The sequence below is a fragment of the Staphylococcus condimenti genome, from assembly GCF_001618885.1.
In the GTDB taxonomy this organism is placed as follows: Bacteria; Bacillota; Bacilli; order Staphylococcales; family Staphylococcaceae; genus Staphylococcus; species Staphylococcus condimenti.
Genome location: NZ_CP015114.1, coordinates 2,363,241 through 2,478,583, shown reverse-complemented (window position 1 = coordinate 2,478,583; position 115,343 = coordinate 2,363,241). Strand labels below are relative to the sequence as shown.

The window sequence follows — 115,343 nt, the reverse complement described above, 5'->3', positions numbered from 1 at the left end:
ATGAATTTGATGATAAACCTACATTGGCGTCAGGTTTGAAATTACATTTAATCCCTGCTATCAATCGACTGAATGCCAATATTGAAACACATAATCCATTAACCGACATGATTCGCACTAAATATGCCAGGTTATATGACAGCGTTGAACAGGGTTTAGCTGAAGTTTGGCCGGAACTGAATTTTCCAAGCAGCGAGGTTGCATTTGTTGTTCTGCATTTCGGAGGTTCAATTAAACATCTAAAAGAGAAAGCTTTAAATATTTTAGTTGTCTGCAGTTCTGGTATCGGTACGAGCAGAGTACTTGCCACCCGGCTCAATCAAACCTTTTCAGAAATCGGTGAAACAACACAAGCTTCACTCAGCGATTTGAAGCAATTGAATTTGAAAAGTTATGACGGGATTATTTCTACGATTGGTTTAGATATCGAAGAACCATACATTACAGTAAATCCCCTTTTACCAGATCAAGATGTCAATTTCGTAGCAAATTATTTAAATACTAGATATTCGTCAGAATATAAAACAACACAAAAAGGCTCTGAAAAATCAACACCTGAAGCAGTAGACCTGGTTGTTAGTCAAATAAGTGATAATTTAGATGTACTCAATAACGTTCAAGTTGATGATGCTGCGATTTCGAACTGGCAAGATTATTTATTGAAGCAACTAAGTAAAAATCATAGTATCGAAAGTAAAAGTCAATTTAAGCAAGTGCTTAAAGAATATGCAGAGGAAAGAGAAATTGTTTTAGACCCCTATCCTATTGGTCTACCACATATGAAACATGCGCTGATTCAAAAGCCGATGATTTTATTTACACGATTGAAAAAGCCGCTTTCAATTACTTCATCAGGTCAAACAAGGGAAATTAACTATTTAATCAGCATGTTTTTACCTGAAAATAGTCCAGCTTCTCAAGTTGTAAGTGCTATATCAGAAACTATTACTTGTAATTTGCATAGAATTGATGATTTAATGCAAAACCCAATTGAATTGCAAAACAGTATGAAGCAAGCCTTTATTCAAGAAACGAAAAAAATATTAAAAATGGAGTGATCGATTATGACTGAATTATTCAGTAATGAAAACATCTTTTTAAACCAATCTTTTGAGGACCAAAACGCAGCAATTGAAAAAGCAGGACAAGCACTTGTAGATGCTGGTGCAGTTACTGAAGATTATATTCAAGCAATGAAAGATCGTGAAGCAGTTGTATCTACATTTATGGGGAATGGACTTGCTATCCCTCACGGTACTGACGAAGCTAAAAATGCTGTACTGCAATCTGGTCTTACACTTTTACAAATTCCTGAAGGTGTGCAATGGGGAGATGATGTTGCTAAAGTAGTAGTCGGTATCGCAGGTAAAGACGGTGAGCATTTAGACTTATTATCTAAAATTGCGATTACATTCAGCGAAGAAGAAAATGTAGACCGTATAGTGAATGCAAAATCTCCTGAAGAAATCAAAGCAGTTTTTGAGGAGGCTGACGTATAATGAAAGCAGTTCATTTCGGAGCTGGGAATATTGGACGAGGTTTCATCGGCCAAATTCTTTCAGATAATAATGTAGAGGTTACCTTCTCAGATGTCAATAGTGCGATTGTAGACGCGTTAAATCATGATCATCAATATGACGTCATTCTTGCTGATGAAGCACGTACAACATCAACAATTAAAGGTGTCGATGCAATTAACTCAGGTCAAGATCCAGAAAAGCTTCACCAAGCATTATTAGAAGCTGATATTATCACAACAGCTGTAGGAGTTAACTTACTTCCAATTATCGCAAAATCACTTGCACCTGCATTAAAAGAAAAAGAAACACCTGTAAATGTTGTTGCTTGCGAAAATGCTATTATGGCTACAGATACTCTGAAAGAAGCGGTTTTAGATATTACAGGTCCGCTTCCAGAGCATATTCATTTTGCAAACTCTGCTGTAGACCGAATAGTCCCGCAACAAACGCACGATAATGTTTTAGATGTACTAGTTGAACCATTTTTTGAATGGGTTGTTGAAGCTGATGCTTGGGATGGCCCCCAATTAGATCACATTAAATATGTTGAAGATTTAACACCGTACATTGAACGTAAATTAATGACTGTAAATACAGGACATGCTTATATCGCATATGCAGGACAATATTATGGTCATCAAACAGTATTAGATGCAATATCTGATGAAAAAGTGGAATCCGGATTACGCAAGGTTTTAAAGGAAACAAGTCAATATATCATTAATGAGTTTGGTTTTTCTGAACAAGAGCAAGCAGATTATGTTGAAAAAATAATCAGCCGCTTTAAAAATCCTAATTTATCAGATGACTTAACACGTGTGGGTCGTGGCACATTACGTAAAATTGGTCCAAAAGATCGAATTATTAAACCATTAAACTTTCTTTATCAACATGGTTTAACACATGAAGGATTAACACATGAAGCAGCTTTCTTGCTTAAATATCAAGATGATAAAGATGCTGAAACTGTTGAAAAGAACAAATATATCCAACAATTTGGTGCTGAAGCATTTTTAAAAGAATATGCGCAAATCGACACAAAATTAGCTGAAGAAATCGAAAAGATTTATAATCAGCTTTAATTAGAATAAGACTGGTAATTCATTCTTTAATAGTGAATTACCAGTCTATTTTTTTCATTTAGTGGTATATAAGAATAAATAGATACGACAGAACAAGGAGAATTAAATATGATGTTTCAACTTGATTTGTTCTTGCGCATTTTTGTTGCTGTTATCTGTGGTGCTACAATTGGATACGAAAGAACTGTTCGGCTTAAATCCGCAGGAATCAGAACTCATATCTTAGTTGCTGCAGCCTCTGCACTTTTTCTAATTATTTCTAAATATGGTTTTAATGATATCTTACATGAAACAAATATTAGTTTAGACCCTTCTCGTATTGGCGCCCAAGTCGTCAGCGGCATTAGTTTTATAGGCGCAGGTACAATATTAATAAGAAATCAGAATGTGAATGGTCTGACTACTGCTGCTGGTATTTGGATTACCTCAGGCATAGGTATGGCTTTAGGATCAGGGCTTTATTTTATTGGTATTGTTTCTACTATTTTAATTGTGATAATTCAATATGTTTTCAGAGAAGATATGCTGTTTAAATCAATCCGCTTAAGCGAATCAATAAAAGTACATATTCAAGCCGATTACTCTGAAGATATTCAAAATAAAATCGCCAAAATTTTCTTATATCATCATGTGAAAAATATACACATTCAAATTCTAAAAATTGATAAAGAAACAATTACAATGAATGTGATGGGCAAAGTTTCAATCAAGCGTGCTTTTGATCACAATAACTTATTAGAAGACTTGATACAACATGATGAAATCAAAATGGTAAGATAAAAACGGACTGGACACCAATGTATCCAGCCCGTTTTTTAAACATTATTTTATTTATCCAAACCCATTTTATCTTCTACAACATCAGCAATCTGCTGTGCGTAGCTTTGTGCTTTTTCATCAGTAGCCGCTTCTACCATCACACGCACTAAAGGTTCTGTTCCTGATGGACGAACTAAGATACGGCCTTCTCCGTTCATATCAGCTTCAACACGATCCATCTCTGCTTTAACATCTTCATTATCAGTAACACCGTGTTTATCGCTGACACGTACGTTAATGAGCGATTGAGGATATTTTTTCATTTGTGCGGCAAGTTCACTTAATGATTTGCCAGTTAGTTTTACAACTGCAGCTAATTGAACACCTGTAAGCAATCCATCACCAGTTGTATTATAATCCATTAATACAATATGACCAGATTGTTCACCACCAAGGTTGTAATTACCTTTACGCATTTCTTCCACTACATAACGATCTCCAACTTTAGTTTTGTTAGATTTAATTCCTTCAGCTTCTAAAGCTTTATAGAATCCCAAGTTGCTCATTACAGTTGAAACAATCATATTATCATTTAATTCTTGGTTTTTAGCCATTTCTTGACCAATAATAAACATGATTTGGTCGCCATCTACAATGTTACCTTTTTCATCAACTGCAATTAAACGATCTCCATCTCCATCAAAAGCTAAACCGAAATCACTTTCTGTTTCTACAACAGTTTTCGCTAAAGCTTCAGGATGTGTAGATCCTACACCGTCATTAATATTATAACCATCTGGACTGCAGCCGATTACTTCTGTATCTGCTTCCAAATCTCCAAATAAGAACGGAGCAAGTTGTGAAGTAGAACCATTCGCACCATCTAGTGCAATTTTAAGTCCATCTAAATTTACATCAATTGTTGATTTAATATAGCTTAAATACTTCTGAGCACCTTCGAAATAATCTGAATAATGCACAATTTCATTACCTACTGGACGAGGTAAATCAGGATTTTCTTCATCAAGTAACGCTTCAATTTCATTTTCTTGATCATCAGATAATTTAAATCCATCTGAACCAAAGAATTTAATACCATTATCAGCAACTGGGTTATGTGAAGCAGAAATCATTACACCTAATTCTGCATCCATTTCTTTTGTGAGATAAGCAACGCCTGGTGTAGAAATAACACCTAATCTCATAACTTCAGCTCCGATAGATATCAATCCTGCAATTAGTGCTGATTCTAACATTTCGCCTGAAACTCGAGTGTCACGTCCTACTAGTACTTGAGGATGTTTTTTATCTTCATTGTGTGCTAAAACATATCCTCCATATCTGCCTAGTTTGAATGCAAGTTCTGGTGTAAGTTCTTTATTTGCTACACCTCTTACACCATCAGTCCCAAAATATTTGCCCATTTCAAAATTCTCCTTTAAATGCTTAAAATTTAGTGATTTGATAAATATGCTTTAATATCACTTGGATCAGTATTAGTTACTTTTTCAGGTACTGTTAATTTTACAGGTGCTTCATCTGAATTATCAAAATCTGAAAGATCAATTTCTCCTGTAATTTCACTAATACTATTTAAGTCTTCTCTATTTCCAAATATTTCAATTTGTTGTTTTGATAAATCAATATCATCTGCTTTAATTTTAGAATTGGCTTTGCCAATTACTTTTTTCTTAATGTCCACTTTTTTACTGTAAGGTTTTAATTCCACAGTAATATTAACACTGCTCGGTTTAGTAATAACATCAATTTTATTCAAGTTTTTATCAAAAGCTACTATTTCCCCAGCATCAGTAGTATCTTGGCTGATGTTTGAAGCATCTTTAAACGTTGCTTTTAAATAAGCAATATTATCAACTTGATGTTCACCGCCGATTATTTTTACTTTTTGCGGTGAAACAGATTGATTTGCAATCTGATAATCTGAATTGATATCTTTATTACTCACATCTGGTTGAACTGTCAATTCTTTCGTAACTTTTTTCTCTAGAGTGATATTAGCTTGTTTGGGGTTGACTGTCCCTTCTACATCTTTATCAAGTCCTTTAATAACATAGTCCACTTTATGTTTGCCTAGTTTAGTTTTAGTCAAATCAAGTTCGACTTTGATATCATCAGACTGTTCAGCTCTTAATACTTTAGATTGTGAGCCTTTTAATTGGACATCAACATTATCAGGTATACCTGATGCGTACAATTCTTTACTATTATATGTAGCTTCTACAGGAACATTTTGTATTGTACGTGTTGTGCTTTGCGTTAAAGCTGAAGAACTAAAAATGTTTCCGAAAACATTGTTCACTGTTAAAAAGAAGGCTAATGCTAAGACAAATGCAACAAAACGTAATCCCCATTTGCTCTCAAACATTTTAATTCACACCTTTCTTTTGAAGTCTTGTATCAAACCAATGTTCAGCTAAAAGTTCTTCGAAGACTTCCAATGAAATATCTTTTCTCAATTTACCGTCAAATGTAATAGAAATTGAGCCGGTTTCTTCAGACACAACCGCAGTAAATGCATCTGATACTTCTGAAATACCTACAGCCGCTCGGTGTCTTGTACCTAAGCTTTTAGATATTTTTGAGCTGTCAGAAAGCGGCAGGTAGCAAGCAGCACTTGCAATCTTAGTACCTTGAATAATCATCGCACCGTCATGTAATGGAGTGTTCGGTATAAACACATTTGTTAAAAGTTCTTGTGAAATATCTGAATCCATTGGAATACCGGTTTCAATGTAATCTTGCAACCCTGTTTTCTTTTCAAAAACAATTAAGGCTCCAATACGTCTTTTAGCCATATACTGTACAGCACCTGATACAGCTTTAATCATTTTTTGTTGATCAGCTGAAGAGCTGTCAGTATAACGTTTGAATAGATTACCTCTACCCAGCTGCTCTAAAGCGCGTCGAATTTCAGGTTGGAAGATTACGATAATTGCCAAGAACCCCCATTGAATAACCATATCAAATAAGCGAGCTGTTGTTGTTAAATCCAAGGCAGCACTCACCCAACGGCCAATTACAATCACAATGATTCCTTTGAGGAGTTGAATTGCTTTTGTACCTTTAAATACAGTGATTAGAAGGTAAATAACATACCATACGATAACTAAGTCTAATACACTTGTTATTAACTTTACCGTGTTAAAATTTTCAAAAAAGCTGCCAAAATTCATAGCATCTCCTCCGGTAACCTAATTACAATGATAACCATTTTATCTTATTGATAAATAGCCGTCATACACACAAATTATATCATAAAAGTAGTAGTATCCTTGAATGAAACTACATATTTATTTAAATAATATCTTTCACTAATTTAAAAAAGCGCATAAAAAAAGCACTCTTAAAAGAGTGCTAAGAGTGAGCCATAGAGGATTCGAACCTCTGACCCTCTGATTAAAAGTCAGATGCTCTACCAACTGAGCTAATGGCTCTAATGGCTGGGCTAACTGGATTCGAACCAGTGAGTGACGGAGTCAAAGTCCGTTGCCTTACCGCTTGGCTATAGCCCATTAAAGATGGTGGAGGGGGGCAGATTCGAACTGCCGAACCCGAAGGAGCGGATTTACAGTCCGCCGCGTTTAGCCACTTCGCTACCCCTCCAGCAAATATTCAGTTCATTAAGATGGTGGAGAATGACGGGTTCGAACCGCCGACCCTCTGCTTGTAAGGCAGATGCTCTCCCAGCTGAGCTAATTCTCCAATATGTAAATGACCCCGACGGGACTCGAACCCGTGTTACCGCCGTGAAAGGGCGGTGTCTTAACCGCTTGACCACGGGGCCATATGGCTCCACAGGTAGGACTCGAACCTACGACCGATCGGTTAACAGCCGATAGCTCTACCACTGAGCTACTGTGGAATAATATAATTGCCTGGCAACGTCCTACTCTTGCGGAACGTAAGTCCGACTACCATCGGCGCTAAAGAGCTTAACTACTGTGTTCGGCATGGGAACAGGTGTGACCTCTTTGCCATTGTCACCAGACAATAGAATGATTATACATTCAAAACTAGATAGTAAGTAATTATCAATTCAACCAGTCAAAACTTGAAATTGGATTAAGTCTTCGATCGATTAGTATTCGTCAGCTCCACATATCGCTATGCTTCCACCCCGAACCTATTAACCTCATCATCTTTGAGGGATCTTATAACCGAAGTTGGGAAGTCTCATCTTGAGGGGGGCTTCATGCTTAGATGCTTTCAGCACTTATCCCGTCCATACATAGCTACCCAGCTATGCCGTTGGCACGACAACTGGTACACCAGAGGTATGTCCATCCCGGTCCTCTCGTACTAAGGACAGCTCCTCTCAAACTTCCTGCGCCCACGACGGATAGGGACCGAACTGTCTCACGACGTTCTGAACCCAGCTCGCGTACCGCTTTAATGGGCGAACAGCCCAACCCTTGGGACCGACTACAGCCCCAGGATGCGATGAGCCGACATCGAGGTGCCAAACCTCCCCGTCGATGTGAACTCTTGGGGGAGATAAGCCTGTTATCCCCGGGGTAGCTTTTATCCGTTGAGCGATGGCCCTTCCATGCGGAACCACCGGATCACTAAGTCCGTCTTTCGACCCTGCTCGACTTGTAGGTCTCGCAGTCAAGCTCCCTTATGCCTTTACACTCTATGAATGATTTCCAACCATTCTGAGGGAACCTTTGAGCGCCTCCGTTACACTTTAGGAGGCGACCGCCCCAGTCAAACTGCCCGCCTGACACTGTCTCCCGCCATGATTAATGGCGCGGGTTAGAAATCCAACACAGCTAGGGTAGTATCCCACCAACGCCTCCACGTAAGCTGGCGCTCACGTTTCTAAGGCTCCTACCTATCCTGTACAAGCTGTGCCGAATTTCAATATCAGGCTACAGTAAAGCTCCACGGGGTCTTTCCGTCCTGTCGCGGGTAACCTGCATCTTCACAGGTACTATGATTTCACCGAGTCTCTCGTTGAGACAGTGCCCAAATCATTACGCCTTTCGTGCGGGTCGGAACTTACCCGACAAGGAATTTCGCTACCTTAGGACCGTTATAGTTACGGCCGCCGTTTACTGGGGCTTCGATTCGTAGCTTCGCAGAAGCTAACCACTCCTCTTAACCTTCCAGCACCGGGCAGGCGTCAGCCCCTATACATCACCTTACGGTTTAGCAGAGACCTGTGTTTTTGATAAACAGTCGCTTGGGCCTATTCACTGCGGCTCTTCAGAGCGTGAACCCTAAAGAGCACCCCTTCTCCCGAAGTTACGGGGTCATTTTGCCGAGTTCCTTAACGAGAGTTCTCTCGCTCACCTTAGAATTCTCATCTTGACTACCTGTGTCGGTTTGCGGTACGGGCGCCAAATCTCTAGCTAGAGGCTTTTCTCGACAGTGTGAAATCAACGACTCGAGGAAAACATGTTTCCTCTCCCCATCACAGCTTGACCTTGAGAATGGCGGATTTGCCTACCATTCAGTCTTACTGCTTGGACGTGCACTCCAACAGCACGCTTCGCCTATCCTACTGTGTCCCCCCATCGCTTAAAACGATCATTGGCGGTACAGGAATATCAACCTGTTATCCATCGCCTACGCCTGTCGGCCTCGGCTTAGGACCCGACTAACCCAGAGCGGACGAGCCTTCCTCTGGAAACCTTAGTCAATCGGTGGATGGGATTCTCACCCATCTTTCGCTACTCACACCGGCATTCTCACTTCTAAGCGCTCCACATGTCCTTGCGATCATGCTTCGACGCCCTTAGAACGCTCTCCTACCACTGTCCGAAGGACAGTCCACAGCTTCGGTAATATGTTTAGCCCCGGTACATTTTCGGCGCAGTGTCACTCGACTAGTGAGCTATTACGCACTCTTTAAATGATGGCTGCTTCTAAGCCAACATCCTAGTTGTCTGGGCAATACCACATCCTTTGCCACTTAACATATATTTTGGGACCTTAGCTGGTGGTCTGGGCTGTTTCCCTTTCGAACATGGACCTTATCACCCACGTTCTGACTCCCAAGTTAAATTGATTGGCATTCGGAGTTTGTCTGAATTCGGTAACCCGAGAAGGGCCCCTCGTCCAAACAGTGCTCTACCTCCAACAATCATCACTTGAGGCTAGCCCTAAAGCTATTTCGGAGAGAACCAGCTATCTCCAGGTTCGATTGGAATTTCTCCGCTACCCTCAGTTCATCCGCTCACTTTTCAACGTAAGTCGGTTCGGTCCTCCATTCAGTGTTACCTGAACTTCAACCTGACCAAGGGTAGATCACCTGGTTTCGGGTCTACGACCAAATACTCAACGCCCTGTTCAGACTCGCTTTCGCTGCGGCTCCGCATTCGCTGCTTAACCTTGCATCAGATCGTAACTCGCCGGTTCATTCTACAAAAGGCACGCCATCACCCATTAACGGGCTCTGACTACTTGTAAGCACACGGTTTCAAGTTCTCTTTCACTCCCCCTTCCGGGGTACTTTTCACCTTTCCCTCACGGTACTGGTTCACTATCGGTCACTAGAGAGTATTTAGCCTTGGGAGATGGTCCTCCCGGATTCCGACGGAATTCCACGTGCTCCGTCGTACTCAGGATCCACTCAGGAGAGAATCGACTTTCGACTACAGGACTTTTACCTTCTCTGGTCCAACTTTCCAGTACGGTTCGTCTAATCGATTCTTTTGTAACTCCATGCAGAGTGTCCTACAACCCCAATGAGCAAGCTCATTGGTTTGGGCTCTTCCCGTTTCGCTCGCCGCTACTCAGGGAATCGAGTTTTCTTTCTCTTCCTGCGGGTACTAAGATGTTTCAGTTCTCCGCGTCTGCCTTCAGACATGCTATGTATTCACATGTCGATAACACAACATAATTTGTGCTGGGTTCCCCCATTCGGAAATCTCTGGATCAACGCTTACTTACAGCTACCCAAAGCATATCGTCGTTAGTAACGTCCTTCATCAGCTTCTAGTGCCAAGGCATCCACCGTGCGCCCTTAATAACTTAATCACGTTATTAATTATGTGAGTAATCTTCTTTGCCGTCGGCAAATTGATTACTAGCGATTCATTTAAATGAATAAAGCTTTAAAACTCTAATTCACTCGGTTTTGCTTGGTAAAATCTATTTATTACTTACTTATCTAGTTTTCAATGTACAATCATGAATACTCGTATGAGCATTCAAAACTGAATACAATATGTCAATGTTAATCCGTCAGTTTCTGTTGAAACTGTTCCGTATATATCCTTAGAAAGGAGGTGATCCAGCCGCACCTTCCGATACGGCTACCTTGTTACGACTTCACCCCAATCATTCGTCCCACCTTCGACGGCTAGCTCCTAAAAGGTTACTCCACCGGCTTCGGGTGTTACGAACTCTCGTGGTGTGACGGGCGGTGTGTACAAGACCCGGGAACGTATTCACCGTAGCATGCTGATCTACGATTACTAGCGATTCCAGCTTCATGTAGTCGAGTTGCAGACTACAATCCGAACTGAGAACAGCTTTATGGGATTTGCTTGACCTCGCGGTTTCGCTGCCCTTTGTACTGTCCATTGTAGCACGTGTGTAGCCCAAATCATAAGGGGCATGATGATTTGACGTCATCCCCACCTTCCTCCGGTTTGTCACCGGCAGTCAACTTAGAGTGCCCAACTTAATGCTGGCAACTAAGCTTAAGGGTTGCGCTCGTTGCGGGACTTAACCCAACATCTCACGACACGAGCTGACGACAACCATGCACCACCTGTCACTTTGTCCCCCGAAGGGGAAGACTCTATCTCTAGAGCGGTCAAAGGATGTCAAGATTTGGTAAGGTTCTTCGCGTTGCTTCGAATTAAACCACATGCTCCACCGCTTGTGCGGGTCCCCGTCAATTCCTTTGAGTTTCAGCCTTGCGGCCGTACTCCCCAGGCGGAGTGCTTAATGCGTTAGCTGCAGCACTAAGGGGCGGAAACCCCCTAACACTTAGCACTCATCGTTTACGGCGTGGACTACCAGGGTATCTAATCCTGTTTGATCCCCACGCTTTCGCACATCAGCGTCAGTTGCAGACCAGAAAGTCGCCTTCGCCACTGGTGTTCCTCCATATCTCTGCGCATTTCACCGCTACACATGGAATTCCACTTTCCTCTTCTGCACTCAAGTTTTCCAGTTTCCAATGACCCTCCACGGTTGAGCCGTGGGCTTTCACATCAGACTTAAAAAACCGCCTACGCGCGCTTTACGCCCAATAATTCCGGATAACGCTTGCCACCTACGTATTACCGCGGCTGCTGGCACGTAGTTAGCCGTGGCTTTCTGATTAGGTACCGTCAAGGTGCGCATAGTTACCTACGCACTTGTTCTTCCCTAATAACAGAGTTTTACGATCCGAAGACCTTCATCACTCACGCGGCGTTGCTCCGTCAGGCTTTCGCCCATTGCGGAAGATTCCCTACTGCTGCCTCCCGTAGGAGTCTGGACCGTGTCTCAGTTCCAGTGTGGCCGATCACCCTCTCAGGTCGGCTACGTATCGTTGCCTTGGTAAGCCGTTACCTTACCAACTAGCTAATACGGCGCGGGTCCATCTATAAGTGACAGCAAAACCGTCTTTCATTGCAGAACCATGCGGTTCTGCATATTATCCGGCATTAGCCCCGGTTTCCCGGAGTTATTCCAGTCTTATAGGTAGGTTACCCACGTGTTACTCACCCGTCCGCCGCTAACGTCAGAGGAGCAAGCTCCTCGTCTGTTCGCTCGACTTGCATGTATTAGGCACGCCGCCAGCGTTCATCCTGAGCCAGGATCAAACTCTCCATAAAAGTTATGATTTGTTTGACTAGCTCATAAAAACTAATTTGTTTTAAAACGTCTAAGACGTTTGTTAATTTGGAATTAACGTTGACATATTGTCATTCAGTTTTCAATGTTCATTTTTTCAGTAACGTTATTTATTATAACACTTCTTTTCGAAGAAGTCAATAACTAATTAACATTACTTTTACAATTTTAAAATATTTTCTTCATTTAATCAAGAGTCAATTTTACACTCTTTGTTTTCGCTTTATTTTTTTCAGCGACTTTATAAGTATATCATCGATAAGTTGTTAAGTCAACAACTATTTTCAGATGTTTTTTGTAAGCTTTGAAATAATTTGCTATCTCTCGCTCACAAAGATATATTCTATCAGGATTATAAAAAAATGCAAGAGAAAAACGCATATTTTTTTAAAAAACATGCGTTTTTTTGCTTGAATGACTATTTCATTGTTTTAGTGATAATCTTTTGCGCCATTTCTTGGTATATTTCACCTAATTTATCCGTAGGTTGATAAATCGATGGTGAAAAATCTTTTGGATCCCATGTTGGTTGCGCTAGCGGCAATTGACCTAATAGTTCAGAATTAAGTTCGTCTGCTAACTTTTTACCTCCATCTTTACCAAATACGTACTCTTTATTTCCTGTTTCCTTACTTTCAAAGTAAGACATATTTTCAATAACACCTAAAATTGAATGTTCTGTATGCTTAGCCATAGCGCCCGCACGAGCTGCTACAAAAGCTGCTGTCGGATGCGGAGTTGTCACAATAATTTCTTTACTTGAAGGTAGCATTGTATGTACATCTAATGCAACATCACCTGTACCTGGAGGTAAATCTAATAATAAGTAATCTAATCCTCCCCATTTAACATCAGTAAAGAAGTTAGTAAGCATTTTACCTAGCATTGGTCCACGCCAAATAACTGGTGCGTTTTCTTCAACAAAGAATGCCATAGACATTACTTTTACCCCATGGCGTTCAACTGGTTTAACTGATTTTCCTTCTATACCTGGTTTAGTATCGATTCCCATCATATCTGGAACACTGAAACCATAAATATCAGCATCAATCAGTCCAACTTTTTTACCTTCTCTTGCCAGTGCAACTGCTAAATTGACAGCAACTGTTGATTTACCAACGCCGCCTTTACCAGAAGCAATTGCAATAAATTCAACCGGATTATCTTTTGAAAGCAATCCTTCAATTGTTTGAGGCTCAGCATTAGGATCTTCACCTGTAAATTTAGCTACAGTTTCTGGATTCAATTCTTCAAAACGAATACCTACTGTATTTGCGCCATTATCTTTTAATGTTTGTACGATTGCCATTTGCAAGTCTAATTGTGGTTTCCCACCTAATTTAGCTATTGCAACTTTAACACTGGCATGTTCGATTTCTTCTTTTATTGTGATATTTACAATACCACCTGTATCTTTAAGCGGTACATCTAAAATAGGATCTTTTAGATTTCCAACTAATTTGTTGACTTGTTCAACTGTTAACAAAGCTTGTCACCCCAAATATATTAGTATTTACTTTCTTTATTTTAACAAACTTAATGTATAAGTGGTAACGAATGAGACAATCATTCCTCTTAAATCTGCGCATTATTTACAAAAAACCAGTAAAAACACCCAAAAAGCTGTCTTTACTGGTAATTTAATTACTTATTCAAATTTCACGTACATTTGGTGCCTTACTTCCTTTTTCTTTATCTCTAACAAATAATCCTATAATTAAACCAATAATCACTAACAATGTTATTACACCAAATGATAAATCTACACCTCTAGCAACCGCTTCTCTTTGCAGTAATTCTTTAGAAGCAGCTTCATGGGGTTTTGGTGCAAATACTTTAGCACCAGTAGTCATCAATGCGACCATTAATGCTGTACCAATAGACGAAGCCATCATTCTAGCAAAGTTCATAATTGCTGTACCATGTGATATATCTTTGTTAGGCAATGCGTTAACACCTGCTGTGTTCAAAGGCATTGTCAATATGGAAACTGATAACATTCTTAAAGCATACACAACAACAAGCAACCAATATGGTGTATCTACTTTTAAAAACGCTAAAACCCCAGTCAATACAATCAATGAAGAAAACCCAATTATAATTAAAGGTCTGACACCGTATTTATCATAAGCTTTACCCGTATAAATAGACATTGCTCCATTTATAATTGCGCCTGGTAAAATAACCACACCAGATAATAACGCAGATAAGCCCATCGCATTTTGAACATACATTGGGATCAATAAGGCTGGACCTATCATTGATGTCATTACAATCATTGAACATATAGTTGTCAGAGTGAATGTTTTATTTTTAAACACTCTTAAATTTAATATAGGGTTAGAAATTGTCAATTGACGTTTAATAAATATTCCAACTACGATTAAACCTAATAACAGCGGTACATAAAACATCCAACTTGTGAAACCTGATGATCCAGCGTTACTAAATGCATAGAGAATCACACCGAAACCAAGTGTTGAATATACAACTGATAATTTATCTAATGTAATATCTTTTGGCTCATTATAGTCTGAAATACTCGTTGCCCCGAATATGAATCCTGCTGCTGCGATAACCGCTACTGCAATGAAAGGTACACGCCAACTACTGATATCGATAATCAAACCAGATAACGTAGGACCAATTGCTGGAGCAAATGAGATAACTAAACCAGCTAAGCCCATTGCAAAGCCCCGTCTGTCTTTCGGGAATAATGAGAATAAAGTAAATTGCATTAACGGCATGATAATTCCAGCACCAATTGCTTGGATAACACGCGCCGTCATCAGAATTCCGAAGTTAGGTGCGATTGCTGCTATAATCGTACCTAGTAAGAATATCCCCATAGAAAAAAGATACAACGGACGCGTTCTTACTTTATCCATTAAATACGCTGTTAACGGAATCATAACACCATTAACGAGCATAAAACCTGTTACCAGCCATTGCGCTGTGTTTTCTCCGACATGGAGCCCCCGCATAATTGCTGGCAAAGCAGTATTAAGCAAAGTTTGGTTTAAAATAGAAATAAAACCACTTAATATCATGACTGAAACGATTATATTACGTCGATGCTTTGATATGACCTGTTCGGACATCTAAACACTCCTTTTTATACTTACCTTTGTTATGATGCAACAATAAAGGTTAGCAAAGCAAACTAATTGCTTGCGGAGGTCACTTATTTCTGTTCAGATTTTCGCTATCTGGGTAAAATACTTCCTTACATACATATAAGAAAGCCATAATAAGCATAATCACCCAATAATCTATATTGATATAAGTGTAATGAATATGCACTATGAAGAAAAACATTACTGTTGTCACAGAATAGGAAATCAGATGAAAGATTTCTCCATGGAAATAAGGACTTTGCGGCAACTTCTTCTTAAAGTAATCCATTAAGTATTCAACGGTAAACATCGTAAAATAGCCAAGTACAATATAACTACCATAATATAATAGATTTTGATAAAAACCTTTATTATAACCAAAATACCCCAGATGCCAGAAAATAAGCAATCTGCTGAGGCCATATAATACAAATCCTAAAAGTGTGAGGAATACTGTTCCTGAAATCACAAATACAAAGATTACAATTAAGGTCGATATAAGATTGAAAAAATTGAATTTAAAAAATTTCAAGCCTCCTCACCTCATTTCTTATCGTAATTTTACAAATGTATCATAACACATTCACTATTATGCATTAAATTAAAAATATCCCGCTTCAAAGCGGGATATTTACTAAACTTTAGATGTTTGATTTTTATAAAGTGCAATCCAGAGTATAAATAAAATAACGATAAATATAATAATCAATGTTACATTATTCAAAATACGCGCACCGCCGATTACAAATGGCAAAGCATAAATGCCGCCCATTATTGTAGATCCAATTGAATTACCAAGATTCTTAGATAAAGAGTAAAACGACATCATGCGTTTCATTTCATGCGGAGATGTTTCTTCTTGTACAATCACACTGTCTTTTGTATAAACTACACCAAAACTTGCGCCGGCAAGTAATAAAGTAAATGCTAATAAGACAGGTGCTGCATGTGTGGCAAAGATTAATATACTGCATACTAATAAAGAGGTAAATGCACCAATGTACAATGTTTTTCTTGTAATATTTGCTTCAATACGATGCAGATTGAAATTAATCAGCAACCATGCTACTGAAATCGGAAAGACAACAAAACCACTTTGAAGTGGTGATAATCCTAATTCTTCTTGTAAATAAATCGGCATATATAGGTTATAACCCATCAGCATCATAGCATAAATAAAATCAGTTACGAATACTAATGTAATTGTGCGGTTAAATTCAGCTACTGGTAAAAATGGAATACGCATTTTCTTTTCCACTTTAAAGAGTTTATAAGCTAATGCCGCTCCGATGATTAAAGCAATGATTTTCAACCATAGTGGAATCGGAGTTGTGACTGCCCCAATAATAAAGATTAATGTTAGATAAAAATAAGAAAGTCCTTTACTATCGAACGGTTCTTCATTTTCAACTTTATCTTCATCAAAATGAAATGTAATAAAAGCTAAAGTACCTGCCACAATTGCAATCGGAATATTAATAAAGAACAACCAATGCCATGTTGCAAATTCTAAAATTCCTCCGCCTAGTAACGGACCGATTATACTTGAAATGCCCCAAACACTTCCGACAATACCCATAATTTTATATCTTAAGGGGATTTCAAATGCGAGTTTAGGTACTATTTGACTCAACACCATCATAATCCCTGCGCCTAGTCCTTGAACAAAACGCGAGATAATCAATAATGTAAATGTTGTACTTAATCCTGAAAACAAACTTCCTATTGTAAATAACAGCAATCCAGTCAATGTTACATATATCAGTTTAAAACGCGATAATAATTCTCCTACTAAAGGATTTACAATCACAAGTGCTATAAAATAAACAGAAAACACGAGCGAAATCGATGCGGTTACATTCAAATCATTCTTAATGGTCGGTAATGCTAATGAAATAATCGATGTTTCAATTGCAGACATAAACATGATTAATACAAGAGCAGTCACTACACCAATAGACTTCAACTTCATAATTCTTATTCCTCTTTTCTCAAACTCTTTTCCAACATGTTCACAATAAGAAAGAGGTTGAAATGGTTAAATAACAAATTGAATTTGTTATTTAACATTTCATCCTCTCATGCTTATCACTACATATAATATAAAATACCTACAAAGTGACACAATGAAGCAATCACAATAAAAATATGCCAAATCATATGAAAATAAGGTCTATTTTTTTGCGCATAGAACCATGCGCCAATTGTATATGCAATGCCGCCTAGCAAAATAAACATCATAAATTGCCATGAAGCTTCTTTCCATATAATAGGGATATAAATAATTCCGACCCAACCCATAATTAAATACATGAATAAACTTAACTTAGGATTGACCTTCTCGGCAATTGCCTTATATAAAATGCCCCAAATCGTGATACCCCACAATAACACCATAATAATCCAGCCGAACCAACCGCCGACTAATACTAAAGATACTGGCGTATATGTTCCAGCTATCGCAATGTATATCATACTGTGATCCACAATTCTCATAATATATTTATGAGAAGAATTGTTTTGCATAACATGGTAAACAGTAGAAGACAGTAACATTAAAAAGATACTGATTACATATATAGAGACACTTACTGATGACAGAGTGCCGCCTTGATTATAACTATGGACTGCTGCGTAGGGTAAGGCAATTAATGTCACAAATGCTGCTGCGCCATGAGAAGCAGCATTTCCGATTTCTTCACCAAAAGATAACGGAATAATATCTTTAAATCGACTCAATGTACTTTCCTTTTCCGTGTTTGAAGCCTGTTTCAATAATGACTCCACCTTTGCTGTTAAATAAGATTTCTACGTTTCAAATCCTCTGTTGCAGTTTCAACACTATCTTTTCCTTCACGGTTTTTAAGTGGTGAGAATTCTTCTTCTCTTGGAACTTGCAATGTAATAAAACTTGTTGCGTATTTAAAAATATCAAAATAGAACAACTCAAATTTTAATGTCGGTTTTGTCACAACATCAAAATCTTCATCAAGCTGTGCTAACTGTTTCACTGCTAAATGATATGGTAATTCTCTATCTACTGCTGATTGAATGAAAGCCAATTTAAATGCATGGATCCCAATATTCGCATTATGGAAAGCATCTGCTTCTTTTTCATCCAACTCAGAATACTCAAGCACACCGTCTTTACAATTGATATTAACTAAGCGGCCGACACTTTCACCTTGTTTAGGTTCGATTGTTTTAGAGCTGATGTCTCGGTTGAACTCTACTGTAAAACCAGCAAATACTGGATCTAAGACACGTGCCAACACATTATCAATATTATTCATAAAGATAAATTTAACACCATCTTGTTCCATTTTTTCTAAGTAACCTTGTTCATCTAAAGCTTTGAATACACCGCCATTTCCATTCGGCGTTTCCATCACTTCACCATTATCAGCTAAAACAATACCGCCTCCTTCATTTAAAGCAACAATGTTTTGTTGTTTGAAAAAATGAACGAAATCAGAATCATAGCCGAAATAATCATGTTCTGCAAAGAATTGACGTGTCGCTTCATCATTGATATCACTCGCCATGATATACCAATCCACTTTGCGACCTGCTTCTTCAGCAAGTTGAATCAACTGTCTTGCTTGTAATTCAAAAAGACTCACACCTTCAATTTCAAACGAACCTTTCGGGCCGTCATAACCTAAACGTGTCCCTTGGCCTCCTGCCATTAATACTACGGCAAATTGACCTTCTTTAATCGCATTTATGCCAGTTTCATGAAAAGCATTAAGTTCTTCTTCTGTATAATCTTTACGTACTTTATATTTAACTTCTGTTGCTTCTTCCGCTTCTTTATTTTTATTTTGTGATTTCTCAACATAAAGCGATTGATACATATCTTGAATAGCAGATAAATCTAAAGATTCTAACTTAGCAGCAATATTTTCTTTTTCATTCGAACTCATTAATTTTTCATATTCTAGTAAGTGCTGTTGATTATTTTTCTCTAATTTGTTCTTATCCAACATGTTAATGTTACCTCTCCTTAAATTCTCCGCGATTAACAAGCATTCAAAATTCCAATGATTGTCGTTACTCTCAATATTCTAAAATTATATCATATATTAATCAATTCGGCTTAATTACACTTAGAAATGAACATTAACTCTGTGTAAATGTAAAGTGCCGATTCAAAGGTAATATATACCCTATTTTTGATTGATATAGACCATTAAAACGGCAACGTAATAAATTGATTCAACCATTGATTAATAACCTCGCGAAATATAACATAGGTACCACCAAATGTAAATGCAGTAGCTAAAGATAAATCTACCATTCCACCAGTTTTAAATTGAATCGGGAGTTTGACAGATAATGGTAATGGATATAACAACTTAACCCCTCGAGGAGTCAGCATATCCAAAATAATGTGTGAGGCCATACCACCTATGAAAGCTGTAAAATAAACTTCTGGTGTATGTATTGTTTTGAGTAGTATTGCTATCAATAATGTAAACAACAACGAATGTGTAAAAGTTCTATGTCCGAACAAAATACGAACAAGCCAACTTAAAATTTTAAACCTGCGACCGATTTTACTTTGAGTGTGGCAAATATCTGGCAGCATACTTCCAGCAACCGCTAAGACAACAGTTGTGATAGATGTGAATATATCTGGATGATAATAATTAACTGCGAGTGTGCCAATTAAAAACCCGCATGAGATGTGCGTTTTTCCTGTCATCTTAATTCTCCCTTCTGATTTTAATATTTTACCACAAAACGCACATAAAAACGAACATATTTTCGGTGTTTCTGTTCGCCTTTTTTCATTAGTATGACATATATCCAAAAAAGTATCTCACATTTGTTGAAAACGTTTTCTAAATAGTGTATGATGAATTTACAATATTTCAAAAGGATGTGTTCTAACTATGGCAATGACAGTTAAAAAAGATAATAATGAAGTGAGAATTCAATGGAGAGTTGCAAATATCAAAATTCCTACAGACAGCATTAAAAGCGTTAGAGAAGACCAAGATCTTCACGCAGTTCCAGAAGAAGGCAAAGAAGTTTCAAGAATCGGTTCAACATTCGGTAAAACAAACCGCGTTATTATTGATACTGACGACCACGAATACATCATTTACACATTTAACGATAAAAAAGTATATAACGAGTTAACGAAATAAATGAAGTAATAACGAAGCGATCACAAAAAATATGTGGCCGCTTCTTTTTTAACTTATTATAAATATTTATTTAAAATGTTCTTATTCTCACCATAATACATTCCACATAATAAAAGTATAGCTGAAATTTCTACAATCGTAATTATATGAATATTTGTAATCACTAATCCTAGAATTGTCGCTACTAAAATAATACCTACATATACTTTTTTCCCTTTATCAATATCTCGGTGTAGGATTGTATCAATGAATATGCCGAATAAGAATAAGCAAAATGCTAAGGTATAACCAATCTGTTCGTCATTACTTAAAGGATTTGCCGATAATGCTTTATGCATAATCAAGAAAACTATATTAGTAGCATAGATTATAAATAAATGTATATAAATTGTTATTAAGCCTGAATCATCTGTTTTTTCTTGATCCAGACTGCCTTTATAATGAAATGAGTAGATGATAAACATACTCACAATGAGGATGAAATATACAATATCTAATACATTAAAATTAGAAAGTTTAATCGTTGGTACAATTTGAACAATTCCTTCTCCAAATAATATAATCATGAATAAACTCAATCGTTCAGTTAAATGGGAGAAAAATACAGGATTTTGTTGAGATGCCCTCCAACAAACGCCTGGATTTGATACAGCAATAATAATCCCAATGAGAAAGAACCAGAAATTAATGTTTTTAGGCAATACCAGTCCTAAAATGAAAAATATAATAGTTAAGCCTAGACCGATTAAGTAGACACAGATCAGACGATTGCTGAGACGATGTCTAATCAACATATGATTCAAGAAATATTGCACCATTAAACTCACGTAGATACAACCCGTTATCGATGCAAAAGGAGTAAATGTTTCTTGGAAATTACTATTAATAGCTTTAGATAGACATAAAATTAAAAACATATCTGTAAAAAGGAATACATATTGATACCATTTTTGCTCAAAGAAACGGTTAATCAGCAATGTATGATAAACCCAAATCGAATAAAATACTAAAAATAGTACTAAGTTTTTTCCTAAACTTTCAAAACTTACTAATGATTGAGAAACATGTTGAACAGTTTGATTGATAGTAGACAAAACATACACAAATACTAAATCGAAAAATAATTCAGCCATGCTGACTTCTTTTTTCTCCATTATTTCCCCCTTTCCTTTTTCATTTCACATACTTTGTAATTTTTACCACTAATAATTTTTCAACAAACACTTTTCTGAACTATGTATGCTTTTTACTTCTAATCTATTAACAATTAGGGTAAAAATAAAGAAAGAATATTTTAGATAAAGGGGCGATGTATGATGTATATCGTTACAAATAGAATTGAAGTAAAAAAAGGATTTGCAGAAAAAATGGCGCCGCGTTTCACTTCTAATCCAAAGTTAGAAGAAATGCCTGGATTTAATCGTGTTGAAGTTTCTTTAATCGAAGATGACAACTCAGATACTGAAGAAATGTATGTGACAACTTGGTGGGATACAGAAAAAGACTTTGAAAATTGGAAGAATAGTGATGCGTTCAAACAAGCACACCAACGTTCAGATAAAAAAGAATCGGATGAAAAAGAAAAGAAAGAATCACCAATTATCGGCAGCAATCTTGTAAAATCTCATGTGCTTACAGCACTCGGTAAATTAGAATAGTAAACAAAAAGGAGTGCACTCATCTAAATCAATGAGTGCCTCCTTATTTTTTAGAAATATAAATGTGCCATCAAGGCAATAATCGGTAAAACAATAATAGTTCTAAGTAAGAAGATTACAAATAACTTGCCGATACTGACAGGAATCTTAGATCCTAAGATAACACCGCCGACTTCTGATAAATAAATCAGTTGAGAGATACTTAACGCACCTACAACAAAAAGTGTGATTTGGCTTTTCACACCGTCAATTAAAATAGACGGTAGGAACATATCTGCAAATCCGACAAGCATTGTTTCAGATGCACGACCTGCTTCAGGGATTTGCAATAACTCCAATAATGGCACGAAGGGTTTGCCGATAATTTCAAAAAATGGCGTATAAGTCGCAATAATAGTTGCTAATGTACCAATAGTCATAACAACTGGTAAAATTGCAAACCACATATCTACTACTGTACCTAATCCTGATTTAAAGAAATCTACAAAGCCGGGTGCTTTAATTCCTTTGTCAGTCGCTAAGTTAAAACCATGACGCACAGCAGAAACACCCTCTGGTTTAGATTCATCTTTACTGTACTCACTATTTTCTACTGCATACTCATCAGGTACACTACGTAATGGCCAAATTCTAGGCATAATTACTGCAGCAACTAAACAAGAAACGATTACAGTTAAATAGAAATAAAAGAAATGATTTTGCATTCCGACTGTTTCTGCTACGACAATTGCAAAAGTTAATGATACTACACTAAAAGTAGTCGCAATAACCGTTGCTTCTCTTCTAGAATAAAAGCCTTGTTCATATTGACGGCTTGTAATAATTACACCTACTGTTCCATCACCGATAAATGATGCTAAATTATCAACAGTAGATCGTCCAGGCAATGTGAACAATGGTCTCATGACCGGTCTGAATATCGGCCCAAGCATTTCTAACAAACCGAATTCTAATAGTAGCGGTAAAAATAATGCTGCAAAGAAAAATACTGACAATAAGGTTGGTAATAAATCAGAAAAAATCAAGTTGCCTGTATCATCTGAATAGATTACTTTAGTCCCGATATGTAAGAATGTCATCCATGCAAACACAACAGCTAACAATCTGACTATCAACCAAATTGGTGTAACATTAAATACGGTATTCATTAAGCCTTCAGGATTGATGCGATTTTTTAAAATAGTAGAACATAATAAAGTAAACAATCCAGAAAGTGTAATAACAATCAGCAAGATATACGGCATAGAGCCGCCTAAAATTTCTTTTAACCAATGTGCTAAAAATGCAACAGTTAATGTTGTTTGTTTCTTTCCATCTTCTGTCACCGGTATTGGAATCAAGAAAAGCATAATCCCAATTAATGACATAATAATGAATTTTAAACGTCCTTTTATAATTTGTGATTTTGTATATTTTTCCATAACCTTCTCCCTCTCGTTAAAATAAGTATAAGCATAATTAAGAGAGTTAGCAATAGAAACATAAATATTAATACAAAAAAATGTATAAAACCAACAATTATAATACACTTTTGTTTTAATGATAATGATTCTAATTGTTGCTATCACTCTTTTTAGACAACTTCCCTCTTTTAAAAGCAAACATGCATTTTGCATAGAGCTCACTATTTCCATAAAAAAAGAACCGCTTCTCAATTGAGAGAAACGATTCTGCATATTTACTACATTTTTCTTAATACATAGATGAAATAAGGTGCACCGACAATTGCAATAATGACACCGACTGGTATATCTAATGGAGGATGGATACCGCGTGCTAATGTATCACTGACAATAATTAAAATTGCACCTACCAAACCAGACATCGTAATAATATGGATATGTTTATGTCCGACAATAGTTCTCGCTATATGCGGGGCAATTAATCCTAAGAAACTTAAACCGCCTACTACTGCAATAGAAGAACCTGCAAGCATTACTGCTAAAATCAACATCACCATTTTAACAGTTCTGACTCTTGTACCGAGAGCTGTTGCAACTTGGTCACCAAGATGAATAATATCTAGTCGCTGTGCTAAGAATAAAATCAATGGTACCGTCACAATGAACCACGGTAAAATCGAAAGAACATGATCCATATTACGGCCAAATAAACTACCAGTCAGCCACACGAGTGCTAGATTAGCTTCGAGCGGGAAGCGGATTAGTAAATATTGAACCGCTGCCATACAAATTGCACCGATTGCTAAACCGATTAAAGCCAGATTAGATCCTTGTACATCTTTACGTGCGATTAAATAAGATAAGATTAAACTTACCACTAATGCACCAATGAAAGAAGCAACAGGTAATGCATAAATAGGTGCTTTAGGGAATAAAATCAACACAGTTACTGCTGCTAAACTTGCACCTTTTGTAATACCGATTACATCTGGAGATGCTAATGGGTTTCTGACAACACCTTGAATCACTGCACCTGAAATGGCGATACTGCTTCCTACAAGCAAACCGACAAGCATACGCGGTTCTCTGTATTCATTAATAATAAAATCATCTTGCATAATCAATCCTTTAACAGCTTCAAGCGGATTGACAAAAACAGCACCCACTGAGAGTGAAAATAAAGAAACAATAATTAATATCGCAATGACAATAAGATACTTTCTACCTATGTTCTTCGTCATACGCGCTTCACTCCTCTCAATGTTAATGATAAGAAGTAAATTGCACCAACGAAGGAAGTTACAATACCTACCGGCGTTTCAAATGGATACGCAATTAATCTGCTGATGACATCTGATAAAAGTAATATTGCAGCACCAAATATCATCGTTAGTGGAATAATTACAAAGTAGTTATTTTGCGTATAATATTTCACAATATGCGGAACAATTAATCCAATAAAACCAATCGGACCTGCAATTGAAACAGAAGCACCTGCAAGTACAATTACTAAAATACCAAGGATGAGACGTGTCAATTTGATATTTTGTCCTAACCCTCGTGCAAGCTCATCACCTAATTCTAAAATTGAGATATTACGAGCCATTAATAATGCGGCGATAAACGCAGCAATTAACCAAGGCATTATCGAAAGTACATCTCCCCATTTCAAGGTAGATAAAGAACCGACCAACCAAAAATAAACTGTTGTTGTCGAATCTTCATTCAGTAAAATCAATCCTTGCGTCAAACTCGTAAAGAATAAATGTACCGTCATCCCTGCCAATGCTAATTTAACAGGTGTCATACCTTTGGTCGAATCAGACAGCATATATACAATACTTCCGCCAATAAAAGCACCGACAAATGCAAGCAAAGTAGAGATAGGTGTTAAAGCTGGAAACATAATTGTTATTACAACAATCACAAACGAAGCACCTGCGTTCACACCAAAAATTTGAGGTGAGGCAAGCGGATTTCGTGTCATTGCCTGCATGAATAAACCAGCTACAGCTAAAGCAGCCCCAATAAACAAACCGCCAATCATTCTCGGCATGCGTAAATTATGTATAACTAATGTGTTTTTCGTATCATGATGCCATATCAAATAATCTGCAATGTCTTTCAACTTCATATTTGTTGTACCGACAGTCAAATTGAAATACATCACAATAAAAAGAAAACACACACTCCCTACAAAAAGGAGCGTGGTGCGTTTTCTTTGTTTCTTTTCAATTTGGCTGTGGTCAGGTTGTGTACTCATAACCATTCACCTTCTCTAAATTACTTACTGCTTTGATCGTTTTCATGTTCTTTAGAAAGCTTCACTAAATCTTTAGCAAGTTCTTCTGAAGAAATCAATCCGCGTGATCTAGACCACGTACTGCGGTCTGCAGTGTATACACGATTATGTTTAACCGCATCGATAGTTTTCCAAACTTCATCGTTTTCTTGTTTATCTAATAATGGTTTATCTTTTTCATCAATCATGATAAACATTTGTTGCGGGTTCACTTTAGCTAATTGCTCAGTTGACATTTTCAAGTAAGGACCATTCATATATTTTGGTAAATCTTTAGAAGTTCCTTTATTTAAAGCTTCTTTAAATCCTAATTGATGGAAAATTTGTCCAACATAAGATTTATCTGAGTGTGCCATGATATCAGATTTTGTAATAACTGCTGGTAACGCACTTAATTTTTTATCAAATTTAATATCTTTAGCGTAGTCATCCATTTTTTCGTTATGTTCTTTCAAACGTTTATCGCCTTCTTTTTCTTTACCTAAAGCTTTAGCGATTGTTTTGAATGCATCGATATTTTGTTTATAGTCACCATCAAAACTTGGCAAGAAAATTGTTGGTGCAATTTTGTTTAATTCTTTTTTAATACCTTTATGACGTTGTTGGTCAGCAAGAATTAAGTCTGGTTTTTCTTTGCTGATTACTTCTAAGTTAGGTTGTTTACGTGTTCCAACTGATTCATATTTACCGATTTTTTCGCGAATAGGTTTGATAATACGATCTGGTTTATTATCATCAGCGACGCCAACTGGTGTCACACCTAATGAAGCCAAAGCATCTACGAATGAATATTCTAATGCTACAACGCGTTTCGCACCTTTTTTAACTTTTGTTTCTCCACCGTCATTTTTGATTGTGATTGTATCTTTAGAATCTTTTTTGCTAGATTCTTTAGATTTATCACTATTACCATTGCCACATGCTGTTACAACAGTTAAAGCTAATACTAATACAAGAATACCAAGAAACTTCAATTTATTCATTTCTCTGTCTCCACTCCTTTATATTGGTAGATGCTGCTGATACGGCAAATGAAATTGCTTGTTCAACTCGGATGTCGGAAAGTGCCAAGTTTCAAATATGTAAGCGCAGAAAGAATTCATAAATCATATATCATTTCATTTGCTGTTCATTCTTCCATCTTTACTTATAATACTATTGATAACGATTCTCATTGTCAACACTATTTTTCCATTTTCTCAAAAAAACCGAGCATTATCGATGCCCGGTTCTTCATGTAATATTTATCATTCTATATTAATTATTTAATTTTATTTTTTCTTCTGAAGTCTGAAATGTATCAACCAGCATTTGAACGCCCGGTTCTCTGATATATTCGTGCGGTATCGTATTTTGATACATGCTGTGTGCTAATGCTTGGTATCCTAATTTGAAAGTGATTGTATCTCCTACTTTATGGAAATCGGAATTCTTCAAATCTACCATTAAGTGATCACTTGTTGCTCCCATTATTCTCACATTATCATACATTGGAAAGATATCTTTTGTCACAGTATCAATTTGTCCAATATCCAAGATAGCTTGTAAATAAGAAACATCTTTAGTTGTATCAATACGTGGTTTGATTTCAATAATCTCTGCATTGAGTGTAATCGCATCTTGGAATAAGTAATGAATCGGTTGCTGGTCCACTGTATTGACCCCGCGGAACAGTGATTCTCCGACACGCAAATCATTGATACGGCCGAATGTACAATAATCAAGCAGCGGCAATGCACTTGAGTTGCCGCCTGAAATCATTTTCAATGGATAACCTGTTTTCTTTTCTACAGATTGTATAAATTGATTAATCAGCAAGATATCTTCTTCTGTTGGCGGTATATCTTGGAAACACATAAAATTAAATGCTAATCCAGCAAGACAAATATGTTTCATACGCATGATTTCATTAATATATTCTGGAATATCATATGTCAATACTCCTTCTCTGCTGTCTTTCCAGTCCACCATTAATAAAATTTTATGCTTTTTATCAAGGGAAGCTGCAATGTCATTGATAAGGCGGATTGTTTCAATATCAGTTTGAATACTGATACTTACTTTTGATACCATTTCTTTTAATTCACGACGGTTTGGCGTGCGAATCATCATATAAGATAAATCTTCGTCACTCAATTTATCTATATTTGAAAAACGTGCATCTCCTACGTGATGAATACCTAATTGTTTTAATGCTTCAACAATAGATCGATCTCCTGCAATGCATTTAATAACGGGAGTGATGTCTAGGCCGCGTTGTTCTAACTTATGTTTTAACATCAAAGTATTATATTGAATTTTAGCTAAATCTATTTCTAAGTATGCCATCGAACTCACTCTCCTTTCCATAATGGGTTAACAACTTCTGTATTCACATATTTTTTCACTTTGCCTTCCATTCTCATGCGCATTAATGACTTAACTTTCATTGTAGGTGCAAAAAGTACTTCATTTAATACTTGCGCATGCGGTTTATTAGGATCGATTGCATTGAGTGTAATATGACGGATAATTTCAAATAACTCATCTTCCTCGATACAATCGTACTGTTGAAAATGATAAATTAATTCACCCATCTGATTTTGAATGACCGCATGTTGAAACTTCGCAATCACATCTTCAATTTTTTCAGCAATCAGGCTTTGGTTTTCAATAACTACATTCGGTATCTTGTCTTCTAATGAAGCTAAATCAATACGAGATCCGCCCAAATCTCTGACTGCAAATGCCATTCTGTAATCTTTACCCAATTTTACAATTGTGTTTTGCATATGTGCTTCTAAAGCAATGCCGTAATCCTGAATATATGCAATGAGCGGCGGTATCAAAGTATGTGCATAAACCGTCATAAACTGCTTAATTGTATTTTTAGAAATTTCATTATCTACCCATTCTAAATAACTATCTACAATGGTATGGTCATCAATCGGGTTAGGATTTACTAGGCTTGCTGTTACAACCGCGACACCTTCTCCATCAATAAATGGTTTTTCTCGCACAATATAAGCCAGCTGTCTAGCTTTATCCGCTTCAACATTCGCATACAGTCCATAAGGCTCTTTAGCAATTTTAAGTTGCGGAAAAAGATGCAGCATATTTTGTAATTCATAACTTAATTTAGGTCCATCAATCGTCGTCACAGCAGATACAGTACGAATCGCACTCGTTGCTTGTACTTCAACAGGCAATTTAATATGATACGGATGATTAAGCAAGGCCATTGTTCTAAATGATAAAGTTGCTTTCGAAGGTAAAACAACAGGCGTCGGAATCAAACGTCTGTCTGCAATCCAATCTTTAAAGCGCTCTATGATAACATGCTCATATTGCCATGGATGCACAATCACCACATCATAATCTTCTAATTTTAAATTCAATGCTTTAACAAAGTTTTTTAAACGCTGCTTTTCATCTTTTAATACTTCATTCAGCATAAAATCAGGATCAAGAGAAGCTGAAGTTGCAACGGCATCTTCTTTTCTAATCAGCATCACTTTCAGTGGGATGACCTTTTCAAATTCTGGTGCATAACGCTCCACTTCTTCATTTGTTAAAGGCAACTTCGTTTTTGATAAGGGATGTGTCGGGTGTCCTTCTAGTGCCAAACTTTCTGAATAAAGTAAATCATTCATTTCATCTAATGTATTCATATGCTGCATCCAGGCGAAATAATTAAGGCTCACCGGCATTCTAGAAAACTTCATACTGTCATGAATCAATTTACGTCGCTGATTCATTTGCGCATAAGTCAGATCAAACCCGCGTCTGCTGTGAATCAATTCTTTTTCTAGACGTTTTGGAATTTGAACATCAAAATCTTCTTCTAATATTTTTAATAATTGTTCAAGTGTTTGCACACTTTCTTTTTGGTCTCTGATTTGAAAAGTCAGCGGTCCACTCATCGTAAAACGTTTAAACGCTGCCTCGCCAGAAATTGCGACAGATAAAATCCGACCTTTATATTGAACTTCTAAATAATGATTTGAAGTATTAACTCTCGTTCCTTCTGGAAATATATTTTCTTTGATCATCGCATTAAAAACACGATGCTGCATATTAATATCTGCACGTTGAATGGTTGTTTGTATCATACTACACTTCCTCTATTCTTCATTTCTTTGATACCAAAGAATATTACTGCAACTACTATTGTACTGACACCCATTGTAATAAAGGTCGGAATAATCCCAATCCACTCTGTCAAAGCACTCATAATTACTGAACCTAATGGAATCATACCGCGATCCATCATCACAATACTCAGTATTCGTCCTCTGCGGTCATCTTCAATATGTGTTTGGAAATAAACGCGATTTGTTGTCCTTGCACATTGACTGAATAACCCAATAAGGAATATAAATCCAAAGAGCAATATTGTATTCGGCATAATGACGGCTATTAAAGCAAGACCAAATAATATTGAACTTAGATAATACACATTGATTGAGTAGAAAAATTTCAATATTTTAGGCAATAATAAGGTTGCGGTAATACCGCCGATTGCACTAAATGTCATCGCCATACCGAAGACTGAAGCTTGACCCGGAAAATTCAAACTGGTTAAAACGGGTAAAAGCGTGGTATAAGAGAAACCAGTTGCCATGATAATTAAAGATGTAATAAAAATATTAAATCCTTGTACATGGGTTTTAAAATAATCCGCTACAATTGCAAATGAGAATTTAACTTCCTCTTCTTTATCAGGTGCTGCAACTTTAAAATGCAATGGCAGACATAGCAGTGCTGCTAGGCAATACGCAATCGTTTGCGCTAAGAATGCATATTTAACATTCAACGCTGCAATAATGGCACCAGCTATCGCAGGACCAATTGAACGGCAAATATTTATAATAAATGAATGGTACGAAACAGCCTTAACAGTGCTTAGCGAACGAGACAAGTCGGGTAAAATCGCTTGTCTGATTGGTGTCTCTACAGCATTGAGTATGCCTCTCCCACAGGCATAAATCAATATAATATATATAGGCAATTCCCCCATTTTGAAACTAAGAAAACATAAGATTGCAGTTAAAACGGTTGATGAAGTGATGGTAATACGAATTAACACACCTCTGTCATATTTATCTGCAATTGACCCCGCCCAAATACTTAAAAAAAGTATCGGGATGAGTCTTACAAAATTCACAAGTCCTAAATAAAATGCATTATGATATGACTCATATACATACCAATTTAACGCAATTTGACCAATCCAGTTCCCCAAAAACAGAAGGAATGAACTTGGAAAAAAATACTTTGCCATTTTTTATTCCACCTGTCTTTTTAATTGATAATGATTATCATTACCGATATGATGGATTATACAAATCTTTGGTAGTTTTGTAAAATATTTATTGAAGAGGTGTACTATGAACAGTAATATAGAACCACAAAATATAAATTCTTTAATTCTTACAAAAGAAGAGCAACATGCATTTGATTATTTATCTGCACATCATCCAAAATGGGCAGAAGCCTTTCAATCTGTCTTATTACAAGCAAGGGACCTAGTTTCAAAACGATTGATTGTTTCAATTTACAGAGAAGATATGGTCGGACAAGGTAAAAACAGTGAGATTCTTTCAAATGATATGCTTTCTTTTGAACTATCTTCTCCCACAGGTAAAGTAATGAAAATGACTTGGCCTAAATCAAGCAAAATATTATATGCACCGATCAGCGGTTTTCATGCATTTGACCGCATTGATATGGAAGGTCCATTTTATTTTTCTGACCTTAATGGCGGTGAAAATGTTGAACGTATTTTGCATCCTGAAGAAATTCTCGATGTCATTTTAACAGATGCACCTGAATATAAAGGGGCTGCAAGCGACCAGTTCAGCGATGATGTGATGAACAGTGCTGCCAATATGGCTATGGCATTAAGTTACCAACATTTAGCTTTAAAAGATGAAAATCGTGCCATGTTAGAAATCATTGCTGATAATATTGATAGCTATCTGCGTTCTGAACAAGCTGTGGTAGAGGGGCATCCGCTTCACCCTGGCGCAAAATTGCGCAAAGGCTTAACTCCAGAAATGAATTTGCAATATTCATCTGAGTTCCATCAATCGCAAAACTTAAAATTTATCGCAATACACAAAACATTAGCGCGCACACAAGCACTCGGACATACATACAATGCAGTGATGTTTGATGCGTTCCCTGCTTTAGAACAAGCATTCAAGCAAGCTTTATCCAACGACCTGCAAGCAGATTATCAAGTGATGGTCGTGCATCCTTGGCAATATGAGCAAATTCTGCATCGTGATTATCAAGATGAAATCGCACGCGGTTTAATTAAAGACATTGACTATAACACAGAATATTATGCAGGATTATCATTTAGAACATTGATGCCCAAATCACCAATACTGACACCGCATATCAAATTATCGACGAATGTGCATATCACAGGTGAAATCCGTACACTGTCTGAACAAACGACATTTAACGGCCCGCTGGTGACAGAAATCTTGCAAGATATTATGCAACGTGACACTTTATTCCAAAATATCAAAACCGATACAATACCAGAAGTTGCGGGTATCCATTTCTATGACTCATCTGATAAAGGCGAATACCAAACAGAGCGTAGCGAACAACTTGGTTCCCTTTTACGTACTAACATTTACACTTTAGCAAAAGACAATACAATTAATCTCATTCCTTCAAGTTTGATTGCTTATAATCCGAAGCAAGGAGAAGCAGTTGTAAATTCATTAATTCATCGTGCACAGTTTGCAGGACAATTTGATAGTTTTGAACAAGCTGCACGTGCATGGCTTTCTGATTATGCCAAGTCCTTATTAGATATGGTGATTCCATTACTCGTAAAATACGGTATTGCTTTAGAAGCGCACCTGCAAAACGCCATTGCTTCATTTAATCAAGACGGTACACTCAATCGTATGTTCATTCGAGATTTTGAAGGATTACGTATTGACGAAGCACAGTTGAATCGAAGCGGTTATTCTACAGAGCATTTCCATGAAAAATCACGTATTTTAACTAACAAACCGACATCTGTATTCAATAAAGCATTCTATTCTACTGTGCAAAATCATTTAGGTGAATTGATTCTAACAATTGCCCAACATACAGATAACAGCATTCAATTTGAAAATGCACTTTGGTCAGAAGTACGTATTCTCATTCAAGATAAATTTAAAGAAATGCGTGAGTCTCATGAAATTGATGAAGCACGTTTAAATGAAATTGAATCCATTTTCTTTGATGAAAAAATTGATTACAAATGCGTCACAACTATGCGTTTAGAAGACGAAGCACATGAGTATACTTATGTGAAAGTCGATAATCCGTTGCATAACAAAAATTAACAGCATTAAAGACGCCTACAAATAAAAATAACCCTATAAAGCAATTGCTAAAAGGTAAAGGCTTTATAGGGTATTTCTATGTCTAAAAAAAGTGATGAACATGCACTATGCTCATCACTTAATAAAATATTATGGATTATTCTAATCCTTTATTTTGGTTTTGTTGCTGTTGTTGATTATTTTTTTGTTTTAATTCAAATTCTTTACGTGTTAATACATCATCAACACGCATATTCACTTCAACAACTTGTAAACCAGTCATATGTTTGACTTGTTCTTTAATTAAGTCAGTTACTTTTTGGAAAATTTTCGGAGCTGACTCACCATATTCTAAAACTACTTTTAAATCTACAGCAGTTTGTTTTTCTCCAACTTCAACCGACACACCTTGTGTCACATTTTCAGTACTTGAAAATTGATTGCTTAGGCTATCTACAAGGTTACCTTTTAATGACAGAATACCTTGTACTTCACGTGCTGCAATCCCAGCAATTTTTTCAATAACTTCATCTGAGAAAGTTAATTTATTATGGAATTTAGGTTTTGAATTTTCTTGATTTTTTTCTTGTTCAATCGCATCTACACCAGTTTCTTGATCATAAGCTTGTTTTGCTTTTGTATTATCTACAGCCATAATTTTTATTCCTCTTTTCTTTTAAAATTTTTCTCGCAGCTTGCTTGCATTTTATAAAAGAGTTTAACTCCACCGATTTAAGAAATTTAAAAATTCTTGTCTACGGTCTTTAATGTACCCGATACCTATGCCGATTAAACATAGCACCACAATGAGTACCGTCTTCCAAAAACCGAGTGTTAAAAATAAAATCGCAATAATCAGAAACACTAAAAATCCAATAATTCTTCCAGCATAACTTTTTATAAAATTAATGACATGCTGTGTTGAATCATTTGGCTTTTGATTGTTATTCGCCATGATATCCCTCCTTATAGTACTCTTGGACTTGATGGGCTTTTTTGATCTTTCACATTGACTTCCAGTTTGCGAATCGGTACCTCAGAAAAATATTCAACTTTCTGTTTAATATCTTTTCGTACACTTTCGGTCAACGTTTTGGCATGCGTATCGTCAGGCAAGAAGAAATCCGCTTTAATGTCTATGTAGGATTTTTTCTTTTTACTGTAGCATTTTGTTACTACGTTCGGTTGCATTAACTGTTCATATTGCGCTAACGTATCATACACAACTTTATCTATTGATTTTCTGGAAATATAGATATGTCCGTCTTTATAAATTTTATAAAGCCCTGGTTTGCGATGGGTTGGCGCAAATAAACTAAATACTAAAATCAAACCGAGTAGTATGAGCAGCCCGGATAACACAAAGAGCACCGGCAAGAACCAAGCAAATGTTAATAATTGTTGTCGATATGTTGCAATCTGCGGTACTTGAGGCACTTTAACAACCATAAAGACCAACATGCCTACTACTACGACAATGAGCAAGCCTAAGATGAAATTCTTCAATCTTCTCACAATGCAGCACCTCCTCATTCCAAATACTTAATTTTCTTATATTTTAAAACTACCCTCGTAAATATGTTAGAAAACTCATTAAGTTAAATTTATTTAATTTTTATGTATAAACGAAAAAGCATAAGCTCTTGACGAACTTATGCCTTAACTTTATTATTTTTCTGGATTTTTCTTATACAGAATTTCACGATATGTCTGTTTCGAATTATGATACCTCGGTTTTTCTACAGCGAGCGCTTTAAATAATGACCACATCATCAATATAATCACAATCGAAAACGGCAGCGCAGCAATGATTAATAGATTTTGTATTGCTTGTGTGCCTCCAGTATAAATCATAATTAAAGCAAATAATGCTAAAATGACACCCCAAGACACTTTTACAACAGAAGCTGGATTAATACTGCCGTTTGAACTCAACATACCTAACACATACGTTGCAGAGTCAGCTGATGTCACAAAGAAAATCATAATCACGACTAAAGTGACTAAACTTAAAATAAATCCAAGCGGATAATGTTCCAGTGTCGCAAAGGTTGCTGTTTCAGTTGCTTCTTTCGCGATATTAGCAATATGATTTTCTTGCAAATAAATAGCAGATGCGCCAAATACCGCAAAGAAGAAGAAACATACTAATGCCGGCACAAATAATACGCCTAAAATAAATTCTTTAATCGTACGTCCTCTCGAAACACGGGCAATAAAAATTCCTACAAATGGCGCCCATGAAATCCACCAAGCCCAATAGAAGATTGTCCAGTTCTGCATCCACTGGAACTTCTCTCCGCCGTTTTGCGGAATACGCAAACTCATTTTAAAGAAATTAGCAATGTAATTACCTAATGAGTTAGTAAACATATCTAGAATATAAAGCGTAGGTCCTACTGCGAATAATACAATTAAAACAACAAAAGCTAAAATCATATTGATATTACTTAATGTTTTAATTCCTTTATCAATACCTGACCAAGCACTCCAAGTAAATAAAACTGTAGAAATAATTACAATAATCACTTGCACACCGAAATTAGAAGGCACTTTAAATAAGAAGTGCAACCCTTCGTTAATTTGCAAGGCGCCGAACCCTAATGTTGCAGCTACACCAGTTACCGTCGCTATTATCGCAAGAACATCAATCATACCGCCAAGCGGTCCGCGCATTCTTTTCTCTCCAAGCAGCGGCACTAACGTCGCACTTACTAAGCCCGGATAACCTCTATGGAAACTGAAATATGCAAAAACTAATGCCACAATGCCGTAAACAGCCCAAGCATGAATACCCCAATGGAAAAATGCAAACTGCATGGCATCATCAATAGCAGCTTGTGTACCCGCTTTATGTATTGGCGTTTTGGTAAATGCATGGCTGATAGGTTCTGCAGTCGTCCAAAAGACTAACCCGATCCCCATGCCTGCGCTGAACAACATCGCAAACCATGATTTTAAAGAAAACTCAGGATCTTCTCCCTCATCACCTAAGGTAATATTAGAATATCTAGAAAATAAAAGATACACACATACAATTAAAATAACGAGCACTAGTAATAAATAATACCAAGTAAAATTTTTCGCAATAAATGTTGTAATTTGTTGCGTACCCGTTTCAAGCTGTTTTGGAAAAATTGCACCAAAAGCGACAAAAATCGTGCATATCGCTAAGGCAAACCAAAATACTTTCGTCATTTTTTTCTGTTTCATAACGAAAAAACTTCCCCCTATTAAGTTGATGTCTTATAATTACCCTCTTTTAAGTCATCGAACCTTTTAAAACATAGATTCAACATTTCACCACACAATGTAGCATATATCTGACTTTAAAATAAAAAAGCTCAACCCTCAAAATAAAGAGTTGAGCCTAACTGATTAATCTTCTTCCATATTAATAACTAGTTTACCAATCATACTGTGGCTTTCTAATTTTTCATGTGCTTCATATAACGTATCAGCTGTTAGACCATCAATTACTTTGGTCACTGTTGGTCGATAAGCGCCGCCTACAGCTTTATTAGAAATATCATTCAAGTAACGATGATATTTAATCACATCATCATCATATAATGCACGTGTATACATAAATTCGTGCGTAAATGTAATGCTTTTATCTTTCAAGAGATTCAAATCTTGCTTTTCTTCAAACGCTACAATGGTTGCAATATGACCTCTTGGTTTAACCAGATCTATCATTTTTTCATAATATAAATCAGTATTGAAAGTACAGAAGATATAATCAATTTGATCAACACCATGTTGTTTTAATTGAGCTTTCATATCTTCTTTATAATCCAGAACCAAATCGGCTCCCATAATTTCTGACCATTCTTTCGACTCGTTACGTCCTGCCGTTGTGATGACACGTAAACCGTATTCTTTAGCAACTTGTGTCGCAATACTGCCGACACCGCCAGCACCATTAATAATTAATAATGTTTTATCTCTGTTATTATCAGGATTAGATGAAATACCGAATACATCAAATAAAGTTTCATAAGCAGTTAAGCCAGTTAATGGTAAACTCACCGCTTCATTATTCGTTAAATTATCTGGTTTGCGTGCTACATAACGCTCATCCATAATTTGATACTGCTCATTTGAACCATCATAATTAGGCGAACCTGAATAAAACACTTCATCACCTACTGTGAACAATTCCGTTTCCGGACCTGCTGCTACAACCTCACCTACCGCATCAAATCCTAAAATTCGGGGCGGATTTTTAACAGGTGATTGACGAATCTTTGTGTCTACTGGATTGACACTGATAGCATTTACTTTAATTAACAATTCGTTCTTTTTTGGAATAGGCTGGTCTTTTTCAAATTCATAAAATAAATTTCCTTCTGACAAGGAAAATGGTTTATCTGCACCGATTGCTTTCACACTACCACCTCATTAATCTAAAATATTTGAAACTTTAATAACTTGCTTACCGAAGTTTTCACCTGTAAATAAATTTCTGAATGCATGAGGAACTTGATCAAATCCATCTGCTACAGATGTTTTTGTTTTAATTTTACCTTCTTGTACCCATTGTGCAAGTTGTTTTCCAGCACTTTCAAAGTTTTTCTCGAATTGCATTACTAAGAAACCTTGCATTAAAGCTTGATTTTTAATTAAAATCGGTTGAATCGCTGGTTCATAAGATACTTCTTTATCATTATACTTAGAAATCGAACCGCAAACTGGAATTCGTGCAAATGTATTTAAGTGTTTGAAGACTTCATTTGCTACCGTTCCGCCGACATTTTCAAAATAAACATCCACACCATCCGGCACAGCTTCAGCTAATTTATCAGCATAATCATCACGTTTATAATCAACCGCGTGATCAAATCCTAATTCTTCAACTAAATAACGATTCTTTTCTTCTCCGCCTGCAATACCGACCACTTTAGCACCTTTGATTTTTGCAACTTGTCCAACAACTGCACCGACTGCACCAGAAGCTGCTGACACAACAACCGTTTCACCTTCTTGAGGTTTTCCGATTTCAAGCAAACCATTATAAGCCGTTTGTCCTGTCATTCCTAAAACACCTAAATATAAATACGCCGGCACATCTAATTCAGGTACTTTTCTAATATTTTTCGCATCAACTGTCGGCAACGTCGCCCAAGGCATCATTCCTGTTACAATATCGCCTTCGTTAAAATCACTGGCATTAGATGTTTTGACCTGTCCAACACCTAAACCGACAACCGGTTCATCAAGTTGAAATCCATCAATATAAGAATTTGTTGATGGTTTCATTCGATTTCTCATATAAGGATCTACAGAAATATATGCTATTTCTACAAGTACTTCACCCTCTTTTGGCTCTTGTACCTCAACATCTTCAAATCGAAAATCATCATCTTTTGGTATACCGTCTGGATACTTTGCGAGTACGATTTGCTGATTTTGTACCATCATTACATCTCCTTGTTCATATTTAACATACTATTTACATTGCCGTTTTATGAAAAAACTAATCTTATTCTTTTACTTCCATAAGAAATCAATCAGCTGCTGAGCAACTTTAGGATTTTCATGCAATTGACTGTGTTGACCGCCTTTTCCTTTAATCATTACTTCTTTGTAACTTTTAGTATTGCCTTCTAATAAATACCGCAATGATTTTGAAGATGCATTCGTTACACGTTCATCACTATTCGTGCCATCTTCAACATTTCCATAGATATTTAATACTTCTACTTTAGGGTATGTTTTATTTTTTCTGAGATTTAATAAATCAACAAACTCATCAGTCATTCTGTTCGGTTTGCCATCTTCATTCAACTCAACTTTTCCCGGCTCATCATTAATGCCGATGATACCATTGAAAGTACCCGCAATATTTACTTCTTTATGCAGTGTCGGCAAATCCGGGTTATTGCTGTACTGAAGCATATAATATGAAAACGACAAATTACTCATAGAATGTGTCACCATATTGAATTGATCAAACTGATACTTCTGCTGCAATGCATTTAAAACATTTTTAATCCATAATGCATTTTGCTTATAATCTCCATTTTCATTGTCCCTTAAATTAACCAATACAACTGGATGCTTTTCATTTTCAGGTATCTTTCCTTTTAAAGTGACATGACCATTAGGCGTAACATCAGCTACAATTGGTTTTTTCGTAATCTTTTCTTTTTCAATTTGATGCGCAAAGTACTTTTCTGACTTTATACTTCCGCCATAGCCGTGCATCAATAAAGTCGGCGTTCCGATAGATTTGTTTGTCGTGTCATGATTACTTTGATGGTTCCCATCCATCATATATTTAGCAATACCTAAAATCCCAAGAATAATTGCTGCAATCATCAGGATAAGCGTCGTTTTTTTACTAGGTTGATCTTGTTTATCCATCCTTCATTCCCCTTTGTCTTTTCTTTTCAATTTAGAGATATTTGAATTAAGTATAGTTGTTTCAAGAAGACTGCGCAATTTGTATGTATAGAAAAAACGAATGAGCCAAAGCTCATCCGCTTCTTCTTGTTCATCATTTATTTTTATTCTTCAGCAACTTGCACAACTTGTTTGCCGAAATTTTGGCCAGTAAACAGATTTTCAAATGCTTTTGGTACTTGATCAAAACCTTCTGCAATAGACGTCTTAGATTTAATTTTTCCTTCTCTTACCCACTGGGCTAATTCTTTAGATGCACGTGGGAAATCATCTTCAAACTGTCTGACAATGAATCCTTGCATTAAGGCTTGATGTTTAATCAAGATAGGCTGGATAGCCGGTTCATATTCAGGCACATCAGCATTATACGTCGAAATCGCACCGCATACTGGAATGCGCGCAAATGTATTTAGATGTTTAAAAACTTCGTTTGCGACATCCCCGCCGACATTTTCATAATAGACATCTACACCGTCAGGCAAGGCTTCAGCTAATTTTTCCGCATAATCCTCTCGTTTATAATCTACCGCTTCATCAAATCCAAGTTCATCGATTAAATAACGATTCTTTTCTTCTCCGCCTGCAATACCGACCACTTTAGCACCTTTAATCTTCGCAATTTGTCCTACTACAGAACCCACAGAACCTGATGCTGCAGACACCACTACCGTTTCGCCTGCTTTCGGCTTACCGATACATAATAACCCGTGATATGCTGTTTGTCCTGGAGATCCTAATGTACTCAAATAAAGATACAAAGGTCCTGCAGGGTCTTCAATTTTCTGTAATTCTTTGCCATCCACTGTATTATATAAGCGCCAAGGCATTGCACCTACTACAAAGTCGCCCTCTTTAAAATCAGGATGTCTGGATTCTGTCACTTTACTGACCATGCGTCCTACAATAGGTTCATCTAATTTAAAAGAAGTAACATATGGGTCATGTTTACACATACCATTTCTTAAATACGGATCCATAGATAGATAAATCGTTTGGACTGCAACTTCATTCTCTGCAGGTTGCTGTAATTTAATATCTTCATATCGAAAATCATCTTTGGTTGGCATTCCTTCTGGAAACTGTGCTAAAACAATTTGTTGATTTTCAACCATATCAACATCTCCTTTACATTTTTTAGTGCTTATCTCTTCCCTGAATTTAGATAAATTAAAAGACTGCGCTTGAGTGTGAGTGCTCAAACACAGTCTGATGTATATATTTTTTATGTGAGAAGTTCATTTAATTTTTATATGTGCGGTTCTTAAAGAAAAAGTAATTGATATATGAAAAGGATAAGCTTTTCACTTATTTTCTATTTAAATATTTTTCAATGTAGAATGCAGATTCTTCAATAGATTTGTATTCTGTGTTGATAACAGTCGCATTAAATTTTGAAAAGACCTCTTCTGCATAGCTGAGTTCTTCTTTAATACGCTGCAAACTGTTATAGTTTGCTGAACCTTTCATCCCCAACACACGAATACGTTCTGTCCGGATATTCATAATGTAGTTCGGACTTGCTGTTAAACCGAATACCAGCATTTTTTTATTGAATACATCCTCAGGGATAGGTGCTTCAGGCACTAATGGAATATTTGCTATTTTATATCCTTTATTAGCAAGGTACATGCTGAGTGGTGTTTTAGAAGTACGTGATACCCCTACAATCACTGCATCAGCATCTTCCATACCTTCATACACTTTCCCATCATCATATTTAACCGAAAATTCCATTGCTTCAATACGTTGGAAATAATGCTCATCTAACTTTCTGAGTGCACCGCTTTCTCGTAATGGTGAATGATGTGTCCGGTCTTCAATAATACTTAATAAGCCAGACATATAATCCACATAAGGAATATTTTCTTCTTGGGCAAATGTTTGCCCAATGCGGTTGAATTTCGGACTGACTAACGTTGTTACTACTACCGCATTACGTTGTTTCGCTAAATTCAAAATCGTTAAAAATTCTTCTTCGCTTTTAATAAATGGAAATTTTTTAATTTCTGCTTGTTCTTCTAAATCAGGAAACTGCGTCAACGTAGCATGTGCCATCCGCATTGCAGTTTCACCGATAGAATCTGACACGATATACAAAGTTAAATTTTCGTTATTTGTTTCCACCGACCAATCTCTCGCTTTCTACCTGACTTTGTGCAGCAGCTAAAATCGCGCCTGGCACTCGGAAAGGTGAGCAAGATACATAATCAATTGCTAAATCGTTAAAGAAATGAATTGATTTTGGATCGCCGCCAAGTTCACCGCAAACTCCAATTTTAATTTGAGGGTTGCTGGCTTTTGCTTGTTCAACTGCTGTCTTAATCAATTGTCCTACGCCATCAACATCCAATGTTTGGAACGGATCAATTGTTAACAAGTCTCTATTAATATATTCACCAATGAATTTACCCGCATCATCGCGTGAGAAACCATAAGTCAATTGCGTTAAATCATTTGTACCAAAGCTGAAGAACTCAGATTCTTGTGCTAATTGACCTGCGATTAAGCACGCTCTAGGTGTTTCTATCATTGTACCAATAAGATAGTTGACTGTCTTGCTTTCTTTTTCTTCTAATTCAGAAACTGTTGTCTGAATTGTGTCTTTCAACGTTTTAAATTCTTCTACTGTTGATACAAGCGGTATCATGATTTCTGGTTTGCTTTCAATACCTTCGTTCTTCAAACGCATGACACTGCCGATAATCGCTTCAGCCTGCATTTCAGCAAGTTCCGGATATGTGACAGCTAAACGGCAACCACGGTGTCCGAGCATCGGATTTACTTCATGCAAGTCATTCAAACGTTTTTTCAATATATCCGGCTGCACATCTAATTGATTAGATACAATTTGAATTTCTTCATCTGATTTTGGAAGGAATTCATGTAATGGTGGATCGAGTAAACGTACAATAGTCGGACGGCCATTTGATAATCTGAAGATTTCTTCAAAGTCTTCTGTTTGGTATTTGCGAATTTCATTTAATGCATCTACACGTTCTTCTTTTGAAGAAGCTAGGATGAAACGACGCATTTGTACTAAACGTTCTGCACCGAAGAACATGTGCTCAGTACGGACAAGTCCAATGCCTGATGCATCAAATTGGTAGCCTGCTTGAATATCCGTTGGCGTTTCTGCATTCATACGTACACCTAAACGCGCAGCTTCTTCTGCCCATTGCATAAAGCGGTCGAATTCTTCACTATGTTCAGCACTTGTCGTTTCAATCTCACCAAGGTAAATATTTCCAGTTGAACCATCTACTGAAATCACATCACCTTCATGAATTTGTTTACCGTGATAGTTCACGACTTTATTTTCTGTATCAATATTTAAATTTGAGCATCCCGTTACACAGCATTTACCCATGCCACGTGCTACAACTGCAGCATGTGATGTCATACCGCCATGTGTTGTCACAATCGCTTCACTCGCTACCATACCTTCAATGTCTTCTGGTGATGTTTCTGGTCGCATTAAGATGACCTTTTCCCCTTGTTCAGCTTGTGTTTTAGCGTCTTCAGCTGAAAAGACAACTTTTCCTGTTGATGCACCTGGACTTGCTGGCAAGCCTGCTTCAGAAATTGCTTCTGCAGCTTCTAATGCTTTTTCTTCAAAAGCTGGGTGCAGTAATGTATCGATAGATTTCACATCAACCTTTGTCAGCGCCTCATCTTTTGTAATGACACCTTCATCTACTAAATCGACTGCAATTTTCATTGCGGCTTTAGCTGTGCGTTTGCCGTTACGTGTTTGTAAGATATAGAGTTTTGCATTTTCTATTGTAAATTCAATATCTTGCATGTCTTTATAGTGTGTTTCTAGTTTTTCAGTCACGTCGACAAATTCTTGGTATACATCTGGCATTTGTGAATTTAATGTTGCAATTTCCTTTGGTGTGCGAATGCCTGCTACTACATCTTCCCCTTGTGCATTCAGTAGATATTCACCAAACAGTTTATTTTCGCCAGTTACTGGGTTGCGTGTAAATGCAACGCCTGTGCCGCTGCGGTCACCGCTGTTGCCGAATACCATTTCTTGAACATTGACTGCAGTACCGATGTCGTGTGGAATGTCGTTCAAGTCACGATACACACGTGCGCGGTCGTTGTCCCATGATTTGAATACCGCTTCTACTGCTTCTGTTAATTGTTTGAGTGGTTCTTGAGGGAAAGGTTTGTATACTTCTTCAACATAGATTTCTTTGAAGCGGTCACTAATTTCTTTTAAACCTTCAGCTGGAATATCTGCATCTACTTCGTATCCATGTTCTTCTTTATATTTATCAAAGTATTGATCGAACGCATTCATTTGAATGCCGTATACGACTTGACCGAACATTTGCAGCAAACGTCTATAACAGTCATAAGCAAAACGTGCATCACCTGTTTTATCTGCTAATTTTTCAACGTTTTCATCATTTAAACCTAAATTTAAAATTGTATCCATCATACCAGGCATTGAAATTTTAGCCCCGCTGCGTACAGATACAAGTAATAAATTTTCATCTGATGAAAATGCTTTGCCAGTACGTTCTGAGAATGCTGCCAATTGATTATGTAATTCTTCTTTTAATTCATCTGACAGTGTTGAACCATGTTTCAAGTATTCAATACAAGCTTCTGTTGTAATTGTAAAACCATCTGGAACAGGCAAACCAAGTCGTTTCATTTCTGCAAGATTGGCTCCCTTTCCTCCTAGAAGATCTTTCATAGCTTGACTACCTTCTGAAAATGCATAAATGTATTTTGTCATTTGTAGATCACCTCATATATTTCTTTTTAATGTGTCATACTAATTATTTTAAAGTATGTCATACTGAAAACGTTTTGACAATAAAAAACATACTAATTCAAAATATTTTTCGAAAAGGTTTTCATCAAATCGTAATATTTTGCTCTTTTCGAGAGAATTATTCGTCCTTCAAGATAAAAGTGATATACTAATTTTAACTAAATGAATCGAGGGGATAATATGTTGAAGAATCAATATCCAATTGGCCATTATGTACAGCCGGAAACTTTCAATCGTGCTGATATTGAAGGGTGGATTGATGCAATAGAAAAATTACCTGAGGAATTAACAACATTGACTAGCAATCTATCACAGACTGCACGGCAGGCAACATACAGAGAAGGAAGTTGGGATGTCCAAACTTTAGTACATCATATTGCCGATGCACATATGCATGGGTTTATTCGTACAAAATTAATTTTGACTGAAAATCAGCCCAATGTATGTTCATTCGAAGAAAACGAATGGGCTGAATTGCCGGATAACGAAGTTCCTTTAGAATATTCTTTAGACCTTATCAATGGCATCCATAAACGCTGGGCATCGTTATTATCTTCATTACCAGTAGAAGCTTATTTCCGTACAATGTACCATCCTGATGGAGGTGTTCAAAATTTAGCAGACCTTATTTCCAAAATGGCTTGGCATGGAGACCATCATTTAGAACACATTCGTATTGCTTTGAAAGAAGCTGAATTATAAGTAATGTATGCTGTTGCTAAAACGTGATCGTTTTAATTATGACAAAATACTGTCATTTCAAAATTTAATTATGCGTACTTTCAATTAATAAGTTGACGTACATCTATTCAAAATTCTATACTTTAATTGAAAAGAAAAAATGTTAACTAATATACATCGAAGAAGGAGCAGCAACTTATGAGTTATTTATTTTCTAAAGATAGCGTATTCGTATCGAATGCCACTAGTAAAGAAGAAGTTTTTACAGAAGTATCAGAAGCATTATATAAATTAGGAGATGTAAAAGATAACTTTTTAGAACACGTACTAGAACGTGAAAAAAATTATCCAACAGCAATCAGCTTAGCTAACATCAGCAAAGCATATCCTAATGTTGCCATTCCACATACAGAACCTGAATTTGTAAACAATACTAAAATTGTCCCTGTTAAATTAACAAACTCGATTGTTTTTCAAAATATGAGTTCACCTCATAAAGATATAACAGTTGATTTCTTATTTGTTATTTTAAATGCTGATAAAGCAAGTCAAGTTCACCTTTTATCTGATCTTGTCGCATTTTTCGAAACTCAAGATAAAGATGCTTTAGCAGAATTCTTTACTTTAACAGACACTGATGCAATCTATGATTACCTACAAGCTAACTTTAAAGCTTAAATTAAAAAATCATCTTCGATTCTTTTAAAATTCGAAGATGATTTTTCATTTGTTATTTATTTTCTGCATTTCTTTTCATTCTTTGCGGCAAATTGAAGAATGGCTGAATATCTTGTACATATTCTAAAATACCTACATATTCATCATTCTCATCAAATAATGCTTTATAGGTGACATATATGAACTTGTCACCTTTTTTAAACCACATTGATTCAGACTCACGTTGTTTTGTTTTTAAATCTCTGATAATTGCCATTACTTTACTCAAACTTTTTGGCGGATGACAATTTGCAACATTACGCCCTATTGAAATAGGCGTACGAATAAACATCATTTCAGATGATTCGACTAAATCATTAAAGTATTTGAATACGCCATTTTTATCAACAAATGTGATTTCAACAGGTAAATTATCTAAGATTAAATCGGCTTCTTTTGTTGTTAAATATCCTCCGCCGAACCTTAGATTTTGCTTTCCTTTTTTCGCATCTAATTCCGCATCGATAGATTGCGGTTCAATTTCAGGATCATCCCATACTTTAGAAACTTTAATTGCATAACCAAACGCTTTACTTTCAGCTGCAATTTGTGCCCATTCTACCGGACTGATTTGGTCTTGCATTAAAGGCACTAATAGCAAACGCTCTTGCTTTAGCATTTCAATAAAAACCGCTTCAAATTCTACAAAAGCTGTTTCTACATGTCGCCACTCTATTTCTCCAATTTTCTCAATACGTTTTTGCAGTCGTTTCAAATAATTGCGAATAATATCATCATCTGCCCACATCTTTCGAGGAAGAATATAAATACCTCTGCGTTCTAACACTGGAAATAAAATCTTTTCCTTACGATTAAAATGTGCAATCAAACCATTTAATGATGCGACTCTATCTTTTAACGATTTAATGGCATCTGTATTTTCCATCTCTACTTCTTTTAATAATTGTCCCGTTTCAGAAACCAAGCCCTCTAAATATTCAATTTCTTTTGTAAAAATATTAATTGGATGTGCAGCGTCTTCTGAAAGTGTGACTTTGGTTAATTGATTTTCTGTAACTTTATTAAGTTTGATAATGAAATTGGCAATGTCATCAATCGTTGCAAATTTTTCTATATAATATAATTGGCGCAAAGCCTCTAATACTTCCTCGTTTGAAACATTTTGAATAAATTGTTTTAAACTGTCTTGAATGTCTTCTTGATGATTATTTTGATCAATTAGACCTTTTGCTTCTTCCTTTATTTCATTTGAAACCGAACTTATATTAAACATTATTAACACCCGCAATCTGGTTTATCCTTAATACTATTATACCTCGTGTATAACTTAAATAACTTAACGAAAATTCGATAATGTTCATACCTATTGTATATGAGTAAGTTTTTTAGTCTCAGTATCCCACATATAAACAGATGGCATCTTCATTTGAAGAAAATCATTATAATCAAAATCCCCTTTAGTCAAATAATTAAATAATAATGACATTGCTGTACCATGACCGCCAATTAAGAGCGTTTCATAATCATTGGCTTCTACAATGGAATGATATGTTTGTACAATTCGATCTTGTACTTCATTTAAGGATTCTCCATTCTCTAATTTAAAATAAAAGTCTTGCCATTGTTGTTGAGCATATGCGTAAAAATCTTCCACCCAACAACCTATTTTTCTTTCACGTAAGCCATCCACTTGCTTAATAGGTAGTTTTAAACTTTCAGCGATTGGTCTAACAGTTTCGAGCACTCTTCTGTATGGACTAGCGTAAATCATATCGATATTCTTATTTTGAAAGAATTCAATGAGCAACTCAGCTTTTTGATGACCTTCTTTAGTTAAAGGCGCAATGATATCTTCCTTAACACTGTTATCTCTTAAAGAATGCCTAACAAAATAAATTTTCATTTTTACTTTTCATCCTCTTCTTCTACTTCTTCATAAATTGATCAACTTAAATCGATTTAGTCTTCAGATTTTTGTCTCTTTCTATAGCCATTAACATTAATTTTTAATACTCGATGCTGCCATCTAGAAAGATTTTGCCGTATTTGCAATTTACTATATAGTGACTGGATTTAGATTCAATTATATCTCGCAATACTTCTGATGATTTTTCCAAAATGTTCACTTCTTTAATATGTTTAATTTAACTTGGCTTCTACAGTAAACCTACAATATTTAGATAGCTCACATAAAAATATTTTTAGTCGTTGATTAGAAAAATGAGAAATAATTATCAAACAAGCTTGTCCACTTGTTTGATACACATCTTCAATTTCTTTAAATTGTACACTTAAGTCCTTTATATTTTTAAAATATGGACCATTTAAAAATAATCTTATGAACTGCGTGTCATCAAATGATTGTTTAATCGTATATTTTTCAATTATCCCTTTACTTATCATTTGATTAATTCTAACACCAACAGCTTGACCGCTCATATGTACCGCTTTACCAATTTCTTTGTGTGTCAATCGACTATCCTCGGTTAAAAGTTTTAATATCTGTTCATCTATACTATCCATATAATCACCTTTTCATGTTGAAAATAAATGAATGATACTGCTTTCATCAAACCATTATTTTATTTTTAAAGTGGTATTACAATAATAATATCAAAAGTTGGAGGCTTAATTATGACAAAACAAGCATTAATTATTATTGATATCCAAAACGATTATTTCAAAGGCGGCAATATGGAATTATTTCAACCGGAATCTGCTTTAGATAATGTTTTAAAATTAGAAGAACGCTTCAAAAAAGATAATCAACCTATTATATATATACAACATATTAATGAAGATCCTAATGCTAGTTTCTTTGTTAAAGATACTGAAGGTGTTGAATTACGAAAAGAATTGAACCCTTCTGAAAAAGACGACATTATTATAAAACATTACCCTAACAGCTTTTTAGAAACCAACCTGCAGAACAAACTTAAAGAATTGGATGTAGAACAACTTGTGATTTGTGGAATGATGACACATATGTGCGTAGATTCAACTACGAGAGCTGCTGCAGAATTAGGTTATCAACCTATTTTAATCGAAGATGCAACAGCTACACGATCTCTTGAATATGGTCAAAATAAAGTTGATGCTGAACAAGTACAAACAAGTTTTATTGCTGCACTGCAAGCTTTTGCACAAGTTGAATCAACTAATACTTTCTTAAAATAAATTTAAAAAGCATGCTCATTTTAGTATTTATATCTACAACAAGCATGCTTTTCTTGGTTATCCTATATTAGTCGTTTTTTTGGATGCCTTTTAATTTTAATGACGGTATTAACAAGAAGATTAATAAGATAACTGATAATGCGATCCCTCCTTGATAACCGCTTAATTCTTGAGCTATAGAAGGTACTTTAGAAGTCATAAAGAAAGCTGCTATTGTCGCAACCATTGCTGTTCCGAAACTTGATCCTAAATTTTCTATCATATTGATAGCCACACCTGCGGTCGACAAGTCTTTATCTGCCAAGCCGATATAAGCTGAACTTGTAAAGCCGAGCATAATACCCCCAACACTGCCTCCTCTTATAAAGAGCATGAGGTATAGCCACCATAAACTTGTATGAGTCGAAATAAAAATAAATGGAATTGTACTAATGATAGAAATTAGAATTGAAACAAGACTTACAATTTCTGCTCCCTTACTATCTATTAATTTACCAATCAATGGTCTTGTCACTAACATTCCTACACCTTGAGGAATGAGCGCTAAAGAAGCTTGAATCATATTCATATGATAAATATTGATAAACAATAGCGGTAATATAATCATTGGCCCCATAATCGCAGCGTTAGCTAATAGTAGTCCTCTTAATGATAACGAGAAAGACTTATATTTAAATAGTGACAATGGAAGGATTGTCTCACTATGTCGTTTTTTATCATAGAGAATATATAAGATTAAACTTGCAATACCTATAACAATGAAAATATTAGCAGACATATGATTGTTACTTCGGCTTAACTGATTAATGCCATACATAAATGAACCAGAAAATACAATCAGCATAATCATCCCAGCTACATCTAATTTCTTTTCTATATTAAATGGTGTAAATTTCGGAATATATTTATTCATTAATGGAACTGCTATGATTACTACAAATATATTGATAAAAAATATCCAGCGCCAAGATAAAAACTGTGTTAGAAATCCGCCAAGCACTGGACCGAAAATGGGACCAAATATCATAGGTGTACTTACAATTGCCATGACTCGACCTATCTTATCTTGTCCTGCTATTTTTACTAAAAGTGACATCATTAGAGTCGTTATAATACCCGCACTGAATCCTTGTATTAATCGCAAACTGATAAATAGATATACGTTAGTACTTAAGCCAATAATTAAGAAATAACGCCAAAAATGACAGTAGCATTGATAAATACTGCTCTACTATTGTATCTATTCATCAACCATCCAGACACTGGAACCGCCATTGCCAATGCCAGCATATAACCTGTTATGGCCCATTGAATGATATTAAGAGACGAATGAAAATCCTTGATTAAGTGATGAATTGCGATATTAATCATCGTAGAATCCAGCATAGGCGCTATTGCACCTAATGCAATAGCCCAAGCACCTGCTAGGGTTTTTCTTGATAATTTATTAGTAGAATGTTCTATATTAATACTCCTTTCAAATATTGTTTCCTATTCAACAAAATAAACTTTATCACTTTATTGTTTCCTCGTCAACAATAATTGAAAATAAAAAAAGACATTCCTTTATTTTCAGGAATGTCACCTTTAATTAATCGTACGATTTTGCTTTTTAATTTCTTCATTAAGATGTGTTCGATATTGATTAATAAAATCCATCATAGATTGGTATTGCGTATCGTCCATTTCTTCAAATACTTTTTCATCACGCTTTTGAAACTTAGCATGCAATTGTTCGTGAGTATCGAATATTGCTTTACCGGAATCAGTTAACTTGAAGTAAATTTCTTTCTTATTATCTTCTTTTCTATAACTTTCAATCAACTCTTTTTTCATCAATCGCTTTGTAAGTTTACTGATTGCACCTCTAGTCATATAAAGCGTTTCTGCTAGTTTTCTCACATTAGGATCTTTATTTTCTTCTATTGCTTCAATACAATGTACTTCAGTAGATGTTAAACCTTTGAGTGCTTCTTCCATTTCAAACTTATTCAAATAAGCAATCTTATTAAATAAGTCTCTGAAGTTATACATCAATTCTTCTTCTTTATTCATAAGTCATGGCTCCTTAACGTAAGCTTTCCTTTACTTATTATAACGTAAAAAAACTCCCAGAGCATTTGCTCTGAGAGTATATAATCGAAATCGACAATTAACGTTTTGAGAATTGTGGAGAACGACGTGCTTTTTTAAGACCTGGTTTTTTACGTTCTTTCATACGTGGGTCACGAGTAAGTAATCCAGCGCGTTTTAAAGAACCTCTGTATTCAGGATCAGCTTCTAATAATGCACGAGCGATACCATGACGGATAGCTTGTGCTTGACCTGTGAAACCACCACCGTGAACGTTAACTAAAACGTCATAGTTACCTTTAGTTTCTGTAACTTCAAATGGTTGGTTTAAGTCTAAGATTAATGATTCAAATGGTAAATATTCACGTACGTCTTTACCGTTTACAGTGATGTTACCTTCGCCTGGTACTAAACGTACACGTGCTACTGAGTTTTTACGACGGCCTGTGCCTCTATATTCAACTTGTGCCAATGTAATTTCCTCCTTCTAATTAACCACGTAACTCGTAGTTTTCTGGTTGTTGTGCAGCGTGTGGATGTTCAGCGCCACCATATACAAATAATTTTTTACCTTGTTTTTCACCTAAACGGCTGCTTGGTAACATGCCTTTGATTGAAATTTCAAGTAAACGTGCTGGGTTTTTCTCTCTTAATTCACCAGCTGTGATTGATTTAATTCCACCTGGGTAGTTAGAGTGACGGTAGTAAACTTTGTCTGAAGCTTTTTTACCTGTCATTTCGATTTGTCCAGCGTTGATGATGATTACATAGTCACCACTGTCAACGTGTGGAGTATAAGTTGCTTTATGTTTTCCGCGTAAAATAGATGCTACTTCTGATGATAAGCGACCTAAAGTTTGGCCCGCTGCATCGATAACATACCATTTGCGCTCAATGTTTGATTCATTAGCCATAAATGTTTGACGCATAATAATTGTCCTCCTAATAATAACTGCTATGCAAGTTGCTTTTTTTAAAACAATGTTACGATTCAAAGCTCAGATAATATTCATTTAGTTGATTTTCATTCGACTTTGCTTCTATATCTAGTAACACAATAAGTTTCCGGGGCTTATCGTGGTGGTGATATAAAACAATACCGCATATAATCGTATAATTTATCTAAGTATTTGTCAATACGATTCAATCATTTTCCAATGATTTTTTACGATGTATTTTAATATCTGACCCGAAGTCATTGATTAATTCTTCTGGAGCTAAATAGATTTTTTCTAGATAAAGTCCTTCTGCTGGCGCAGTGAAAGGAACTTGCTTACGATCTTTAGCTTCCAAAAGAATAGGAACTTCTTCAGGTTGACGTTTACCTTTGCCTACTTCAATCAAGAAGGCAACAAGTACACGAACCATATTATACAGAAAACCTGAGCCAGTCACAATGTAATCAAACCCATTTTCTGTTTTAATTATTTCACTTTGATATAAAGTACGTTCCTTACTCTCTACTTCTGTTTTTTGTGAACAAAATCCAGTAAAATCATGCGTACCTATAAATTGTTGAGCTGCTTCATTCATTTTCTCTAAATCAAGTGAATCTGCATAAAAGGTTTTCAAACCGCTCATGAACACATCACGATGTTTGCCTTGATATACTTTATATCTGTAACGCTTTCCTACACAGTCATAGCGACAATGAAAGTCATCATCGACGATTGATACCTCGTTGACATAAATGTCATCAGGCAAAGCGCTATTCATCGCATGCTGCCATTTGTCAGGCGCAATATTCAGTTCAGTATCAAAGTGAAAATATTGTTCTATTGCATGTACACCTCTGTCAGTACGACTTGATGGATGAATACGCACATGACGTTTATGCATGCGTTTTAATATTTTCTCAAATTGTTGTTGTACTGTTCTCCCGTGCTGTTGAATTTGAAATCCTAAAAAATTACTTCCTTGGTATGAAATTTTTACTAAAATCCGCACATTTCTACACCCCTATATTTTTCAGTGCAAATAAAACTACAGCTATTGGAATCAACAAAAAGATAAGTAAAGTGTCTTTCCAATGCCATTTTAATTTACGATAACTTGTACGTTTAGCTTTAACATCATATCCTCTTACTTCCATAGCGATGGCTAAATCTTCAGCACGTTGAAAAGCCGAAATAAACAATGGAATGAGTAAAGGTATGAATGCTTTGATTCTTTGACCAATAGTCCCTGAACTGATCTCTGAGCCTCTTGATTTTTGTGCAAGTATGATTTTATCCAGTTCTTCCATCAATGTTGGAATAAAACGCAAAGCAATAGACATCATCATACTTAATTGCTGTACAGGAATTTTAACATAACGTAGTGGTGCTAAAATTTTATCAAATGCATCTGTTAATGCAATAGGACTCGTTGTCAGTGTCATAATTGTTGAAATCATCATAATAAACATTAAACGACAACAAATATAGATACCTTCAATAATGCCGCCTGTTTCTATAGAGATGAATTTCCATTGAAATAAAACCGTTCCTCCTTTAGTCAAAAATAAATGCATTAAAAACGTAAATATCAAGAAGAATAAAATAGGTGTTAGTCCCTTGAGTAAATAAAATAATTTAATCTTCGAGCAATACATTAATATTAATAATATGAGCAGCATCCAACCATACATTGCGAAATTATGGCAGAAAAAAACTAGAATAATATAAAAGAATACAAAGGATAATTTGGCTCTCGGATCCAGATTATGAATCATAGAATCAAGCGGCAAATAACGACCAATTATAAATTTATTTTTCATGAGTTTGCCACTCCTTGTATAGCTGTATAAATTCTTCATCAGATAAGGCTGTATAAGGTAATTTAGTTTTATATTTCTGCTCAAAATCATATTGGAGCTGTACAACATCTGGCAAATCCAAATGATAATCTCTCACACGCTCTAAATTGCCAAATAAAGCTCTTGGAGTCCCTTCAAACATTAAAGAGCCTTTCTGCATTACTTTTACATTTTCAGCATACTGTGCAACATCATTCATATCGTGCGTTACAAGTACAATAGTTTTTCCATAATCTTTTTGAAGTTGCTTAAATAAAGACATCACCTGTACACGACTCTTTGGGTCTAAACCAGCTGTAGGTTCATCTAATATAATCACATCTGGATCCATCGCTAAAATTGAAACTATCGCAATTTTACGCATTTGTCCTCCAGACATTTGAAATGGTGATTTTTCCATAATATCTCGATCAAAGCCTAACTGCATCAATAAACGATATGCATAATCTTTAACATGTTCTAAATCCATTTTGAAATTTTTAGGTCCGAAAAGAATTTCTCTTTCAACATTGTCTTCAAAAAGTTGCGATTCTGGAAATTGAAACACCATTCCAATTTTTTGTCGCATTGGACGAATTGCTTTGTCTTTGGTTTTTTCCATAATTTTCAAATCGTCCAACTCAACAGCACCATATGTAGGCTTTAAAAGTCCATTGAATTGTTGGATTAAAGTAGATTTTCCAGAGCCTGTCTGTCCAATAATGGCATAATAGCGTCCTTCATCAAAATGTGTATCTATATGATGCAAAGCTTCATATTCAAAGGGTGTGCCCTTTTGATATATATAGCTCACATCTTTGAAATTTACCTTCATAAGTAATCCACCAATTCATCATAATTCAAAAACTCTGGCGCATTACCGAGCATTTGATTAATTTTCATTGGAAACGGCAAATCTAAGCCGATTTCTGTTAACGATGACCCTTTCTCGAAAATTTCTTTAGGTGTTCCCATTTCATATACTTTTCCACGATTTAAAACAATCATATAATCCGAATCCACTGTTTCGGTTAAATCATGTGTAATAGAAATAATCGTTACATTCTTATCTTCATTTAAATGCCGCACTAATCTCATTAATGATGTTTTCCCTTCAGGATCCAACATTGAAGTAGCCTCATCTAATATAATGACTTCTGGACTTAATACTAATACTCCTGCAATAGCTACACGCTGCTTCTGTCCTCCAGATAATGCTTGAGGTTCATGATTGCGTTGTGCAAACATATCTACTTCTTTGAGCACTTCAGGCACTTCATCATGCATTTTTTCATAAGAGACCATAAAGTTTTCCAATCCGAATGCAACATCATATTGAACAGTTGATCCTACAAATTGATTTTCAGGATTTTGAAAAACAATACCAATATTCTTTCTGATTTCTGTTAAATTGTGAGGCACAACTCTTTGATCTTTAAAAAGAATTCGACCTTCTTGATATTGCATCATTCCCATCATCAATTTAGCAATTGTCGACTTTCCAGAACCATTGTGGCCGACGATTGAGGTCCATTTGCCTTTAGGTATCTTAAATGAGATATCGTTTAGCGTAAACCATTCATCGCCTTGATATTGGAATGAAACATTATCAAATTCAATTATATGTTCATTGTTCAAAATGGCTCTGTCCCTTCGTTATAAATTCACTCTTTAATTGTACATGAATATAAGTTTTGTGTATATGCACATATATGATAAAAGCCCCTAAACGTAAATAACCGTCAGGGGCTTTAAAAATAAAAAAGCGCGCACCCCATTCTGTTTTTGAGTTCACGCTTTAAATTTATTAAGTTAGATGAATGGGGCACTCTGAGCTAGACAATATTTGTATGTGGCAAACATTATCGTTGCACTCATTTGCTTTATATATTCATTAAGTCTGTGTGTTTATTTTTAGTACAATGATAAGCGCACAATGCTCTCATCGTGTTCTTCTACTTATCATTCTTGCTTAGTTTCAAGTTATAACTTCAAATTAAACTAATTCGATAATTGCTGATTCAGCACCGTCTCCACGACGAGGACCTGCTTTAAGTACACGAGTATATCCGCCTTGACGGTCAGTGTAACGTGGTGCAATTTCACCGAATAATTTTTGTAATGCAGTTTGTGTTGTGTCATCTTCGTTTAAGATTTCAACATCACGAACGATTTTAGCTGCTTGACGACGAGAAGCTAAATCTCCTTTTTTACCTAAAGTGATCAAACTATCTACAACACCGCGTAATTCTTTCGCGCGAGCTTCAGTAGTTTCGATACGCTCATTAACGATAAGTGAAGTTGCTAAGTCGCGTAACATAGCTTTACGTTGATCAGATGTACGACCTAATTTTCTGTAACCCATGAGTTAACCTCCTTTACCTTTATCAATCTTCTTTTCTTAGACCTAAGCCTAGATCTTCGAGTTTATATTTTACTTCTTCTAAAGATTTACGACCTAAATTACGTACTTTCATCATATCTGCTTCAGATTTGTCAGCCAATTCTTGAACAGTATTGATTCCTGCACGTTTTAAGCAGTTATAAGAACGTACTGATAAGTCTAATTCTTCAATAGACATTTCAAGTACTTTTTCTTTTTGATCTTCTTCTTTTTCAATCATGATTTCAGCATTTTTTGCTTCATCAGTTAATCCAACAAAGATGTTCAAGTGTTCAGTTAAAATTTTTGCTGCTAATGAAACTGATTCTTGTGGAGTGATAGAACCATCAGTCCATACATCTAATGTTAACTTATCAAAATCACTACTTTGACCTACACGAGTGTTTTCAACTGTATAGTTAACTCTTTCTACTGGTGAGTATAATGAGTCAACTGGAATAACACCAATTGGTAAATCACTAGTATTATTTTGTTCAGCTAATGCGTAACCTCTACCCTTATTAGCAACTAGACGGATTTTTAAATGTCCACCTTTAGATACAGTCGCAATTTTAAGCTCTGGGTTTAAAATCTCAACATCACTATCGTGAGTAATGTCTGCTGCTGTAACTTCGCCTTCATCTTTAACATCGATTTCTAACGTTTTATCTTCTTCAGAATAAATTTTAAGAGCAAGTTTCTTAATATTCATAATGATTGTAGATACGTCTTCTACTACGTTATCAATTGCTGAGAATTCATGGAGAACGCCTTCGATCTCGATGTACTTAACAGCTGCACCTGGCAATGAAGATAGTAGGATACGACGTAAGGAGTTTCCTAGCGTAGTGCCATAGCCACGTTCTAGTGGTTCAACAACAAACTTACCGAATTTAGCATCTTCACTAATTTCAATTGTCTCAATTCTAGGTTTTTCAATTTCTATCATTATTTACATATCCTCCTTGGTTACGTCGACTTATAAGATACTGCTTATCTCAGTGATCTGCGGAACATAACATTCAACTATAATATTATACGCGACGACGTTTTGGCGGACGGCAACCGTTATGAGGTACTGGAGTAACGTCTCTGATAGCTGTTACTTCTAAACCAGCTGATTGCAATGCACGAATAGCTGATTCACGACCAGGACCAGGTCCTTTTACTGTTACTTCAACTGATTTCAAGCCATGTTCCATAGCTGTTTTTGAAGCAGTTTCAGAAGCCATTTGAGCAGCGAAAGGTGTTGATTTTTTAGAACCTTTAAAACCAAGTGCACCTGCTGATGACCATGATAATGCATTACCGAATTCATCAGTAATTGTTACGATTGTATTGTTGAAAGTTGAACGGATGTGAGCTACACCATTTTCAACATTCTTTTTCACTCTACGTTTACGAGATACTTGTTTACGTGCCATTTAAAATTTTCCTCCTTTACCTATTATTTTTTCTTGTTAGCTACAGTTTTAACTGGGCCTTTACGCGTACGAGCGTTGTTTTTAGTTTTTTGACCACGAACTGGTAAGCCACGACGGTGACGGATACCACGGTAAGATGAGATTTCCATCAAACGTTTAATGTTCAAGTTTTGTTCACGACGTAAGTCACCTTCTACTTTGTATGCGTCAACAGTTTCACGGATACGACCTAATTCGTCGTCTGTTAAATCTTTAACGCGAGTGTCAGGAGAAACGTTAGCTTCTTCTAAAATTTTAGCAGCAGTTGATTTACCTACACCGTAGATATAAGTTAATGAAATTACAACGCGTTTTTCGCGTGGAATATCGATTCCTGCAATACGTGCCATATTATTTTACACCTCTCTTTTATTAACCTTGTCTTTGTTTGTGTTTCGGATTTTCACAAATGATCATTACTTTACCTTTACGTTTAATGACTTTGCATTTTTCGCAAATAGGTTTTACTGATGGTCTTACTTTCATTTTTATACCTCCCTGTAATTATGGAGTGACGAATTATTTATAACGATAAGTGATTCTTCCACGAGTTAAATCGTATGGAGACATTTCTACAGTTACTTTGTCGCCAGGTAGAATACGAATATAATTCATTCTAATTTTACCACTAACATGTGCTAAAATTTCATGACCATTTTCTAATTCTACTTTAAACATTGCATTTGGTAAAGTATCTAGTACTGTACCTTCTAATTCAATTACATCTTGTTTTGCCATTAGAACAATTCCCCCTTTTGCATTATTAGTTAATGTCTATTGGAAAATGTTAGACATACTGCCGTTGTATTTAAGTGTTGAACAAAATCTTGGGAATCATTATCGTTATTTTGTCACTCTTAATACGCTGAATACTAAGAGACTAACAATTTGAGACTACCTTCATTCAACAAACAAGCAGCAATGTTGAATTACTTAAGATTTTCTAGGATATCAATTACAGATTCTGTAACTTTTTCAATATCACCAGAACCATCAATGTTTTTCAAAATACCTTCTTTATCATAGTATTGAATGATAGGTTTTGACTGCTTAACATTGACTTCTAAACGTTTTGCAACTGTTTCTGGGTTGTCGTCTTCACGTTGGTATAATTTACCGCCGTCAAGATCGCAAACACCGTCAACTTTTGGAGGATTGAACACAAGATGATAAGTCGTTCCACAAACTTCGCAAATACGACGTCCAGTGAGTCGATTCATAAGTTCTTCTTCTGGAACTTCAATGTTGATTACTGCATCAATCTTTCTGTCAAGTTCTTTCATGATTTTACTTAATGCTTCTGCTTGTTCAAGTGTACGTGGGAAACCATCTAATAAAAATCCTTTTTTCGCATCGTCTTCAGAAAGTCTTTCTTTAACGATACCCACAGTAACTTCGTCAGGTACAAGTTCGCCACGGTCCATATAAGACTTAGCTTCTTTACCTAATTCAGTTTCGTCTTTGATAGCTTTTCTAAACATATCACCTGTAGATATATGCGGAATAGGGAATTTCTTAACTATTTCACTCGCTTGAGTTCCTTTACCTGCACCAGGTAAACCCATTAAGATGATATTCATATTGCCCTCCTACAGTTTATCTACCACCAAAGCCTTTATATTCTTTTTGGTTAACTTGCGCTTCGAGACTTTTCATCGTTTCGATAGCAACACCGATTACGATTAATAAGCTTGTACCGCCGACTTGGATAGACTGCGGTAAGTTCATAAACTTAGTAGCAAGTATCGGCAAAATAGCGATAACTGCTAAGAATATAGAACCAACAAAAGTTAAACGATATAAAACTTTAGTAATATACTTTTTAGTTTGTTCACCAGGTCTGATACCTGGAACGTAACTGCCTTGTTTCTTAAGGTTGTCAGACATTTTTTCAGGATTAACTTGAACAAATGCATAGAAGTAAGTAAATGCAATGATCAAGATAATATAAATTACCATTCCAATATTACTTGATGGATTGGCTGTATTTGCAATCTCTTGTGCCCAGTCTGCTTTAGGGAAGAACATTGTTAATGTTCTAGGTAGCAAGAAGAATGCCATTGCAAAGATAACCGGGATAACCCCTGCTGAGTTAACTTTTAACGGCAAGTACGTTGCATTTGAACCCAAACGCTGAGTTGCTTGCTTCTTAGCATATTGAATAGGAATTTTACGTACTGCTTGAAGCACGTAAACAGCACCGATAGTCAATAGTACTAACCCAATAGCTAAACCAGCCACTTGCAACCATGCCATAGTTGTATCACTTTGCCCGACAAAGGCTTGTTGATAAAACTGAATAAGCGATGATGGCAATGTTGACAAAATACCAGCAAAGATAATGATTGAAATACCATTACCTACACCATACTGAGTGATTTGTTCACCTAACCATAATAAAAATGCAGTACCAGTCGTTAATACAATTGCAATTAACAAATAACTCATTGGAGAAGGATCAACAATCAATGCACCCTTCAAATAGTTATTAAACTGGAATGCCATACCGATGGATTGGATAAACGCTAAGATAATTGCAAAATAACGTGTAACGTTATTTAATTTCTTACGTCCAACATCACCCTGTTTAGCCCATTCTGTAAATTTCGGAACAATATCCATTTGCAATAACTGCATTACGATTGAAGCAGTGATGTAGGGCATGATACCCATTGCAAATATGGAAAAGTTCTTCAAGGCTCCGCCACCAAAAGTATTTAATAAATCAGTGACACCTTGAGAACCTTGATTGTTATCAAATGCAGCTGGATTGACTCCAGGCGCAGGTATATAAGTACCTATTTTAAAAATAACTAGCATTGCGAGCGTAAAAAAGATCTTGTTCCGTACTTCTTTAGTTTTAAAGAAGTTAACGAATGTTTCAAACATTAGATCACCTCGTGTGCTCCACCTTTAGCATCAATTGCTTCAGCTGCAGATGCAGAGAATTTATGTGCTTTTACTGTTAATTTTTTCTCTAGAGAACCATTACCTAATACTTTGATACCCGCTTTAGCATTTTTAACCACACCAGTTTCGATTAAAAGCTCAGGAGTAACTTCTGTACCTTCTTCAAATCTGTTTAGTTGTTCTAAATTAACAACTGCGAATTCTTTACGGTTAATGTTAGTGAATCCACGTTTTGGTAAACGACGGAATAAAGGTAATTGTCCACCTTCAAATCCTGGTCTTACTTTACCGCCTGAACGTGCTTTTTGACCTTTTTGTCCACGTCCACTTGTTTTACCATTACCTGTAGCAGCACCACGGCCTACGCGGTTGCGTACTTTACGTGATCCTTCTGCTGGATGTAATTCATGTAATTTCATTTCGGCACCTCCTTGATTTTATTTCTTATTTAGCGTCTACTTCTTCTACTGTAACTAAGTGACTTACTTTATTAATTTGCCCGCGATTGGCATCATTGTCTTCAAGTACAACTGAAGAGTTAGTTTTTTTCAAACCTAAAGCTTCTACAGTTTTACGTTGAGTTTCAGGACGTCCAATCACACTGCGAGTGAGGGTAACTTGTAATTTAGCCATTATTCATTTTCCCTCCTTAATTGTATAATTCTTCTACTGATTTGCCACGTAATTTCGCAACTTCTTCAGCATTTTTAAGATTTTCTAAACCATTTAGAGTCGCACGAACCATGTTGATTGGTGTGTTTGAACCTAATGATTTACTTAAGATATCAGTGATACCTGCTAATTCTAATACGGCACGAACTGGTCCACCTGCGATTACACCAGTACCAGGTGCTGCTGGTTTCAATAATACACTTCCTGAACCGAAACGGCCAGTGATAGTGTGTGGAGTAGTACCTTCTACACGGTTAACTGTAACTAATTCTTTTTTAGCAGCTTCTACTGCTTTTTTAATTGCTTCAGGCACCTCTTGTGCTTTACCAGTACCGAATCCGACACGTCCATTTTTGTCACCTACAACTACTAATGCAGTGAAACGGAAACGACGTCCACCTTTTACAACTTTCGCAACACGGTTGATCGTTACAACGCGTTCTTCAAATTCTTTAGCTTCTTCATCTCTACGAGCCATCTATTGTCCCTCCTTTTATAATTAAAATTGTAATCCATTTTCACGTGCTGCATCTGCTAATGCTTTAACACGTCCATGGTATAAGTAACCTCCGCGGTCGAAGACAATTTCAGTGATACCTTTATCAGCTGCTTTTTTAGCAATTGCTTCTCCGACTTTAGAAGATAATTCAACTTTTGAACCAGTTTCATTTTCGAAATCTTTGTCTTGAGTTGATGCTTGAACTAAAGTTACGCCTTTAGTGTCATCGATGATTTGTGCATAGATGTGTTTGTTTGAACGGTATACGTTTAAACGTGGTTTTTGAGATGTACCAGATAAGTTAGAACGTACACGTGCATGTCTTTTTAAGCGTACTTTATTTTTATCAATTTTGCTGATCATGCTTTATTCTCCTTTCTTAGAGAGTTATTTATTATTTACCAGTTTTACCTTCTTTACGACGAACATATTCGCCTTGGTAACGGATACCTTTACCTTTATAAGGTTCAGGAGGTCTTACGGCACGAATATTTGAAGCAGTAGCTCCAACTAATTCTTTAGAAATACCTTCAACCTTAACTGTAGTATTTTTTTCAACACTGAAAGTGATTCCATCTTCAGGTTTGAATTCAACTGGGTGAGAGTAACCTACGTTAAGTACTAAGTTACTACCTTGCAATTGTGCACGGTAACCTACACCGATTAATTCTAAAGTTTTTTCGAAACCTTTAGAAACACCTTGTACCATATTGTTAATCAACGCACGAGTTGTTCCGTGAACTGTTCTGTCTTTTTGAGAATCAGATGGGCGTACAACTTCTAATGTGTTGTCTTCTAATTTATATGACATGCTGTCGTCAAAAGTTCTTGTCAATTCACCTTTAGGGCCTTTGACTGTAATAACGTTTCCTTTGATGTCTACTGTTACATCACTAGGAATTTCAATGATTTTCTTACCTACACGGCTCATTAATGGGCACCTCCTTAATTATTTATTACCAAACGTATGCTAGTACTTCTCCGCCTACATTACGTTTTCTTGCTTCTCTGTCAGTAACGATACCTTCAGAAGTTGAAACTAATGCAATACCTAAACCGTTTAATACTTTAGGTACTTCGTCTGCTTTAGCATAAACACGTAAACCTGGTTTAGAAATACGTTTCAAACCTGTGATAACGCGTTCGTTGTTTTGACCGTATTTAAGGAATAAACGTAAAACACCTTGTTTATCATCTTCTACGAATTCAACGTTTTTAATGAAACCTTCACTTTTTAAGATTTCAGCAATTTGTTTTTTGATATTTGACGCAGGCAACTCGATTTTTTCATGACGCACCATGTTTGCGTTTCTTACACGAGTTAGCATATCTGCGATTGGATCTGACATTGTCATAGATTGTTGCCTCCTTTCAAGACTCTCTTTAATTACCAGCTAGCTTTACGTACGCCAGGGATTTGGCCTTTGTAAGCTAATTCACGGAAACAGATACGGCATAATTTGAATTTGCGGTATACAGAATGTGGACGACCACAGCGTTCACAACGCGTATATTCACGAACTGGGAATTTTTGTTTTTTAGATGATTTTACAACCATTGATTTTTTAGCCACTTAATTAGCCTCCTTTATTTAGAGCTTATTTTTGAAATGGCATACCGAATTGTTTCAACAATTCACGACCTTCTTCATCTGTGTTCGCAGTCGTAACGATAACGATATCCATTCCTCTTACTTTACTTACTTTATCATAGTCGATTTCTGGGAAAATTAATTGTTCTTTAATACCTAAAGTGTAGTTACCGCGACCATCAAATGCTTTTTTAGAAACACCGTGGAAGTCACGTACACGTGGTAATGATACTGCGATCAATTTGTCTAGGAATTCATACATTCTGTCGCCACGAAGTGTTACTTTCGCACCGATAGGCATTCCTTCACGTAAACGGAATGTCGCAACTGATTTTTTAGCTTTTGTGATTAATGGTTTTTGACCAGTAATTAATTCTAACTCTTCTACAGCGTTATCTAAAACTTTAGAGTTTTGAACTGCGTCACCTACACCCATGTTCACAACGATTTTATCGATTTTTGGAACTTCCATTACTGAACTGTAATTGAATTCTTTCATTAAGTTCTCAGTAACTTCAGTATTGAATTTTTCTTTTAAACGGCTCAAAGTGGATCCTCCTTTCAACTAGTTATTAATTATTAGATTTGATTTCTTCGCCTGATTTTTTAGCGATACGAACTTTTTTACCATCTACAAATTTATAGCCAACACGTGTTGGTTCATTTGTTTTAGGGTCTAATAATTGTACGTTAGAAACATGAATTGGTGCTTCAGTTTCTAAGATTCCACCTTCTGGATTAAATTGAGTTGGTTTTTGGTGCTTTTTAATGATGTTAACACCTTCCACAACGACACGGTCTTTTTTAGGTTCTGTAGCTTGTACTACACCTGTTTTACCTTTATCTTTACCTGAGATAACGATTACGTTGTCACCTTTTTTGATATGCATGTGGGCACCTCCTTAGATTTGTTTATTATTAATTATAGTACTTCTGGTGCTAATGAAATAATTTTCATGTAGTTGTTGTCACGTAATTCACGGGCAACTGGTCCGAAGATACGTGTTCCACGTGGACTTTTATCGTCACGGATAACTACACATGCATTTTCATCAAATTTGATGTAAGAACCATCTTTACGACGAACACCTGATTTAGTACGAACTACAACAGCTTTAACAACTTCGCCTTTTTTGACAACGCCTCCTGGTGTAGCATTTTTAACAGTACACACGATTACGTCGCCGATATTCGCTGTTTTACGTCCTGATCCGCCTAATACTTTAATTGTAAGTACTTCACGAGCACCAGAGTTGTCTGCTACTTTCAAGCGTGTTTCTTGTTGGATCATGAATTAAACCTCCCTTATCTTTCGATTGATTAAATAATTACTGATTCTTCAACAATTTCTACTAAACGAAAACGTTTTGTTGCTGATAAAGGACGAGTTTCTTGAATTTTAACGATGTCTCCTAATTTAGCTGAATTGTTTTCATCATGAGTTTTATATTTTTTAGAATATTTTACTCGTTTGCCGTATAATTTATGAGTTTTGTAAGTTTCTACTAGTACAGTAATTGTTTTGTCCATTTTGTCTGAAACGACTCTGCCTACGTATACTTTACGATCATTTCTTTCACTCACTTTTGTAACCTCCTCTTTCAGTTAATTATTGATTAGCCTTACTTTGTTCAATTTCTCTTTCACGAGCAACAGTTTTTAGACGTGCAATCGTTTTTCTAACTGTACGAATACGTGCAGTTTCCTCTAATTGTCCTGTAGCTAATTGAAAGCGTAGGTTAAAAAGCTCTTCTTTTGAAGATTTGATTTGTTCTTCGATTTCTGAAGTGGTTAAGTCTCTAATTTCCTTAGCTTTCATTTGATTCACCACCCAATTCTTCACGTTTTACAAACTTAGTTTTTACTGGAAGTTTGTGACTTGCTAAACGTAATGCTTCACGAGCAACTTCTTCTGACACGCCTGCAACTTCAAATAAGATTCTACCTGGTTTAACTACTGCGATCCAACCTTCAACCGCACCTTTACCAGCACCCATACGTACTTCTAAAGGTTTTTTAGTGTAAGGTGTATGAGGGAAGATTTTGATCCAAACTTTCCCGCCACGTTTCATATAACGAGTCATCGCAATACGAGCAGATTCGATTTGACGAGATGTAATCCAAGAAGTTGTAATAGCTTGTAATCCATACTCACCGAATGTTACGAAGTTACCGCCTTTAGAACGTCCTGTTGTTTTTGGACGATGTTGACGACGATATTTAACACGTTTTGGTAGTAACATTATTATTTTCCTCCTTCACTATTATTCTTAGTAGGAAGAACTTCTCCACGATAGATCCATACTTTAACACCAAGTTTACCGTATGTTGTATCAGCTTCAGCATGTGCATAATCAATGTCAGCACGTAATGTGTGAAGTGGAACAGTTCCTTCTGAATATCTTTCAGCACGAGCAATATCAGCTCCGCCTAAACGACCTGAAACTTGAGTTTTAACACCTAAAGCTCCTAGTTTCATAGCTCTTGAAATAGCTTGTTTTTGTACACGACGGAATGATGCACGGTTTTCTAATTGACGCGCAATATTCTCAGCAACTAAACGAGCATCTAAATCAACTTTTTTGATTTCGATTACGTTAATGTGTACACGTTTGCTTGTTAATTTATTTAATTTATTACGAAGTTTTTCAATTTCTGAACCGCCTTTACCAATTACCATACCTGGTTTACCAGTGTGGATTGCAATGTTGATGCGGTTAGCAGCACGTTCGATTTCTACGTTAGAAACTGATGCTTCTTTTAATTCGTTATCAATGAACTTACGGATTTTCAAATCTTCGTGAAGTAATGTAGAGAAATCTTTCTCAGCATACCATTTTGCATCCCAATCACGGATGATACCAACACGAAGTCCGATTGGATTAATTTTTTGACCCACAGTATTCCCTCCTTAGAAAGTTATTAAGCTTCTTTAGCTTCTTCTTTGCCGTCACTTACGACAATTGTAATGTGGCTTGTACGTTTGTTAATTGCACTTGCACGTCCTTGAGCACGTGGACGGAAACGTTTTAAAGTTGGTCCTTCGTTAGCATATGCTTCTTTTACAACTAATTCATCTGTATTCATGTCATAGTTGTGCTCTGCATTAGCTAAAGCGGACATCAATAATTTTTCAACAACTGGTGATGAAGCTTTGTTAGTTAATTTTAAGATGGCAATAGCTTCACCAACGTTTTTGCCTCTGATCAAGTCTAATACTAATCTGACTTTACGAGGTGCGATTCTGATAGTTCTAGCAACCGCTTTTGCTTCCATTTGTTTCTCCTCCTCTACTTATGAAAAGTAATTTATCTTCTAGTCTTTTTGTCGTCTACAGCATGTCCTTTAAATGTACGAGTTGGAGCAAATTCACCTAATTTGTGACCAACCATATCTTCAGTTACATAAACAGGTACATGTTTACGTCCATCGTATACAGCAAAAGTGATACCGATGAAATTAGGGAAAATAGTTGAACGACGTGACCAAGTTTTAATCACTGTTTTTTTCTGATTACCTTCCTGAGCTTCCACTTTTTTCATTAAATGGTTGTCGACGAAAGGTCCTTTTTTAATACTACGAGCCATTTTGGCGCCTCCCTTCTTATTATGTGCGTGCAGCTTTTAAGCCGCACACCCAAATAAGTTGATATTATTTTCTTTTACGTCCACGAACGATAAGTTTATCAGATGATTTTTTACCGCGACGAGTTTTCTTACCAAGAGTTGGTTTACCCCATGGTGACATTGGAGATGGGCGACCGATTGGAGCGCGTCCTTCACCACCACCGTGTGGGTGATCGTTAGGGTTCATTACAGAACCACGAACAGTTGGGCGAATACCTTTCCAACGAGAACGTCCGGCTTTACCAACGTTAACAAGTTCATGTTGTAAGTTACCAACTTGACCTACAGTTGCACGGCAAGTTGAAAGAATCATACGTACTTCACCAGAACGAAGTCTTACTAATACGTATTTACCTTCTTTACCAAGTACTTGTGCACTTGCACCTGCTGAACGAGCGATTTGTCCGCCGCGACCTGGTTTTAATTCGATGTTATGGATTGTAGTACCTACTGGAATATTTGCTAATGGTAAAGCATTACCAGTTTTGATATCTGCTTCTTCACCATTTTCAATTGTTTGACCTACTTGCAAACCTTTAGGTGCGATGATGTAACGTTTCTCACCATCTGCATATACTAACAATGCAATGTTAGCTGAACGGTTTGGATCATATTGGATAGAATCAACTTTAGCTGGGATTCCATCTTTATTACGTTTAAAATCGATTACACGGTATTGACGTTTATGACCGCCACCATGATGGCGTACTGTCAATTTACCTTGGTTGTTACGTCCCGCTCTTTTCGGTAGCGGTTGTAATAATGACTTTTCAGGAGTCGTTTTAGTGATTTCAGCGAAATCCAATGAAGTCATATTACGACGACCATTTGTAATTGGCTTATAATGTTTAAGAGCCATTGTCGCTTACCTCCTTAATGGTAATTTATATTTTTTAGTTGAATAGATCGATTGATCCTTCTTTAAGTGTTACTACTGCTTTACGTCTTTTATTTGTATAGCCTTGGTAACGGCCCATACGTTTTTTCTTAGGTTTGTAGTTGATGATATTAACTTTGTCTACTTTAACATCGAAAATTTCTTCAACTGCAATTTTAACTTGAGTTTTGTTAGCACGTGTATCTACATCAAAAGTATATTTGTCTTCAGCCATAGCTTCTGAAGATTTTTCTGTGATTACGGGGCGCTTAAGAACGTCTCTTGCTTCCATTATCCGAGCACCTCCTCAACTTTTTTAGCAGCTGCTTCAGTAATTAATACACTGTCAGCGCTAGTGATGTCTAATACGTTTAATCCTGTTACAGTTGTAATTTGAACACCAGGGATGTTACGTGCTGATAATTCAACATTTACATCTTCTGATTCAGTAACAACTAAAACTTTTTTAGGTAATTCTAAATTAGATAATACTTTAGTGAATTCTTTTGTTTTTGGTGCTTCTAAACCGAATGCATCAACAACAGTGAATCCATTTTCTTGCACTTTGAAAGATAATGCAGAACGTAATGCTAAACGACGCATTTTCTTAGGCATTTTGTATGAATAGCTTCTTGGAGTCGGTCCGAATACGATACCGCCACCACGCCATTGTGGAGCACGGATTGTACCTTGACGCGCACGTCCTGTACCTTTTTGTCTCCATGGTTTACGTCCACCGCCACGTACTGCTGAACGATTCTTAACAGAATGAGTACCTTGGCGTAATGAAGCACGTTGTAAATTGATTGCTTCAAAAATAACATCTTTGTTTGGTTCAATAGCGAATACTGAATCGCTTAACTCAACTGAACCTGCTTTTGATCCGTCTACTTTTAATACATCATAATTTGCCATTATGCATTTTCCTCCTTTCGTTAATTAATTATTTATTACCTTTTTTAATTGAAGTTTTGATTTCTACTAATCCTTTTTTAGGACCAGGTACATTACCTTTTACTAAGATAACGTTGTTTTCAGCGTCGATTTGTACAACTTCTAAGTTTTGTACTGTCACTGTGTTGCCACCCATACGACCTGGCATTTTGTGACCTTTAAATACTTTAGATGCATCTGACGCCATACCTACTGAACCTGGTGCTCTATGGAAATGAGAACCGTGAGCCATTGGTCCGCGAGCGTGTCCATGACGTTTAATGTTACCTTGGAAACCTTTACCTTTAGATACTCCAGTTACGTCAATGATGTCGCCAGCTTCAAATGTATCAACTGAGACTTCTTGACCTACTTCGTATTCATCAACATTAATGTTTCTGAATTCACGAATGAAGCGCTTAGGTGCTGTGCCCGCTTTTTTAGCGTGACCTTCAGCTGGTTTGTTTGCATATTTATTTGACTTGCTGTCTTTTTTGTATGCTTGTTTGTCTTCAAAACCTACTTGGATAGCGTTATAACCGTCTACCTCTTCAGTTTTCTTTTGTAATACTACGTTTTGGCCTGCTTCTACAACAGTTACTGGGATTAAGTCTCCGTTTTCACCGAATACTTGTGTCATCCCGATTTTTCTTCCTAAGATTCCTTTGGTCATCGAAAGTCCACCTCCTAAAATTTTCTATTATAATTTGATTTCGATGTCTACACCTGATGGTAAGTTTAAGCCCATAAGAGCATCAACTGTTTTTGGTGTAGGGTTTACAATGTCGATTAAACGTTTGTGTGTACGTTGTTCGAATTGTTCACGTGAATCTTTGTACTTATGCACCGCACGAATGATTGTATAAACTGATTTCTCAGTTGGCAATGGAATTGGTCCAGAAACTTCTGCACCAGAACGTTTTGCTGTTTCAACAATTTTTTCTGCTGATTGATCAATTACTCTGTGGTCATAAGCTTTTAATCTGATTCTGATTTTTTGTTTTGCCATAATTTTCCCTCCTTATTATCGTCTACATTTAGTGATAGACTTCTCCACAAAAACTATCTCACACAACGCCATGGCAAAGCGGCCGGGTGTGTCAGTAACCTTTTGCTTCATCGCGTAATCAAAGTCCAACATTAGATATGTTACACGAATAAAGTCGCTGTTGCAACCATTTCGCGAAACTTTTTTTATATCAGACTTTTCTCTAACACATACTAGTATATTCTACTCTAAACACGGCTGCTCTTCAACCCTTTTGAGTAATTTTTCTCTTTGGAATGTATAAATTTTTTTATTCCTTATATAAATGGATTATACTTAAAGTGACAGGTGGTGATTGAAATGAAATTTGGAATTCGAACTACATTAATTATTTTAAGTATCATTATGATTATTTCTGAATTAATTTATGGTATTCCTTTTTTAGGCGGTTCCATCATTGTTTCATTAGGATGGCAGCCATTGCTCGTCAATGCAGCTATTTATTTTATCATGGTTGTGATACTTGCCTTTGATAATCAAAACTCAATTCGTCCTATGTTGGTTATTCCACTCGTTGCGATTGCTGGATCTCTTGTCGCAATTATCCCGGTAGTCGGAATGGTTACACATTGGATATTATTCTTTTTGATGATTCTATTCTTAATTGTAGTACTTAGTACACCTATTTATATTCCTGATAAAAACGCGCGCGTCACTTATGACGAAAATGGACGTAGAATTAAATAATAAAAAAAGCAGTCGAGATTATATTGTGATTCGCATTACACATTTTGTATTTCAATCACTTAATTAGTCTTGGCTGTTTTTTTAAAATCTTTTCCTAAAAAGAAAGCTTGCTTTTTTAAAACCCATTTTTTGTTCATAGAAACGGTGAGCTGCTTCTTTTTCTAATCCTGAAGATAATTCAATTCCTTCATAACCTTCTTTTTCAGCTCTTTCTTCAACATAACTTAATAATATCTGGCCGTACCCCTTAGAACGGTGTATATCATCTGTTACTAGGTCGCAAACCCAAATTGATTTTTTACTATATAAAGTTATCATCGGCATATATCCAATAACTGCTCTCAATTCATTTTCTTCTACTAATCCAAGCATTTTATAATTTTCTTTTTTTCGTGCTAAATCAACAAGCTTCATATACTCGTCAATATCCAATTGTTTCCTAAGTTGTTTCACAATTAAAAATGCTTCTCGAATTTGCTGTTCGTTTTGTAATTCAACTATTTTCATTTTTCTCCCCCTATTTCTTTTAATTATGACTATCTCTTTTTCTAAATAAAAAAGCAAGCCCCCTTAAGAGCTTGCGATAATTTCTATATTTTAGCCATGTACAAAAACAAAATATAAAATAAATAGAACCATTAGTACATACATAATAGGATGTACTTCTTTTTGACGTTTTGACATCAACATTGTAATAGGATAGAAAATAAATCCGCACGCAATACCTGTCGCAATAGAATATGATAACGGCATCATAATAATAGTTATAAATGCTGGTACTGCAAATTCAAACTTTTTCCAATCAATCTCTGCTAAGTTTCCTGCCATAAGAACACCTACAACAATTAATGCAGGTGCTGTCACAGCACTTGTTACAACAGCCATCAATGGACTGAAGAATAACGCAAGCAAGAAACAGATACCCGTCACAATACTAGCAAATCCTGTACGTGCACCAACAGCAACACCTGAAGTTGATTCAATATACGAAGTTGTCGTTGTTGTACCAAAGATTGCACCGATAATTGTTGCGATTGAATCTGAGAACAATGCACGTCCAGCTCGCGGCAACTTGTTATCTTTCATCATACCTGCTTGAGTTGCAACAGCAACTAACGTACCTGCTGTATCAAAGAAGTCGATAAATAGAAACGTCAGTATAACGATTAAAAATTGTACTGTAAAAAGTTGTGATGGATCTTTAAATGCATCGAATGCTGCACCAAATGTTGGAGCAATGCTTGGTACTTTGCCTACAATGGCATGTGGCATTTGAATTAATCCAGTAATCAAACCTGCTACCGATGTCAAAATCATACCAACAAAAATTGCACCTGGTAATTTTTTAGCATAAAGAATTACTGTTACGATAATACCGAAAACAGCTAGCAATACTTTGCCATCAGTTAAGTGGCCTAATGTTACAAGTGTTGAGTCATTATTAACAATAATCCCTGATCCTTGTAGTCCTACAAAGGTAATAAACAAACCAATACCTGCTGAAACTGCCATCTTCATTTCATATGGTATAGCATTAATAATGGTTTCCCTCAAGCCAGTCATGGTTAATATTGCAAAGAATATACCTGAACATAAAACACCAGTTAAACCAATCTGCCATGGAATCCCCATTGTTAAAACTACAGTAAAGGCGAAGAAAGCGTTAAGTCCCATTCCTGGTGCTAAGGCTATGGGGTACCTGGCGACAAGTCCCATAAATACTGAACCGACAAATGCTGCAAGCGCTGTTGCTACAAAAACTGCACCTTGGTCCATCTTCATACTTTCTGGAATACCTTTTACGCCAGCCAAACTTAAAACTTGCGGGTTAACAGCTAGAATATATGCCATAGATAAAAATGTTGTTAACCCGCCTAAAATCTCACGTCGATAATTCGTATGATACTTATCAAATTGGAAATATTTTTTCACTATGTATGCTCCTTAGTTAAAATACTCTCATATTCTAATACCAATTTATTGAAAACACAATGCTATTTGATGAAAAAACCAAACATTTTTAAGTGAAAATTTAAAAACACACTAATTTTACCTATAATTTTAACAAATTCAATTATCTATTGTTCGTTAAAATACAGTTTATCAACCAGTGTGTTCATAGTTCATTTCATACTTACTATTAAAGTTTTAAATTCTTCAATGCATCTTGGAATGGGTTATTATCTAATTCTTCTTTACCCATATACTTCTTCATTTCACGTTTGGATACCTTACTTTTACCTTTATTTTTATGTCGGCGATCCATCTGTTCTTGTGTTTCAGAATGACCGCATACACAACGATATGTTGCTTGTTTACCTTTTCCGAATAATGTCATTTTTTTATGGCAATTAGGACAACGTGCATTTGTCTTACGCTGAACATTTTTCTTAGTTTTACAAGAAGGATCTTGGCAAACAAGCATTTGACCATTTTTAGTTTTAACTCTAATCATGAATTTACCGCAAGTCGGACATTCTGTACTTGTAAGATTATCATGTTTATATTTTTGTTCGCTGTTTTTAATCTCATTCACAATATCTTTAGTGAAATTTTTCATTTCTTTCATAAATGCACGTGAATCATACTTCCCTTTTTCAATTTGTGTGAGTTTCTCTTCCCATTCAGCAGTCAATAAAGGGGATGTAAGTTCTTGTGGTGCCAAATCAAGAATCTGACGCCCTTTTGATGTTACACGGATTTGTCCGCTTCTCGCTTCTATCGCATTCATATTAAACAACTTATCAATTATATCTGCTCGTGTCGCAACCGTACCGATTCCACCAGTTTGTTTCAATGTTTGCGAATGCTTACTATCTTTCAAATCAAAGAATTTTTGCGGGCTTTCCATCGCTTTAAGCAATGTACCTTCATTAAAATAAGCTGGCGGTGTTGTCTCATGTGTTTGAACATTAAAATTTTGAACCGTATAGCTTTTACCTTTATCAAATGTCGGCATTTGAGATGCAGCCGCTTCAGATTTTAATGCTTTGAATCCAGGTTGAACAGTGACTTTATCTTGGAACTCAAACGTCTCTCCATCTATATTACACAACACTTTGATAGCATCATATTCATAAGGTGGTAATAAGTTTTCGATAAAACGTTCAGCAATCATTAAGTACAATTTTTGTTCACGTTGGCTTAATGCATTCATGTCAGGTCGTATTTCAGTAGGGATAATTGCATGATGATCTGATACCTTTTGATTATTAATAATATTCATCTTCGTGCTGAACTTTTGATTTACCAAAGGACGTACTTGTGCTTTATATTCAGTAGCAAGTAATGCTTGAAGGCGTTCTTTAAATGTATCTATCATATCATCAGTAAGATAATTTGAATCTGTACGTGGATAAGTAGCTAATTTATGTCGTTCATATAAGTTCTGCAAAGTATTTAAAGTTTCCTTTGCTCCCATATGATAACGTTGGTATGCATCTTGTTGTAAATCCGTCAAACTATATAATTTGGCTGGATATTTTTTTTTATGTTTAGACTGTATATCTATAACTTCAGCTTGTTTACCTTTTAACTGTTGTACTAATTTTTCTAATTGCTGTTTGTCTTTAATACGATACTGACTTGCTAATTTAAAAGTTTGACCTGCAATCTTAGCTTCTAAAGTATAATACTCAGTCGGACGGAAATTCTTAATTTCATCTTGTCGCATTTGTACAAGTTGAATGGTCGGCGTTTGAACACGTCCTAATGATAATTGCGCATCATATTTTGTTGTGAGTGCACGCGTCGCATTTATACCTACAATCCAATCCGCTTCACTGCGCGCTAATGCTGCACGATATAATGACAAATAAGCTTTACCGTCTTTAAGCTGCTTAAACCCATTTCTAATAGCTTTGGCTGTGATAGAACTGATCCATAAGCGTTTGATAGGTTTTTTATTATGCACTTTATCTAATATCAAGCGTGCAACAAGCTCTCCTTCTCTTCCTGCATCTGTAGCGATAATAATCTCTTTAACATTCTCTTTTAACATCAATGATTTAACAGTATTGAATTGCTTTTTGGTTTTAGGAATCACCACTGTTTTCATATGGTCAGGAATAATCGGCAATTCTGCTAAGTCCCACGTTTTAAATTTCTTATCGTATTGTTCTGGCGTTGCATTCGTAACTAAGTGCCCTAACGCCCACGTCACAATGTATTGATTATTTTCAAAGTAGCCGTTTCGTTGTTGCGTTACATTCAATGCATTTGCAATATCTCTGGCAACAGATGGTTTCTCTGCTAAAATTAGTGATTTCATTTCTTCGTTTCCTTTCTCAAAAATCGTACATCTATTGTAACACGATTCCTCGCTTCTCGTTTTCCGTACATTTTCTTTTATCTAAACGAGAAACCAAGTATAATAAAAGAAAAGCTGCTGTTAATAAAAGAAACCAAGGAGGTCCCTATGAAAACAATCCAGATTGATTCTTCTCAAGACATCCGCAACTTTATTAATCATTCTAATACCGAGTTCTGTTCTTATTTATATAAGTTGCATGAAAAAAACGTATCTATAGAACAAGGTATTGCTTCATTACAACACGATACCGGTGTTTACGCATTAATCGATGATTCTGATGATATACAAATGCTCTTAGGCGGTTTTGCTTATGATACTCATCATTATAAAATGGTCGGTCCATTTCTTGCTAAAAAAGGCGTACCCGATCCTTCAGAGTTTAAAGATTTATTTGAAACATTAGCAGCACAACAACCGGACGGTACACATTTCAACTTTTCATTTGATGTATCTGACACATACAACAACTCATTAATGAAAATTATTGATGCTCACTATACGTTTACAGATTATTATTTATCTACAGATCATACCATCGAAACAAGTAATGAAGCAGAACGACATATTATCAAATACCACAAAGCCTTTTTCAGCCATTTTGATCGCTTGCATCGAAAAATATTCAGAAGAGATGCATTAACGCCTTCAGAAATTACAAATTCTATTGATGAAAACAATCAACTTTTCTTCTTTGTCAGTGAAGGCATTTTAAAAGGTTACTTATATTTACAGATGCATCCAGAAGCACATTCAGCTGAAATCAGATACTTCTCTTCACACACTGATTATCGTCATGAAGGTATTGCTTTTAACTTGTTAAGTTATGCAATTAACTATGCTTTCAAAAATGATGGGATTGAACGCGTCTATTTTAAAATCAGAAGTAAAAACGATAAATTAGTGGATCGTTTCAGCGAACTCGGCTTCGATATCCGTTCAGAACGCAAAAAATTCAAATATATAAAATAATCAATTTAAGTTTGCCGTTAGAATAACTCTATTCCGGCAAACTTTTTGTTTCCTTTTTTGTTTATTCTCTATTATTATTGTCATAACAAAGGGGTAAAGACATATAGAAAGGAAAGGATGTTGAATGGATTTACTTATAGCTTTACTTCCTGCGCTATTTTGGGGAAGCGTTGTACTAATTAATGTACTTGTCGGAGGCGGTCCCTACAACCAAATTCGCGGTACTACTTTAGGTGCATTAATTGTGGGTGTGATATTACTTTTAACAGGGCACGCCTCTTTTGAACCGAAAGTTATTATTGTCGGTTTAATCTCTGGTGCGTTCTGGGCACTTGGACAAGGCTATCAATTGCGTTCAATACAATTAATCGGAGTTTCTAAAACAATGCCGATTTCTACTGGTATGCAATTGGTAGGTACTACATTATTCAGTGCAATTTTCTTAGGCGAATGGAGTACAATGATGCAAGTTATTTTAGGACTTGTCTCAATGGTATTACTTGTAGCCGGAATTGCATTAACTTCATTAAAAGGTAAAGAAGATACAGCAGAGTCTAAATCAGCTCTTGGTAAAGCAATGCCTATATTGTTAATTTCAACTGTGGGTTATGTTGTTTATGTAGTAATTGCTCAAATTTTCAGTGTGAATGGTTTAGATGCGTTATTCTTCCAATCTATCGGTATGGCAATCGGTGGTTTCATACTATCTGCCAACCACCAAACTTCCAAAAAATATACACTTAAAAATATTATTCCAGGTGTGGTTTGGGCGATTGGTAACTTATTCTTATTCTTCTCACAACCAAAAGTCGGTGTAGCAACAAGTTTCTCATTCTCACAATTACTTGTAATTGTTTCTACACTTGGCGGTATCTTTATCTTGAAAGAGAAAAAAGACAAACGTCAGATGATAGGTATATGGGCAGGAATTGTCTTAATTATAGTAGCAGCATTTATTCTCGGTGGTTTAAAAGCATAATTTAAGAATTGTTCGAACAGATATATAAAGGGAGGCATTTCTATGTTTAAAGATTTAGAAAATAAAGTAGTTGTTGTTACAGGAGGCGCAAGCGGTATTGGACGTGCGATTTGCGAAGCTTTCGGTCAAGCTAAAGCCAAAGTGGTTATTAACTACCGCTCTGAACGTCATAAAGAAGACTTGGAAGAAATGAAAGCACTTATTTCTGAAGCTGGCGGTGAATCAATCGCTGTACAAGGCGATGTATCAAAAGAAGAAGATGTCATTCATTTAGTTGAAGAGGCTGTTAAAACATTCGGTACTTTAGATATTATGATAAACAACGCTGGATATGAAAAACCTGTTCCTTCCGAGGAAATGACAGTTGAAGAATTCAGTAAAGCTATCGATATCAACTTGACTGGTGCTTTTGTAGGTTCACGTGAAGCTGTAAAATACTTCCGTAAAGAAGATAAACCAGGTGTAATTATCAATACTGCAAGTGTGCATGATACAATTCCTTGGCCAAATTACGTTAACTATGCAGCCAGTAAAGGCGGCTTGAAGTTAATGATGGAAACAATGTCTATGGAATATGCACAATTTGGTGTTCGTATTAATAATATTTCTCCGGGAGCTATAGTAACAAAACATACTGAAGAAAAATTCTCTGATCCTAAAACACGTGCTGAGACATTAGAAATGATTCCTGCTCGCGAACTCGGAAAATCAGAAGATGTTTCGAATGTTGCACTGTTCCTTGCATCTGATTTAGCCAACTATGTACATGGTACAACAATTTATGTTGATGGTGGTATGACAAACTATCCTGCATTCATGGGTGGTAAAGGTTAATATTACTTCATATAACAAATAAAGGAGCAAGCGCGATTCTAATATTATCGTGCTTGCTCCTCTTTTTTTAATATACTTTTTAAAAGCATTTGGGTGTTATACAAAGAACAACTGATATAAATAGAGTATGACAATACTGATTAATATCGTCATATTAGTGGTCATTCCAATAATCGGCATCGTACGATATTTAAATTGCAGTGAATATGGAATAACAGCTACACCTATAGGCAGTAGCCAAATCACCATCAATGTTGTTTTAATCATTTGATCAGATACTGGCAAGAAGAAATAAACAAGCATACCTGCAATAATACCGAAACCATAATGAATCACTAGATACTTGAAGGCAATCGGCAGATATTTTCGTTCAATACGGAAATTAAGCATTAAACCTAAAAGTATCATTGACAGTGGCATATTGGCTTGTGATAATACATCAAAGAAATTAATAGCTGCTTCAGGTATATGGATATTACTCATATTCAAACCAAACATAATGAGATAAGTCATTAATGGTACTGATCTTAAAAGATTGATTAATAAAAACTTAACGTTAAAGGTATTATCTCCGTTACTGAAATATCCCCCAACAAAGTATGTGATACCAAACATTACAATCGCACCGCCGATATCAGCCATGCCAAAGTATACCATACCTTCTTTTGGCCAAATAGCTTGTACGAGCGGATATGCGAATAAACCAATATTTAACGAAGCCATCATCATCCCAATGGTACCGCGCATTTCATTGTCGTATTTTAAAAAGAAACTGATTGCAATGATTTTTGCGACAATACCATAGATGACCATCATAATAGGCAGAATAGATAAGGAAATATCTAAATCTGCTTTATTTAAATTGACGATGACCAACGCAGGCAACGTGACATTTAATACAAGTGTTGCAAGTACTTGACTGTCATCTTCTTTTAGAAGTTTTACTCTTTTCAAAAAATATCCTAATGCAATCAGTAATACAATTATTACGAATTTGCCTGTCATACTCATCCTTCTTTCTATCGCTAGATGTTAGAATAATCCTTTGTTTCTCATCAATTACATCTTTCACTTTCCATGCTATACTATTATTATTGATAATAAAAATCAATAAGGTGGTGTTACTTTTGGATTTACAAAGCCAATTACAAGAATTAAAACAAGATTACGTACGTTTGCAAGATGATTTGGAAAAACGTGAGTCAACAGGTCAAGAGGTAGATCCTCTTATTAAACAACTCGAGCAAATCGAAAATTCTATTGCACTCGTCCGTGCTCAAATAGATCAACAATCTTAATTTAACGTGCCCAATGGCACCTTAAGTTGGATTCTGTTTAGAATTTTGAAAGGAAGAACTTAAGATGCAACTATATTTAATACTATTACCCGTTTTATATCTATTTGTGAGTTATATCAGCATATTCAAAATGAATACTATCTATGCTAGCATTTTAAGAATGATAATGGGTGTTTTGCTGATCTTAGTAGTTGCGATGTCTAATTTATCAGCACCGCTAGTTGCTTGGTGGGAATTTGCAGTCATCGTTATGCTTGTCGGCAACGTAGAAATCACAGCTTTTAAATATTCTAAAGGCGATAAAAAAGGTGTATCTATTCTCAATATGATGACACTTTTTATATTTGTAATCAGTGTTATTTTAACACTTGTCGTATATTAATAATAAAGCATCGGCTTGCACAGCCGATGCTTTTGTTTATTATACTAATTTTCCTTTTTTATATACTATCTTTTCTTTTTGCAAGGCAGTAATATCCTCTAATGGATTGTCTTCTATTACAATAAAATCAGCTAGTTTATTCTCTTCAATCAAACCTGCTTTATCATCAATTTTTAATAATTCAGCTGCATTTACAGTTGCTGATTGAAGTGCTTGAAGTGGTGTGGCACCCGCACGAACCATTAATTCTAGTTCAAATGAAGAATTTTTATCAAAATTATTCATCGCTGTTCCTGAATCGGTACCCATTGCAAGTTTTACACCTGCTTTTGCTGCTTTGCCAATACTTTCCATATGTGCCTTTTCAATTGCGAGTGACTTTTCCACCAAGTCGGGCAAAATTTCTGTGTTCTGATTAATGGCCCACGGTGCTGCTAACGTAGGAACGATATACGTATCACTTTCAATAAACATTTGAACTGTTTCATCATCTAAAAATACTGCATGTTCTACAGAATCTACACCTGCTCTAATTGCATTTTGAATTGCTTCTGTTCCTTGAGCATGCGCACAAGCAGTTCTTCCTTTACGGTGCGCTTCAACGACTGCAGCTCTTAATTCTTCTTCATCCAACTGAACATCGTGAGGTGTTTCACCGCTAAATGAAACACCTCCAGATGCCATTAACTTAATATTATCTACGCCTTTTTTTAAAAGTTTTCTTGCATACTTTCTAACTTCATCTTTTCCATCAACTTCATAGCTGCCTTCACTGAAATGTCCTCCTGTCATCGTTAATGGACTGCCAGAAGCAATTATTCCTGGCGCTACCAGTTCCCCGACTTTCTCTAATTTAGATAATTCGATATCAATATCAAAGATAGATCCAACGTCCCTAATATAAGTAACGCCGTCTTTTAATAAATCATTTAAATTTTTCAATGCTAGATATGTTGATTTAACTGCTGTATTATCAGGTGATCCTAACTGATTTATTTTCCCTGTATGATCAGCCACGATATGTGTGTGAGCATTAATCAAACCTGGTATAACATATTTGTTCTTCAAATTTATTTTCTCATCAAAATTATTGTTTGTATTTATAACTTTTCCACTTTTTGTATCTACACCGAATTGCGAGTTAGATACAAACTTTTCCCCATCAAATAATGTTGCATTTTCAAATAAAATATTAACCATTTTTATCCCCTTTCTTTATCTACAGTAATTTAATGAATAAAGTAGTAATAATTATTGAAGCTACTGATACTGTTGCAAACCCGCCTACTAACATTTTAGGCAGCATATTATCCAGCAAATAATTACGTTCCTTTTCATTACTAGTAAGATTTGAAACTACCTCATTTGTAACAATGTAGTCAGCCGGAAAACCGAATAATGCTGTTAAAGAAGTCGCAAATGCCATAGGTCTACTCATTTTAAATGGTTTAGCAAGTATTGATGATGTGATATACATGCCTATTATTCCCAAAATAATCAATACGATAATTTGGATTAAAATACCACTTAGAACTTTAGGAGTTGTCGAACTCAATTGAGAAAATACATAGGCTAACAAACCATACATCAACCAATTGAATACTTTAGCTTTTACTAATATTTGTTTTTCTAAAAATCCTAATTGATGAAATATAACGCCTAATATCAAAGCAATGACATTAGAATTTATAATATCGTTCGTAAACTTCGCTATCAAAATTGCAAGCAAAGCTACAGCTCCAGTTTTCGCTAATAAGAAAGCAGCTGTTTGATATTTTTCATTAATGATTGGTTTTCTTTTCTTCTTTTGTTCGACCACTTGCGGATTATACTCATAATTACTGTTATCATCGTTTTTAATATCTGGATGCTTCAGCAATCTTTCTCCTTCTTTCTTCAACATGAATGAAGTTAAAGGATAACCTATGACGCTATGGGTAATAAACATAGCTACGGGGATTGCTACTAGTGTCGTCAAACCTGCAGTTTTCAAACCATCACTCATTAATGCTACTGATACAATACCTCCTGTTAACGGAGGTACCGCAGCAACGACTGTATGCCAATCAAATATAAAAGTACCAATCGTTAAAGTAAGTACCATCGTTCCCAAAGTACCCGCCAACGCTACTACAACTGCTTTCCATTGAGATAACAGTTGTTGTAAATCCATCATAGTACCTAAGTGAACCAATAGTAAAGGTATACAGATAGCAGCAAAATTGGGTCCGAAATTGGCTTTTGTCACAATATCTTTAGGTAGTATTGTCCAAAACCCAATAACAAACAACACTGCCGTCACAAATACGGATGGTATGTAAGCTTTCGATAAACTTGAAATCCATTCTCCTAAAAATAAAAAAATCATTACAATTAAAAAGTATAATATTAGCTCCATCTGCTGCCCCCATCATTACAAAGAATACAACACATTATAGAACTTAGTTTTACTAATGTGAAGGTGTTTTTTATAATTTTCTAAATATTATGAATAAATAAGCGATATTTTAGTGCTTTTTCTCTGTAAGTGTATTTTTATTAAACAGAAACTTAAACTTTAATTTGTATTACATAAGAAAAACGCATCCTTCAACTTTCGGTTGAGGATGCGTTTATAATGATTCGTTTTTAATTTCTATTAAATAAACGTGCAAGTTTATTTTTTAAGGTGAATAGAATTTCATAGATGACTGGAACAACTATTAAAGTTAATAATGTTGATGAAATCAAACCACCTATTACAGTTGCTGCCAAACCTTTAGAAATTAAGATTGAGCTGTCTTGTCCGAATAGAAGAGGGACAAGTGCACCGATTGTAGCTAAAGCTGTCATCAAGATTGGTCTTATTCTCGTGCCGCCTGCTTCAATCAACGCTTCTTTCATTTCCATACCTTCTCGTTCATTATTAATAACTCTATCCACCAACACAATAGCATTGGTTACAACAATACCTATTAACATCAATAATCCAATCATACTCGGAACTGAAAGTGTCTCTCCAGTAATCACTAATGCCAATACAACACCAATCACTGTGTATGGTAAAGAGAATAATATTGTAAATGGTGCAAGTCCGCCTTTGAAAGTTAATACTAATACAAGATAAACGATAATAACTGCAGCACCCATTGCCATAGACAACTGAGTCAATGCTTTTTGAATATCATCTGTTGCGCCGCCTGTATTAATTTTTACATTATCAGGTTTATCAATTTTATTTGTCTTAGACATCACTTTTTGCGAGATACCGCCAACATCTTTATCGTTAATCGTACCTGTTACTGTTGTTGTATAATCTCCATCTTCTTTAATTAACTTACTTGGCGTTTTAGTTTCTTTCAACGTCGCAATATCTTTAAGTTTAACTTTTCCAGTTGGTGACGGGATCTCTAAGTTGTTTAATTTTTCTTTTGTCCAGTTCGTTTGTTTTTCTTTTTCTACTTTGACGTCGACTTTATGACCTTTTTCGTTAATTGTTGTAATTGTATCTTCTGGGATATTTTGGTTCAGTCCCATTGCAAGCTGTCCTGCTGACAACCCTTTTTCTGTAGCTTTGTTTTGATCAACATCTACACTATATTGCTGATAAACTTCTGACAAGTCAGATTTTACATTCACAATACCTTTTGTATCTTTCATTTCATTTTGAATTTTCTTCACAGTACCTTTAATGGCCTCTGCAGATGGACCAGATACTTTAACTTCGATTGAGTTATTGCCAGCACCAGTACCCATATCTAAGTTTTTCCATTCTCCCTCTTGTTTGAAGGTTGCAATATGTTTCAATACTTTATCTGGTTCTTCTTCAAAATTCGGTGTGTTTTTATCATATTCAATCATAACTGCCATACTATTTGTACTGCCAGTTGGATCCATAGGTGAAGCGCCACCTAATGAATATTGTACTTTCTTCACTTTATCTTTACTGTTTAAGTATTTTTGAACTTGCTCAGCATTTTTCAGAACTGATTCTTTTGTTTCTCCAGGTTTAGGATTATAAGTTAATGCCATATACTTATCCTCACCTGTAGAGATATAACTTGTACCAATTTTAGCAGCACCAAGTGCAATACTGCCGATTAGAATCAATGTTGTCAAAATCAAGACAATCCATTTATGATTTAAAGACCATTTCAATACTTTTTTATAATCTCTTCCTACTCTGCCAAGAGATCTTTTTCTTTTTTCATGAATACCATTTTTGAAAAATGTTGAAGAAAGTGCTGGCACGATTGTGATAGAAACGAGTAATGATGCAAGTAAGCTGAAAGTAATCGCAAGTGCAAACGGTCTAAACATTTCTCCTACTGAACCTGCTACAAAAACAAGCGGTAAGAAAACGATAATCGTTACTAAAGTAGAAGACATAATTGGTTTAAACACTTCTGCAGTTGCACTGACAACTAATTGATTACCTTTAAGCGGCTCATCTTTATCTGACATCCGTCGATAAATATTTTCAATAACTACAATAGAGTCATCGATAACACGTCCAATTGCTACTGTTAAAGCACCTAACGTTAAAATATTCAATGAAACGTCCGAAAGTTTCAACGCAATCATGGCAATTAATAAGGACATTGGAATCGAAACTACTGAAATCGCTGTTGTACGTATATTACGCAAGAATAATAAGATGATGATAATCGCTACAATAGTACCTAGAATTGCTTTTTCTAGCATTGTATAAATTGAATCTTGGATAGGTTTTGCTGTATCCATGATTTTTGTATATGTCATACCTTTATTTTCTTTAATGAACTGCTTAATTTTTTGATCAGTATCCTTTTTAACTTGTACAGTATTAGCATCTTGTGCTTTTATAATCTGAACATCAATTGCATCTTTTCCATTTGTTCTAGAAATCGATTCACGCTCATCTCCGACACTTACATCAGCGATGTCTTTCAATTTAACAATTTCGCTGCTGCTTGATCCTTGCGATGCACTATTTTGGTCCATAGCACTCATACTGCTTGAATCTGACCCGCTTTGCCCTGATTCACTGCCGCTTCCAGATTGTTCTTTATCTCCCTTAGCTGCATCCACAGGAATTTCAAAATTTTTCAATGCATCGACAGAGGTGAATTCCCCATCAATTACAATAGATTTTTCTTTCTTGCCGAACTGGAATAAACCAAGCGGTGTTTTACCTGAAGCACCTTTAATATAATCTTCTACACCACTTGCACTCATACCACGTTCCTGTAATTTACGTTGACTGAATTTAATGGTCGCTTGGCGTTCTGTCTGACCATTCAACTGGACATTTTGCACACCATCTATTGTTTCAAGTTTAGGTACAAGTTGTGTCTTAATATCTTTCGTTGCTTTCTTTAAATCATCATTTTTAGTTGAGAAAGAATAAGCCACGACTGGAAATGCATTCATACTGTTACGCGTCAGTTCAGGTTCTTGCGCATTTTCATCTAATTTAAGCTTATCTATTTCTTTTTTCAATTCTTCCTCAGCTTTATCCATATCAGTTCCATCATCGTAACTGACTTGGACCATTGAAACATTTTCAAGTGATTGTGATTTTACAGTATGTACATGAGCCATTCTGCGAACTTGATTATCAATTTTATCACTGATTTCATCTTGCACAGTTTCTGGAGTTGCACCAGGCATTACTGTATTGACTGAAATCATGGGTTCTTCAACATCTGGCAACATTTCTAGACGCATCTTCAAACTAGAATAGACACCGCCTAAAATGACTAATACAACCATTAAAAATATAGCGAACTTATTACCAAGTGAAAATTTCAGCAAGCGGTTGATCATTGTTTTTCCTCCTGTATTCATACTACTTAACCATAAGTTTACATGAAAAATAATAGATTGTATCTAACTTCATTTAAAAAACTTAAATAACTATAAAAAATAACTGCCACCTTTAATTAAGATGGCAGTTTAATCGGTCAGGATTATTATTTTCCTTTTAATTTACGTGAAGCTTTTATTTTAGCTTTTGTCAAACGCGGTTTTACTTGTTCAACGATATAATAAAGCGGTTTGTTTAAGACGTAATCGAACTCTCCAACTTTTTCACTGAGGTATGTACCCCAAGTTTTTTTGAAGGCCCACAATCCATAGTGTTCAGAGTCTTTATCCGGATCATTATCAGTCCCGCCAAAATCATAAGTTGTAGCGCCTTTTTCTCTTGCATAACGCATCATTTCAAATTGCATGTGATGGTTAGGCAAGAAATCTCGATAATCATTAGATGATGCACCATATAGGTAATAAGATTTTTTACCACAGAACATTAAGAGTGCTCCTGATAAATAAACACCTTCCGGATGCTGGTTGCGTAATTCTTCCATCTGCGCAATCAATTTTTGATTACGTGCAATCTTAGCTTCTGCATCTTTAATTTTATTTAAAGTTTTCTTATCTTGTTTTTTCTGTTTTAATTTTTCAATTTCAGCTTCTACTTCTTTATTTTCACCCGTAATTTCTTTTAATACAGGTTCTGGTTCTAATTTAACTAAGAACAATTCTGCATCTCCATCAGGATGTAAAGCATCATATACATTTTGGAAATAACTGATATCACGTGTTAAGAAACCATCACGTTCACCCGTAATACGCATTAAATCTGCGAAAATAGGCAATTGGTCGCGTCCTGCACGTTCTACTTTAGTTCCGCGCTTTAATGCTAAACGTACTTTAGAGCGATTACGACGTTCAAAGCTTTTAATTAATTCTTCATCTGTTTGATCAATCGGAGTAATCATTGTCATACGTGGTTGAATATAATCTTTAGAAAGACCTTCTTTGAATCCTTTATGCACAAAACCTAATTGTCTAAGATTGGTTAAAGTATCCCCTGCTTTGTCAACTTCAACATCTGGGTCGATTTTAATAGCATATGCACGTTCTTGTCGTGCAACTTTTTTTGTATATTTAAGGAGTGCCTCCAAGACTGCTTTGTCATTGTAGTCTGCTACAAATCCTCTTGATACATAGCATAGGGTATATGGCAATTTAGGAACTTTTTTAAATAAAAGCTGAGCCACTCCTTTAATTTCTCCATTTTCACCTACAGCTACTCTTTTTGAATACCATCCAGTTAATTTTTTGGTTTCTGCCCATTGTGTTAATTGGAGCAAATCACCGTTCGGATGAGATTTGACAAATGCATCATGTTCTTGGTTAGTGATATTCATCTTTTCCATACTATACGCTCTCCTTTATTTTCCTTACAGTAATTCTTATTATACAATGAAAGTAAGTAACTTTCATTTCGTAATCTCACGAAATCAAAACAAAACTACAAATGATTTAGAGGTGAGAAGAATGAGAAATATATTTTTAATTGTCATGATTATTCTAAATATCATCGCAATCTGTATCACATTAAGTGTACAACCAGGTGTTTCTTATCTGAGTTTACGTGTTATTTTTGTAGGCTTTTCTACAATTATTTCATTTTATCTAATGCTGCTCCGCAAAACCAGAACTGACTTATTATTTTCAATTGGTTTATTTGTAGTAGCGCTTATACATGTTTCTGTTATTGCTAGTGAAGTGTATCACTATATTTATTAAGGAACAAAATGATATTCAGCTCCACGCGTCGTAATATTATAAGGCGCATCTGTTTCTTTATCCTGAATTACAATATCATACCCATTTTTACGAGCTTTACGAATTCTGAACTCAATTTTTTCATTCGGTAATGATAAAATTGTAACATCTTCATCAGATGATTTGACCTCCATATCAAACCAATCACGCCATTGATTCACCACTTGATTTTTATTAGTTGTGTGAACTTCAATGGCTTTTATTTCGAATTCAGGCTGGAATTTACTTTTTAATGATTCTTCCCTTTCTTCTTCTGACTTCGACCATTGAATAAAGAATGGCGGTTTCAAATCACTATTGGGCTGGTTTAAATAAAGTAATTGCCAAGAAGTTTGTTCTCCTCTTTTATTTTCACGCCCCATTTGAAGAGGTCCCACTGTATCTACACCTTTTGCTTCGAGTTCTGTTTTTAATTTTTCAATATTATCAGTTCGTAATGCAAATGCTTTAAAACCTTGTTTAAAATTATCTTGTACAATTTTTGCTACGAATGATACACGGCCTTCATTTGTTTTAATCACTTTTTTTAATTTTTCTTCATCACTTACACCTATAATTTCAATATATGCTAAATCAGTATAAGCCAGTTTATTATGTGTTGCATAACGATTATGCAAACCACCCGGAACAACTTTAAGAATTTCCCCTGGATACTGGAATTCATCAATATGTTTAATGTAATGAATGATGTGATCAAATTTTAAATTCTGCATTTCGGTCACCTCTCTAGTTTTCTCCATCTTATCAAATTATATTTCAGAATGCTTTCGCAATGGTTTCTAATTTATTTTCTCTAACCCTCTTGATTTATGTCCTAAATCATCCTACAATAGACAAAGTGAATTAGTTAGCAAAGCTAACCATTTATATAGAAGAAGTAAAATAAACAATTCCCTGCAAATCTTGTTTACTTCGTTTTCTATAAGGGGTTGAGACACTTTTGTCCCAACCCCTTGCTATCTTGTAAAAGGAGTGACTAACCGTGGATGTCAATCAATTGTTTAATAGCTTTACAGAACTTTATAGACCCTACATCAAACGTGTTCAACCTATTTTAGATAAGTATGATTTACATACTGCCCAGTTCCTAGTTTTAAAAGATATTTACTTGCATGAACAAACAACGCTTGTTCAGATTTCAAAACGACGTTCTATTGAAAAACCCTCTGCACGTAAACTTTTAAAAGTCTTAATTGAGCAAGAATTACTTATTGTTACACAAGGAGAAGATAAAAGAGAAAAGTTACTTTCTTTATCCGATAAAGGATTCCAAGTTTATCAAGAAGCTATGAATGAGATCACAGCCTTTCAAGAAAGTATTATCGACCAAGCAGCACTTAATGAAAAAGAAATAAATGCTGCGGTTCAAACTTTTGAAAAGTTAAAAAATATATTATAAGGAGGCATGTTGCGTGGAACAGACAGAAACACATCGCGCACCCATTTGGACTAAGAGTTTTAATATGAATTTCTTAGTCAATTTCTTTGTATATCTTTGTATGTACTTATTAATCGTAGTCATAGCTGGCTACAGTAAAACAGAATTCCATGCCTCAGACAGTTTAGCAGGCTTGGTAACAGGTTTATTCATTGTCGGTTCTTTGATCGGTCGTTTTATCACAGGAAAATATGTCAATGCAATCGGCCCTAAGAAAACATTATTAATCGGCCTTATATTTTTAATTATTACACAGCTACTTTACTTTATTGAAGGCTCACTAGGCTTTTTAATGTTTACACGTTTAATTAATGGTGTGGCCACTGCAGTAGCTACAACAGCTACCGGAACAATAGCAGCTTATATCACACCTCCAGAACGAAAAAGTGAAGGTATCAGCATGTTCTCACTTAGTTTAGTGCTTGGAACAGCAATTGGTCCTTTCTTCGGCTTGTTGTTATCAAGTCATTTCTCTATAGATGTTTTATTCGGACTTTGTCTGGTTTTCGGTATTGTTTCATTGATTCTCTCATTTTTCATCAATATCGAATTTGAAACAACTCCGCTTTCTAAAACTGGTGGCAAAAGTGGATTTAGTCTCAGTCAATTTATCGCATTAGATGCAGTACCGATTGCTATTGTGATTTTAATTACTGGTTTAACTTATTCATCTATTTTGACATTCTTGAAATTCTTTGCAGAAGAGCGTGATTTAGTAACTGTTTCAAGTTATTTCTTTATTTTCTATGCTCTTACTTCGCTTGTTACACGTCCTATTACCGGTCGTTTAATGGATGACAAGAATGAAAACATAGTGGTTTATCCTGCATATATATTCTTATTTGCAACTTTTGTAATGCTCTATTTTGCACACTCTGGTTGGTTACTATTACTTGCAGGCGCCGCATTAGGTATCGGTTACGGCAACTTATCTTCATTAATGCAAGCAATTGCAATCAAAGTCACAACTCCAGAGAAATATGGTCTTGCGACTTCAACTTACTTCATTGGTATTGATATAGGTATTGGTTTCGGGCCATCTTTATTAGGTGCATTCACATCATCAATTACTTATGGTCAATTATATGGTGTGATGGCAATCTTAACAGTTATTACTGCTATCGTATACTTCCTGTTACATGGTCGAAAAGTTAAAAATTTTGTTAGTTAATATTAATAAATCAAAAAAGTGCCTGAACTGCTTCAAGCATTTCAGACACTTTTTTTATAATATCCAACCTTTAGATTCTGCAATTTTCCATGCATCAAAACGATTTTCCGCTGCTAACTTATCAATTGCTGTCGATGTATAATTACGTACTGTGCCATCAGATAAGTATAGCTTACTCGCTATTTCTTTACTCGAATAACCTTGACCAATCTCTTTTAAAATCAGTCATACTTTCCCCTTCTTTAATTCCAAATGATACATTATCAACAGCGAGAACTCCTTTAAAACATTTAGAAACTCTATTGAAATTAATCACCATGACCCCCCTTCAAACTTTCTATTTTTATTTTAAAAATATTTATAAAAGAATATAAGTCACACCTGTCATGTATCGAATATGACATTTGTCATATAAATATGTATTGTTCTTCTTTTTTAATAATTTACTATTTAATAACATTCGATATCATCAAGCAAGAAAGATTATATGCACTTTAATATTATCAATCATAAAAATTATTATTAAAAACGAAGATATGCAGTTTCGAAGCGTTTTATATACCTATATTTGTACTTTATAGTAAATGAAAAACAATAGATTTAATATGACATTCGTTATATAATTTAATAGTAAACAATGCAAAATGAGCTCACTTATCAACATAGAATAACACTAGGAGGAGTAGCAATGACAAAAGCTATAAATCAGTTAATTACTACAGAATGCCAACTCAGTCAAATCAAACATTGGTTAAAAACGACACATCAAATGAACATGGAAGAATTTATTATTTTATATAAAATTCATTCCGTTGAAAAAATGAGTGGTAAAGAATTAAGAGATTCTTTGCATTACGAAATGAAATGGAATACAAGTAAGATAGACGTACTTATTCGTAAACTTTACAAAAAAAATTTAATTGCGAAGCAACGTTCTGAAACAGATGAACGACAAGTTTTTTATTTACTAGATGAAAAGCAGCACCAATTGATGTCATCGATTGTGAAACAAATTGATTTTAATATTGCAGCATAAAAAATGGTTCTATACTAAATCGGACTGGTGAGAAAATCACTCGTCCGATTTTTTGATATAAAAATAGCGCAATTATCTCTATAATTTAAAGTGACCAAACCCAAATTAAAGGAGATAAGTTGCGCCTATGAATCATTTTATATCAACTACACTGGGAATTAAAGATAAAAATATAGAATTCGATACTAAGGTTGAAGAAAAAGAGTATAAAGGAAAAACGTGTCTATTCTACTTTGGAAAATTGACGTACGTTCCTGAGCACTGTGAAAACTGCGGCTTTAAAAATACCGAGTACTCCATTATAAAAAATGGAATGAAGAATTCCCGTATTACGATACCTAAGGTATCTGAAAGACAAGCCTATTTGAACCTGAAGAAGCAGCGTTTTTACTGTAAGCACTGCTGTACGCACTTCACTGCTGAAACAAAAATAGTTGAGAGACATTGCCATATTTCGGATAATACCCGTTTAGCTGTTTTGCAGAAAGCTACCGAAATCCGTTCTCAAAAATCAATTGCTGAATCGTGTGCTGTCGGGGCTTCTACAGTTGCTCGGATGATAGATAAAGCTGCTTCTCAGATTGCTCAAAAGCCGTTCAGCGCTTTGCCTGAACATTTAATGATGGATGAATTCAAAAGTGTCAAACATGTCAGCCATAATATGAGTTTTATTTATGCTGATGCTGTGTCCCATCGTATCGTAGATATTGTTCCCGATCGCAGATTGGCAGCTCTGAAAACGCACTTTTATCGTTATTCACTAGCTGAAAGACAACGTGTGAAGACGGTATCTATCGATATGTACGAACCTTATATGTCTTTGATCAACGAAGTATTCCCTAATGCCAAAATTATTATAGACCGATTCCATATTGTACAATCATTGAATCGTGCTTTGAATATGACTCGTGTCAGTGTTATGAATACTTTCCGAAATAACGACAGACCGCTTTACAATAAATATAAGCGTTACTGGAAACTGCTTTTGAAACCTTATGAACAATTGGAGATGTTCGAATATAATAAAGTTCCTCTGTTCAAACAATGGAAAACCACCAAAGGAATTGTAGATTTCTTATTGGATTTTGATGATAAATTGTTAAACACGCATCACTATGTCCATCAGCTGCGTTACGCTTTAAAAGAAAATGATGAACAGTTATATACATCAACCATACAGGCAATAACCATGGGAAACATTGCCCCCAAACTTCAAATTTCCATCAGAACACTTAAAAATTATCATGACATGGTACTGAATACTTTGGAATATTCGAATCTGACCAACGGTCCGCTCGAAGGTATTAATAATAAGATCAAACTGATAAAAAGGGTTTCTTTCGGTTATAGAAACTTCACTAATTTGCGCAATCGTATTATTTTATGTACGAGACTTTTTTCCTCGAATCCTAAAAAAGAGATTAAGCAGCTAAAAGCTGCTTAACCTCTATAATTTGAGCCACCAGTCCTATTTGACAGAGAGCCTAAAAAATACCCGAATCTCATTTCTAATTAAAAAAGAGAGATTCGGGTATTCGACACTTTAACCACCAATATAGTTCATATTGATTTTTTTACGTTTTCTATTTGCGACTGTTTGTTCTGTACGTTCATCTGAATAACGATCATCACGGATATTCCATAATTCTTCGAACTTCGCTTGGAGTTCTTCATCTGAAACACCTGAACGCATAAATTCTTTAACATTAAAACCATCAACTGTACTGAACAAGCAACCATAAAACTTACCATCAGAAGATAATCTTGCTCTCGTACAAGTAGAACAGAATGATTGCGACACACTTGTAATCAATCCAAATTGCGCTCCATTATCTTTATGACGATAATACTTCGCAACTTCCCCATAATACTTAGGTTCTACCGCTTCAATGTCAAATTCTTCTTGAATCATTGAAAGCATTTCATCTTTTGATACAACTTTACTGAAATCCCAACCATTGTCATTACCAACATCCATGAATTCAATAAATCTGACTTGAATGTTCTTATCTTTGAAATATTGAACCATTGGGATAATCTGGTCATCGTTTACGCCTTTTTGAACAACAACATTGATTTTCACTTTAAAACCAATTGAGACAGCATAATCAATTTGTTCTAAAATTGTATCTGCTTTGATATTACGATTATTAATTGATTGGAACAGTTCATTATCAATTGCATCTAGACTTACATTGATACGTCTTAGACCTGCATCATATAATTTTTGTCCGTGTTTTTTCAGTAACAAACCATTTGTTGTTAAACCAATATCTTCTACACCTTCAATTTCATTCAAGGCTGCAATTAATTTATATAAATCTCTGCGCATTAATGGTTCTCCGCCTGTAATACGGATTTTTTTCACACCTAAGTGTGTATATACGCGTGCGATTCGTTCCATTTCACTGAAACTGAGTAATTCATCTTTGGGTAAAAAGACAAAATCATCACCGAATATTTCTTTCGGCATGCAATAATCACAACGGAAATTGCAACGGTCTGTCACAGATAATCTTAAGTCGCGAATAGGTCGTCCTAGTTTATCTGTTATCTGTTTTACCATCTTTTGACCCCCTTCTATCTGAAACGCTTACCACATTTTGTTAAACGTTAATTATTATTTCTTTATGCTCTCTAAATCTTGGGGATAATTAATATTTTTATACCATTCTGTATTATCGTCTACACTCTTAACATCTATCCAGTCAGATGCAGTTTGTTGATAAACATGACGCATACTATAATCATCTGATTCTAAAGCACGCGCAATAATCGGCAGACAATTAGGACTATAAAAGGCAATCGTCGGAATTGGACGTTCATCTTCTTTAAAGCCGGCAATATCTAATTGATCTTCAATCACATGTTCTACCATGAATTGATACAATTGGCTTATTGCTTTAGCTGTAATAAGCGGTGTATCCACCGAAATCACAAAAAATAATTCTGATTCAAAATCTTGTTTCATAACCGAATAAATTCCAGAAAGCGGACCTTTATTCTTGTGTTCTGAATCATCTACAATAACATGTGCGCCTTTAAATTCAGATGCAAGTGTTTCATTTGAACTTATAATAATTTCATTGAACATATTCATACTGTCTAATACATCTATGATTTGTTCATAAAACATCTTACCACCTATTTTCGCAAATGCTTTAGGCGCTCCAAAACGTTCTGATTGTCCTCCTGCTAATATAATAGCTTTCACTTCATTAACCCCCACTTACCGGTGGAATCAAAGCAACAACATCTGATTGGTTGATTTTTTCATGAGGCTGTACAAACTCTTCGTTTAAAGCAATTTGAAATTTCTTTCCATCTATCTCTGGATATTTTTCAAATAAATATTGTTTAAATGCTTCCACAGTCATTTCATCATCAATCTGAAATTGATCAGTATCTTTTTGCAAAATCTCTTTGATTTCAGCAAAATAAAGGACTTTCATTAATTTTGCCCCCTTTCAACTGCATCTTCATGGTAGCCGCGTTGATGGCCAATCCATTCAGCACCATCTTCCCAAATTTCTTTTTTCCAAATGGGAACGATTTCCTTAATACGATCTATTGCATACTCATTTGCTGCGTATGCATCTTTTCTATGCGGAGAAGATACCGCAATCAATACAGCGATATCTGAAATTTTTAATGGTCCGATTCGGTGAACAATACTTACAATTGTACCAGGCCATTGTTCATTAATTTCATCACCGATTTGTGCGAGCTTCTTCTCGGCCATCGGAATATAAGCTTCATATTCTAAATGTTCAGTACGTATTCCTTTAGTCCATTCTCTGACATGTCCTGTAAATACAACCACTGCTCCTTGGTGCGGATTAAGTGTAAAGTCTCGATACTGTTCTGTTTGTATCGGTTCTGTTACAATCTCAAACTGTTTCATTCTGACTCATCCTTTTTTATATCAATCCACGATTCAAGCCAATTTTTAAAAGGCTCTAAATCACTTAATTTTTGAAACGGCAACTTATATTGTACATGACTGAGCGCTGTTAAAGAAGATAATTCTTCAGGATTTTTATAAATAACAACTTTATCATAGTCAGCATTTTTAAATCCTTCAGCTAAAATGATGTCATATTCAATTGTAACAGCTGAATCAATAATTTGGGATAAAGAGGCTTCAGACGTGCGGGTAATCGTTTCTCTGAGTTCGTGTCCTTGTACGATACTTTGATCTGCTCCCGCTTCAAAATGTTTCATATGATCCACAGTATTATCTTGCAATGTAATATCTTCTCCACCATGACCATGATGTTTGATTGTCACTACACGATAACCTTTATTTTTTAAAAACTTAACCGTTTCAGCTAACAATGTAGTTTTGCCTGAATCTTTATATCCCACAATTTGTAAAATCATAGTAATAGTTCCTCTTCAAATACATCTGTTTCTGTTAAAATCACATCTACTATATTACCTGCATGGAATCCTCTTGTACCACTTGGCAACATCACCATTGAATTACTGTGTGCAATGGCTACAACGGCTCCTGATTTATTAAATCCTGAAGGTACAACTGTAGCTTCCATTCCATTTAAAGTAGCTTTTGATCTAATAAAACGTGTGAATGGGTTGGCTTTTTTGAAATCTTCCATTAAAGTTGCTTTCACAACTTGAGGGAATTTTTCATTAGCACCCATCATATTCAATACGCCTGTTTTAACAAATAATTGGAAACCTGTATAACAAGCTGATGGATTTCCTGATAAACCAAATAAATATTTACCTTGTGCAACCGCTACAGTTGTAACACTGCCTGGTCTCATTTGTACTTTGTTGAATAATACTTCAGCATCTAAAGCTTTGTATATTTCAGGAAGGTAATCAAAATCACCTACTGAAACACCGCCAGTCGTAATGACCATATCATGTGTTTCCATTGCTTGTTTTACGACAGCAATACTGCTTTCTAAGTCGTCTTCTTGAATTTTATAAACTTCGCCATCTAAACCAAATTGATTTAATAAGCCTTCAATCATAGGTCCGTTAGAATTACGAATTTTACCTGGTTCTAATTCATCACCGACATCTAATAATTCACTGCCTGTTGCGATAATTGCAGCAGAAGGTAATTTACGAACTGGAACTTCTGTGTAGCCGAATGTTGCAAGCACTGCAATACCGCCGGCATTAATACGTTGTCCTTTTTTCAATACAACATCGCCAACTTCTGTTTCCTCACCTTTTAAAGACACATTTTCATTGTGAGAAAATGCTTTACGGATTGTAAATGTATGGTCGCCTTCTTTTGTTTGTTCTAGCATAACCACAGCATCTGCACCTGCTGGAACTTCTGCACCTGTCATGATTCGAACAGCTTGATTAGGACCTACAGTTTTATCTGAAACAGAACCTGCACCGATGTGATCAATCACTTCAAATTCAATACGATTATCTCCGCTTGCACCAACTGTATCTTCACTTCTCAAAGCAAATCCATCATAAGGTGATTTATTGAATCTTGGAATTTCATAAGTTGCTACAATATCTTCTGCTAGTACATAACCTAAACTTTTATTTAAAGGCACATTTTGTACTTCAGTTTCAATATCTTGTTCAACTACACGCTTGATAGCTTCTCTAACTGATATTGGATTTCTTTTTTCAACTGGCATAATTTATCTGCTCCTAACATTCAATTTAATTCGTGCTATAATTATTTAAGCGAGGAGGAATAGCATGTCTGAATTTACTCATATCAACGAACAAGGTAATGCGAAAATGGTAGATGTTTCTGAAAAAGAAATTACGAAACGTACTGCTACCGCTCATTCAAGTATTACCGTCAATCAAGATATTTATCAGCAAATTGTCGATCATACAAATAAGAAAGGTAATGTGCTGAACACTGCACAGATTGCTGGAATTATGGCTGCCAAAAATACATCCACGATTATTCCAATGTGCCATCCGCTCTCACTTACTGGTATCGATATTGCCTTCGAATGGGATACAACATCTTCTTATACATTAAACATTGAAGCTACTGTTTCAACATCTGGTAAAACCGGAGTAGAGATGGAAGCCTTGACTGCTGCTTCCGCTACTGCTTTAACGGTTTATGATATGACCAAAGCTTTAGATAAAGGGATGGTCATCGGAGAAACATATCTTCTAACTAAATCCGGCGGCAAATCTGGCGACTATCGCCGAGAATCTAAATAATATTCTTTATTTAAATTATATACCCGTTCTGAGTTATTTAATTTAAACAGAACAAAATACGGAATTGTTGAGCAGCAACATTTTTTATTTAAGATAAAATGTCCGCTCAATGATTCCGTTTTTTCGTATCATATATTAATTATAAATCTCATCCTTGATTTGATAATCGTCTATAAGGATGATTTATTTCGTCAATTCATGAATTAAATGGTTTAATTCTGGTTTGATGAGTTTATTTAATGCAAGTTTCACTGCGCCAGTTGAACCTGGTACTGAGAAAATAAGCTGTTCTCCGACTGTACCTGCTACTGCACGTGAAAGTAATGCACGTGTACCGACATCTTCTGCATAACTTAAATATCTGAATAATTCACCGAAGCCTTCAATTTGTTTTGTAAGCAATGGTGTTACAGCTTCAATAGTAACATCACGTTGTGCGATACCTGTACCCCCTGTTGTGACAATGACATCTACATCTTCAGCCAACCATTGTTGTAATTGCTCTGTAATCGCTTGTTTATCATCTTTTACAATTGCATAATGCTCTGGTTTAATTTCTACATTGATTTCAGACAATAATTCTTTTGCTAAGTTGCCGCCTTTATCTGTTTCTGGTGTTCTCGTATCTGATACAGTCAACACTGCACATTGAATATCTCTATCTAGCTTAACGTTTACATGTTCGTTTTTTGTCATTCGATTGACCTCCGTTATTTATAATCTACTTCTAGCCTAACAGTTGATTCATTAATTTAATAGCCTCAGTCGGCTTTGTCATCCCATGAATTAACATTCTTCCACCTGAAAAACTTACAATACGATGTCCATTAAATTCAAAGCGAAGCATATAGGGATTCGCATGATAATGAATATGATGAGCATCTAAATATTGCTTCAACATTTCCTGGGTAATATTCTCATTACTATATTGTACTGTATCTCTTCCGCATAATGTTGCATATTGCTGATCGGTTTGATGTAAATGAGGATACGTCGGATTCGGTCCGCAAGTCGTACAAGCGGAATCAAACATTCGGCTGAAACCGAATGTATAATGTGTACCTTCCCATATGTCACCATAAGTTAATTTAGGTGTAAAGGATGTGTCTGTCAGTATTTTCAAAGCATCTCTTAACTGCAAACTTGTTGTCATTGTAACAGCTGGTTGTATGACGCCTACTGTATCACAAGTCATATTAATGACTGGCAATTGTGGCATCACACAATTAAAACAAGGTGTTTGACCTGGAATAAAAGCCGCTTCTATATACGTACTTTGTACGACGCCTCCATATATCCAAGGTATATTATATTTATACGCAAAATCATTTACCAATAAACGCGTATCAAAGTTATCTGTTGCATCTAATATTAAATCCACATGTTGTGCATGTTCTTCTAAAAATGGCGCATTTACTTGTTCGATATATGCATCAATTTCAATATCACTTCGTATTTCCGTTAATCTTTCTTTTGCAGCAATTACTTTAGGCAATGCTTCTTCAGCGTCTTGTTCTGTATACATTGTTTGCCGCTGCAGATTGCTGAATTCAATATAATCACGATCAACGATAGTCAATTTACGCACCCCAGCGCGTACTAAACCATCAGCAAGGTGTGTCCCTAAGGCTCCCATGCCGATAATCAAGACGTGCTTTTGCGATATTTTTTCTTGACCTTCCACTCCAATATTTTTAAATAATATTTGTCGTGAATAGCGTTCATTCATATTTTTTTATCCTTTCTAAAATACATTACTTTCATTATATGATGATTCTGAGAACGACACAATTTTCCGAACTCCTTTTTTAAGGACACATTAAACCCGACATGTACTGAATTTTTCAGTACGATGTCGGGTTATGTTTCAAAGTAGCTATGAACCTATTGTAATAATCTCATCTGCAAGCTGCTCAGCTTCATAGTTTGAATGTGTAACGAAAATAATTGGAATCTGCCAATCATCAAACATTCTTTTAACTAAATGCATACTTTCTTCTTTCGTAGCATCATCTAAACTTGAAAAAGGCTCGTCTAAAAGCAGGATATCAGGCCGTGTGCTCAATGCTCTAGCAAGTGCTACACGCTGAGATTCTCCTCCTGATAAACGTGCAGGATATTGTTTAGTTAAATGCACAATATTCAATTGACGCATCAGTTCATCTATATGTTCTGAGGGTTTGGCCATAAAAGTAATATTCTGCATGACTGTCATATTTGGAAAGAGCTGATAATCTTGGAACAGATATCCGATACCGCGTTCTTGAATTTTAACATTCACATCGTGTTCAGTATCTGTTAATAAATGATCATCCATCTTAATGTATGCTCGGTCTGCTTTACGCAATCCTGCAATCATATTCAGCACAGTGGTTTTGCCGATACCAGATGGTCCCCTGATTGCATAAATTTTCGGTTGATCGTCATTAATATCTAGTTGAATAAAATGATCACGCAGTTGATATTCAATTTGGATGGTAAGCATTTAGTCCACCTCCAAATATTTATCACGGTTAATCATATTAATTGTACCGATAACTGTAATTGCAAAAGCGACGAGTACCAATACCCATAACCATGCTTCATTTTCTTTTCCTTGTTCTACTAAGAAATAAATTTCCAATGGTAGAGTGTTAGTTTTATTCGGAATGTAACCTGCAACCATGAGTGTTGCACCGAATTCCCCAATTGCTCTTGCAAATGCCATCATAATTCCTGATAAAATAGAACGTTTAGATAAAGGTAAAATCAAACGAAAGAATATTTTATTCTCACTTGCTCCCATAGTACGTGCAGTATTTAACATTTTATTGTTAATCCCTCGAAATCCTTGTATTGTATGCTGGTACATTAATGGGAAACTTACAACAACGGACGCTATTACAGCGCCCGTCAATGTAAACACTACCGGCATATGTAGAACATTTGCGAAAAATGAACCTACCGGACTTCTTGGAGAAAATACGATTAAGAGTAAGAACCCCATTACTGTCGGCGGCAGAACAATCGGCAGTATAATGATACTTTCTAGAAGAGTTACTATGCGTCCTCGATAACGATATAAAAGTCTGGATATAATAATGCCCAGTATCGAAACGATAATCGTGCTGATTACAGCCACTTTTATAGATATCCAAAATGGCGTTAAATCAGGCATTTATGTTCCTCCTAGTTTTCGAATTTATATTCTTTCATGATTTTTTTAGCTTTATCCGTTTTTAGGAATTTCATCCAATCTTTTGCTGATTTACTATCAGATGTTGCACCTGCTTCATAAACGATTGGTTTTTTCAATTCGACTTGTTCGATTTCTCTTACTTTGTCATTTTTAGTTTTGTCTGGATATAAATCTGTTTTATAAACAAATCCTAATTGAGCATTTCCTTTTTCAACATAGTTCAATACCTGACGGACGTCTTTAGCATAAACTAATTTGTCTTTAACACCATCGTATAAACCATTGTCTTGTAAGTATTGAGTTGCATATTTACCAGCTGGTACTGATTTAGCTTCTCCAATAGCTAATTTTTGACCATCTTTTAAATCTTTAACAGATTTAAGATCTGAATCTTTTTCACCGATAAGTACTAATTTGTTTTTAGCATAGTTATAAGTATCATGTGCTTTTTTCTTGTCTTTCAATGCATCAACGTCTTTTGTATTTGCTGACATAAATACATCAACTGGAGCACCTTTTTCAATTTGTTGTCTTAAAGCTCCAGAACCACCATAGTTAAATGTAATTTTAGCATCTGGGTGGTCTTTTTTAAATTCTTTTTCTAAGTCTTTAGATACGTCCGTTAAACTCGCTGCTGCTGAAATGTGCAATTCTTGTTTTTTGTCATTGCTGTCAGACTTTTTACTATCTTTTTTCTCTCCGTTGTCTGAATTAGAACAACCTGCTAACACTAAACAAATCGCTACTAATACAATTAAAAAATGCTTAATTTTCATTACAAAGCCTCCTAAAATACTAGTTTCAATTTTGATTATACCCCTAACTTCAATAAATTTCATGATATATTAAAAAACTATTTAGTATTTTTACTGCAAAGATTAACAGGTATTTATCTTTTAGTGTTTTTGCAATAAAAAAAGCCGGCAAAGCCGACTTCACAGTGTTTGTATGAATTTTTCAAACCCTTTTTGACCTTCGATGCTTTGTTTAAATACACCAGAATCTTCTAATACACGCTTAAAAATTCTTCCTACTTCTTGATGAATTATATTTTTGGCATTTTCATTATTGAAATTATATTTTTCTTTCATTTCATCTGCCCATTTTTTATGTGAAACTGGGTCAGCATTTGTATCACCAAGAACATAACGTTCTACTTCTTGAAGTTCTTGTTTTAATCTTCCAGGTAAAATAGCCGTCCCCATTACTTCAATTAAACCAATATTTTCTTTTTTAATATGATGAACATCTTTGTGAGGATGAAAGATACCATCTGGATATTGCGTTGATGTTTGATTATCTCTTAAAACTAAATCTATTTCATATTCATTAGCTGTTTGATTGAAACGTGCAATTGGGGTTACTGTATGATGTCGTGTGCCCTCTTGACTATATGCTCTGATTTCTAATGATTCATCACTGTAAGATATCCAGGTTTCAAAGATATGGTTTGCCGCTTCCGTCAATTCATCAATATTATTTCCTCTCAATCGTATAACACTCATCGGCCATTTTAATACCGATGCGCGCACACCATGAAATTGGTCCATTTTGAATTGTTTCATTTCAGGTGCATGATCCATTGGGAAAGTATGACGGCCGGTTTGGTAATGGTGATGAGAAAGAATAGAACCACCTACGATAGGCAAATCAGCATTAGAACCTGCAAAATAGTGCGGGAATTTCTGTACAAATTTTAAAAGATTGCTGAATGTTTGTCTCTCGATTTTCATAGGTTCATGGGCTTCTGATAACACAATACTATGTTCAGGGAAATAAGCATATGGAGAAAATTGAAAACCCCACGGTTGATGATTTAAATCCAACCTCACAATACGATGATTACGGCGTGCTGCTTGAGTAACAGATCCGACAAAACCTTCATTTTCCATACATAACGCATTAGCTGGATAACTCGATTGTTTTGCTTCACGTGCTTTTGCGATTTCTTTAGCATCTTTTTCAGGCTTAGATAAATTGATAGTAATTTCTAAATCACCATATTCAGTTCCAGTGTAATAATGTATGTTTTTAGCAATAGCATCTTCTTTTACATAATGGTTACGTTTACAGATTTGATAGAAATAATCTGTTGCTTTCTCTGGATGCGATTCATATAGTTCCCAAAATTTACGATTAATTGTTGAAGGTTTCGGTGTAATTAAATCTAGTAACTTTGTTTCAACAATTTCTTTTTGATAAATAACATCTTCAAGCAAACCATTTTGAATCATTTGTTGAATCCAAAATTGAGCAATCTCATTCGAAGTTGAATTATTTAATGCTTTATTATCTTTAGTTTCATCAATACTTTCAGCCTTGGTAATCTCTAAAATTAAATTTTGAAGATAATAAGCATCTTCTTTATCATAATCACCATATTGTATTGCATCGTCAATAAATCGATTGACGTATTGCCGATTCAATTTCATAATAGTGCCCCCTGTAATTAATTTGAATATCCGTTCGGATGTGATTGATGCCAGTTCCATGCTGTTTCAATAATCTCATGGATATCATCATGTTTAGGTTTCCATCCAAGTACACGCTGCGCTTTATCACTAGATGCTACTAGTTTACTCGGATCACCTGCACGTCTTTCGCCAATTTCTGCTTTGATATCTATACCGGTTGCTTTACGTGCAGCTTCTACAATTTCTATCACTGAATATCCTTGGCTGCTTCCTAAATTAAACGCACCGCTTTCTCCACCGTCTTTTAAATATTGATATGCTAAAATATGTGCTGCAATCAAATCTGTAACATGTAAATAATCGCGAACACATGAGCCATCTTCTGTATCATAATCTGTGCCGAAAATAGTGATGGCATCACGTTGTCCTAAAGCAGCTTGCAGTACGATTGGAATCAAGTGCGTTTCAGGATTATGATCTTCACCGATACTTCCGTCTTCTTTCGCGCCTGCAACATTAAAATAACGTAACGCAGCATAGTTCACACCATATGCGTTGTGGCACCAATGCATCATTTTTTCCATCATAAGTTTGCTTTCACCATATGGATTCGTTGGTGCTTTTGGCGCATCTTCTTGAATCGGAATAGTTTCTGGTTCTCCATAAACTGCTGCTGTAGAAGAAAAGATAATTTCGTTTACATTATGCGCTTTCATTACTTCTAATAATACCTGCATGCCATAAACGTTATTATTAAAATATTCTAAAGGCTTCTCAACTGATTCTCCTACTAAAGAATACGCGCAAAAATGAAAGACGCCTTCCACTTTTTCTTGTTCAAAAACATCATTCAAAAATGCTTTATCTCGAATATCTCCTTCATAAAAACGTGCTGCTTCTGGTACAGCTTGACGATGGCCTGTGCCAAGGTTATCTACGACTGCTACGTCGTAACCTTGTTCTATAAGTTGATCAGCAGCATGACTGCCGATGTATCCTGCTCCACCTAATACTAAAACTGACATTTCCTTCATCCTTCCTTGATATCTAAACTCTTCACGCCATCACCAATATTAACGTGGTAAAATGATGGTTCATATCCAATCTTCTTTGTATAATTTTCAGTTACTTCTTGTTCTAAATTTTTAATGCGGTCTTTATGGACTAACGCAATTGCACAACCAGCAAAGCCTGCGCCAGTCATACGTGCACCTAGTACGCCTTCTACTTGTTGAGCTGTTTCTGCTAGAGTATCCAATTCTATTCCAGTTACTTCATAATCTTCTTTTAACGAAGCGTGGGAAGCATTCAATAACTTACCGAATTCTATGAAATCTTTTCGATTCAAAGCATCATAAGCTTTTTTAACACGTGCATTTTCAGTTATCGCATGACGTGCACGACGCAATAATACATTGTCTTTTATTAAATAAGCATACTTTTCAAAAGTAGCCGCATCTATATGTCCCAAGGCATCAACTTCTAATTCATGTTGTAATAAGGCAAGGGCTTTCTGACATTCTTCTAGTCTTTCATTATATTTAGATTCTGCTAACTCGCGACGTTTATTTGTATTCATTATCGATATAACATAGTCTCCGAATTCAGTTGGCACATAATGATAGTCTAATGTGGCAGTATCTAAAAGTATTGCTTGGTCTTTGCGTCCCATACCAACGATGAATTGGTCCATAATCCCAGAATTCACACCGATAAAATGATTTTCAACTTTACGACCAAGATGAATCAATTCTAATCTATCAACTTCTAAATTAAAGAGCGATTTCAATAACCATCCCATCAAAATTTCAATAGATGCTGATGATGATAAACTCGCACCATTCGGTATATTTCCTTCTATTAATATGTTGAATCCCGTATCTATTTTATAGTCTAATTCTTTTAAATACTTGACCATTCCTTTTGGATAATTTGCCCAACTATGCGCTGCATCGAACTGTAATTCATCTAGTGAAAATTCAATTGTTCCTGTTGACTCAAAATTATTTGAATACAGGCAAATTTTTCTATCGTTTCTCTTACTTGCTAAACCATATGTGCCAAGTTCAATGGCTGCAGGAAAAACATAACCACCATTGTAGTCTGTATGTTCTCCAATTAAATTGATTCGTCCTGGTGTAAAGGCAGCGACTTCTGGTTGCGTATTAAATAAAGTGTCGAATTTTGATTTCATTGATGTCAGCATTTACTTTTCCCCTCTCACAAAACAGTAAATAATAGTAGTAAACACAACTAAAGTTTATCTGTTTACTAAATGTTTTGTCAAAATATTTTTTACTCTTTTTCAGAATATGACTGCCGCAAAATTAATTGTGTTTGTACAATTGTATGCAAAGCATTAGAACGTACCTTTTTGATTCTATCCTCCGCCATTGCCACAGCACTTTTTCCAAATTGTTCTATGTCGATTTGAACACTAGTCAAGGATGGTGTAACGTATTGATTCACATCTAAGTCATTGAAGCCTATGACACTCACATCTTCAGGTATGCGCTTGCCGTTTTTTTGCAAACCTTGAATCACCCCGATGGCAACCATGTCATTGCCTGCTATTACGATATCAGGTAGTTGAGATGCGGATTCAATTTCTTGTTCGCCATCTTCACGCGTCCAACCAATGAGATGTGCATCTGGTGTTTTATCTTGCGTTTTGCACCAACGTAAATAAGCATGATAACGTGCGTCGTTACTATAAGTGATATCACCATCTAAATTCATTTCTTCACGCATCCCACCGAAGTACGCTATTTTAACTTTGTGATGTTTTTGTATAATTCTGTCCAGCAGCTTATGTGTTGTTTTTTCTAAATCTGAATAAACTGCATCTATAAAATCAGGGACTTCAGGATTATTAATAACAACCATATTGGGATTGTATTGAAAAATTGTTTCTAATGCTGTTTTAGAAAAATTACCGATAACCAATAGTGCGCCCGCTTTTTTAACCTCAGACCAATCTTGTTTTTTCATCCCTGGTTCAACTCTAATTGTCTTTTTCAAAGTAAGATTCAGGCGTTTAATTTCTGTTTCGATTGCTAATCGCAACTCGCGATGAAAAGGATCTGCCATTTCTCGTCTTCTAGGTGCATAAGTAATAATTTGAACTTGACGGTTCATACGTGCCGATTTTTGGTAAGACATTTCTTCTGCTACTTTAAGCACACGCTGTCTTGTCTTATCTGATACCGACAATGTCGGATCTTCATTTAATATACGAGAAACCGTTCCTGGGCTGACTTCAGCCGCTTTTGCAATATCTCTGATACTAGCCATACACCAACCTCCTTTTGTTTACTTTAAGTTTACTATTGTAATCGCCTCGTCTCAACTTAAATTTCATTTTAAAATGATAAATATGCAAATCTTTTTTGAAATAAGGAATATTATAGTATATTCTTTTAATGAGGAGTCAATGCGTATGAATAAAGATATAAATAATGATATAGATGTAATGACGGATCAAAATATTGTCCGTTATGAAGATGGAAAGTTGTTTGAAACTACAGACAGTTATGTAACTGAATTTCCTTTAACAATTATGGTCAATGGAGAAGAGTTTGCAACCGTCATCTGCAGTCCAGACCACATGGAAGAGTTGGTGCTGGGCTTTTTAGCGTCTGAAGGCGCTATATTAAAACGAAGCGAACTAAAATCTATTCAAATAGACGACAGTAAAGGATTCGCACATGTGGAACTAACTAAAGATTTAGGTGACCGCTTCGAGTATTCCACAAAACGAATGATTGCATCATGTTGTGGTAAAAGCCGTGAATTTTATTTCCACAATGATGCAGCAATTGCCAAAACATCAATGTCTCATATTACTTTACAGCCACAACAAGTAGTGAATATGATGACACGTTTGCAAAGTGCAAGCACACTATTTAAACGTACAGGCGGATTGCATAATGCTGCCATCAGTGATGGCGATACATTCTTTGAACACCGCCAAGATATCGGAAGACATAATGCACTTGATAAATTATATGGCTTTTGTTTAGAACGGCATATCCCTGTTCGAGATAAAGTATTAATTTTCAGTGGCCGTATCTCTTCAGAGATTTTAATCAAAGCTGCCAAAATCGGTGTAGGTGTTATTTTATCTAAATCAGCTCCTACTACATTAGCAGTTACATTAGCAGATGATTTGAATATCACAGCAATCGGTTTTTGCAGAGATGGAAATTTCAGTGTATATAGTCATCCAGAACGAATAGAAGCTGCCCCTTCACAAGAATAATTTCTTGTAAGGCGCAGCTTCTTTTTTACAAATTTTCTTTTAAGATTTGATAACGATAGCCAATAAAGGTATAACCTTGTTTGATATACATATCTTTAGCTGTATCTTCACCATCTGCTATTAAAATAATCGGTTTCGCTCCTGCGTAATTCGCAATAAAGGCTTGAATTGCACTCCCTATCCCCTTTTTACGCATGCTTTCGATTACACCGAAACTGTCAATTTCAATTGTTTGATCAGTCTCGATAACATCTATAGAACCCACGGGTTGGTTTTGATAATAAACCACTACACGTTTAGTTTTTTCTCCATCTTGAAATTCTCGACGAATCATATTTTCAGATTCATCAGCATAATCTTCGCCAAACTGAATTGCGAATGTGCGATGAATTGTTAAATAGTCATCTAAGTTATCTTTAGTGACCCATTCGATTTCTAATGTATCAGGAATTTCACCTTGCAAGGCTTCCGCTTCAATCGCATACATTTCCATTAACCCTAACTCAAAGTTTTCTCTTTCCAAATAATCCAGAAAAGATTGAGAGAGCTCTGTATTTTCTGGAAAAGCAAACATAAGGTGATGACTATCTTGTGCATGATGTTGTTTTAATTGCGTTTTTGCATCCTTTAACCATTGTTCAAAATCAGGCATTTCATGATATGTCCATTTATTAGAATAATAAGTTAAGGGTGCTTCAGGTGTCAGATATATGGTTTTCAAGTTATCTTGAAATGCAATTTTCCCTGACTCATCAATTAAATCCATCGAAAGCTTCACCATGGTTATTCCCTCTTTTCAAAAAAATTAGAAACGAATTAACTGTTTAAAGCGTGTATGATTTAACAAAGCTGCCCCAATTAAAGAAGCAATTACTGCTTTCACAATATCACCTGGCATAAATACAAATGATAAGAAGAAAGCTTTAGATAACGGCATATTAGTAATCATACCCATGATTAATGTGCCTACGATATCTAATAGCAATACACCAGCTACAATCACTGGGATAAATATTTGAATAAAGTTAATACGTTCAATTGTTCGGTCACGATACCAGCCAATCAAGAATGCTACGACTGGATATAAGAATAAGAATCCTGCAGACGGTCCTGCAAAAACTCCAATTCCTCCTCGTCCCCCTGATAAAACAGGTAACCCGCATGCTGCTAAAATAAGAAATACAATTACACTGATCGTACCATATTTTTTACCTAATAAAACGCCGGCTAAGAAAATACCGATATTTTGTAATACAATTGGTACTGGCATAAACGGTAATGGAATCGGCGGTACTAAACCGAGCAAAGCTATGATTGCAGTCATAATTGCTGTAAATGTAATATGTTTTGTAGTCATGATAAACCTCCTTGAAATATATCCAAGAAAGATTATACCATAAATGTTAACCTGTATTTACGAAAAGTTTACATTAAAAGTGGATTATTTTTACTTTTCTTAGTCTTCAACCTTCTCTGCCAATTGTGTTATATATTCAAAAAATGCATTTCGGTCTACATCATTTACCACATTAACCAGACGCCCTTCTTCCATTACCTTAACTGTTCGTCCTTGACTTGGACCATGCGGGATTACTTTTACTTTCATGGCTTCAGATTTAACTAACTCCGGTTTGCCTACAAAAGCAGTTGTTAATACATCCCATAAAAAATAGGTTGAATTAGTAATAAAGTGGGTTAAAGGCGGTACTGCTGCATAGCAAACTCCTAAGAAGTCCACACCGATATGTTGGCGTCTATCAGCCCAATATTGGCGCACATCAACTGTCAAAGGCACTTGATTAGTACTTTCTAAAGCAACCATATCTATTTTAATATCACTATCAAATACAGTATGCACTGCTTCTGGATCCCAAAATGCATTCCATTCAGCTGTGCCATCATGTTCTGGTTCCTCAACATTCCCTTTAGTTAAAAATGTGCCGCCCATCCACACTAAACGTTCAATATTTTTTGTAAGTTGCGGTTCAATTTTCAATGCCTTTGCCAAATCTGTCAAAGGTCCAGTAAATAACAATGTTACAGGTACTTCACTTTGATTTATCTTTTCTATAATATCTTGATATGCTTCTAATTCAGATTCAGCAGAACGCTTTTCTATTCTTTTTTCATTCAAGATAGGCAAAGCATCTACAAAGAATGCATGCATACGCCATTCTTTAGGAAAAGGATTCTTCCCTCTTTCATATGACGGTGCCACTGCTAACTTTCTATCAGAAAAACGGTCTATAATTTTTCGAGATGCACTTACAGCCGGTTCTAAATAACTATCAGCACCAATTGCACTTACACCAATCAACTCGATATCTTCCATTTGCAAAAGCAAGAATAATGAGACTAAGTCATCAACGCCGCCATCATGATTAAAATATACTGGTTTCATTCTTGTCCTCCGTGATGTTCTATTTTTCAACACTTCCATTTTATTGACTCTTTAACTTAATTGCAAAACTAAATAGTACAAAAGAAGCTGTTAAATGTGTCTAAATTTTTATAATGCCCTCTCCAAAGCCAACGAATTGATTAAAATTGCTTTTAAGCTATTAATCCGAGTGATACACTAAACTTAATACTTTAGAAACAATCAGGAGGTAGTACGGTGCTAGAATCAGGTTTAATTCATACAGATATTCAACATAAGTGGTTGAAAAAACTTCAGGAAGTAACAGATCAATTCCAATCCTATTCAGAAAAGAATGATTTAGAAAGCAGATTTCCTTATGAAAATATCAACTGGCTTGTAAAAGAAGGTTATACAAAATTAACGTTGCCAAAAGAATATGGCGGCGAAGGTGCAACAATTGAAGACATGGTGATTCTGCAAAGCTATCTCGGTTCGATAGATGGTGCCACTGCTTTATCTATCGGATGGCATTTAAGTGTTGTTGGACAGTTATATGAACACGAAATGTGGGACAAATCTCTTCTTGAAAAATTTGCAGAGGATATTAAAGAAGGTGCACTTATTAACCGTGCAGTCAGCGAAGCTGAAACAGGCAGTCCGACGCGTGGCGGAAAACCTTCCACTCATGCAGTAAAAGATGGTAATAACTATATTTTAAACGGTGTAAAAACTTTTACTTCTATGAGCCCTGCATTGACACATTTCTTAGTCAGCGGCTATGATCAAACTTCTGGCGATTTCGGGTTCTTTTTAGTTAAAAAAGACACACCAGGATTATCAATTTCTGAAACCTGGAATGAACTAGGTATGCGTGCGACTGAAAGTCATGATTTAGTACTGAAAGATGTGCGAATCCCTGCTGAAAACTTTGTTGAAGTAATGGGCAAAGGACCGAAACGCCCAAATGGTTGGATACTCCATATTCCGAGTGTTTATTTAGGTATCGCACAAGCTGCAGCAGACTATGCAAAAGATTTTGCAAAAGAACATAGTCCGAACAGTATCGAGGGTACCATCGCTGATTTGCCGACAATTCAACAATCTGTTGGGGAAATGGAATCTTTATTACTTTCAGCACGCGGTTTCTTATGGTCAACAGCGCGCATTTATAATGAATCACCAAATGCCCCTGTTTGGAATGAAACATCTGCTAGTAAAGTTCTTGTGATGAACCAAGGTTTACAAGTCGTAGATATTGCGATGCGTATTGTAGGAGCGAAAAGTTTAGATATGGAGCGTCCACTTCAACGTTATTACCGCGATATGCGTGCCGGCTTGCATAACCCTCCTATGCAGGATGCTGCATATACAAATATCGCTAAATCTGAATTAGATTTATTTTAAAAAAATTAATTATCAGTCAGTATATAAAGTGTTGTCTTCTTAATATTGAAGATAGCACTTTTCTTTTAAATATCATTTTCGACTCATTTTTAACATGTATTCATTCCACACTATTTTTAAACAAACAACTAATAAAACTCAATTTTTCTAAAAAAATGTTGTGTATTTCTCTATAAGCCTTTATAATTGTGAATAAATGATAATCGTTTTCAATTAGGAGGAAAATTATAAATGAAGAAACTGCTTATCCCTTTGATTATCTTAGTCCTTGTACTTGCGGCATGCGGTAACAAGTCTGAAGATAAAAAAGATTCTAAGAAAGAAACACGTTCATATACTATGGATAATGGTAAAAAAATAGATGTACCAAAAGATCCTAAACGTATTGCCGTTGTAGCTCCTACATATGCTGGCGGTGTTAAAAAATTAGGTGGCAATGTTGTTGCAGTCAATAGCCAAGTCGATGATAGTAAAGTTTTAAAAGAAAAATTCAAAGGCGTTGAAAAAATCGGTGCTACTGGTAGTGAAGATGTCGAAAAAGTCATCAAACAAAAACCAGACTTAATTATTGTGTATTCAACTGATAAAAACATTAAAAAATACCAAAAAGTTGCACCTACTGTTGTATTCGACTATGCAAAACATAAATACCTTGATCAACAACTTGAATTAGGTAAGTTATTAGGTAAAGAAGATAAAGCGAAGAAATGGACAGAAGACTGGAAAAAAGAAACTTCTAAAGACGGCAAAGAAATCAAAGATAAAATTGGTAAAGATTCAACTGTATCATTACTAGATGAATTTGATAAAAAACTTTATACGTACGGACCAAACTGGGGTCGTGGCGGTGAAGTAATCTATCAAGCTTTCGGTTTGAAAATGCCAGCTAAACAAGAAGAACTTGTGAAAAAAGATGGATGGGCTGAAGTAAAACAAGAAAAAATCCCTGAATATGCAGGTGATTATATTGTTTCAACACGCGACGGCAAATCAGAACCTTCATATACTCAAACAAACTTATGGAAAAACCTGCCTGCAGTTAAAGATAACCATGTTATCAAAGTTGATGCAAAAACATATTGGTTTAATGATCCATACACTTTAGATTATATGCGTAAAGATTTAAAAGAAAAATTCATGAAATAACTCAAAAAAGAGCTGACGGAATATGATAATTGTTCCGTCAGCTCTTTGTTTTGTTTCAATCTGATAAGCTATTTATTTTCAGAGTATACCTCTTCTTCCGCTTCTTCAGTTGTTTCAACCTTTTTTCCCGCAAGCAGCATTATCCAAGTTGCTACAATGAAAGGCAATGTAAATACTGGCAATCCAAATGGTTTTAACAAAGTGACCAAACCTGCATGCATTACAACAGTCATAATAATACCAAATAGCATATTCGCATACTTATTAAACACAGAAGCTTCTTTAAATGTTACACCAAGTGCTAATATCACTAAAATGACATTATATCCATATAATCCTGCATTAATTTCATCATGATTGGCCCCAAATATCATAACAACGATTACGCCTACAATATTTGCAATGATTGAAAATACTCCTGCTTCACGTGAAGCAATAAAAATACCGCATAAAATGACTAAGCCGCCTATTGCACTTTTGACTAGGAAAATTTCACTGAATCCATCTAAAAAACTCAATAAACTATTAATAGTATGATGTGAAAACTGAATTTCTTTTACAACAGATGGCAAAATGTTGACACCTGCATTTACATATTCAAACTGGAAGGACATAAATAAAAACATCCAGCTGATAAATACATACGGCATCGTCAACATCGGTAAATCAAAACGATTCAACAACGCCCTGAAAGCTGCTCCGATCGGCATTGTTAACACTACTGCAAGCAAAGTGATGAGTATACTTTTCCATCCCGGCACTAAAAAGACAGTTAAGGCAATACCAGTTAAGACAGGATTGAATCCTGCTAGCCCTTGATTAATTTCTTCTTTAGAATAATTGGTTATAGGTGCAAGGAAATAAGCAATAATACTAGAAAGTAAAGCTGCCAACCCTACTTTCCAATTTCCAATAAACAAACCAATCAAAATAAATAAACCCGTCCAACTATTCTCTAATAAAATGACTTGTGAAATGTTTTTTAATATAACGCATATAAAATGACGCATTTGAACTTCACCTGATTTCCACAATTTGTCAACATACTGATTTTACCAAAAATAATTAAACTTGAAAATAAATATAAATTCTATGCTTATTTGCTCATATGGATAAGCGGTTAAATTTTATTGTATTTCAAGAAAATGAACAAATGATTATAGTTAGATAACACTTTAATTTCATTTTATACTATTTTGTTGGTAAAACACAGTTTTTTTCTGAATTATAAGTGTGTAATTCTTGTATAATAAATCGAATGGTTTTAGAATAAAAAAGCAACATATTATTGAAAAACGTTTGAAAGAAGGGATTATTGTGCATTTCACGCAACGTGAACAAGATAAATTGATGCTTGTTGTAGCAAATGATTTAGCACGCAGACGACAATCTCGCGGATTGAAACTAAACTATCCAGAAGCAGTCGCAATTATCAGTTATGAATTGTTAGAAGGTGCTAGAGATGGTAAAAGTGTCGCAGAACTAATGAGTTATGGCAGACAAATCTTAAATAAAGATGATGTTATGGAAGGTGTTTCTGACATGATTCCTGATTTAGAAATTGAAGCCACATTTCCTGATGGAACAAAACTAATCACAATACACCACCCGATTGTTTAAAAAGGAGGTAAATACATTGAAACCTGGAGAAATTATAGTTAAAAACACTGAAATTGAAATCAACAAAGGTACAGATGATTCTGAAACAGTTATCACGGTAAAAAATATCGGTGACCGCCCTATTCAAGTTGGTTCTCATTATCACTTTTTCGAAGCGAATACAGGTTTGAAATTTGATAGAGAAAAAGCCTATGGAAAACATTTAGATATTCCAGCTGGTGCAGCAGTAAGATTCGAACCTGGGGATGAAAAGAAAGTCCAACTCGTAGAATATAACGGCAAACGTCGTATTTACGGTTTCCGAGGCTTAGTAGATGGTGCAATCGATGAAGAGCGTGTCTTCCGTGTAAAAAATGGCCACCCGAACGCAGGTGTTAAAAATGATGAAGGCAAACAAAATGCCAATAAAGAAAGTGGGTATAATCGATGAGTTTTAAAATGACACAATCGCAATATACAAGTTTGTACGGTCCCACTGTTGGAGATGCTATTCGTTTAGGAGATACAAATTTGTTTGCGACTATTGAAAAAGATTTTGCAAATTATGGGGATGAAGCAACATTCGGCGGGGGTAAATCTATACGTGACGGTATGGCACAAAATCCAAATGTAACACGTGATGATCGCTATGTTGCAGATACTGTAATTACAAATGCTGTAATTATTGATTATGATAAAGTTTACAAAGCAGACTTAGGTATTAAAAATGGTTATATTATGAAATACGGTAAAGCCGGCAACCCAGATATTATGGATGATGTAGATATTATTATTGGGGCATCAACTGATATTATCTCTGGTGAAGGTAAAATTGTCACAACTGGAGGCATTGATACGCACGTTCACTTTATCAATCCTGAGCAAGCCTACGTAGCACTTGAAAGTGGTGTTACAACACACATCGGCGGTGGTACAGGAGCTTCAGAAGGTGCAAAAGCAACAACAGTTGCACCAGGGCCATGGCATATCCACCGTATGCTGGAAGCTGCAGAAGGTCTTCCAATCAATGTTGGATTTACAGGAAAAGGCCAAGCACATAATCATACTGCATTAATTGAACAAATCCACGCTGGCGCAATCGGTTTGAAAGTCCACGAAGACTGGGGCGCTACACCATCAGCTTTAAGCCATGCTTTAGATGTAGCAGATGATTATGATGTACAAATTGCTTTGCATGCTGATACATTAAATGAAGCCGGCTTCATGGAAGATACTATGAAAGCAATTAAAGATAGAGTTATTCATATGTATCATACAGAAGGCGCAGGAGGTGGCCATGCACCAGATTTAATTAAATCTGCAAGCTACCCGAACGTCCTTCCTTCATCTACAAACCCGACCCTTCCTTATACAGTTAATACAATAGACGAACACCTCGATATGGTTATGATTACACACCACTTGAATGCTTCTATCCCTGAAGACGTTGCATTTGCAGACTCTCGTATCAGAAAAGAAACAATTGCAGCTGAAGATGTTCTGCAAGATATGGGTGTATTTAGTATGGTCAGCTCAGACTCCCAAGCAATGGGACGTGTCGGTGAAGTCATTACACGTACTTGGCAAGTTGCACATCGCATGAAAGAACAACGCGGATATCTAGATGGCGACAAAGAGTATAACGACAATAACCGTATCAAACGCTATATTGCGAAATATACTATCAACCCTGCTATTACACACGGTATTTCAGAATATGTAGGTTCAATTGAAGAAGGTAAACTTGCAGACCTTGTCATTTGGGACCCTGCTTTCTTTGGTGTTAAACCAGAAATGGTACTTAAAGCCGGTATGATTAATACAGCAGTCAATGGAGATGCAAACGGATCTATCCCTACTTCAGAACCTTTAAAATATCGTAAAATGTACGGTCAATATGGAGGTAATTTAACAGGCACTAGTATTACATTTGTGTCAAACATTGCTTATATGAATGATATTGAACGTCAACTATCATTGCATCGTATGGTACGCCCTGTTAAAGGCATTCGCCAACTCACTAAAAAAGATATGAAAAATAATAGTGAAACACCTAAATTGGATGTAGATCCGCAAACTTATGAAGTATTTGTAGATGGCAAATTAATTACAAGTGAACCTGCAAAAGAATTACCGCTTGCACAACGCTACTTCTTATTCTAGGGGGTTGAATAAATTATGATAATTGAAGAAATAGTTGGCAATGTTGCTAATCTTTCAGACGAAGAAAAACAAAAACATATCGAAAAAGTATATCTTGAAAACTCTGATTTAGTAAAAAGAATCCAACGTGTCACTACTGATCACGGCAACGAAATTGGTATTCGATTAAAAAATCCAGTTGATTTAGAATATGGAGATATTTT

At 35.6% G+C, this 115,343-nt stretch carries 125 protein-coding genes, 6 tRNA genes, 3 rRNA genes and 2 pseudogenes (2 of these 136 cut by a window edge); 29 read left to right on the top strand and 107 right to left on the bottom strand.

What is annotated here, in order from left to right; all coding sequences use genetic code 11:
* The 4 genes from A4G25_RS11870 to A4G25_RS11855 all read left to right on the top strand — a co-directional run.
* Positions 1-1,058 carry the 3' portion of a BglG family transcription antiterminator gene (locus tag A4G25_RS11870; protein ID WP_047132303.1) on the top strand. Its footprint begins 976 nt before the window's first position, so only the last 1,058 of its 2,034 coding nucleotides appear in the window; the start codon falls outside the window, past its left edge; it ends in the stop codon at positions 1,056-1,058.
* Between the two features lie 6 nt (positions 1,059-1,064).
* Complete coding sequence (locus A4G25_RS11865) at positions 1,065-1,499, top strand: PTS mannitol transporter subunit IIA (protein WP_047132302.1); 435 nt, start codon at positions 1,065-1,067, stop codon at positions 1,497-1,499.
* A complete protein-coding gene (locus A4G25_RS11860) occupies positions 1,499-2,602 on the top strand; it encodes a mannitol-1-phosphate 5-dehydrogenase (protein ID WP_047132301.1) in 1,104 nt (367 codons plus the stop codon). The genes A4G25_RS11865 and A4G25_RS11860 overlap by 1 nt, the downstream gene beginning before the upstream one ends.
* A gap of 108 nt (positions 2,603-2,710) precedes the next feature.
* Positions 2,711-3,382, top strand: coding sequence for an MgtC/SapB family protein (locus A4G25_RS11855; protein ID WP_047132300.1), 672 nt, complete (start codon positions 2,711-2,713; stop codon positions 3,380-3,382).
* A gap of 47 nt (positions 3,383-3,429) precedes the next feature.
* On the opposite strand, the gene glmM is transcribed toward A4G25_RS11855, so the two are convergent.
* From glmM to A4G25_RS11760, 19 genes are all read right to left on the bottom strand, one after another.
* On the bottom strand, positions 3,430-4,785 hold the full coding sequence (gene glmM / locus A4G25_RS11850; protein ID WP_047132299.1) for a phosphoglucosamine mutase: 1,356 nt from the start codon (positions 4,783-4,785) through the stop codon (positions 3,430-3,432).
* Positions 4,786-4,814: 29 nt separating this feature from the next.
* The gene (locus A4G25_RS11845) at positions 4,815-5,747 is read right to left on the bottom strand and encodes a CdaR family protein (RefSeq protein ID WP_047132298.1); all 933 of its coding nucleotides are present in this window, start codon (positions 5,745-5,747) and stop codon (positions 4,815-4,817) included.
* A 1-nt stretch (position 5,748) separates the two neighbouring features.
* The gene (cdaA, locus tag A4G25_RS11840; RefSeq protein ID WP_047132297.1) at positions 5,749-6,555 is read right to left on the bottom strand and encodes a diadenylate cyclase CdaA; all 807 of its coding nucleotides are present in this window, start codon (positions 6,553-6,555) and stop codon (positions 5,749-5,751) included.
* A 188-nt stretch (positions 6,556-6,743) separates the two neighbouring features.
* Positions 6,744-6,816 (bottom strand) — tRNA-Lys (locus tag A4G25_RS11835).
* Positions 6,817-6,819: 3 nt separating this feature from the next.
* Positions 6,820-6,894 (bottom strand) — tRNA-Gln (locus A4G25_RS11830).
* A gap of 7 nt (positions 6,895-6,901) precedes the next feature.
* Positions 6,902-6,985: transfer RNA gene (locus tag A4G25_RS11825), tRNA-Tyr, on the bottom strand.
* A 23-nt stretch (positions 6,986-7,008) separates the two neighbouring features.
* Positions 7,009-7,084 (bottom strand) — tRNA-Val (locus A4G25_RS11820).
* 10 nt (positions 7,085-7,094) lie between these two features.
* Positions 7,095-7,166: transfer RNA gene (locus tag A4G25_RS11815), tRNA-Glu, on the bottom strand.
* Positions 7,167-7,169: 3 nt separating this feature from the next.
* Positions 7,170-7,244: transfer RNA gene (locus A4G25_RS11810), tRNA-Asn, on the bottom strand.
* Positions 7,245-7,255: 11 nt separating this feature from the next.
* A 5S ribosomal RNA gene (gene rrf, locus A4G25_RS11805) occupies positions 7,256-7,370 on the bottom strand.
* A gap of 70 nt (positions 7,371-7,440) precedes the next feature.
* Positions 7,441-10,366, bottom strand: a 23S ribosomal RNA gene (locus A4G25_RS11800).
* Positions 10,367-10,610: 244 nt separating this feature from the next.
* Positions 10,611-12,162: ribosomal RNA gene (locus A4G25_RS11795) — 16S ribosomal RNA — on the bottom strand.
* Together the 16S, 23S and 5S rRNA genes with 6 tRNA genes alongside form the textbook arrangement of a ribosomal RNA operon.
* Before the next feature lie 437 nt (positions 12,163-12,599).
* Positions 12,600-13,667: a P-loop NTPase gene (locus tag A4G25_RS11790; RefSeq protein WP_047130809.1), complete on the bottom strand. Its 1,068-nt coding sequence runs from the start codon at positions 13,665-13,667 to the stop codon at positions 12,600-12,602.
* A 166-nt stretch (positions 13,668-13,833) separates the two neighbouring features.
* Positions 13,834-15,282: an MDR family MFS transporter gene (locus tag A4G25_RS11785; RefSeq protein ID WP_047130810.1), complete on the bottom strand. Its 1,449-nt coding sequence runs from the start codon at positions 15,280-15,282 to the stop codon at positions 13,834-13,836.
* Between the two features lie 79 nt (positions 15,283-15,361).
* Complete coding sequence (locus A4G25_RS11780) at positions 15,362-15,829, bottom strand: SepA family multidrug efflux transporter (protein ID WP_047130811.1); 468 nt, start codon at positions 15,827-15,829, stop codon at positions 15,362-15,364.
* A gap of 102 nt (positions 15,830-15,931) precedes the next feature.
* Complete coding sequence (sdrM, locus tag A4G25_RS11775) at positions 15,932-17,269, bottom strand: multidrug efflux MFS transporter SdrM (RefSeq protein ID WP_047130812.1); 1,338 nt, start codon at positions 17,267-17,269, stop codon at positions 15,932-15,934.
* 119 nt (positions 17,270-17,388) lie between these two features.
* Complete coding sequence (trhA, locus tag A4G25_RS11770) at positions 17,389-18,072, bottom strand: PAQR family membrane homeostasis protein TrhA (protein WP_047130813.1); 684 nt, start codon at positions 18,070-18,072, stop codon at positions 17,389-17,391.
* A gap of 20 nt (positions 18,073-18,092) precedes the next feature.
* Positions 18,093-19,286, bottom strand: coding sequence for a UTP--glucose-1-phosphate uridylyltransferase (locus A4G25_RS11765; protein WP_047130814.1), 1,194 nt, complete (start codon positions 19,284-19,286; stop codon positions 18,093-18,095).
* 203 nt (positions 19,287-19,489) lie between these two features.
* The gene (locus A4G25_RS11760) at positions 19,490-20,005 is read right to left on the bottom strand and encodes a metal-dependent hydrolase (RefSeq protein WP_047130815.1); all 516 of its coding nucleotides are present in this window, start codon (positions 20,003-20,005) and stop codon (positions 19,490-19,492) included.
* A gap of 190 nt (positions 20,006-20,195) precedes the next feature.
* Between A4G25_RS11760 and A4G25_RS11755 the strand changes: the two genes are divergently transcribed.
* Complete coding sequence (locus A4G25_RS11755) at positions 20,196-20,453, top strand: SunI/YnzG family protein (RefSeq protein ID WP_047130816.1); 258 nt, start codon at positions 20,196-20,198, stop codon at positions 20,451-20,453.
* Positions 20,454-20,509: 56 nt separating this feature from the next.
* Here the strand turns inward: A4G25_RS11755 and A4G25_RS11750 are convergent, their stop codons facing one another.
* Entirely contained in the window at positions 20,510-21,607 is a 1,098-nt protein-coding gene (locus A4G25_RS11750) for a low temperature requirement protein A (RefSeq protein ID WP_047130817.1), read from the bottom strand.
* 162 nt (positions 21,608-21,769) lie between these two features.
* Here A4G25_RS11750 and A4G25_RS11745 point away from each other — a divergent pair, with 162 nt between their 5' ends.
* Complete coding sequence (locus tag A4G25_RS11745; RefSeq protein ID WP_047130818.1) at positions 21,770-22,111, top strand: heme oxygenase; 342 nt, start codon at positions 21,770-21,772, stop codon at positions 22,109-22,111.
* Positions 22,112-22,161: 50 nt separating this feature from the next.
* On the opposite strand, the gene A4G25_RS11740 is transcribed toward A4G25_RS11745, so the two are convergent.
* The 7 genes from A4G25_RS11740 to A4G25_RS11710 all read right to left on the bottom strand — a co-directional run bounded on the left by A4G25_RS11740 (position 22,162) and on the right by A4G25_RS11710 (position 31,079).
* Positions 22,162-23,532 (bottom strand): YjiH family protein, encoded by a 1,371-nt coding sequence (locus A4G25_RS11740; RefSeq protein WP_047130819.1) that lies wholly within the window; start codon positions 23,530-23,532, stop codon positions 22,162-22,164.
* A 260-nt stretch (positions 23,533-23,792) separates the two neighbouring features.
* Positions 23,793-24,755, bottom strand: a complete 963-nt coding sequence (locus A4G25_RS11735) for a FecCD family ABC transporter permease (protein ID WP_047130820.1) — start codon at positions 24,753-24,755, stop codon at positions 23,793-23,795.
* Entirely contained in the window at positions 24,752-25,783 is a 1,032-nt protein-coding gene (locus tag A4G25_RS11730; RefSeq protein ID WP_174531725.1) for a FecCD family ABC transporter permease, read from the bottom strand. Before A4G25_RS11730 ends, A4G25_RS11735 begins: the two co-directional genes overlap by 4 nt.
* 14 nt (positions 25,784-25,797) lie before the next feature.
* The gene (locus tag A4G25_RS11725) at positions 25,798-26,799 is read right to left on the bottom strand and encodes an ABC transporter substrate-binding protein (RefSeq protein ID WP_047130822.1); all 1,002 of its coding nucleotides are present in this window, start codon (positions 26,797-26,799) and stop codon (positions 25,798-25,800) included.
* Between the two features lie 274 nt (positions 26,800-27,073).
* Positions 27,074-28,144: an alanine racemase gene (locus A4G25_RS11720; RefSeq protein ID WP_047130823.1), complete on the bottom strand. Its 1,071-nt coding sequence runs from the start codon at positions 28,142-28,144 to the stop codon at positions 27,074-27,076.
* A 5-nt stretch (positions 28,145-28,149) separates the two neighbouring features.
* Positions 28,150-29,907: an IucA/IucC family protein gene (locus A4G25_RS11715; RefSeq protein ID WP_047130824.1), complete on the bottom strand. Its 1,758-nt coding sequence runs from the start codon at positions 29,905-29,907 to the stop codon at positions 28,150-28,152.
* Positions 29,904-31,079: an MFS transporter gene (locus A4G25_RS11710; RefSeq protein ID WP_063164642.1), complete on the bottom strand. Its 1,176-nt coding sequence runs from the start codon at positions 31,077-31,079 to the stop codon at positions 29,904-29,906. Before A4G25_RS11710 ends, A4G25_RS11715 begins: the two co-directional genes overlap by 4 nt.
* Positions 31,080-31,185: 106 nt before the next feature.
* Here A4G25_RS11710 and A4G25_RS11705 point away from each other — a divergent pair, with 106 nt between their 5' ends.
* Positions 31,186-33,156, top strand: coding sequence for an IucA/IucC family protein (locus A4G25_RS11705; protein WP_047130826.1), 1,971 nt, complete (start codon positions 31,186-31,188; stop codon positions 33,154-33,156).
* A 136-nt stretch (positions 33,157-33,292) separates the two neighbouring features.
* On the opposite strand, the gene A4G25_RS11700 is transcribed toward A4G25_RS11705, so the two are convergent.
* From A4G25_RS11700 to ppdK, 10 genes are all read right to left on the bottom strand, one after another.
* Positions 33,293-33,790 (bottom strand): Asp23/Gls24 family envelope stress response protein, encoded by a 498-nt coding sequence (locus A4G25_RS11700; protein WP_047130827.1) that lies wholly within the window; start codon positions 33,788-33,790, stop codon positions 33,293-33,295.
* Between the two features lie 63 nt (positions 33,791-33,853).
* On the bottom strand, positions 33,854-34,090 hold the full coding sequence (locus tag A4G25_RS11695) for a DUF2273 domain-containing protein (protein ID WP_015900932.1): 237 nt from the start codon (positions 34,088-34,090) through the stop codon (positions 33,854-33,856).
* An 11-nt stretch (positions 34,091-34,101) separates the two neighbouring features.
* Complete coding sequence (amaP, locus tag A4G25_RS11690) at positions 34,102-34,650, bottom strand: alkaline shock response membrane anchor protein AmaP (protein WP_047130828.1); 549 nt, start codon at positions 34,648-34,650, stop codon at positions 34,102-34,104.
* Positions 34,651-34,803: 153 nt separating this feature from the next.
* Positions 34,804-36,348 (bottom strand): BCCT family transporter, encoded by a 1,545-nt coding sequence (locus A4G25_RS11685; RefSeq protein ID WP_047130829.1) that lies wholly within the window; start codon positions 36,346-36,348, stop codon positions 34,804-34,806.
* A gap of 165 nt (positions 36,349-36,513) precedes the next feature.
* Positions 36,514-37,527, bottom strand: a complete 1,014-nt coding sequence (locus A4G25_RS11680) for a zinc-binding alcohol dehydrogenase family protein (protein WP_047130830.1) — start codon at positions 37,525-37,527, stop codon at positions 36,514-36,516.
* Positions 37,528-37,539: 12 nt separating this feature from the next.
* Complete coding sequence (locus A4G25_RS11675; RefSeq protein WP_047130831.1) at positions 37,540-38,556, bottom strand: NADP-dependent oxidoreductase; 1,017 nt, start codon at positions 38,554-38,556, stop codon at positions 37,540-37,542.
* 72 nt (positions 38,557-38,628) lie between these two features.
* Entirely contained in the window at positions 38,629-39,504 is an 876-nt protein-coding gene (locus A4G25_RS11670; RefSeq protein ID WP_047130832.1) for an alpha/beta hydrolase, read from the bottom strand.
* Between the two features lie 143 nt (positions 39,505-39,647).
* Entirely contained in the window at positions 39,648-40,655 is a 1,008-nt protein-coding gene (locus A4G25_RS11665) for an NADP-dependent oxidoreductase (RefSeq protein ID WP_047130833.1), read from the bottom strand.
* 193 nt (positions 40,656-40,848) lie between these two features.
* Positions 40,849-41,667 carry a pyruvate, water dikinase regulatory protein gene (locus A4G25_RS11660; protein WP_047130834.1) on the bottom strand — a complete coding sequence of 273 codons (819 nt, stop codon included), beginning with the start codon at positions 41,665-41,667 and terminating at the stop codon, positions 40,849-40,851.
* Positions 41,654-44,296 (bottom strand): pyruvate, phosphate dikinase, encoded by a 2,643-nt coding sequence (ppdK, locus tag A4G25_RS11655; RefSeq protein WP_047130835.1) that lies wholly within the window; start codon positions 44,294-44,296, stop codon positions 41,654-41,656. The genes A4G25_RS11660 and ppdK overlap by 14 nt, the downstream gene beginning before the upstream one ends.
* 219 nt (positions 44,297-44,515) lie before the next feature.
* Between ppdK and A4G25_RS11650 the strand changes: the two genes are divergently transcribed.
* Both A4G25_RS11650 and A4G25_RS11645 read left to right on the top strand, forming a co-directional pair.
* Positions 44,516-45,037: a YfiT family bacillithiol transferase gene (locus A4G25_RS11650; RefSeq protein WP_047130836.1), complete on the top strand. Its 522-nt coding sequence runs from the start codon at positions 44,516-44,518 to the stop codon at positions 45,035-45,037.
* A 177-nt stretch (positions 45,038-45,214) separates the two neighbouring features.
* Complete coding sequence (locus tag A4G25_RS11645) at positions 45,215-45,694, top strand: PTS sugar transporter subunit IIA (RefSeq protein WP_047130837.1); 480 nt, start codon at positions 45,215-45,217, stop codon at positions 45,692-45,694.
* 52 nt (positions 45,695-45,746) lie between these two features.
* Here the strand turns inward: A4G25_RS11645 and A4G25_RS11640 are convergent, their stop codons facing one another.
* The 4 genes from A4G25_RS11640 to A4G25_RS11630 all read right to left on the bottom strand — a co-directional run bounded on the left by A4G25_RS11640 (position 45,747) and on the right by A4G25_RS11630 (position 48,217).
* Positions 45,747-46,967 (bottom strand): PAS domain-containing protein, encoded by a 1,221-nt coding sequence (locus A4G25_RS11640; RefSeq protein ID WP_047130838.1) that lies wholly within the window; start codon positions 46,965-46,967, stop codon positions 45,747-45,749.
* A gap of 90 nt (positions 46,968-47,057) precedes the next feature.
* On the bottom strand, positions 47,058-47,597 hold the full coding sequence (locus A4G25_RS11635; protein ID WP_047130839.1) for a histidine phosphatase family protein: 540 nt from the start codon (positions 47,595-47,597) through the stop codon (positions 47,058-47,060).
* A 103-nt stretch (positions 47,598-47,700) separates the two neighbouring features.
* Positions 47,701-47,820, bottom strand: a complete 120-nt coding sequence (locus tag A4G25_RS13425; protein WP_470409028.1) for a DUF7695 domain-containing protein — start codon at positions 47,818-47,820, stop codon at positions 47,701-47,703.
* A 13-nt stretch (positions 47,821-47,833) separates the two neighbouring features.
* A complete protein-coding gene (locus A4G25_RS11630) occupies positions 47,834-48,217 on the bottom strand; it encodes an Lrp/AsnC family transcriptional regulator (protein ID WP_047130840.1) in 384 nt (127 codons plus the stop codon).
* Positions 48,218-48,328: 111 nt separating this feature from the next.
* Between A4G25_RS11630 and A4G25_RS11625 the strand changes: the two genes are divergently transcribed.
* On the top strand, positions 48,329-48,871 hold the full coding sequence (locus A4G25_RS11625; RefSeq protein WP_047130841.1) for a cysteine hydrolase family protein: 543 nt from the start codon (positions 48,329-48,331) through the stop codon (positions 48,869-48,871).
* Between the two features lie 67 nt (positions 48,872-48,938).
* On the opposite strand, the pseudogene A4G25_RS11620 reads toward A4G25_RS11625, so the two are convergent.
* The 37 genes and pseudogenes from A4G25_RS11620 to rpsJ all read right to left on the bottom strand — a co-directional run bounded on the left by A4G25_RS11620 (position 48,939) and on the right by rpsJ (position 69,683).
* Positions 48,939-50,257, bottom strand: a pseudogene (locus A4G25_RS11620) (DHA2 family efflux MFS transporter permease subunit).
* Positions 50,258-50,458: 201 nt separating this feature from the next.
* Positions 50,459-50,926, bottom strand: coding sequence for a MarR family transcriptional regulator (locus tag A4G25_RS11615; protein ID WP_047130842.1), 468 nt, complete (start codon positions 50,924-50,926; stop codon positions 50,459-50,461).
* A gap of 97 nt (positions 50,927-51,023) precedes the next feature.
* Entirely contained in the window at positions 51,024-51,416 is a 393-nt protein-coding gene (gene rpsI, locus A4G25_RS11610) for a 30S ribosomal protein S9 (protein WP_047130843.1), read from the bottom strand.
* Positions 51,417-51,435: 19 nt separating this feature from the next.
* Positions 51,436-51,873, bottom strand: coding sequence for a 50S ribosomal protein L13 (gene rplM, locus A4G25_RS11605; protein WP_047130844.1), 438 nt, complete (start codon positions 51,871-51,873; stop codon positions 51,436-51,438).
* A 214-nt stretch (positions 51,874-52,087) separates the two neighbouring features.
* A complete protein-coding gene (truA, locus tag A4G25_RS11600) occupies positions 52,088-52,891 on the bottom strand; it encodes a tRNA pseudouridine(38-40) synthase TruA (RefSeq protein WP_047130845.1) in 804 nt (267 codons plus the stop codon).
* 4 nt (positions 52,892-52,895) lie between these two features.
* Complete coding sequence (locus A4G25_RS11595) at positions 52,896-53,702, bottom strand: energy-coupling factor transporter transmembrane component T family protein (RefSeq protein WP_047130846.1); 807 nt, start codon at positions 53,700-53,702, stop codon at positions 52,896-52,898.
* Positions 53,692-54,555, bottom strand: a complete 864-nt coding sequence (locus A4G25_RS11590) for an energy-coupling factor transporter ATPase (RefSeq protein ID WP_047130847.1) — start codon at positions 54,553-54,555, stop codon at positions 53,692-53,694. Before A4G25_RS11590 ends, A4G25_RS11595 begins: the two co-directional genes overlap by 11 nt.
* Positions 54,552-55,361: an energy-coupling factor transporter ATPase gene (locus tag A4G25_RS11585; protein WP_371093494.1), complete on the bottom strand. Its 810-nt coding sequence runs from the start codon at positions 55,359-55,361 to the stop codon at positions 54,552-54,554. Before A4G25_RS11585 ends, A4G25_RS11590 begins: the two co-directional genes overlap by 4 nt.
* Before the next feature lie 355 nt (positions 55,362-55,716).
* On the bottom strand, positions 55,717-56,085 hold the full coding sequence (gene rplQ / locus A4G25_RS11580) for a 50S ribosomal protein L17 (protein WP_047130849.1): 369 nt from the start codon (positions 56,083-56,085) through the stop codon (positions 55,717-55,719).
* A 22-nt stretch (positions 56,086-56,107) separates the two neighbouring features.
* Entirely contained in the window at positions 56,108-57,052 is a 945-nt protein-coding gene (locus A4G25_RS11575) for a DNA-directed RNA polymerase subunit alpha (protein WP_046099928.1), read from the bottom strand.
* Between the two features lie 85 nt (positions 57,053-57,137).
* Positions 57,138-57,527: a 30S ribosomal protein S11 gene (gene rpsK, locus A4G25_RS11570; RefSeq protein WP_015900956.1), complete on the bottom strand. Its 390-nt coding sequence runs from the start codon at positions 57,525-57,527 to the stop codon at positions 57,138-57,140.
* A 23-nt stretch (positions 57,528-57,550) separates the two neighbouring features.
* A complete protein-coding gene (gene rpsM, locus A4G25_RS11565) occupies positions 57,551-57,916 on the bottom strand; it encodes a 30S ribosomal protein S13 (protein WP_015900957.1) in 366 nt (121 codons plus the stop codon).
* Between the two features lie 22 nt (positions 57,917-57,938).
* Positions 57,939-58,052 (bottom strand): 50S ribosomal protein L36, encoded by a 114-nt coding sequence (rpmJ, locus tag A4G25_RS11560; RefSeq protein ID WP_002479550.1) that lies wholly within the window; start codon positions 58,050-58,052, stop codon positions 57,939-57,941.
* A 33-nt stretch (positions 58,053-58,085) separates the two neighbouring features.
* Entirely contained in the window at positions 58,086-58,304 is a 219-nt protein-coding gene (infA, locus tag A4G25_RS11555) for a translation initiation factor IF-1 (RefSeq protein ID WP_001118443.1), read from the bottom strand.
* 191 nt (positions 58,305-58,495) lie between these two features.
* The gene (locus tag A4G25_RS11550; protein ID WP_047130850.1) at positions 58,496-59,146 is read right to left on the bottom strand and encodes an adenylate kinase; all 651 of its coding nucleotides are present in this window, start codon (positions 59,144-59,146) and stop codon (positions 58,496-58,498) included.
* A gap of 16 nt (positions 59,147-59,162) precedes the next feature.
* Positions 59,163-60,455, bottom strand: a complete 1,293-nt coding sequence (gene secY, locus A4G25_RS11545) for a preprotein translocase subunit SecY (protein WP_047130851.1) — start codon at positions 60,453-60,455, stop codon at positions 59,163-59,165.
* Positions 60,455-60,895, bottom strand: a complete 441-nt coding sequence (rplO, locus tag A4G25_RS11540; protein ID WP_047130852.1) for a 50S ribosomal protein L15 — start codon at positions 60,893-60,895, stop codon at positions 60,455-60,457. The genes secY and rplO overlap by 1 nt, the downstream gene beginning before the upstream one ends.
* A gap of 25 nt (positions 60,896-60,920) precedes the next feature.
* On the bottom strand, positions 60,921-61,109 hold the full coding sequence (gene rpmD, locus A4G25_RS11535; protein WP_047130853.1) for a 50S ribosomal protein L30: 189 nt from the start codon (positions 61,107-61,109) through the stop codon (positions 60,921-60,923).
* Between the two features lie 16 nt (positions 61,110-61,125).
* Positions 61,126-61,626 carry a 30S ribosomal protein S5 gene (gene rpsE / locus A4G25_RS11530; RefSeq protein ID WP_047130854.1) on the bottom strand — a complete coding sequence of 167 codons (501 nt, stop codon included), beginning with the start codon at positions 61,624-61,626 and terminating at the stop codon, positions 61,126-61,128.
* A gap of 21 nt (positions 61,627-61,647) precedes the next feature.
* A complete protein-coding gene (rplR, locus tag A4G25_RS11525) occupies positions 61,648-62,010 on the bottom strand; it encodes a 50S ribosomal protein L18 (protein ID WP_047130855.1) in 363 nt (120 codons plus the stop codon).
* Between the two features lie 31 nt (positions 62,011-62,041).
* Entirely contained in the window at positions 62,042-62,578 is a 537-nt protein-coding gene (gene rplF, locus A4G25_RS11520; protein ID WP_047130856.1) for a 50S ribosomal protein L6, read from the bottom strand.
* A gap of 25 nt (positions 62,579-62,603) precedes the next feature.
* Positions 62,604-63,002, bottom strand: a complete 399-nt coding sequence (gene rpsH / locus A4G25_RS11515) for a 30S ribosomal protein S8 (RefSeq protein WP_015900965.1) — start codon at positions 63,000-63,002, stop codon at positions 62,604-62,606.
* Positions 63,003-63,034: 32 nt separating this feature from the next.
* Positions 63,035-63,220: a type Z 30S ribosomal protein S14 gene (locus A4G25_RS11510; protein WP_015900966.1), complete on the bottom strand. Its 186-nt coding sequence runs from the start codon at positions 63,218-63,220 to the stop codon at positions 63,035-63,037.
* A gap of 25 nt (positions 63,221-63,245) precedes the next feature.
* Complete coding sequence (rplE, locus tag A4G25_RS11505) at positions 63,246-63,785, bottom strand: 50S ribosomal protein L5 (protein WP_015900967.1); 540 nt, start codon at positions 63,783-63,785, stop codon at positions 63,246-63,248.
* Positions 63,786-63,810: 25 nt separating this feature from the next.
* The gene (gene rplX, locus A4G25_RS11500) at positions 63,811-64,128 is read right to left on the bottom strand and encodes a 50S ribosomal protein L24 (protein WP_047130857.1); all 318 of its coding nucleotides are present in this window, start codon (positions 64,126-64,128) and stop codon (positions 63,811-63,813) included.
* A 32-nt stretch (positions 64,129-64,160) separates the two neighbouring features.
* A complete protein-coding gene (gene rplN, locus A4G25_RS11495; protein WP_015900969.1) occupies positions 64,161-64,529 on the bottom strand; it encodes a 50S ribosomal protein L14 in 369 nt (122 codons plus the stop codon).
* Between the two features lie 29 nt (positions 64,530-64,558).
* A complete protein-coding gene (gene rpsQ, locus A4G25_RS11490; protein WP_002432741.1) occupies positions 64,559-64,822 on the bottom strand; it encodes a 30S ribosomal protein S17 in 264 nt (87 codons plus the stop codon).
* A gap of 25 nt (positions 64,823-64,847) precedes the next feature.
* Positions 64,848-65,057 carry a 50S ribosomal protein L29 gene (gene rpmC, locus A4G25_RS11485; protein ID WP_000644737.1) on the bottom strand — a complete coding sequence of 70 codons (210 nt, stop codon included), beginning with the start codon at positions 65,055-65,057 and terminating at the stop codon, positions 64,848-64,850.
* Positions 65,047-65,481 carry a 50S ribosomal protein L16 gene (gene rplP, locus A4G25_RS11480; RefSeq protein ID WP_015900970.1) on the bottom strand — a complete coding sequence of 145 codons (435 nt, stop codon included), beginning with the start codon at positions 65,479-65,481 and terminating at the stop codon, positions 65,047-65,049. Before rplP ends, rpmC begins: the two co-directional genes overlap by 11 nt.
* 2 nt (positions 65,482-65,483) lie before the next feature.
* Positions 65,484-66,137, bottom strand: coding sequence for a 30S ribosomal protein S3 (gene rpsC / locus A4G25_RS11475; protein ID WP_047130858.1), 654 nt, complete (start codon positions 66,135-66,137; stop codon positions 65,484-65,486).
* A gap of 23 nt (positions 66,138-66,160) precedes the next feature.
* Complete coding sequence (gene rplV, locus A4G25_RS11470; RefSeq protein WP_015900972.1) at positions 66,161-66,514, bottom strand: 50S ribosomal protein L22; 354 nt, start codon at positions 66,512-66,514, stop codon at positions 66,161-66,163.
* A 32-nt stretch (positions 66,515-66,546) separates the two neighbouring features.
* Complete coding sequence (rpsS, locus tag A4G25_RS11465) at positions 66,547-66,825, bottom strand: 30S ribosomal protein S19 (protein ID WP_015900973.1); 279 nt, start codon at positions 66,823-66,825, stop codon at positions 66,547-66,549.
* 64 nt (positions 66,826-66,889) lie between these two features.
* On the bottom strand, positions 66,890-67,723 hold the full coding sequence (gene rplB / locus A4G25_RS11460; protein WP_015900974.1) for a 50S ribosomal protein L2: 834 nt from the start codon (positions 67,721-67,723) through the stop codon (positions 66,890-66,892).
* 34 nt (positions 67,724-67,757) lie between these two features.
* Positions 67,758-68,033, bottom strand: coding sequence for a 50S ribosomal protein L23 (gene rplW / locus A4G25_RS11455; protein ID WP_047130859.1), 276 nt, complete (start codon positions 68,031-68,033; stop codon positions 67,758-67,760).
* The gene (gene rplD / locus A4G25_RS11450) at positions 68,033-68,656 is read right to left on the bottom strand and encodes a 50S ribosomal protein L4 (protein ID WP_015900976.1); all 624 of its coding nucleotides are present in this window, start codon (positions 68,654-68,656) and stop codon (positions 68,033-68,035) included. Before rplD ends, rplW begins: the two co-directional genes overlap by 1 nt.
* Positions 68,657-68,684: 28 nt before the next feature.
* A complete protein-coding gene (rplC, locus tag A4G25_RS11445) occupies positions 68,685-69,347 on the bottom strand; it encodes a 50S ribosomal protein L3 (protein ID WP_047130860.1) in 663 nt (220 codons plus the stop codon).
* 27 nt (positions 69,348-69,374) lie between these two features.
* Positions 69,375-69,683: a 30S ribosomal protein S10 gene (rpsJ, locus tag A4G25_RS11440; protein ID WP_015900978.1), complete on the bottom strand. Its 309-nt coding sequence runs from the start codon at positions 69,681-69,683 to the stop codon at positions 69,375-69,377.
* Positions 69,684-70,022: 339 nt separating this feature from the next.
* Between rpsJ and A4G25_RS11435 the strand changes: the two genes are divergently transcribed.
* Positions 70,023-70,409: a hypothetical protein gene (locus tag A4G25_RS11435; RefSeq protein ID WP_047130861.1), complete on the top strand. Its 387-nt coding sequence runs from the start codon at positions 70,023-70,025 to the stop codon at positions 70,407-70,409.
* 81 nt (positions 70,410-70,490) lie between these two features.
* On the opposite strand, the gene A4G25_RS11430 is transcribed toward A4G25_RS11435, so the two are convergent.
* The 3 genes from A4G25_RS11430 to A4G25_RS11420 form a co-directional block, all read right to left on the bottom strand.
* A complete protein-coding gene (locus A4G25_RS11430; protein ID WP_047130862.1) occupies positions 70,491-70,916 on the bottom strand; it encodes a GNAT family N-acetyltransferase in 426 nt (141 codons plus the stop codon).
* 90 nt (positions 70,917-71,006) lie between these two features.
* Complete coding sequence (locus A4G25_RS11425; protein WP_047130863.1) at positions 71,007-72,341, bottom strand: NCS2 family permease; 1,335 nt, start codon at positions 72,339-72,341, stop codon at positions 71,007-71,009.
* Between the two features lie 208 nt (positions 72,342-72,549).
* Positions 72,550-74,679, bottom strand: a complete 2,130-nt coding sequence (locus A4G25_RS11420) for a DNA topoisomerase III (protein WP_047130864.1) — start codon at positions 74,677-74,679, stop codon at positions 72,550-72,552.
* A 147-nt stretch (positions 74,680-74,826) separates the two neighbouring features.
* Between A4G25_RS11420 and A4G25_RS11415 the strand changes: the two genes are divergently transcribed.
* The 3 genes from A4G25_RS11415 to A4G25_RS11405 all read left to right on the top strand — a co-directional run bounded on the left by A4G25_RS11415 (position 74,827) and on the right by A4G25_RS11405 (position 77,503).
* Positions 74,827-75,690 carry a GNAT family N-acetyltransferase gene (locus tag A4G25_RS11415; protein WP_047130865.1) on the top strand — a complete coding sequence of 288 codons (864 nt, stop codon included), beginning with the start codon at positions 74,827-74,829 and terminating at the stop codon, positions 75,688-75,690.
* A gap of 124 nt (positions 75,691-75,814) precedes the next feature.
* The gene (locus A4G25_RS11410) at positions 75,815-76,669 is read left to right on the top strand and encodes a GRP family sugar transporter (RefSeq protein WP_047130866.1); all 855 of its coding nucleotides are present in this window, start codon (positions 75,815-75,817) and stop codon (positions 76,667-76,669) included.
* Between the two features lie 42 nt (positions 76,670-76,711).
* Positions 76,712-77,503: a glucose 1-dehydrogenase gene (locus A4G25_RS11405; protein ID WP_047130867.1), complete on the top strand. Its 792-nt coding sequence runs from the start codon at positions 76,712-76,714 to the stop codon at positions 77,501-77,503.
* A gap of 96 nt (positions 77,504-77,599) precedes the next feature.
* On the opposite strand, the gene A4G25_RS11400 is transcribed toward A4G25_RS11405, so the two are convergent.
* Positions 77,600-78,508 carry an AEC family transporter gene (locus A4G25_RS11400; RefSeq protein ID WP_047130868.1) on the bottom strand — a complete coding sequence of 303 codons (909 nt, stop codon included), beginning with the start codon at positions 78,506-78,508 and terminating at the stop codon, positions 77,600-77,602.
* A 122-nt stretch (positions 78,509-78,630) separates the two neighbouring features.
* Between A4G25_RS11400 and A4G25_RS13115 the strand changes: the two genes are divergently transcribed.
* Both A4G25_RS13115 and mspA read left to right on the top strand, forming a co-directional pair.
* On the top strand, positions 78,631-78,801 hold the full coding sequence (locus A4G25_RS13115) for an SE1832 family protein (protein ID WP_095104008.1): 171 nt from the start codon (positions 78,631-78,633) through the stop codon (positions 78,799-78,801).
* A gap of 64 nt (positions 78,802-78,865) precedes the next feature.
* Positions 78,866-79,183 (top strand): membrane stabilizing protein MspA, encoded by a 318-nt coding sequence (gene mspA / locus A4G25_RS11395; protein WP_047130869.1) that lies wholly within the window; start codon positions 78,866-78,868, stop codon positions 79,181-79,183.
* Positions 79,184-79,222: 39 nt separating this feature from the next.
* Here the strand turns inward: mspA and A4G25_RS11390 are convergent, their stop codons facing one another.
* From A4G25_RS11390 to A4G25_RS11375, 4 genes are all read right to left on the bottom strand, one after another.
* A complete protein-coding gene (locus A4G25_RS11390) occupies positions 79,223-80,383 on the bottom strand; it encodes a metal-dependent hydrolase family protein (RefSeq protein WP_047130870.1) in 1,161 nt (386 codons plus the stop codon).
* Between the two features lie 19 nt (positions 80,384-80,402).
* Positions 80,403-81,581: a hypothetical protein gene (locus tag A4G25_RS11385; RefSeq protein ID WP_047130871.1), complete on the bottom strand. Its 1,179-nt coding sequence runs from the start codon at positions 81,579-81,581 to the stop codon at positions 80,403-80,405.
* Positions 81,582-81,811: 230 nt separating this feature from the next.
* Positions 81,812-84,970: an efflux RND transporter permease subunit gene (locus tag A4G25_RS11380; RefSeq protein WP_047130872.1), complete on the bottom strand. Its 3,159-nt coding sequence runs from the start codon at positions 84,968-84,970 to the stop codon at positions 81,812-81,814.
* Between the two features lie 146 nt (positions 84,971-85,116).
* Positions 85,117-86,367, bottom strand: a complete 1,251-nt coding sequence (locus A4G25_RS11375) for a lipid II:glycine glycyltransferase FemX (protein WP_047130873.1) — start codon at positions 86,365-86,367, stop codon at positions 85,117-85,119.
* A gap of 121 nt (positions 86,368-86,488) precedes the next feature.
* Here A4G25_RS11375 and A4G25_RS11370 point away from each other — a divergent pair, with 121 nt between their 5' ends.
* Complete coding sequence (locus tag A4G25_RS11370; protein WP_047130874.1) at positions 86,489-86,740, top strand: hypothetical protein; 252 nt, start codon at positions 86,489-86,491, stop codon at positions 86,738-86,740.
* Here A4G25_RS11370 and A4G25_RS11365 read toward each other — a convergent pair.
* Positions 86,737-87,492, bottom strand: a complete 756-nt coding sequence (locus A4G25_RS11365) for a VOC family protein (RefSeq protein WP_047130875.1) — start codon at positions 87,490-87,492, stop codon at positions 86,737-86,739. The genes A4G25_RS11370 and A4G25_RS11365 overlap by 4 nt on opposite strands.
* A 269-nt stretch (positions 87,493-87,761) precedes the next feature.
* On the opposite strand from A4G25_RS11365, the gene A4G25_RS11360 reads away from it, so the two are divergent.
* Together A4G25_RS11360 and A4G25_RS11355 are read left to right on the top strand one after the other, a co-directional pair.
* Positions 87,762-88,178 (top strand): MarR family winged helix-turn-helix transcriptional regulator, encoded by a 417-nt coding sequence (locus A4G25_RS11360; protein WP_047130876.1) that lies wholly within the window; start codon positions 87,762-87,764, stop codon positions 88,176-88,178.
* Between the two features lie 64 nt (positions 88,179-88,242).
* On the top strand, positions 88,243-89,388 hold the full coding sequence (locus tag A4G25_RS11355) for an MFS transporter (RefSeq protein WP_047130878.1): 1,146 nt from the start codon (positions 88,243-88,245) through the stop codon (positions 89,386-89,388).
* A gap of 54 nt (positions 89,389-89,442) precedes the next feature.
* Here the strand turns inward: A4G25_RS11355 and A4G25_RS12895 are convergent.
* A pseudogene (locus A4G25_RS12895) lies at positions 89,443-89,613 on the bottom strand (response regulator transcription factor); the annotation flags it as partial.
* Between the two features lie 463 nt (positions 89,614-90,076).
* Between A4G25_RS12895 and A4G25_RS11350 the strand changes: the two are divergent.
* Both A4G25_RS11350 and A4G25_RS11345 read left to right on the top strand, forming a co-directional pair.
* Complete coding sequence (locus A4G25_RS11350; RefSeq protein ID WP_047130877.1) at positions 90,077-90,424, top strand: transcriptional regulator, SarA/Rot family; 348 nt, start codon at positions 90,077-90,079, stop codon at positions 90,422-90,424.
* 127 nt (positions 90,425-90,551) lie between these two features.
* Positions 90,552-91,868 carry an ISL3 family transposase gene (locus A4G25_RS11345; RefSeq protein WP_063164607.1) on the top strand — a complete coding sequence of 439 codons (1,317 nt, stop codon included), beginning with the start codon at positions 90,552-90,554 and terminating at the stop codon, positions 91,866-91,868.
* A gap of 99 nt (positions 91,869-91,967) precedes the next feature.
* On the opposite strand, the gene moaA is transcribed toward A4G25_RS11345, so the two are convergent.
* Genes moaA through A4G25_RS11315 form a run of 6 tightly spaced genes read right to left on the bottom strand, consistent with a single transcriptional unit; the run spans position 91,968 to position 96,063 of the window.
* Positions 91,968-92,990 (bottom strand): GTP 3',8-cyclase MoaA, encoded by a 1,023-nt coding sequence (gene moaA, locus A4G25_RS11340; RefSeq protein ID WP_047132203.1) that lies wholly within the window; start codon positions 92,988-92,990, stop codon positions 91,968-91,970.
* Positions 92,991-93,044: 54 nt separating this feature from the next.
* A complete protein-coding gene (mobA, locus tag A4G25_RS11335; RefSeq protein WP_047132204.1) occupies positions 93,045-93,638 on the bottom strand; it encodes a molybdenum cofactor guanylyltransferase MobA in 594 nt (197 codons plus the stop codon).
* Between the two features lie 4 nt (positions 93,639-93,642).
* The gene (moaD, locus tag A4G25_RS11330) at positions 93,643-93,876 is read right to left on the bottom strand and encodes a molybdopterin converting factor subunit 1 (RefSeq protein ID WP_015901000.1); all 234 of its coding nucleotides are present in this window, start codon (positions 93,874-93,876) and stop codon (positions 93,643-93,645) included.
* Entirely contained in the window at positions 93,876-94,328 is a 453-nt protein-coding gene (locus tag A4G25_RS11325) for a molybdenum cofactor biosynthesis protein MoaE (protein ID WP_047132205.1), read from the bottom strand. The genes moaD and A4G25_RS11325 overlap by 1 nt, the downstream gene beginning before the upstream one ends.
* Complete coding sequence (gene mobB, locus A4G25_RS11320; protein ID WP_047132206.1) at positions 94,325-94,807, bottom strand: molybdopterin-guanine dinucleotide biosynthesis protein B; 483 nt, start codon at positions 94,805-94,807, stop codon at positions 94,325-94,327. The genes A4G25_RS11325 and mobB overlap by 4 nt, the downstream gene beginning before the upstream one ends.
* On the bottom strand, positions 94,804-96,063 hold the full coding sequence (locus A4G25_RS11315) for a molybdopterin molybdotransferase MoeA (protein ID WP_047132207.1): 1,260 nt from the start codon (positions 96,061-96,063) through the stop codon (positions 94,804-94,806). The genes mobB and A4G25_RS11315 overlap by 4 nt, the downstream gene beginning before the upstream one ends.
* 64 nt (positions 96,064-96,127) lie before the next feature.
* On the opposite strand from A4G25_RS11315, the gene moaC reads away from it, so the two are divergent.
* Entirely contained in the window at positions 96,128-96,613 is a 486-nt protein-coding gene (moaC, locus tag A4G25_RS11310; protein WP_046099954.1) for a cyclic pyranopterin monophosphate synthase MoaC, read from the top strand.
* Between the two features lie 183 nt (positions 96,614-96,796).
* Here the strand turns inward: moaC and A4G25_RS11305 are convergent, their stop codons facing one another.
* The 9 genes from A4G25_RS11305 to A4G25_RS11265 form a co-directional block, all read right to left on the bottom strand.
* Positions 96,797-97,309, bottom strand: coding sequence for a MogA/MoaB family molybdenum cofactor biosynthesis protein (locus A4G25_RS11305; RefSeq protein ID WP_047132208.1), 513 nt, complete (start codon positions 97,307-97,309; stop codon positions 96,797-96,799).
* Positions 97,310-97,340: 31 nt separating this feature from the next.
* Positions 97,341-98,342 carry a ThiF family adenylyltransferase gene (locus tag A4G25_RS11300; protein ID WP_047132209.1) on the bottom strand — a complete coding sequence of 334 codons (1,002 nt, stop codon included), beginning with the start codon at positions 98,340-98,342 and terminating at the stop codon, positions 97,341-97,343.
* 147 nt (positions 98,343-98,489) lie between these two features.
* Entirely contained in the window at positions 98,490-99,098 is a 609-nt protein-coding gene (locus A4G25_RS11295) for an ATP-binding cassette domain-containing protein (protein WP_047132210.1), read from the bottom strand.
* Entirely contained in the window at positions 99,099-99,770 is a 672-nt protein-coding gene (gene modB / locus A4G25_RS11290) for a molybdate ABC transporter permease subunit (protein ID WP_047132211.1), read from the bottom strand.
* Between the two features lie 11 nt (positions 99,771-99,781).
* Positions 99,782-100,567, bottom strand: coding sequence for a molybdate ABC transporter substrate-binding protein (modA, locus tag A4G25_RS11285; RefSeq protein WP_047132212.1), 786 nt, complete (start codon positions 100,565-100,567; stop codon positions 99,782-99,784).
* A gap of 159 nt (positions 100,568-100,726) precedes the next feature.
* A complete protein-coding gene (gene galT / locus A4G25_RS11280) occupies positions 100,727-102,223 on the bottom strand; it encodes a UDP-glucose--hexose-1-phosphate uridylyltransferase (protein ID WP_047132213.1) in 1,497 nt (498 codons plus the stop codon).
* Positions 102,224-102,240: 17 nt separating this feature from the next.
* Positions 102,241-103,230: a UDP-glucose 4-epimerase GalE gene (galE, locus tag A4G25_RS11275; RefSeq protein ID WP_047132214.1), complete on the bottom strand. Its 990-nt coding sequence runs from the start codon at positions 103,228-103,230 to the stop codon at positions 102,241-102,243.
* A 5-nt stretch (positions 103,231-103,235) separates the two neighbouring features.
* Complete coding sequence (locus tag A4G25_RS11270; protein ID WP_047132215.1) at positions 103,236-104,411, bottom strand: galactokinase; 1,176 nt, start codon at positions 104,409-104,411, stop codon at positions 103,236-103,238.
* An 89-nt stretch (positions 104,412-104,500) separates the two neighbouring features.
* Entirely contained in the window at positions 104,501-105,499 is a 999-nt protein-coding gene (locus tag A4G25_RS11265; protein WP_047132216.1) for a LacI family DNA-binding transcriptional regulator, read from the bottom strand.
* Positions 105,500-105,644: 145 nt separating this feature from the next.
* On the opposite strand from A4G25_RS11265, the gene fdhD reads away from it, so the two are divergent.
* Positions 105,645-106,466, top strand: a complete 822-nt coding sequence (gene fdhD / locus A4G25_RS11260; protein ID WP_047132217.1) for a formate dehydrogenase accessory sulfurtransferase FdhD — start codon at positions 105,645-105,647, stop codon at positions 106,464-106,466.
* 25 nt (positions 106,467-106,491) lie between these two features.
* Here the strand turns inward: fdhD and A4G25_RS11255 are convergent, their stop codons facing one another.
* The 3 genes from A4G25_RS11255 to A4G25_RS11245 all read right to left on the bottom strand — a co-directional run bounded on the left by A4G25_RS11255 (position 106,492) and on the right by A4G25_RS11245 (position 108,867).
* A complete protein-coding gene (locus A4G25_RS11255) occupies positions 106,492-107,247 on the bottom strand; it encodes a GNAT family N-acetyltransferase (RefSeq protein WP_047132218.1) in 756 nt (251 codons plus the stop codon).
* Between the two features lie 24 nt (positions 107,248-107,271).
* Entirely contained in the window at positions 107,272-107,823 is a 552-nt protein-coding gene (locus tag A4G25_RS11250) for a biotin transporter BioY (protein ID WP_047132219.1), read from the bottom strand.
* Between the two features lie 99 nt (positions 107,824-107,922).
* Positions 107,923-108,867, bottom strand: coding sequence for a nucleoside hydrolase (locus A4G25_RS11245; protein ID WP_047132220.1), 945 nt, complete (start codon positions 108,865-108,867; stop codon positions 107,923-107,925).
* Positions 108,868-109,083: 216 nt separating this feature from the next.
* Between A4G25_RS11245 and A4G25_RS11240 the strand changes: the two genes are divergently transcribed.
* Together A4G25_RS11240 and A4G25_RS11235 are read left to right on the top strand one after the other, a co-directional pair.
* Positions 109,084-110,232: an acyl-CoA dehydrogenase family protein gene (locus A4G25_RS11240; RefSeq protein ID WP_047132221.1), complete on the top strand. Its 1,149-nt coding sequence runs from the start codon at positions 109,084-109,086 to the stop codon at positions 110,230-110,232.
* A 231-nt stretch (positions 110,233-110,463) separates the two neighbouring features.
* Positions 110,464-111,378: an ABC transporter substrate-binding protein gene (locus tag A4G25_RS11235; RefSeq protein ID WP_047132222.1), complete on the top strand. Its 915-nt coding sequence runs from the start codon at positions 110,464-110,466 to the stop codon at positions 111,376-111,378.
* 68 nt (positions 111,379-111,446) lie between these two features.
* Here A4G25_RS11235 and yut read toward each other — a convergent pair whose 3' ends face one another.
* Positions 111,447-112,388 (bottom strand): urea transporter, encoded by a 942-nt coding sequence (yut, locus tag A4G25_RS11230; RefSeq protein WP_047132223.1) that lies wholly within the window; start codon positions 112,386-112,388, stop codon positions 111,447-111,449.
* Between the two features lie 307 nt (positions 112,389-112,695).
* On the opposite strand from yut, the gene A4G25_RS11225 reads away from it, so the two are divergent.
* The 4 genes in view from A4G25_RS11225 to ureE are tightly spaced (at most 16 nt apart) and all read left to right on the top strand, a layout consistent with a single transcriptional unit that may run on beyond the window.
* Positions 112,696-112,998 carry an urease subunit gamma gene (locus A4G25_RS11225; protein WP_047132229.1) on the top strand — a complete coding sequence of 101 codons (303 nt, stop codon included), beginning with the start codon at positions 112,696-112,698 and terminating at the stop codon, positions 112,996-112,998.
* A gap of 16 nt (positions 112,999-113,014) precedes the next feature.
* Positions 113,015-113,428 carry an urease subunit beta gene (gene ureB / locus A4G25_RS11220; RefSeq protein WP_047132224.1) on the top strand — a complete coding sequence of 138 codons (414 nt, stop codon included), beginning with the start codon at positions 113,015-113,017 and terminating at the stop codon, positions 113,426-113,428.
* Entirely contained in the window at positions 113,425-115,140 is a 1,716-nt protein-coding gene (gene ureC, locus A4G25_RS11215) for an urease subunit alpha (protein WP_047132225.1), read from the top strand. Before ureB ends, ureC begins: the two co-directional genes overlap by 4 nt.
* A gap of 15 nt (positions 115,141-115,155) precedes the next feature.
* Positions 115,156-115,343, top strand: partial view of an urease accessory protein UreE gene (gene ureE, locus A4G25_RS11210; RefSeq protein ID WP_047132226.1) — the beginning only. 265 nt of this gene lie beyond the right edge of the window; the window shows 188 of its 453 coding nt (coding positions 1-188); its start codon is at positions 115,156-115,158; the stop codon falls past the right edge of the window.

Coding starts and splice junctions, on each gene's coding strand:
- rplR (WP_047130855.1), bottom strand. CDS start 62,010: ATGATCAGCAAAATTGATAAAAATAAAGTACGCTTAAAAAGACATGCA.
- A4G25_RS11675 (WP_047130831.1), bottom strand. CDS start 38,556: ATGGTACAAAATCAGCAAATCGTACTCGCAAAGTATCCAGACGGTATA.
- A4G25_RS11435 (WP_047130861.1), top strand. CDS start 70,023: ATGAAATTTGGAATTCGAACTACATTAATTATTTTAAGTATCATTATG.
- mspA (WP_047130869.1), top strand. CDS start 78,866: ATGCAACTATATTTAATACTATTACCCGTTTTATATCTATTTGTGAGT.
- rplX (WP_047130857.1), bottom strand. CDS start 64,128: ATGCATATCAAAAAAGGTGACAACGTAATCGTTATCTCAGGTAAAGAT.
- A4G25_RS11400 (WP_047130868.1), bottom strand. CDS start 78,508: ATGACAGGCAAATTCGTAATAATTGTATTACTGATTGCATTAGGATAT.
- galT (WP_047132213.1), bottom strand. CDS start 102,223: ATGAAATTGAATCGGCAATACGTCAATCGATTTATTGACGATGCAATA.
- A4G25_RS11365 (WP_047130875.1), bottom strand. CDS start 87,492: ATGCAGAATTTAAAATTTGATCACATCATTCATTACATTAAACATATT.
- A4G25_RS11695 (WP_015900932.1), bottom strand. CDS start 34,090: ATGGCGAATAACAATCAAAAGCCAAATGATTCAACACAGCATGTCATT.
- modA (WP_047132212.1), bottom strand. CDS start 100,567: ATGAAAATTAAGCATTTTTTAATTGTATTAGTAGCGATTTGTTTAGTG.
- A4G25_RS11595 (WP_047130846.1), bottom strand. CDS start 53,702: ATGAAAAATAAATTTATAATTGGTCGTTATTTGCCGCTTGATTCTATG.
- A4G25_RS11650 (WP_047130836.1), top strand. CDS start 44,516: ATGTTGAAGAATCAATATCCAATTGGCCATTATGTACAGCCGGAAACT.
- A4G25_RS11305 (WP_047132208.1), bottom strand. CDS start 97,309: ATGACAAAAAACGAACATGTAAACGTTAAGCTAGATAGAGATATTCAA.
- secY (WP_047130851.1), bottom strand. CDS start 60,455: ATGTTTGAAACATTCGTTAACTTCTTTAAAACTAAAGAAGTACGGAAC.
- A4G25_RS11615 (WP_047130842.1), bottom strand. CDS start 50,926: ATGAATAAAGAAGAAGAATTGATGTATAACTTCAGAGACTTATTTAAT.
- rpmJ (WP_002479550.1), bottom strand. CDS start 58,052: ATGAAAGTAAGACCATCAGTAAAACCTATTTGCGAAAAATGCAAAGTC.
- rplQ (WP_047130849.1), bottom strand. CDS start 56,085: ATGGGTTACAGAAAATTAGGTCGTACATCTGATCAACGTAAAGCTATG.
- moaD (WP_015901000.1), bottom strand. CDS start 93,876: ATGAAAGTCCTTTATTTTGCTGAAATCAAAGAGATTTTGCAAAAAGAT.
- A4G25_RS11635 (WP_047130839.1), bottom strand. CDS start 47,597: ATGAAAATTTATTTTGTTAGGCATTCTTTAAGAGATAACAGTGTTAAG.
- ppdK (WP_047130835.1), bottom strand. CDS start 44,296: ATGACAAAATACATTTATGCATTTTCAGAAGGTAGTCAAGCTATGAAA.
- modB (WP_047132211.1), bottom strand. CDS start 99,770: ATGCCTGATTTAACGCCATTTTGGATATCTATAAAAGTGGCTGTAATC.
- moaC (WP_046099954.1), top strand. CDS start 96,128: ATGTCTGAATTTACTCATATCAACGAACAAGGTAATGCGAAAATGGTA.
- A4G25_RS11710 (WP_063164642.1), bottom strand. CDS start 31,079: ATGGCAAAGTATTTTTTTCCAAGTTCATTCCTTCTGTTTTTGGGGAAC.
- rpsH (WP_015900965.1), bottom strand. CDS start 63,002: ATGACAATGTCAGATCCAATCGCAGATATGCTAACTCGTGTAAGAAAC.
- fdhD (WP_047132217.1), top strand. CDS start 105,645: ATGAATAAAGATATAAATAATGATATAGATGTAATGACGGATCAAAAT.
- rpsE (WP_047130854.1), bottom strand. CDS start 61,626: ATGGCTCGTAGAGATGAAGAAGCTAAAGAATTTGAAGAACGCGTTGTA.
- A4G25_RS11380 (WP_047130872.1), bottom strand. CDS start 84,970: ATGATCAACCGCTTGCTGAAATTTTCACTTGGTAATAAGTTCGCTATA.
- rplM (WP_047130844.1), bottom strand. CDS start 51,873: ATGCGTCAAACATTTATGGCTAATGAATCAAACATTGAGCGCAAATGG.
- A4G25_RS11845 (WP_047132298.1), bottom strand. CDS start 5,747: ATGTTTGAGAGCAAATGGGGATTACGTTTTGTTGCATTTGTCTTAGCA.
- A4G25_RS11385 (WP_047130871.1), bottom strand. CDS start 81,581: ATGGAGCTAATATTATACTTTTTAATTGTAATGATTTTTTTATTTTTA.
- A4G25_RS11720 (WP_047130823.1), bottom strand. CDS start 28,144: ATGGCATACTTAGAAATAGATTTAGCTAAAATTCAATATAATACTTTG.
- A4G25_RS11630 (WP_047130840.1), bottom strand. CDS start 48,217: ATGGATAGTATAGATGAACAGATATTAAAACTTTTAACCGAGGATAGT.
- A4G25_RS11665 (WP_047130833.1), bottom strand. CDS start 40,655: ATGGTTGAAAATCAACAAATTGTTTTAGCACAGTTTCCAGAAGGAATG.
- A4G25_RS11705 (WP_047130826.1), top strand. CDS start 31,186: ATGAACAGTAATATAGAACCACAAAATATAAATTCTTTAATTCTTACA.
- rplO (WP_047130852.1), bottom strand. CDS start 60,895: ATGAAATTACATGAATTACATCCAGCAGAAGGATCACGTAAAGTACGC.
- A4G25_RS11645 (WP_047130837.1), top strand. CDS start 45,215: ATGAGTTATTTATTTTCTAAAGATAGCGTATTCGTATCGAATGCCACT.
- A4G25_RS11625 (WP_047130841.1), top strand. CDS start 48,329: ATGACAAAACAAGCATTAATTATTATTGATATCCAAAACGATTATTTC.
- A4G25_RS11860 (WP_047132301.1), top strand. CDS start 1,499: ATGAAAGCAGTTCATTTCGGAGCTGGGAATATTGGACGAGGTTTCATC.
- A4G25_RS11245 (WP_047132220.1), bottom strand. CDS start 108,867: ATGAAACCAGTATATTTTAATCATGATGGCGGCGTTGATGACTTAGTC.
- A4G25_RS11685 (WP_047130829.1), bottom strand. CDS start 36,348: ATGAAACAGAAAAAAATGACGAAAGTATTTTGGTTTGCCTTAGCGATA.
- rplW (WP_047130859.1), bottom strand. CDS start 68,033: ATGGAAGCAAGAGACGTTCTTAAGCGCCCCGTAATCACAGAAAAATCT.
- A4G25_RS11265 (WP_047132216.1), bottom strand. CDS start 105,499: ATGGCTAGTATCAGAGATATTGCAAAAGCGGCTGAAGTCAGCCCAGGA.
- A4G25_RS11725 (WP_047130822.1), bottom strand. CDS start 26,799: ATGAATAAATTGAAGTTTCTTGGTATTCTTGTATTAGTATTAGCTTTA.
- A4G25_RS11730 (WP_174531725.1), bottom strand. CDS start 25,783: ATGGTTATGAGTACACAACCTGACCACAGCCAAATTGAAAAGAAACAA.
- A4G25_RS11345 (WP_063164607.1), top strand. CDS start 90,552: ATGAATCATTTTATATCAACTACACTGGGAATTAAAGATAAAAATATA.
- A4G25_RS11355 (WP_047130878.1), top strand. CDS start 88,243: ATGAATTTCTTAGTCAATTTCTTTGTATATCTTTGTATGTACTTATTA.
- rpsK (WP_015900956.1), bottom strand. CDS start 57,527: ATGGCACGTAAACAAGTATCTCGTAAACGTAGAGTGAAAAAGAATGTT.
- A4G25_RS11350 (WP_047130877.1), top strand. CDS start 90,077: ATGACAAAAGCTATAAATCAGTTAATTACTACAGAATGCCAACTCAGT.
- A4G25_RS11755 (WP_047130816.1), top strand. CDS start 20,196: ATGGCAATGACAGTTAAAAAAGATAATAATGAAGTGAGAATTCAATGG.
- infA (WP_001118443.1), bottom strand. CDS start 58,304: ATGGCAAAACAAGATGTAATTGAATTAGAAGGTACAGTACTAGATACT.
- A4G25_RS11765 (WP_047130814.1), bottom strand. CDS start 19,286: ATGTTGGATAAGAACAAATTAGAGAAAAATAATCAACAGCACTTACTA.
- rpsM (WP_015900957.1), bottom strand. CDS start 57,916: ATGGCACGTATTGCAGGAATCGATATTCCACGCGAAAAACGCGTTGTA.
- A4G25_RS11785 (WP_047130810.1), bottom strand. CDS start 15,282: ATGTCCGAACAGGTCATATCAAAGCATCGACGTAATATAATCGTTTCA.
- ureC (WP_047132225.1), top strand. CDS start 113,425: ATGAGTTTTAAAATGACACAATCGCAATATACAAGTTTGTACGGTCCC.
- cdaA (WP_047132297.1), bottom strand. CDS start 6,555: ATGAATTTTGGCAGCTTTTTTGAAAATTTTAACACGGTAAAGTTAATA.
- A4G25_RS11700 (WP_047130827.1), bottom strand. CDS start 33,790: ATGGCTGTAGATAATACAAAAGCAAAACAAGCTTATGATCAAGAAACT.
- rpsS (WP_015900973.1), bottom strand. CDS start 66,825: ATGGCTCGTAGTATTAAAAAAGGACCTTTCGTCGACAACCATTTAATG.
- sdrM (WP_047130812.1), bottom strand. CDS start 17,269: ATGAAGTTGAAGTCTATTGGTGTAGTGACTGCTCTTGTATTAATCATG.
- rplC (WP_047130860.1), bottom strand. CDS start 69,347: ATGACCAAAGGAATCTTAGGAAGAAAAATCGGGATGACACAAGTATTC.
- glmM (WP_047132299.1), bottom strand. CDS start 4,785: ATGGGCAAATATTTTGGGACTGATGGTGTAAGAGGTGTAGCAAATAAA.
- rpmD (WP_047130853.1), bottom strand. CDS start 61,109: ATGGCTAAATTACAAGTTACCCTCACTCGCAGTGTGATTGGACGTCCT.
- A4G25_RS11300 (WP_047132209.1), bottom strand. CDS start 98,342: ATGAATGAACGCTATTCACGACAAATATTATTTAAAAATATTGGAGTG.
- A4G25_RS11670 (WP_047130832.1), bottom strand. CDS start 39,504: ATGGATAAACAAGATCAACCTAGTAAAAAAACGACGCTTATCCTGATG.
- A4G25_RS11550 (WP_047130850.1), bottom strand. CDS start 59,146: ATGAATATCATCTTAATGGGTTTACCTGGTGCAGGTAAAGGAACTCAA.
- A4G25_RS11430 (WP_047130862.1), bottom strand. CDS start 70,916: ATGAAAATAGTTGAATTACAAAACGAACAGCAAATTCGAGAAGCATTT.
- A4G25_RS11250 (WP_047132219.1), bottom strand. CDS start 107,823: ATGACTACAAAACATATTACATTTACAGCAATTATGACTGCAATCATA.
- A4G25_RS11390 (WP_047130870.1), bottom strand. CDS start 80,383: ATGGTTAATATTTTATTTGAAAATGCAACATTATTTGATGGGGAAAAG.
- A4G25_RS11255 (WP_047132218.1), bottom strand. CDS start 107,247: ATGGTGAAGCTTTCGATGGATTTAATTGATGAGTCAGGGAAAATTGCA.
- rplB (WP_015900974.1), bottom strand. CDS start 67,723: ATGGCTCTTAAACATTATAAGCCAATTACAAATGGTCGTCGTAATATG.
- rplF (WP_047130856.1), bottom strand. CDS start 62,578: ATGAGCCGTGTAGGTAAGAAAATCATTGAAATTCCTAGTGATGTAACA.
- A4G25_RS11315 (WP_047132207.1), bottom strand. CDS start 96,063: ATGCCAGTTGAAAAAAGAAATCCAATATCAGTTAGAGAAGCTATCAAG.
- A4G25_RS11865 (WP_047132302.1), top strand. CDS start 1,065: ATGACTGAATTATTCAGTAATGAAAACATCTTTTTAAACCAATCTTTT.
- A4G25_RS11235 (WP_047132222.1), top strand. CDS start 110,464: ATGAAGAAACTGCTTATCCCTTTGATTATCTTAGTCCTTGTACTTGCG.
- rplN (WP_015900969.1), bottom strand. CDS start 64,529: ATGATCCAACAAGAAACACGCTTGAAAGTAGCAGACAACTCTGGTGCT.
- A4G25_RS11750 (WP_047130817.1), bottom strand. CDS start 21,607: ATGGAGAAAAAAGAAGTCAGCATGGCTGAATTATTTTTCGATTTAGTA.
- rplP (WP_015900970.1), bottom strand. CDS start 65,481: ATGTTACTACCAAAACGTGTTAAATATCGTCGTCAACATCGTCCAAAA.
- A4G25_RS11740 (WP_047130819.1), bottom strand. CDS start 23,532: ATGGAAAAATATACAAAATCACAAATTATAAAAGGACGTTTAAAATTC.
- A4G25_RS11295 (WP_047132210.1), bottom strand. CDS start 99,098: ATGCTTACCATCCAAATTGAATATCAACTGCGTGATCATTTTATTCAA.
- A4G25_RS11405 (WP_047130867.1), top strand. CDS start 76,712: ATGTTTAAAGATTTAGAAAATAAAGTAGTTGTTGTTACAGGAGGCGCA.
- A4G25_RS11410 (WP_047130866.1), top strand. CDS start 75,815: ATGGATTTACTTATAGCTTTACTTCCTGCGCTATTTTGGGGAAGCGTT.
- A4G25_RS11760 (WP_047130815.1), bottom strand. CDS start 20,005: ATGACAGGAAAAACGCACATCTCATGCGGGTTTTTAATTGGCACACTC.
- A4G25_RS11575 (WP_046099928.1), bottom strand. CDS start 57,052: ATGATAGAAATTGAAAAACCTAGAATTGAGACAATTGAAATTAGTGAA.
- A4G25_RS11370 (WP_047130874.1), top strand. CDS start 86,489: ATGAGAAATATATTTTTAATTGTCATGATTATTCTAAATATCATCGCA.
- A4G25_RS11375 (WP_047130873.1), bottom strand. CDS start 86,367: ATGGAAAAGATGAATATCACTAACCAAGAACATGATGCATTTGTCAAA.
- rplD (WP_015900976.1), bottom strand. CDS start 68,656: ATGGCAAATTATGATGTATTAAAAGTAGACGGATCAAAAGCAGGTTCA.
- A4G25_RS11415 (WP_047130865.1), top strand. CDS start 74,827: ATGAAAACAATCCAGATTGATTCTTCTCAAGACATCCGCAACTTTATT.
- A4G25_RS11590 (WP_047130847.1), bottom strand. CDS start 54,555: ATGAAGGTAAATTTCAAAGATGTGAGCTATATATATCAAAAGGGCACA.
- yut (WP_047132223.1), bottom strand. CDS start 112,388: ATGCGTCATTTTATATGCGTTATATTAAAAAACATTTCACAAGTCATT.
- A4G25_RS11735 (WP_047130820.1), bottom strand. CDS start 24,755: ATGACGAAGAACATAGGTAGAAAGTATCTTATTGTCATTGCGATATTA.
- A4G25_RS11855 (WP_047132300.1), top strand. CDS start 2,711: ATGATGTTTCAACTTGATTTGTTCTTGCGCATTTTTGTTGCTGTTATC.
- A4G25_RS11640 (WP_047130838.1), bottom strand. CDS start 46,967: ATGTTTAATATAAGTTCGGTTTCAAATGAAATAAAGGAAGAAGCAAAA.
- A4G25_RS11270 (WP_047132215.1), bottom strand. CDS start 104,411: ATGCTGACATCAATGAAATCAAAATTCGACACTTTATTTAATACGCAA.
- galE (WP_047132214.1), bottom strand. CDS start 103,230: ATGTCAGTTTTAGTATTAGGTGGAGCAGGATACATCGGCAGTCATGCT.
- A4G25_RS11745 (WP_047130818.1), top strand. CDS start 21,770: ATGTATATCGTTACAAATAGAATTGAAGTAAAAAAAGGATTTGCAGAA.
- rpmC (WP_000644737.1), bottom strand. CDS start 65,057: ATGAAAGCTAAGGAAATTAGAGACTTAACCACTTCAGAAATCGAAGAA.
- A4G25_RS11715 (WP_047130824.1), bottom strand. CDS start 29,907: ATGATACAAACAACCATTCAACGTGCAGATATTAATATGCAGCATCGT.
- rpsJ (WP_015900978.1), bottom strand. CDS start 69,683: ATGGCAAAACAAAAAATCAGAATCAGATTAAAAGCTTATGACCACAGA.
- A4G25_RS11420 (WP_047130864.1), bottom strand. CDS start 74,679: ATGAAATCACTAATTTTAGCAGAGAAACCATCTGTTGCCAGAGATATT.
- mobB (WP_047132206.1), bottom strand. CDS start 94,807: ATGATTTTACAAATTGTGGGATATAAAGATTCAGGCAAAACTACATTG.
- moaA (WP_047132203.1), bottom strand. CDS start 92,990: ATGGTAAAACAGATAACAGATAAACTAGGACGACCTATTCGCGACTTA.
- A4G25_RS11325 (WP_047132205.1), bottom strand. CDS start 94,328: ATGAAACAGTTTGAGATTGTAACAGAACCGATACAAACAGAACAGTAT.
- rplV (WP_015900972.1), bottom strand. CDS start 66,514: ATGGAAGCAAAAGCGGTTGCTAGAACTATCAGAATCGCACCTCGTAAA.